The sequence below is a fragment of the Brucella lupini genome (assembly GCF_002252535.1).
GTDB classification, from domain to species: Bacteria; Pseudomonadota; Alphaproteobacteria; order Rhizobiales; family Rhizobiaceae; genus Brucella; species Brucella anthropi.
Genome location: NZ_NNRN01000041.1, coordinates 1 through 94,864, shown reverse-complemented (window position 1 = coordinate 94,864; position 94,864 = coordinate 1). Strand labels below are relative to the sequence as shown.

Genomic DNA, 94,864 nt, shown 5'->3' with positions numbered 1-94,864 from the left:
CAAACGGGAATCCCGAATCCGGTTAACAGCGACATGCTTTAGTTTCGCGCGTCGATCTGCTTCAAGCATATCGGCGTGCGAAGCAGAGCCGTTCCACATATTCTGAGTGTGACACCGGCAGAAACAGCAGCAAGGACGCGGGTTCAAAGATCAACCGAACGGGCATTTTGCCATATCTGTCGACCGTCAACGTTAGCCAGATCGCGTCAGAACCGAACTCATTTGAAAGTTCATACAATTCATTCTGCTCGGAAAGCGATAGAAGAGCCAGTCCCAGAACGGCTTAGCGGTCATCTTGGGCTTGGAAGGCAATGATCAGTCTTTAAAAGCGTTATATTCGCTCAGTTCCATGAGGCGGTAGAAATCGCCCAGCGTCTTGCCGCGTTCGGCCCGGAAGAGGCGGCCTGCGTCGCTGGCCTCAACGATACGGTCGGTCCGGAATGTGCGGAAAGCATTGCGCAATTCGCACCAGCCGATAACCGTCCAGACCTTGCCCCAGAACCACAGACCAAGCGGGCGAATATCACGCTCGCTTTCGCGCGATTCCAGATCTCGATAGCGGATATTGAGTACATTGCCCTGATCGACGGCGCGTTCCACCGCGTCGATGATACGGCGTTCGTCCATGCTGATGCGGGCCGTGGGCGCATGTATCTGAGTACTTGTGATACGAGCGCGTTCTTCCTTGGGCAGAACGGCTTCGATCTTGACCAGAGCCTCTTCTGCACCACGCGCCATGGAAACGCCGCCCCAGGCGCGGATGAGGCGCGCCCCGGCAACCAGAGCGACGATTTCATCGCGCGTGAACATAAGCGGCGGGAGTTCGAAGCCTTGCCGCAGAATATAGCCGACACCGGCTTCGCCATCGATGGGGACGCCAGTCGACTGCAGATCGGAAATATCGCGATAGATGGTGCGTTCGGAGACTTCCAGCCGCTCGGCCAGCTGGCGCGCGGTGACGAGCCTGCCACCGCGCAGGTGCTGAACAATCTGGAAAAGGCGGTCTGCACGGCGCATTCCGTTTTATTCTCCGTTGCAGTATTTGGTGTTGCGCTGTTCCAGATAGCGATCCGGCCAGCCCAGATCCTTGCGCAGGTCTTTCGGCAGTCCATCGATCACACGCTCGGTGCGAATGAAACGACGGCGTTCATCATGCCTGCGCCTGTATTCCTTCAAAACTGCGATCAATGGTGCGATTGCGAGTGCCATGGTGAAATCTCCCTCATCCTTGGATACGCAGTATCGCACACCCCTCCTGACAGCTTTCTGTCAGGAGCAAATCCTTATTTCATTATCTTCCTAATATAGCGGGGCCGCAACATCATGCCTTATAGCGTGGTGCTGCTGTATAGCTGAGGGGCAGACGCCCACCATCCGCATAGATGGTCTGGCCTGTTACATAGCTCGCATCCCGCGATGCAAGAAAAGACGCTATCGAAGCAATTTCAGAGGCTTGGCCTATGCGACCCAGTGGTGTTCTTGATAGAATCCTGTTGCGGGCATCGGCGTCTGTGTTCACGGCGGAAAGCATGTCGGTCTCGATGGAGCCGGGGCCGATGGCATTGACGCGAATCCCCCAACGGGCGAGCGCTACTGCCATGGTACGTGTCAGCTGGTTCAATCCGCCCTTGGAAACGGAATAGGCGAGCTGCTCCGGCAAACCGAAGATTGCGTTGACCGATGACATGTTGATGATCGTGCCTGGATCACCGCCCGATTCGACTCGCTCCACCATGCGTTTTGCCACGGCCTGTCCGCACAGAAACGCGCCTTTGAGATTGACACGCATGACACGGTCAAAATCCTCTTCCTTGAGGTCAAGGAAATCCGCCTGATGCACGATACCCGCGTTGTTGACGAGAATATCAACCTCACCCAGATTGGTGATGGTGAAGGTCAGGAGATTGTGGACATCGAGCTTGTCCCCCACATCCGCCGCCATATGGCGAACCGGGCCGAATTGCTCCAGATCCTTGGCTGCGCGCATGGCGGCGGCGTTGTCGATGTCGGACAGGACTACGCTTGCGCCATCCATCAGGAAGCGCTTTGCTATGGCATAGCCAATACCGCGGGCAGCGCCGGTGACGATTGCCACCTTGCCTTCTAATTGCATGATCGATCTCCAATTTGCATGGAGAGTGGACCGGCGGAAACCGCCGGTCAATAGTCGGGACGGTTAAGATCAGGCGAAGGCGAGACCGGTGTGACGCTCGCGCAGAACGGTGCTGATTTCGTCCAGAATAGCCGGATCATCGATTGTGGCCGGCATCTTCCATTCTTCGCCGTCGGCAATCTTCTGAATGGTTGACCGTAGAATCTTGCCAGACCGCGTCTTGGGCAGACGCTTTACGGTCAGCGCCAGCCGGAAGGCTGCAACAGGTCCGATGACGTCACGCACCATGCTGACGCATTCCTTCTCGACCTCTTGCGGATCGCGGTCGATGTTGGATTTCAGCACGAGGAAGCCGCAAGGCACCTGACCTTTAACCGGGTCCGAAATACCAAGCACAGCGCATTCGGCAACATCGGGATGGCTGGAAAGTACCTCCTCCATCGCCCCGGTCGACAGGCGATGGCCAGCGACATTGATGATGTCGTCAGTGCGGCTCATGATGTAGAGATAGCCATCTTCATCCATGTAGCCGGCATCGGCGGTTTTATAGTAGCCGGGGAACTCGTTCAGATAGGCTTTGCGGAAACGCTCATCGGCGTTCCAGAGTGTTGGCAGGCAACCGGGCGGCAGGGGCAGCTTGATGAGAACATTCCCGAGCTGGCCGCGCTCGACTTCGTGGCCTTCATCGTCCAGCACGCGGATATCGTAACCCGGAAGACAGACAGCGGGTGAGCCGTATTTGGTTTCCAGAAGACCGAGGCCGAGCGGATTGGCGACCATCGGCCAGCCGCTTTCCGTCTGCCACCAGTGATCGATCACCGGGCAGCCCAGCAGATTTTCTGCCCAGTGAATCGTGTCGGGATCGGCGCGTTCGCCAGCGAGATAGAGGGCGCGGAACTTTGAAAGGTCGTAGCGACGCACGAAATTGCCGTCCGCGTCGTCTTTCTTGATTGCACGCAGCGCCGTCGGTGCGGTGAACATTACTTCAACGCCATGTTCGGCGATGATGCGCCAGTAGGTGCCAGCATCGGGTGTGCCGATAGGCTTGCCTTCGAACAGGATGCTGGTCGCGCCATGGATCAACGGGGCATAAACGATGTAGGAATGGCCAACCACCCAACCCACATCGGATGCGGCCCACCATACTTGTCCCGGTTTCACGCCGAAGACATTCTTCATGGACCAGTCAAGCGCCACCATGTGTCCGCCGTTGTCGCGCACGACGCCTTTCGGCTCACCGGTCGTGCCGGACGTGTAGAGTACGTAAAGCGGGTCGGTAGCATCAACCGGCGTGCAGGGAACATGACGACCGCGCGCGGCATCAACGGCCTCGCGATAGTCGAGGTCACGTCCTGCTACCGGTTCGTGCCGGTGCTGCTCGCGCTGCAATATGATGCAATGATCGACTTTGTGCTGCGCAAGTGAAATCGCCTTATCGAGCATGGCCTGATAGGGCACGATGCGGGTAGGCTCGATACCGCAGGAACTGGCGATGATCATGACTGGCTTGGCGTCGTCAATACGGGTTGCGAGTTCAGTGGCGGCAAATCCGCCGAAGACGACGGAATGGACTGCACCGATACGGGCCGATGCCAGCATGGCGACAGCCGCTTCGGGGACCATCGGCATATAGATCAGAACGCGGTCGCCTTTCGATACACCATTGTCGAGCATGACGGCGGACAGCGCTTCCACTTCTTCCAGCAGTTCGCGATAAGTGAATTTGCGCATCGTGCCGGTGACGGGGCTTTCATAGATGAGCGCAACCTGTTCACCGCGCCCTTTGGCGACATGGCGGTCGAGCGCATTATAGCAGGTGTTGCACTGCGCACCCTTGAACCAACGTCCATAGACACCTTCGTCGCCCGCAAAAACCTGGTCCCATGGCTTGAACCAGTCGATTGCCTGCGCCGCTTCAGCCCAGAAACGTTCAGGATCGGCCTGCCATGCGGCATAGGTTTCGGCATATTTCGAAGTCATGCTCTTCCTCCCAGAAGCATGCGCAACGCCACCCGTCGGGCGGTTGTCGCTTCCTGATTAGTCTGCTGACGAAAGCGCAAGATCGACCTGTTCTGGTCTATCTCCTCCATGCGCTTTTCATCACCTCCGCATGCAGTTTACGCCGCCCGGCGGCGGCTCGTCCATGAAACTTAAGATGAAGATGGAACCTTGTCGGTAAAAGGGTTGTGTCTGTTACACGCATCTTGCAGCGACGGCCTGTCTGCGTCACAAGGAGGCAGAGAGGTGATTTGTGACCAAAATTCTGCCTGTGCTGCTTGTTCTTCTGATGGGGCTGCACATCATCAAACCGCTTGGCCTGCCGGGCCTGAAGCAGCGCGGCGATTTCTGGAAGATCGCAGTCATCGCCATATTGATCATGGCACTGGCGGTGGGGTTCCACTTGCACGAAGGCTGAAGAAAAGCCCGGCTGACATGGCCGGGCTCTTGTTTCTCAAGACAAGTCAGGCTGCTTTTTCAAGATCTTTTTTCCAGCCGCCGGTGGCAGCCAGACCGTTCATCTTTGCCCGATGTGCGAAAGCCCGCTGACCAGCAGCGATGTTTTCATCCTTGCCGCCCCAGGCGTCCAGCGCTGCCGCCTGCAGGGCACGGCCATAGGAGAAAGTCATTTTCCACGGCATGTCAAAGCCCGCATTCATCGCAGAAAGGTGGGCGGTCGCTTCCTCGCCTGTCTGGCCGCCGGAAAGGAAGGCGATGCCGGGCACTGCTGCCGGAACTGTGTTGCGGAAACAGCGGACAGTTTTCTCCGCCACTTCCTCGACGGAAGCCTTGCGCGTTTTCTTGCCGTCGATGACCATATTCGGCTTCAGGATCATACCTTCGAGCCTGACGCGAGCATCGTAAAGTTCCGTAAACACTGTCTTCAGAACCCATTCCGTCACTTCGTAACAACGGTCGATGGTATGATCGCCCGGTCGGCCGTCCATCAACACTTCGGGTTCGACAATCGGGACGATGTTTGCTTCCTGGCAAAGCGCTGCATAGCGGGCGAGCGCCTGTGCATTCTGTTTCACCGCGCCCCAGCTGGGCAGGCCATCGGAAATCGAGATCACTGCGCGCCATTTGGCGAAACGGGCTCCAAGTGCGTAATATTCATTGAGCCGTTCGCGCAGACCGTCCAACCCCTCTGTGATGGTTTCACCGTCGAAACCAGCAAGCGGCTTGGCACCAGCATCGACCTTGATGCCCGGAATAGAACCCGCCTTGCGGATGATTTCGACAAGCGGTGTATCATCCTTGGCCTTCTGCCTTATGGTTTCATCATAGAGAATGACGCCAGAAATATAGTTCTTCATCGCTTCGTCCGAGCGGAACAGCATTTCGCGATAGTCGCGGCGCGTTTCTTCCGTCGAGGCGAGATGAATCGAGTCAAAGCGCTTCTTGATGGTGCCCGAGCTTTCATCGGCGGCGAGAATACCTTTTCCTGCTGCCACCAGTGCAATCGCAATGTCTTCAAGACGTTCAGTCATATGCAATGCTCCTTCTATCAAAGCGATGAGGGAGTGTTGGTTAAAACTATGGCGAGCGCAAGCCATTGAAACGGTTGAAAAAAATTCAAACGGTTTAGGTGAAGCAAGTTTTCCTAAACGCCGTCAGATTGGTTATCTCAGGTTTTTCCCGAAACTCGTTTTGATATCCGCCTCTCAACCCCCATGTAAGAAACCAGTGAGAAAAACCTCGCCCGTTTTCCATTGTCCAGATTTGAGGAGGAGATATGCGACGCGCCCTTTTGAGCCTGCCGTTTGTTCTGGCAGCATCAATGGTTGTCCTGCCGGTGCTGGATGTTTCGGCTGAGAGCATCAATGCCGGTGGCAGGAAGGCCGAAGCAAGTGCTCCGTTTACTGCAACGTCGGTTGCCGAATTCGATACGCCCTGGGCTATCGCCTTTCTGCCCGATGGCAGACTTTTATTGACGGAGAAGGGCGGCAAGATTTTCATCGTCACGCAATCGGGTGACAAAACTGCTGTCGATGGTGTGCCGGAAGTGGCATTCAGTGGCCAGAACGGCCTGCTCGATATTGCGCCTGCTCCGGATTTCGAAAAGGGCAAGGCAGTCTACTTCTCCTATAACGAACCGGCGAAGAACGGCAGCAGCGTCGTTCTGGTGCGCGCTGTGCTGGATGAAGGTGACGGCAAGGCAGCGCTGCAGGACAAGACCACGATCTGGAAACAGGATGCGGTGGCTCGCGGCGGACAGCCGGGCGGCATTATTGCATTCGAGCCGGATGGCAAACATCTGTTCCTTTCCGTCGGCGACCGCATGTTGCCTGCAACCGCGCAGGACGATGAGGCTCCCATGGGGAAAATTCTCCGCATGAATCTCGATGGTTCCGTGCCGAAGGATAATCCGCATGCGGATGCGGGAGGTGTAAGGGCATTGACCTGGTCAACCGGCCATCGCAACCCGTACGGACTGGCCTTCGGCCCCGATGGAAAGCTCTGGGAGCACGAGATGGGCCCGCGTGGCGGTGACGAGTTCAATCTCATCAAGCCCGGTCTTAATTATGGCTGGCCTGTTGTTTCCAATGGCGACAATTATAGCGGCAGGCCGATCCCGCGCCATAGCACACGTCCGGAATTCGAGCCGCCATTGGTGTACTGGACGCCGGTTATCGCTCCGGCCGGGCTTGCCTTTTACGAGGGAGACATGTTCCCCGAATGGCGCGGCTCAGCTTTGATCGGAGGGCTTTCGGTCATGTCGCTGGTGCGTGTCGTGATCGACAAGGATGGCAAGGCGGACGAAGCCGAGCGCTTTGAAATGGAAAACCGTATCCGCGATGTGGCTGTCGGTCCCGACGGGGCCATCTGGCTGATCGAGGATGACAATCCGGGACGTCTCCTGAAGCTGACCCCCAAAGCATGAAGAAAAAGCCCCGGATTTCCGGGGCTTTATTTGTTCTTATACATTCTTCCGCGCAAAACCGCTTCACGCTTTTGCTGGAAATGCTCTACTTCTTCAGCACATCAACGCCGGGGAGGGGCTTGCCTTCCATCCATTCGAGGAAGGCGCCGCCTGCGGTCGAGATATAGGTGAAGTCGTCGGCTACGCCAGCATGATTGAGGGCTGCGACCGTATCGCCGCCGCCGCCGACCGAAACCAGCTTGCCAGCCTTGGTGCGGGCGGCGACGTGTTTTGCGGTCTTGACCGTCGCGGTGTCGAACGGACGCAGTTCGAACGCACCGAGCGGACCGTTCCAGACAAGCGTGGCCGCATCATCGATGGCCGAGGCGATCAGATCGGTCGAGAGTGCCCCGGCATCGAGAATCATGCCGTCGCTTGGAACTGCATCGACTCCATAGGTCTTGTTCGGCGTATCGGCTGCAAAGTGCCAGCCCACGACAGCATCGACCGGAAGGATGATCGCGCATTTGGTGGTTTCGGCCTTGGCCATGATTTCGCGGGCGGTGTGGGCCAGCTCGTGCTCGCAGAGCGATTTGCCGACATCGTGTCCCTGCGCTGCCAGGAAAGTATTGGCCATGCCGCCGCCGATAACGAGCGCATCAACCTTTTCGATCAGGTTGGACAAGAGGTCGAGCTTGGTCGAAACCTTTGCGCCGCCGACGATGGCGACAACCGGACGAGCCGGATTGCCAAGGCCCTTTTCCAGCGCTTCAAGCTCGGCCTGCATGCCGCGTCCCGCATAGGCGGGCAGGACGTGTGCGAGGCCTTCGGTCGAAGCATGGGCGCGGTGGGCAGCCGAAAACGCGTCGTTCACATAAAGATCGCCATTGGCTGCCAGAGCCGCGACGAATTCCGGATCGTTCTTTTCCTCGCCCTTGTGGAAACGGGTGTTTTCCAGAAGCAGGACATCGCCGTCCTTCAGGGCATCGACGGCGGCCTTGGCGTGCTCGCCGATGCAGTCTTCGGCAAAATGGACACTCCGGCCAGAAATATGGGGTCCCAGCACCTTGGAGAGCGGCTTCACGACATGCTTCAGCGAATTTTCGTCCGAAGCAACGCCCTTGGGGCGACCGAAATGGGCGAGCAGAACTACCTTTGCGCCTTTCCTGGAAAGCTCGGCAATGGTCGGAACGATACGCTCGATACGGGTCAGGTCGGTGACTTCGCCATTCGCCATCGGCACGTTGAGGTCAACGCGGACCAGTACGCGCTTGGACTTGACGTCAGCATCGTCGAGAGTGCGGAAACTCATGATCTTTCTCCCAGAACTGTCTTTCGGGTGCCGGTGGAGCAGGAGAGCTCAAACAGGCAGGCGCCGGAAAAGGGTTGGATAATCGGTGACAAGCCCGTCCTCGTCGACGGGCAATTCGGCGGTGAAGGTGCGGTCGGCAGACTCGTAGCGATAGCGCCGCCCTTCCTCAAGGCAGGTATAACGCTGCTGGTCGCGCAGCGGACGGAAACTGTCGAACGGCACGTAAAGCATGTCGAGCTGAACGGTGCCGCTTTCCGGTGTGAGGCCAAGGCGGCGGATGGGCAGCGTGTTGGTGAAGGGCGTTCCCGCCAGATCGATATCGATGCAGCCATCGAACTCGGGCAATGCATCGCCAGCCATCGTGCTCCAGCGACCGTCGCCGTCGGAAACAAGCTCCAGCCGGTGCCCGGCTGTAGTTTCGATCAGGAAATGGAGGACATGCCAGACGCTGTTGCAGTCGATGCTGTAGCGCACGCCGTAGGGATTGTCTCCGCGGTCGCCAATCATCACGCTTTCAGCACGGATCGTGCGGCCTGCGGGGCCGATATTGAGATGTTCGAGCCCTTCTTCTTCCAGCGGACGCCAGCGCGCAACGGTGGGGAGAAGGGCGCGAAACATGGTCGGAGGCTTAGATCAGCTTGCCAAAGGCGACAGCGGTATCGCCCATGCGGCTGGAGAAGCCCCATTCATTGTCGTACCACGACAGGATGCGCACCATGGTGCCTTCCATAACCTTGGTCTGGTCCGTGTGGAAGACCGAGGAATGGGAGTCGTGGTTGAAGTCGTGCGAGACGAGTGGCTCATCTGTGTAGCCGAGGATACCCTTGAGGCGGCCATTGGCGGCTTCACGGATCGCGTTGTTGACTTCATCGACGGTCGTTGCGCGCTTGGCGATGAAGGTCAGGTCGACAACCGAGACGTTCGGGGTCGGAACGCGGATGGCAACGCCGTCGAGCTTGCCCTTCAGTTCCGGCAGAACGAGGCCGACAGCCTTGGCTGCGCCCGTCGAGGTCGGGATCATCGAAAGAGCTGCTGCGCGCGCGCGGTAGAGATCCTTATGCATGGTGTCCAGCGTCGGCTGGTCGCCTGTATAGGAGTGGATCGTGGTCATGAAGCCCTTTTCGATGCCGATAGCATCGTTGAGAACCTGAGCCACCGGGGCAAGGCAGTTGGTGGTGCACGAAGCGTTCGAAATGACCAGATGGTCCTTGGTCAGCTTGTCATGGTTGACGCCATAGACGACAGTCAGGTCCGCGCCGTCGGCAGGAGCCGAAACGATGACGCGCTTTGCACCAGCTTCAAGATGAAGCGCAGCCTTGTCGCGCGAGGTGAAGATGCCGGTGCATTCCAGAGCGATATCGACGCCTTCTTCCTTCCACGGCAGTTCAGCCGGGTTGCGAACGGCATGAACCTTGATCGGGCCGTAGCCGACGTCGATGGTGTCGCCTGCAACCTTAACTTCCTTGGGGAAACGGCCATGAACGCTGTCATAACGCAGAAGATGTGCGTTGGTTTCGACCGGGCCGAGGTCGTTGATGGCCACGACCTGAATATCGGTGCGGCCCGACTCGACGATGGCGCGAAGGATGTTGCGGCCGATGCGGCCAAAACCGTTAATTGCGACGCGAACTGCCATTTTCTCTTAATCTCCCGATAGGGTACTGCACATGCAGTGCTTCAAAACTCCGTCGGAACGGACAAATCGAACAGGATTCGTCCGGCCGGACTGGAATGGAAACTCAAACGCCGGCGTTTTTACGACGCCGGCGTTCTTAAAATCATGCGGCGTTGAGCTTCTTCTCCGCAGCTTCAGCGGCATGTTCTGCCGTGATGCCGAAATGCTTGTAGAGATCGTTGATCTCGCCCGAAGCGCCGAAGCCCTTCATGCCGATGAATATGCCGTTCTCGCCGATGAAGCGTTCCCAGCCGAGTGAGATTGCCGCTTCGATCGCCACCTTGACCGGCGCATTGCCGATGGTCGCGGTCTTGTAGGCATCGCTCTGCTGTTCGAAAAGCTCGAAGCAAGGAACCGAAACGACACGGGTGGCAATGCCTTTGCCTTCCAGCAGGTCGCGGGCCTTGAGTGCGATTTCCACTTCCGAACCGGTCGCGAAGATCGTCACCTTGGCATCCTTGCTTGCCGCAGCAAGTTCATAGGCGCCGAAAGCCGAAAGGTTTTCGTCGCGATGCTCGGTACGGACCGTTGGCAGGTTCTGGCGAGTCAGAGCCATCGTCGATGGCGTCTTCTTCGATTGCAGGGCAATCTGCCAGCATTCAGCCGCTTCGACAGCGTCGGCAGGGCGGAACACATTGTGGTTCGGAATGGCGCGCAAGGCGGCAAGCTGTTCTACCGGCTGGTGGGTCGGGCCGTCTTCACCAAGACCGATGGAGTCATGCGTCATCACGTAAACGACGCGGATGCCCATCAGCGAGGAAAGGCGCATAGCCGGACGGCAATAATCCGAGAAGGTCAGGAAGGTGCCGCCGTAAGGGATCAGCCCGCCATGCAGCGTCATGCCGTTCATGGCTGCTGCCATGCCGTGCTCACGGATACCGTAATGGACGTAACGCTGGCCGTAGTCTTCCGGCGTTATGGCCTTGGTCTGACTCGTCTTAGTGTTGTTCGAACCGGTGAGATCGGCGGAGCCGCCGATGGTTTCCGGCAGGACACCATTGATGACTTCCAGTGCCATTTCCGAAGACTTGCGGGTTGCGACCTTCGGCTTGTCCGCGGACAGCTTCTTCTTGTATTCGATGATGGTTGCATCGAAGTTGGAAGGCAGGTCGCCACGCATCCGGCGCTCGAATTCAGCGCGGGTGTCCGCGTTGACGGCAGCAAAGCGCTTTTCCCATTCCTGACGCTTCTTGGCGGCATTCAGACCGGCAACGCGCCAGCCGTCCAGCACTTCTGCCGGAACGACGAAGGGTTCAGCACTCCAGCCGAGCGCCTTGCGGGTTGCAGCGATTTCTTCAGCACCGAGCGGCGAGCCATGCACCTTGTTGGTGCCAGCCTTGTTTGGTGCGCCGAAGCCGATGGTCGTCTTGCAGGCGATGAGCGTTGGCTTGTCGGAAACCTTGGCCAGTTCGATTGCCTTGGCAATCGCATCCTGATCGTGACCATCAACAGCCATGGTGTTCCAGCCGGAAGCGGCAAAACGGGCTGGCTGATTGGTATTGTCGGAAAGCGTGACCGGACCGTCGATCGAGATGTTGTTGTCATCCCAGAACACGATCAGCTTGTTCAGCTTCAGATGACCGGCAAGCGCGATGGCTTCCTGGCTGATGCCTTCCATGAGGCAGCCGTCACCGGCAATCACATAGGTGTAATGGTTGACGAGGCTGTCGCCGAACTGTGCATTGAGGATACGTTCGGAAAGTGCCATGCCGACGGCATTGGCGATGCCCTGTCCGAGCGGGCCGGTCGTCGTCTCGATACCGGCGGCGTGACCATATTCCGGATGGCCTGCGGTGCGCGAACCGAGCTGACGGAAATTCTTGATCTCGTCGATGGTGATGTCTTCGTAGCCCGAAAGATAGAGCAGCGAATAGAGCAGCATCGAGCCGTGGCCTGCGGAGAGCACGAAACGGTCGCGATCCGGCCAGTGCGGGTTCTGCGGGTCGTGCGAGAGAAAACGGGTATAAAGCGTCGTCGCTATATCGGCTGCACCCATCGGCAGGCCGGGATGGCCCGAATTGGCTTTCTCTACCGCGTCCATAGAGAGGAAGCGGATCGCGTTGGCCATCTGGTTTTGTTTGTCGGAATTGGTCATGGTCTCAGCCGTCTTTCCTTGGGAGGGGTTAACGGGGTTGCGGCGATGCCTTTTGCCTGAGCACGATCCGTGTCCAAAACGGCTTCATGCGTTTCGGGATCACGCTCCAGAAGGCATCGGGACACATAGCACCTGCGTATAAGGAGTCAATAAACCGATGACTTTTGGGCAATAAACTGTCCGCGACTAATCGATTGAGTTGTGTGGAAAGCTGTAGAACAATCACCGAAAAGCCGTTTTTGCACCGATAACGGTGCATGAACGTTTAGATGCGCCCCTCATTTGTTGCTTATCGGGCGGGTGATTATTACAATCTTTTCAAAGATGCCCGTCCCGCAGGCGCGATTCGATCCCCATAAGTTGGCCCGCGAATTGGCATTGGAAAGGATATGGATGGCACCCGAAACGACCCTCAGGCAAGTCTTGGAACGGCTGGAAAAGGCACTCAATACGCTTGAACAAGCGGTCGATCTGCGGCTGGACAAAGAAGGCGACTTCGCCGAGGCCGAGGAGGAGGTGCAGCGTATGAATGCGGATCGCAGCCGTCTCGCCCAGGAACTCGATCAGTCGGAAGCGCGCGCCGAGCGGCTGGAAGCTGCTAATCGCGAGGTTTCACGCCGCCTTGTGACTGCGATGGAGACAATCCGCGCCGTTCTGGACCGATAGGAGGCTACCATAGCGACCGTAACCGTTACCATTGATGGCAAGGCCTACCGCATGGCCTGCGACGAAGGACAGGAAGAACACCTGTCCGGGCTTGCCGACCGTTTCGATCAATATGTCACGCATCTCAAAACGTCCTTCGGGGAGATAGGCGATCTGCGCCTGACCGTCATGGCCGGGATCATGGTGATGGACGAAATGGCCGAGATGCAGAAACGTATCAACGGTCTGGAAAGCGAAGTTGAAACGCTGCGCCGTGCACGTGATGAAGCGCTTGGTCGCGCTGATAGCAACGATGCTGCCTTGACAGGCATGCTGTCGGATGTGGCGTCGCGCATCGAGCAGGTGGCTTCGCGCATCGCACCACGGAACAGCTGAACTTCGTTCAGATTTTTCTGAAAAGTTTTCCTGTTAAGCCGGTGTAAGCCACTGGCGTTCCCATCGGGCAGGTACTATATTGGGCCTTGGCGAACTGCGCTTCCCGACAGGTGTAACAGCATCCCCGGGGCCTTATTGATCTCTAAGGGAGCTGTCCCTGTGAAGGCTTGCGGGCTTTCGCATATGGCGCCCACCTACTTTGTAGGTTCCCGGGATCAATCACTACCATCGGTCGTCGTGGTCGCCGCTTTCTTTTCCTCTGGCTGTCGCAGGATAGCTATGAGCTTGATCTAACGGACAATTTGTTCGTAAACATGCGCAAAGCTCCAACGATTTGCGCATCTTGATGAAATCTCCTGAAACAGCATCGCCCGATTCATCGGAAAGACTGGCCGTCGCGGTACCCATCGCATTCGTCTACGGCCTTCTGCTCTATGTCATGATCTGGTCGGGCCAATATGCGGATGCGATGCCCGTCATTGCGGGCCTGATGCTGTTACCGATGGCTGTTGCCAGCCTTGCTTCGAGCCTTTCCGACCCGCGTGCGCAAAAAAGCCTGTGGCGGCATGTCCGTATGGGATGGGCTATCATCGCCGGGCTTGTCGTTATCAGCATGGTCTTTTTCCATGAAGCAGGAATTTGCGTGGCCATGGCCGCTCCGTTTTTCATGGTGTTCTCGGCGCTCGGTTCGACGGTGACCTTGTGGATCATCCGGCAATTTCGTTCGCGTCGCACCACGACGCTGGTGATTGCGCTGCCGCTGCTCGTTCTGCCAGCCGAACTTCAGATGTCCTACATCCCGCATGATGGCGCTGTAACCACGGTGATCGAGATCGCAGCGCCGCCGGAAGTCGTCTGGCAGCAGACGGTTGAAATCCGCAATGTGCGCCCGGACGAACTGTCGTGGACATTCAGCCATGGCATTCTTGGCGTGCCGCAGCCGGTGGATGCAAGGCTGAACGGTACTGGTGTTGGAGCGGTACGCGACTTGCAGTGGACGCATGGCGTCAATTTTCAGGAAATCGTCACGCAATGGGAAGAAAATCGGCTTCTGGCGTGGGATTTCCGCTTCGGCCCTGGCTCCATACCGCCCGAGGTGGAAGCGCATATCAAGGTCGACAGCACCTATCTGAAGCTTGCGCAGGGTGATTATCGTCTTGAGCCTCTCACGAATGGTCACACGCGTCTCACGCTGACGACCCATTATCAGATCGCCACGCCGATCGATTTTTACTGTGACCTGTGGGGCAAACTGTTCCTCAATGACTTCCACGGCGTTGTTTTGAAGGTCATTCGTGACCGCTCGGAGAAGGTCGCGTATGGCGCGGGCGGGGTCACTTGACGGATTGGCTCTTTGCGGTTCCACTGCATGGTGAAAAACGGCAGCAGGGAGTGGCTTGGAATGACGGCAACGGAGCGCAGCCCCGGTCTGGAAAAGCAGGAGCTTAGACGCAAGGTTCTGGCGGTCCGTGATGCGCTTGATCCGCGCTTTCATTACGAGGCTTCGCTGGCGGCAGCCAAAAAAGGTGAAGCTGCAATTGACGTTCCCAAAGGCACCTTGATTGCTGGTTATTGGCCGATCCGTTCTGAAATCGACCCACGCCCATTATTATCGGCGCTTCGCGCCAAGGGTGCCCGGCTTTGCCTCCCCGTTGTTCTGGACAAGGAAACGATTGCCTTTCGTGAATATCTGCCTGATGCCAGATTGCGTCAGACGGGTTTCGGCACGATGGGACCGGGAGCAGATGCGCCGATTGTCGATCCTGCGATCCTGTTGATGCCACTTGCAGGTTTTGATCAGCGTGGGCATCGACTTGGCTATGGTGCAGGACACTACGACCGCGCGCTGGCGCGGTTCACGGAACGCGGATTGCAGCCACTTCTGATCGGCATGGCCTTCGACTGCCAGGAAGTCGAGCATGTGCCAAATGAGCCGCATGATATCGCGCTCAACCAGATCCTGACGGAGAGCGGCTTGCGTTCGCTTGGCGCAGGTTTATAAGGCACTCCCATGAGATTGCTTTTTCTTGGTGATATGGTGGGCCGGTCGGGCCGGAATGCAGTTTATGAAAAGCTGCCGGGGCTGATTTCCGATCTGAAGCTGGACTTCATAATCGTCAACGGCGAAAACGCCGCGGGCGGCTTCGGCATTACGGAGGAGATTTTCCACGATACCATTCGTGCTGGCGCCGACGTCGTCACGACCGGCAATCACGTATGGGATCAACGCGAGGCGCTGGATTTCTCCAAGCGCGAAGACCGCTTTCTGCGCCCGGCAAACTTCCCGAAAGGCACAGCCGGAAAAGGCGAGGGGCTTTATATCGCCAAAAATGGCGCCCGCGTTCTCGTGTCGAACGTCATGGGCCGGGTGTTCATGCATCCCGATCTCGATGATCCGTTTATCGCGGCCGAGAAAATTCTGGAAGCCTGTCCCCTTGGCGAGCAGGCTGATGCCGTGTTCTTCGATTTCCATGCTGAGGCGACGAGCGAAAAGCAGTGTTTCGGTCATTTTGTCGACGGTCGCGCCAGCGCTGTTGTCGGGACTCACACGCATGTCCCGACTGCCGATTGCCAGATTTTGCGCAATGGCACAGCTTATATGTCTGATGCAGGCATGTGCGGTGATTATGATTCCTCACTCGGCATGGACAAGGAGGAGCCACTCAACCGCTTCCTGTCGAAAGTGCCCAAAGGACGGTTCGAAGCGGCGAATGGTCCGGCTACCGTCTGCGGTGTGGGCATAGAGATTTCGGATCGCACGGGGCTTGCAGAAAAGGCCGCTCCCTTGCGCATCGGTGCGCATCTGGAGGAAACTATTCCGGTATTCTGGCGATAACGTCTTATTTTAGCTTGAAGTATGATGTTATCTATAATTAGGCCGCTATTTTAATCCGGCAGCTTTCTGCCAGTTGAATGGATTTTCCAGACTACTATCTCCTTGCAACGAGTTTTTTTGCAAGGGGACGCAACTCAATGGATTTTTTTGCCGAGTATCTGGGATTTCTTTCGACCCCTGCCGGCTGGGCCGCGCTGGTTACGCTGGTGACGATGGAAGTCGTCCTCGGTATCGACAATCTGATCTTCATCTCGATCCTTACCAACAAGCTGCCCGCCTCGCAGCAGGCGCGCGCCCGCCGCATCGGCATTGGCGCGGCGCTCATCCTGCGCCTGGCGCTTCTTTTCACGATCTCGATCATCGTCCAGCTCAAGGATCCGATCTTCGAGGCGTTCGGTCATGGCTTTTCCTGGCGTGACATCATCCTGATTGCTGGCGGCCTGTTTCTTGTCTGGAAGGCGACCAAGGAAATTCACCACACGGTCGATCCCGATGATGGCAAGGAAAATATCGGTGGCAAGGTGGCTCAGCTCACCATGGGTGCCGCCATCGTGCAGATCCTGATCCTTGATCTGGTTTTCTCGGTCGATTCGATCATCACCGCCGTCGGCATGACCGATGAGATCGCCATTATGGTCATTGCCGTGGTCGCAGCCGTTACCGTCATGCTGCTTGCAGCCGATCCGCTTTCGCGGTTCATCGCGGCGAACCCAACCATCGTCATGCTGGCGCTGGGCTTCCTGCTGATGATCGGCATGACGCTGATTGCCGACGGTTTCGGCTTCCACGTTCCCAAGGGCTATATCTACGCCGCCATGGGCTTTTCGGCGCTGGTCGAGGCGCTCAATATGATGGCCCGGCGAAAGCGCAAAAGCCAACAGTAAAAGCCAGATACAACAAGGCCACCCGTCTCATCCTGAGGCGGGTGGCCTCGTTATTTTAACGCCGTGAAACTGGTCTGTTGTGGCAATTCTCGTGCAGAGGTTCGACCATTCGCAACGCTCGCAGGCTTTGCGTAGTGTGCCTTCTGCAAAAGCGCTGCGCATTACGGCAAGCCGCTCTGCGTCGAGCCCGAAACGGTTCTGCGTGGAAAGCGTCTGGCCGAGAAGTTTGCCTACGGCCTCCAATGCCAGCCGGTCACGCTCGCGAACACTCGCTTCGTAACAATGGCAATCGCCCCCGCAGAGCAGGGGCGCGCAAATGTCGTCCGGGCCATCGACGAGAAGAATATCTTCTCCTTCGCTCAGCCGCCCGGCAATCCTGTCGTAGTTCTCGACGAAAGCCGGGCTGTAGCCTTTGCCGACAAAAGTCAGCATGCAAAGGAGGTGATGGCCGCGCAGGCGTACTGTCACCTGGCAGATCAGGCCTTGCCGTCGCGGGCGATGGCCTTGAGGATCGCAGCGCCGAGAGCCGACTTGATGAGGGCGCCGACGAGGAACGGCGTCACGCCGAAGGCAACAGCCTTTTCAAGGCCAATGATGCTGGACAGCCAGGCCGCGCCAAGAGCAAGGCAGACCACATTGGCGGCAAGGAACGAAACGAAGGCGAGGCCGACGCGGTTACCGTTCCAGCCGCGTTCGGCCAGATAGCCGGTCAGCGCGGCGATGATCGGGAAGGAAACGAGATAGCCTGCGGTCGGGCCTGCGAAATGCGGAAGACCACCAGCGCCGCCTGCAAGGACCGGAAGTCCGAGCATGGCTTCGCCGAGCCAGGCCAAAACCGTGGCCATGCCAAGACGCCAGCCATAAAGCGCGCCGATCAGCGGAACGATCAGGGTCTGCAGCGTGATCGGAACCGGAATCATCGGAACTTCGATCTGCGACGAGATGGCGAGAACCAGCGTACCAAGCGCAACGGCCGCAAGGCGCATCGCAGGGGAGCGGGATTCCAGATTGAGCGGGCTGAAGGATGGGCGCGTCTGGGTGATGGTCGTCATAGCTTCCTCAAATTATAGATAAAATTGAGATTCGATCTATATCTTCTTAAAGCTCCTGACGATAAACGCAAGAGGTGGTGCAAAGAGAACGGCGCGTGGTTGTGGGAGACGCGCGCCGAGACTCTGTCGCGCAGACGAAAATCTGCACGAGTGACCAGAATGGCGACGATGAAAAAGAGGTGCTTATCTGTGCAAGCGCCTGATCAACCGACAATCGCAAACGAATCGCGCGTCTTGCCCGATGCGGTCTTGACCGGACGGTGTCCAATCCATTGTACATGACGAGCGAGAATGGTCACTGCGCTCTCGACATCGTTCTGGCGCAGCGCCTGCAATATGGCGCGATGGTCGTGGTCGGTGCGGGTTTCCCATTCCGACCGCCAGGTCGCGAAGAGAAACCGGGCGCTGGCAGCGTGAAGATCATCGATGGCTGCAAGCAGGCGCGGCATCTTGCATGGTTCGAGGATGAGCCGATGGAAGCGGCGATTGGCGTCTTCCCAGCTTCTGACATCGCGTGACTTGTCGCCTTCCAGTGTGGCCTGTTCGGCGGCATCAAGCGTTGCCTGCGTGATGTGCGGGGCTGCATGGCGCAGCGCCAGGACTTCCAGAGCGGCCCGCATTTCCGCCACTTCCCTGATTTCGCCGATGTCGAACGATGCAACCCGAACGCCACGCCGAGGTTCGGAAACAGCAAGCCCCTGAGCCTCCAGTCGCCGGAATGCTTCGCGCACCGGCACATGGCTGGTCTCGAACTCTTCGGCAATGTGATCCTGTCGCAGTTTCGTGCCGGGCTCGATCTCACCGGCGATGATGCGGTCGGCAAGAATGCGGCTGATACGGGCTGCGATGGTTTCGCTGGGGGTGTTCTGGGCGGGCTGAATCATGAATTTATAGATAATCCGCTTTGCCTGGCGGGTCGAGCAATATTGCTTTTGTTGACAGAGATTCGGGGGGCACCGGCGCTTTTGCTGGACGAATGGGCCTGAATTCCTTATAACGCCGCCATTCTGCACGGAAAGCACTGTGGCCCGGCATGTGGCCCTTCTCTGCTTGATCTCTGTTTCATGCGTGACGCTTTCTCCGTGCACAGCATTTTAAACAGAACAGGGGTGCCATGGCCGGCCATTCACAGTTTAAGAATATCATGCACCGCAAGGGCCGTCAGGATGCGGTGCGGTCGAAAATGTTTTCCAAGCTCGGACGCGAAATCACCGTCGCTGCCAAGCAGGGTCTGCCTGACCCCACGATGAACCCGCGCCTGCGTCTGGCGATCCAGAACGCCAAGGCGCAGTCCATGCCGAAAGACAATATCGAGCGCGCCATCAAGAAGGCCGCGGGTAATGACGGCGAGAATTATGATGAAGTGCGCTACGAGGGCCGTGGCCCCGGCGGCGTATCGGTTATCGTGGAAGCACTGACGGACAATCGTAACCGCACGGCATCGAATGTGCGTGCAGCCTTCACGAAGTCGGGCGGTGCGCTGGGCGAAACCGGTTCGGTGTCCTTCATGTTCGACCGTGTTGGCGAAATCGTCTACAAGTCCTCCGTCGGCGACGCCGACAAGGTTATGGAAGCGGCCATCGAAGCCGGTGCTGACGATGTGCAGTCCGGTGAAGAAGAACACGTCATCATCTGCGCGTTCGAAGATATCGGCGAAGTGTCCAAGGCTCTGGAAGCTGCTCTCGGTGAAGCCGAATCGATCAAGACGATCTGGAAGCCGCAGACCAATACCGAGCTGGATGAGGAAAAGGCGCGTTCGGTTCTCAAGCTTCTCAACGTGCTCGAAGACGATGACGACGTGCAGAACGTCTACACGAACTTCGAAGTCAGCGACGAAGTGATGGAAAAGCTGAGCGCCTGATTTCTCGTGCTCACAACAATGATGCAAAACTCCCGGTTATCCGGGAGTTTTTTTGTGCCCTGATGAATAAAATTCAGGCATAAAAAAAACCCCGCCGAGGCGGGGCTTTTCAACCAGATGCAATATCGGATTAGATGCCGAGATTGCCGAAACGGTTCTTGAACTTCGTAACGCGACCGCCGCGATCGAGCAGGGTCTGCGAACCGCCTGTCCAGGCTGGGTGGGTGGTCGGGTCGATATCGAGGTTCATCGTATCGCCTTCTTTGCCCCAGGTCGAACGGGTCATGTATTCGGTGCCATCGGTCATCACGACCTTGATGGTGTGGTAGTCGGGATGGATATTGGCTTTCATCTTCTCAATCCTGAAAGTCTGGGGTGAAAAGCGCAGCCTTGACTATCGAAACTGCGGCACTTTCGCCCAATGGCAGATATGAAGACCCATTACCTACAGGCAACGGCTTCCAAAAGGGTTGGCGAGCCTATACATCAGGCGCACGGCAATAACAAGGGCGCAAACACAAGAATGGCCGACCGGGATACTGAAATTGATATGAATCACGAATTGACTGCAGAAGATGGCCGCAAACGCCGCACGCTGAAGCCGCTGAAGAGAGTTTTGCCGTTTCTGGCACCCTATAAGGTCCTGGTTGCAGGCGCGCTCTTTTCGCTGGTGCTGGCCGCTGTAACGACCCTTGCCGTGCCCGTCGCGCTGCGTCGCATGATCGACCATGGCTTTACGGGATCGAATGCGATCTTCGTCAATAATTACTTCGGCATGCTCGTGTTGCTGGCACTCATTCTCGCGCTGGCGTCGGGCCTGCGCTATTTCTTCGTGATCTCGCTCGGCGAGCGAGTGGTCGCGGATTTGCGCAATGCGGTCTTTTCGCATGTGACGGCGCTTTCGCCGGAATTCTTCGACCGGTCACAGTCGGGTGAAATCGTTTCGCGCCTGTCGTCCGACACGACGCAGATCAAGTCGGTGGTGGGCGCTACGGCCTCTGTCGCGCTGCGCAACATGATTCTGGGTGTCGGCGCGCTGGCGATGATGGTCGTGACCAGCCCGAAGCTTTCTGCGCTGGTCATTGCTGCCATCCCGATCATCGTTGTGCCCCTGATCGCCTTCGGACGCTCTGTGCGTCGCCGTTCCCGTATGACGCAGGACATGCTGGCGAAGGCCAATGCCTATGCCAGCGAACAGATCGGCGCGATGCGCACGCTGCAGGCTTTCACCAACGAGAATATGGTGGTCGGGCGTTTTGGCAGCGCGGTAGAAAAAGCCTTTCAGGCGGCGCGTTCCTCCATTCAGGCGCGTGCAATCCTGACGGCTTTTGCCATTTTCCTGATCTTCTCCAGCATTGTTGCGGTGCTCTGGTTCGGTTCGCGTGATGTGCTGGCCGGCACGATGTCTGCCGGTACGCTCGGTCAATTCGTGCTTTATGCCGTGTTCGCAGGCAGCTCCTTCGGCGCCTTGTCGGAAGTGGGTGGGGAACTGGCGCAGGCAGCAGGGGCTACGGAGCGGCTTGTCGAAATTCTGGACGAGCAGCCGGGTATTGCCGCGCCTTTGAAACCTGTTGCCATGCCGGTGCCGCCACGCGGTGAGGTCGTGTTCGATTCCGTGCATTTCTCCTATCCGACGCGTCCGGATGCACCGTCGCTCAATGGCGTCAGCTTCACCGTGAAGCCCGGCGAGACTGTTGCGATTGTCGGTCCCTCGGGTGCAGGCAAGAGCACGATCTTCGCGCTCGTCATGCGCTATTACGATCCGCAGTCAGGCAAGATCCTGATCGACGGCGTGGCTTTGCCTGATGCTGACCCGCAGGCCGTTCGGACACGCATCTCAACCGTGCCGCAGGATGTGGCGATTTTCGCCACCAGCGTGCGCGAAAACATCGCCTTCGGTAGACCCGGAGCGAGCGACGAGGAGATTGTGGCAGCGGCAAAGGCAGGCCTTGCGCATGATTTCATCATGGCGCTCGACAAGGGCTATGACACGGAAGTCGGCGAACGCGGTGTGACGCTTTCAGGGGGCCAGCGCCAGCGCATCGCCATTGCGCGGGCAATCTTGCGTGCTGCGCCCATCCTTCTTCTTGATGAAGCGACATCGGCGCTTGATGCTGAAAGCGAAATGCTGGTGCAAAAGGCCCTGGACAGTCTGATGGCTGATCGCACGACGCTTGTCGTCGCGCACCGGCTTGCGACCGTGCTCAAGGCCGACCGCATTCTGGTGCTCGACCATGGCCATATTGTCGAAGAAGGCACACATCAAAGCCTTGTCGAGAAGGGTGGCATCTATGCCCGTCTCGCCAAGCTGCAATTCGAGGCAGGTGCCGGAGCCTTCGCTGCGAAGTGAAACGGGGGGCGTTGCCCCCGTTATTTCTTCTTATCGTTCGGTCAGCTTCAGCTCGATGCGCCGGTTCTTGGATCGGGCATCGGCTGTGTCGGAGGCGTCGAGAGGTTGATATTCCCCAAAACCTGCTGCAACGAGCCGGTTGGCCGGTACGCCATTGGCGATCAGGAATTTGACCACTGCGGTTGCGCGGGCTGACGAAAGCTCCCAGTTGTCGCGGAAGCGTCCCGTGCCAGTCAGAGGCACATTATCCGTGTGACCGTCGACACGCAGTACCCAGTTGATGTCATCCGGGATTTCCTGGTTGAGCTGGATCACCGCATCGGCAAGTTTCTTCATCTCGTCCTGACCGGCAGGATTGATATCCGCCGAGCCTGTCGGGAAAAGAACTTCCGACTGGAAGACGAAGCGGTCGCCGACGATACGGATATTTTCCTTGTCGGACAGGATTTCACGCAGGCGTCCGAAGAAGTCGGAACGATAGCGGTTCAGCTCCTGCACACGCTGCGCCAATGCGACATTCAGGCGGCGACCGAGATCGGCGATCTTGGCGTTCGATTCGCGATCGCGGCTTTCAGAAGCGTTGAGCGCATCTTCAAGTGCTGCGATCTGGCGGCGAAGGGCTGAAATCTGCTGGTTCAGCAGTTCCACCTGACTGAGTGCACGAGCGCTGACCTGCTTTTCGGCATCAAGGCTTTCGGACAGTTCGCCAGCGCGCTTTTCAGCGGCAGCACCTGCGCCGCTGCCTTCGTTCAAAAGGCTTTGCAGACGTGAACGCTCGCTTTCCGTGCTGGACAGCGAAGCCTGCAGATTGGCGATGGTGTCCTGCATGTCCTGCGAATTGCTGCGCTCCAGCGACAGAAGCTGTGTCAGTTCCTGTATCTGGCTATTGAGCCGTGCGAGAACGCTATCCTTGTTGTTCACCTCGCGGCTGAGCAGGAATTGCGCCAGCACGAAGACGGTAAGCAGGAACATGATTGCGAGCAGCAGCGTCGTCAGGGCATCGACGAAGCCCGGCCAGTAATCGACATGCCTCTGGGAGCGGCGGTTGCGGGCGAGGGACATGGCTGCTTACTCCGCCTTGTCCGTGCGATCGGATTTGCGGTCGTGCGAGCGCTCGCCGATGGCCTTGGTGAGACGATCAAGCGTCTGGCGGATAGCCTTCTGCTCGTCCGCCTGTTTTTCCACCCAGTCGCGCATGATCTGCTGCTCGCTGCGCATGTTCTTGACGAGGCCCTGTATGCCTTCGGCAAGATTGGCCAGCGCTGCCGTGGTGCGCTGCGTGGACGCGTCGCCGCCATGCAGGTTCTGCAACCGGTCGGCCAGAACGCGGATTTCTTCCGTGCCTCCATTCTGGTCGGCACCGATCTCGGTTCCGATATCGGTGACGGAGGAAAGCCAGTTTTCCAGTTCGGTATAGAAACGGTTTTGCGCGCGGCCCGCCTGAAGGTCGAGGAAGCCGAGAATCAGCGAACCTGAAAGACCGAACAGCGAAGACGAGAAGGCCGTGCCCATGCCGGAAAGCGGAGCCTGCAAGCCTGCCTTCAACGCATCCAGTACATCGCCGGTGCTTCCTGAATTCGGGTCGAGGGTCTGAATAGTGCGCCCGATGGAGCCGACCGTTTCGAGAAGGCCCCAGAATGTTCCGAGCAGACCAAGAAAGACCAGAAGCCCGATCAGATAGCGCGATATATCCCGGCTTTCATCAAGACGTGTCGCGATGGAATCGAGGATCGAACGCATGGAGGCAGTGGAAAGCGCCATCGACTGGCGGCGGCCGATCAAAGCCCGCATCGGTGCAAGCAGGACGGGCGGTCGCGTGGTGCCGTCGCGGTCACCGTCGCGGAATGAGTTGACCCAGCGAATCTCTGGCAGAAGTCGCAACACCTGTCCGAAGGCCAGCAGAATACCGACCAGAAGAACGCCGAGAATGAGCCCGTTAAGGCCGGGATTGGTGACGAAGAACGTATGGATCTGCCGCATCAGGATCGCGGCCAGAAAAGCCACGATAATAAGGAAGATCGCCATGGAGAGAATGACAATGCGCGGGCTCGACAGGCGGTAGGGGTCGTAATCGCGTCCCTCGTCCAGACGGTCCCGGGAAACTCTCAAATCGCTCATGCGTTCCGCTCCATGGTCGCGTGTTTGAAAAGAAGCCTACTTCATTAATTCGTGAAGCGGAATCATTGGAACAAGAAAATTACGCGGATTTGTGGAGTGTGCTGTCAGGCTCGCGGGATGGTCTGAATATCGTAGAGCAAAAAGTTTATAATATTAAATCCCGTGATCTTAATATAATTTATTTCTTATATATACCTATATAATTGATGGTAATAAATAAATTATAAGTTGCTATTTTTAAGTTTTCTAATTTTGATAATTATTGCTTCGTACACTCAACTTTGTGAGAGGGACTAAGCATGAATTGGTGGAATATTCTTGGGAATATACTTGAGGCTCTGGGAAAGTTTCTCGGCCAACTGTAGCATAATTTTCTATAGATACGCTCTAAATTAATAAAAAGGCCGAGCCATTTAAGCGCTCGGCCTTGTTTCTAGATTGCTGGAGATGACCCAGGTGAAACAAACCATTGGATCGACAAAGCAGCAGGTCTTTTTTAGATCGGTTTGTTGATCGTTTTCAGCAATGCCTTCTGAATGATTTCATTGCCTGCAACGATGGTCTTGGTGCCGAAAATGTCCTGACCGCCATTCTTGTCCGAGACGAAACCGCCGGCCTCGCGGATCATCAGAATGCCTGCGCCGAGATCCCACGGATGCATGCCATCTTCCCAGAAACCATCCAGACGGCCGCCTGCAACATAGGCGAGGTCGAGTGCAACGGCGCCCATGCGGCGAATGCCTGCTGTTTCGGCCATGACATTGCGCAGTTCGACCAGATAATGCCCGTGATGGCCGCGACCCAGATGCGGGATACCCGTGCCGATAACGGAATCGACCAGCTTGTTGCGTGATGCGACGCGCAGGCGACGGTCATTGAGGAATGCGCCACCGCCGCGCTCTGCGGTGTAAAGCTCATCCATGGCCGGATTGTAGATGACGCCGGCGACAATCTGCCCCTGACGCTCGAGAGCGATGGAGACTGCGAAAACTGGAATGCCGTGCAGGAAATTTGTGGTGCCGTCGAGAGGATCGATCAGCCAGCGGTGCTGTCCGTCCTTGGATTCAACCTCGCCGGATTCTTCCATCAAGAAGCCATAATCCGGGCGGGCGCGGCTCAATTCCGTATAGATGATCTGTTCGGCGCGGCGGTCTGCCTGGCTGACATAGTCGCCGGGGCCCTTGAGAGAAACCTGAAGATTCTGGACTTCACCAAAATCGCGAGCGAGGCTGCGGCCGGCCTTCATAGCGGCCTGTACCATAACGTTGAGAAGGGCTGAGCGGGCCATTTCATTGTCCTTGTAAGCACGATCCCGAAGCGTGGATTTTGAAAGGGATCAAGCAGTTAATCATAAACAGAATGTCGAACATCCGAACCGAAACACATTCGGTGGAGGTCGAGGAATTGAGCGATCTGAGAAAGAACGGTCGCAAACTTTGCGACATGGATAAAGTGGTGCCTGATTCAGGCACCACAAATCTCGTTTTTCGTATTAAGCGCGGCTGACGTAGGTCAGTTCGTTGGTATCAACGATCACGCGTTCGCCGGATGCGATGAACGGCGGAACGAGGATGCGGATACCGTTTTCAAGTACAGCCGGCTTGTAGGACGAAGCAGCGGTCTGGCCCTTGACGACCGGGTCGGCTTCGGTGATGGCAAGCGTGACCTGATCCGGAAGGCGAATGCCGATAGGCTTTTCTTCATAGAGTTCGACAGTAACCATCATGCCGTCCTGAAGGAAAGCGGCACGGTCACCGACGAAATCCTTGGCCAGCTCAAGCTGTTCGTAGGATTCGGTGTCCATGAAGATCAGCGCTTCGCCCTGTTCGTAGAGGAACGAGAAATCCTTCTGTTCCAGACGAACGCGCTCGACGGTTTCTGCAGCGCGGAAACGTTCGTTGAGCTTGGTGCCGTTGATGAGGTTCTTCAGTTCGACCTGATTATAAGCGCCGCCCTTGCCAGGCTTGACGGCGTTGGTCTTGACCGCAACCCACAAGCCGCCAGCATGTTCGATGACATTGCCGGGGCGGATTTCGTTACCATTGATCTTCATGAGCTTGATCCGGAATGAAAATGTGAAACCATGTGCGGTTCGACGCATGACGACGAAAAGGCAACCGTCCGGCATTATTCCGGAGATTGCGCACCTGCCTTATACTCGAACCACGATAATCGGCGTCTCAAGACCATAAAAAGGCGCTTGGCGCAAGCCTGAGCGCGAAAAGAGAGCCAATGCAGCCTCAAAATTCGCCCAAAAATCAGCGGACACGCAGATTGTTGGCAGTTTCTATGGCCTGTTTAATCTGGTCGTCAGCCAGTCCGTCCATCATGTCGTTGAGGTCTGGTGAGCGAAAACCGGCGCGCTGGGCAACAATATACCAGGCCGCTGCTTTGACGAGATCGCCTTCTGTGCCGATGCCATCGCGATAGAGGCGGGCGAGCCAAGCTTGCGCCATTACCATGCCGCGCTGTGCGCCAAGACGCATCCAGCCAAACCCCTGTTCGTAGTCGCGGTCGCCACCGCGGCCCTCAATCAGCCAGCGGCCCAGATCGAACTGCGCCGTATCATAACCCTGTGCGGCAGCAAGCAGGAGATAGACGCGCGCTTTCTTGTCGTCGCGGGGGATGGTCGGGGTACCGTTGGCATAAATCTGGCTGAGTGCATATTGTGCATCGGCCAGCGTGGCCCCGGCCGCCTTCTCGAACCACGGGAAGGCGAGATCGATGCCCGGCTTGCCCGGCGTTTTTTCCATCAGCATCTGGCCGTAGTTGAACTGCGCCATGGCATTGCCACCCTCGGCAGCCTTCTTCATCAGTTCCTCTGCCTTGACGGGGTCTTTCCTGGCGTAGGTGCCCTGAAGCAGAAGTGCGGCATAGCGGAACTGCGCTTCTACAACACCGTTATTGGCTGCTTTCTCGTACCATTCCGCCGCCAGTTTCTGGTTGGCGGGGATGCCAAGGCCGCGCGCATAAATTTCTGCAATGAGTGTCTGCGATGCTGGGTCGCCCTTTTCAGCCTGTGGCTTGGCCAGATTGAAAGCGGTCAGATAAAGGCCACGCTGAAATGCACCGAAAGCCTCGTCTGCCGGTTTGTCGCCGAAACGGCTTGGGTCGATGTGGGGCATCGGTTCGGTCGTTGCCGGTTGCGGCAGCATCACCGGCTTGGCAGGCTTGTCGGCTTTCTTATCCTGATGATCGCCCTGATGGCTGTTCTTTTGACCGCGCACCGGCTCGCCCGCTGCCAGAGCAGGCAGGACCGGCAGCGCGATTGTCAAAATGGCAGCGAGAAGAAGTTTGTTCTTCATGGGCATCGGCAAGACCTTGATGAAGGGATCAGTTTTCAAAGCGTGGCGCGTTCTCATCGAGAAGCCGGTTGGCTTCCGCGACAGCTTTTGCAGGGTCTTCGGCGTCGAAGACCGCCCGACCGAGCGCAACGAAATCCGCGCCGGTTTCGGCTGCGGGGATGATGCTTTCCAGCGTGCTTCCGGCTTGCGCGATGCTGGGAATTTCCACCATCTGCGACCACCATTCGGCCAGCGACAGGTTGCGCGGATGGGCATCCGGCTTGTTATCCGCACCGATCTTGCCGAAGAAAACATAATCGGGCTGCAACTCGCCGATTTCCATTGCGCCATGGCGGTCGCGCAGATTGCCGGTGCCGACGATCATCTTCGGCGTATGTTTTTCGATCGCATCTGCCAGATCGGCAGCCTTGCCTTCGATATGAACGCCATCTGCACCGACGCGACCCGCGATGCGCGTATCGTTCAGGATAAGCGCGGCGGCGCCTTTTTCCTGAATGACGGGGATGACCTTTTCAGCCGTGGCCTGAAAAGTGGCTTCGTCGAGATCGCCGGTGTCGAGAATGACGCTTGCAACGTCGCCACCCGAGAGCGCAGCCGTCAAAAGCTTTGCGAGGGCCGCGCCGTCGGCAAGTGGAGGCGCAACCAGCACGATGCGGCAGCGTTCGGTTTCAGTCTGGTGAGCGGGCGTGTTCATGAGCCAAGCCTAACGGGAAAAACGTGATGGAATTCGGGCAATAGAGGCGTTCTGTTTACCGGAAACGGAAGCGGGGCTCTATCTATTTGTTTTGTCGCATTTATGCGACGCAACCGGGCTTCGGCAAGTATTCATTGGCGAAACCTTCTCGGGGCCGCGCCTGTCCGGGCTGGCATAATGTTATCCACTGGAACGAAAGTTGATCGGAACCAACCCGGTTCTGCCGGGATTAACGCATATATAAACCACACCAAGACCGGGCGCTGAACGCTCCGGCAGAACGTGTGAAACTGTTCCGGCTACCCATCCGGAATGACACGAAGAAAAGAGGAAAGGCTCGCAATCCCAAGTGCAGGCACTTTCCTTCAAAGATAGGCAGGCTGGTAAATGAATATTGCGACCGCTAGAGAAGCGATGCCCGCACAACCGACGAAAATGCGCGACACGCGCATCGACGTGTTTCGTGCGCTCGCGCTGCTAACGATCTTCATCAACCATGTGCCCGGCACGATCTACGAGCATTTCACGCACAAGAATCTGGGCTTCTCCGATTCGGCTGAAGCTTTCGTGCTGATTTCCGGCATGGCCGTGGCGCTTGCCTATGGATCTAAATTCGCTCCCGGCAACCGCCTGCTTCTGTCGCTGAAAATGTGGCGCCGCGCTGGTGTGCTCTATACGACGCACATCATGACGACCATGGCGACCATCGCCATTTTCGCCGCTGCCGCTATCTTCCTGAAGCGTTCGGAGTTGCTTACGCAGATCAACATCGCGCCGCTGGTCAAGCACCCGGTCGAAGCGCTGTTCGGCATCGTCACGATGGGGCATCAGCTCGGCTATAACAACATTTTGTCGATGTATGCCGTGATGCTGGTTTTGACCCCGATCCTGCTTCTGCTTGCGCGCATCAGCCTGCCGCTCATGCTCGGTGTTTCCGGCACGGTCTGGTTCCTGTCAGGCCTCTATCATGTTGCGCCGGTAAATTATCCGACCGAAGGCGTCTGGTTCCTCAATCCGCTGTCGTGGCAGTTCCTGTTTGCAATCGGTATTGCAGGCGTGATTCATGTACGTCGCGGTGGCGAGCTGCCGAAGCATCCGCTGCTGATCGGTCTTGCCGTTGGCTATCTGGTGCTGGCGCTGGCATGGGTGCGTATTCCGCTTTGGGGCATCGATGCGTCGATGGGCTTGCCCATGGTTCTTACCGGCTTCGACAAGACTTTCCTGTCGGGTCCGCGTCTGCTGCACGTGCTGGCGATTGCTTATCTCATCGCCGTCGTTCCGACGCTGAACAATATCGCCCGGACTGCGCCGGATAATCCTCTCGCCGTTCTCGGCAAGCATTCGCTGCCGGTCTTCATTGCCGGTACGCTGCTGGCAATGGTTGCGCAGGTGATGAAGCTCGTGAACCCGGGCGGCCTGCCTTATGACACTTTGCTGATCGCAACCGGCATCGTGATGCAGTTCGCACTGGCCTATTATCTGGAATGGCTGCCAACCATCGGTTGGGGCAAGAAGGGGGCTCCCGTTTCGGCAAAGCCCGCTGTTCCTGCTGCCGAACCCGTCAAGATGCAGGTTGCGTCAAACTCCAAACCCGCGATGCAGCGCTATTAACCACTACTGATCAGCCGCCCATTTCGGGCGGCTTTTCTTTGAGTGAAAAGTGCCGGATTGCGTGAGATTATCCACAGCGCTACGCAGAAATTAACCATTCATTAATCTTAAGAATGTTAAATGGTTTACATCCAGTTCGGCTGGATTCTTACCGAGTGGTTTAGCCACTCTGTTTGACGCCTCCCTGTTAAACTCCTGAGAGCCGCCATTGCGGCTCTTTTTTTGTGCGCTTTTTGCTGCATATCGGGGGAATATCGATTTCCACATGCAGGCGCGCGGAACGGAACAACTGCCCAATCCGTTCTAAAGCGTGTCGCGCCTTGTCATATTCAAACGACACGCTTTAATCTTTTTCACGCATGTCCTTGTCCCAAAACCGGTTTCCACTTTTGGGGGACATGCTTTGTTACAGGCTTTCGTCAAAAGCCTCTGAAAATGTTAACCGAATGTTAAACATAAACTTGCGCGACGGTGTATGAAGGTGCAGTTTATCGTGGACTTGTTTAGCACAGCTGTTCCGTCTCAGCCTCCCCCATGGTCGAACAGCGGTTCAATGGTTTCATTCGTATCCGTCTGGCATATCCCACTGGACGAATACGGCAACGGAATGGGCCGCCGATACAGGCGGTCATGCAAGGTAGCAGAGCAGTGATTAGCGAACAGAGCCAGATGCCGAGCAATATGATCAGCCTCGCAGAGCGCATGGTTTTCTCGGATTCGTTCAAGCCGATCTATGCAGAAGGCATGGATATGGTCGAGGAAGCGGCAAGCTATCTCGACGGCGAAGGCCGTGAGGATGCGCGCAATCTTTCGCGTGTGGCTGCGACGCTCTATGCCGCCGAATCGATGCGTCTGACCACGCGCCTGATGCAGGTTGCTTCGTGGTTGCTGCTCCAGCGCGCGGCGCGCAACGGTGAAATGACCCGTCAGCAGGTTGCAGCCGAGAAAGCCAAGGTGCGTCTTGATACGCCATCGGCGGGTGAAATCGCGCAAGGCTGGTCCGAATTGCCTGCAGCATTCATGGAGCTGGTCGAACGTTCCATGCGCCTTCAGGCGCGTGTGCGCCGTATGGACCGCGAAGTTTACGGTGAAGTGGTCTCGCTGCAGGGCGTTCCACGTGGCAATCCGGTTTCCGAACAGATCGTATTGCTCAAAACTGCTTTTGGCGCTTCATAACGATTGATTATGTGCGCCCTTCGTGGCGCATGTTTCTCTTTTGTTCACTTTTCTGCTGTCAAGTGAATCCGTCTGAGGATAGGGTTCGCTTATGAAAGAAACGATTCGCATCATTGGTATCGATCCGGGCCTGCGCCGTACCGGCTGGGGCATTGTCGAATCGTTAGGCAATTCACTGCATTTCATCGGTTCGGGGACGGTGACCTCGAATGCCGAGATGGATCTTGCATCGCGCCTCTGCCAGCTGCATGAAGGTCTTTCCAAAGTCCTGCATGAATATATGCCGCATGAGGCGGCGGTTGAACACACCTTCGTCAACAAGGATGCAACGGCGACGCTCAAGCTTGGTCAGGCGCGCGGCATTGCCTTGTTGGCTCCCGCGCAGGCTGGACTGCCCGTTGCCGAATATGCGCCGAATGCCGTGAAGAAGGCTGTAATCGGCGTTGGACACGGTGAAAAACAGCAAATCCATATGATGGTGAAAGTGCTGATGCCGCGCGCATCGTTCGATACGAGCGATGCCGCCGATGCACTTGCCATTGCCATTTGTCATGCGCATCACCGGCAAAGCATCGCAAGTGCGCGCCGGTTGCAACAACTTATCGCGTAGGTGGCCATGATCGGTAAGCTCAAGGGTGTGATCGATGAAATTGCCGAGGATCATGCCGTCATCGACGTGCATGGTGTTGGCTATGTTGCGTTTTGTTCGGCGCGCACGCTCGGCAATCTGGGCGGTGCGGGCGAGGCGGCCATCCTGTTTATCGAAACCTATGTTCGCGAAGACATGATCCGCCTTTATGGCTTTGCCAATCAGCTTGAGCGCGAATGGTTCCGCCTGTTGCAGAATGTGCAGGGCGTTGGCGCCAAGGTGGCTCTCGCCGTGCTCGGCACGTTGTCGCCGTCGGAACTCGCCAATGCAATTGCACTGCGTGACATCGCCATGGTTTCGCGCGCGCCGGGTGTCGGCAAGAAGGTTGCTGAGCGCATCGTGACCGAACTCAAGAACAAGGCGCCTGCCTTCGCTGGTGATGCGAGCGGCACGATCGGACTCAAGCAGGAACTTGGCGCGGGCGCTGCTCCGGCGCCGGTTGCCGATGCGGTGTCGGCGCTTTCCAATCTCGGCTACTCGCGTGATCAGGCCGCCAATGCCGTCGCCGCGGCCTTGAAGGAAGCGGGGGAGAATGCCGATTCGGCCAAGCTCATCCGCCTGGGTCTGAAGGAATTGTCGCGGTGATTTACTTGCCTGAGCGATATGTTCATGCGAGGAGGATGGCATGAGCGACCGCAACCCTCTCATTGATGCTGACAGACGCGTAGACGAAGACAATACGCTGCGCCCGCAGACGCTTGACGATTTTGTCGGCCAAGCGGCAGCGCGCGCAAATCTGAAAGTCTTTATCGAGGCCGCCAAAGTGCGTGGCGAGGCGCTTGACCACGTCCTGTTCGTTGGCCCTCCGGGTCTAGGCAAGACGACGCTGGCGCAGATCATGGCCAAGGAGCTGGGCGTCAATTTCCGTTCCACATCCGGCCCGGTTATTGCCAAGGCGGGCGATCTTGCGGCTCTGCTGACCAATCTGGAAGAGCGCGACGTTCTGTTCATCGACGAAATCCATCGTCTCAGCCCGGCAGTGGAGGAAATCCTCTATCCGGCCATGGAGGATTTCCAGCTCGACTTGATCATCGGCGAGGGGCCTGCCGCGCGCTCGGTGAAGATCGATCTTGCCAAGTTCACGCTGGTTGCGGCAACGACCCGTCTCGGGCTTCTGACGACGCCGTTGCGGGACCGCTTCGGTATTCCGACACGGCTCAATTTCTATACGGTTGAGGAACTGGAATATATCGTGCGGCGTGGTGCGCGCATCATGCAGATGGGTATTTCGCCGGATGGTGCGCTGGAAGTCGCCCGCCGTTCGCGCGGCACACCACGTATCGCCGGACGGTTGTTGCGCCGTGTGCGCGATTTCGCGCTGGTCGCCGGCGCCGATGTCATCGATCGCAAGATCGCTGATGAGGCGCTGTCACGCCTTGAAGTGGACAACCGCGGGCTGGATCAACTCGACCGGCGTTACCTCAATATTATCGCACGCAATTTCGGCGGCGGTCCGGTGGGGATCGAAACCATTGCCGCCGGCCTGTCTGAGCCGCGTGACGCAATTGAAGACATTATCGAACCCTATCTGATCCAGCAGGGTTTCCTGCAGCGCACGCCACGCGGTCGCGTCTTGACGGCTGTCGCCTGGCAGCATCTCGGATTGCCCGCGCCTGCTGAAATCATCCAGCAGTCGCAATACGGCCTCTTCATGGAAGACGAATGACGGAACGACAGGAACAATTGGCGCAGGCTGCTGTGTCTGGCGAACTGAAAGACGGCGCGCATCTGCTCTATGCGCGCATCTATTATGCCGATACGGATTTTTCCGGCTTCGTTTATCACGGTCGCTATCTGGAATTCTACGAACGTGGACGCACGGATTTCCTGCGTTTGCAGGACGTTCATCATATCGAATTGGCTGAGGGCGCGCTTGGTGAAGAAATGGTCTGGGTCGTTCGCCGCATGGAGATCGATTACAAATCGCCCGCGAAGATGGATGACCTTATTCTGATTGAAACCCGCGTCAGCGAAATTCGCGGCGCGCGGGTCATCATGGCGCAGAAAATTACCTGCGGTGAGCGTCTGCTGTCGGAGGCGAAGGTAGAGGCCGTGATGATAACCAAAGAAGGTCATCCGCGCCGCATTCCCGACGAATGGCGGGAAGCCTTCACCAACAACCGCAAGAACTGAGTCCCAGGACCGCTCCAATGTCTGTCTTCACTGGCATGTTCGTGCGGAATTCGATGCGCTAGCGGCAAATATACCTATTTGGGCGAATGCTAACGCATCTTTAACCATAATATTCCATTAATCACCCTGACGGAATCGGTGGAGAGGCAGGCTTGAAGCGCAGCGCCTTCCTTTCACCAAAATTAACCGTAACAAGCGCGTGATGGATTTAAAGTTGAAATCCGGAACGGCGGTTGCGGTGCGAAGTGTCGGCCGCTCGTCGGGCAGGTACGGCTTCAAGTTGAAAAGCTGCGCAGGTTTGGAGCGTCTGTTTTCAGACGTTGAGTAACGGATTTGCGATACCGCCCGGTCATGTGGCCGGGCGTTTGGATTCGAGGACGGTAGATCGATGGAAAATGTTGCGTTAGCGGCCCCCGCCGCCGATGTTACCCTCTGGGGCCTGTTCATGCAGGCGAACTGGGTCGTCAAGCTGGTTATGCTTGGCCTGTTGTTCGCCTCGATCTGGACTTGGGCTATCATCGTGGACAAGACGATTGCTTACGGACGGGCACGGCGCGCGATTGATCGCTTCGAGCAGACGTTCTGGTCCGGCCAGTCGCTGGAGGAACTCTATCGCAATCTCGGCGAACGCCGTACCACCGGCATGGCGTCCATCTTCATGGCCGCGATGCGTGAGTGGAAGAAATCATTCGAGAAGGGCGCTCGCTCGCCCATTGGCCTGCAGATGCGTATCGACAAGGCCATGGATGTCGCGCTGGCGCGCGAAAGTGAAAAGCTCGACTCGCGTCTGGGCTTTCTGGCGACCATCGGCTCTGCAGCCCCCTTCATCGGTCTGTTCGGTACGGTTGTCGGTATCATGACCTCGTTCCAGGCAATCGCCGCTTCCAAGAACACCAGTCTTGCCGTTGTGGCGCCGGGTATCGCCGAAGCACTTCTGGCAACGGCAATCGGTCTTCTCGCCGCTATTCCTGCCGTTATTGCCTACAACAAGCTGTCGGCGGATGCGGGCAAGATCGGCGGACGGCTGGAAGGATTTGCGGATGAATTCTCCGCCATACTGTCGCGCCAAATTGATGAGAAGCTGACGCCGCGTAATTAAGCGGCTTCAAGCATCGAGTGTAGTTTCAGCCTTCGGGAATCTTGCAATGGGCATGTCGGTAGGAAATCAGGGAATGCAGTCGGGCGGGCGCCGCAGGCGCGGCCGCAAGAAGGCATTGATGAGCGAAATCAACGTGACGCCATTCGTCGACGTGATGCTCGTTCTCCTCATCATCTTCATGGTCTCCGCGCCGCTGCTGACGGTTGGCGTGCCGATTGACCTGCCCGATACGCAGGCCAAGGCGATGAATGCCGATACGCAGCCGATCACTGTTTCGGTTAACAGCGAAGGCAAGATCTTCCTGCAGGAAACCGAAATTCCGATCGATGAAGTGGTGCCGAAACTCCAGGCTATCGCCAAGACGGGCTATGAAGAGCGCATTTTCGTGCGTGGTGACAAGGCTGCCGATTACGGCACCGTCATGAAAGTCATGGCCCGCATTTCCGCCGCCGGTTTCAAAAATATCGGCCTTGTGACCCTCCAGGAGCAGGATAGCTGACGCCATCATGAAGGCTGGCCTGACATCTTCTGTTGCCTTGCATGCCGTTGCGGTCGCGCTGGCAGTGGTTTCGTTTTCCTCGCCGAAGGCTTTCGACGTGCAGGATTCGGAATCGTTCCCGGTTGATATCGTACCGATCGAGTCGATGACGCAAATCCAGCAGGGCGAAAAGACTGCGCCCATGAAGGAAAAGTCGGCTCCTGTGCCGACAACCAAACCGCAGACTGTTCCAAACGCCGAGAATTTTGGCGATCAGGATATCGATACCCAGACGCCGCCAAAGCCCGATGCAAAGGCGAAGCCAATCGAGGCGGCGGAAGAACCCAAGGCGCAACCGGAACCGGTAAAAAAGCCGGAACCGAAGCCTGATCCGAAACCGGAACAGAAGCCTGAGACCAAGCCGACGCCGGTTCCGGCGACGGAAGTTCAGGCTAAGCCGGAAGAAAAGCAGGAAGTGAAGCCTGATCCGGTGGCGGAAGCCATTGAGAAACAGGCGGAAACCCCTGACGCTGAAACGCCGAAGCTGCCGGACAAGGTGCCAGCGCCCGACGCCAAGCCGAAGCCGCCGCAGGCGCAGACAGCAAAGACGCCGGACCGCAAACCGACGGAAGATAAGAAGCCGACGCAGAACGCCGCTCAGACTTCGAAATCGAAGAATGATGCGATTGCCGATGAGGTTGCTGCCCTTCTGAATAAGCAGAAGGCGGCAGGCGGCGGAGCCAAGCGTTCCACCGATCAGGCATCGCTGGGCGGCAAGAAGAATACTGGCGGCTCCAAGCTCAGCCAGAGCGAAATGGATGCGTTGCGCGGTGCGATTTCCAAATGCTGGAACGTGCCTGCCGGTGTGGCCGACGCGCCGGGACTGGTCGTGACCGTCAAGATGAAGCTGAATCAGGATGGCTCCATTCAGGGTGTCCCTGAAGTGACATCGGGCGGCGGCGGTGACGGTGTTGGTCGTGCAGCAGCCGAGAGCGCCAAGCGCGCTGTCGCACGCTGCGCGCCGTACAATCTGCCAGTCGACAAATATGATTCATGGTCGGAAGTGATCGTCAACTTCGACCCGAGCGAAATGTTCTGACCGGGTTTCCGGTCGCCAACCAACTTACTGCAAGGACAAAGAGGTCCCAGAAGACATGAAAATCGGCATCATCAATACAAAGATCCGGACGGTCTTTTCGGCTTTCGCGTGTATGATTGCCGCAAGCCTTGTCTGCACCATGCCGGCGCGCGCCGTCGTGGAAATCAACATCAACAAGGGGGTGATCGAACCGTTGCCGATCGCCATCACCGATTTCCTTTCGGCTGATCAGCTCGGGCCGAATATCACGTCGGTCATCGCGGCCGATCTTGAGCGGTCTGGTCTTTTTGCACCGATCGACAAGGGCGCCTTCATCGAGAAGATCTCCAATCCGGACGCGGCTCCGCGTTTCGAGGACTGGAAGGTCATCAATGCGCAGGCGCTTGTCACGGGCCGCATCACCAAACAGCCGGATGGCCGTCTCAAGGCTGAGTTCCGCCTGTGGGATACGTTCGGTGGCCAGCAGATGATCGGCCAGCAGTTCTTCACCACGCCGGACAACTGGCGCCGCGTCGCCCATATCATCGCTGATGCGATCTACGAACGCCTGACCGGTGAAAAGGGCTACTTCGATACGCGTGTTGTTTTCGTCGATGAATCCGGCCCGGCACAGAAGCGCGTCAAGCGTCTTGCCATCATGGATCAGGACGGCGCCAATGTGCGTTACATTTCCGACGGTCGCGCCATTTCGCTGACGCCGCGTTTCTCGCCGAACCGTCAGGAAGTCACCTATATGTCGTTCGAAGGCGGTTCGCCGAAGGTGTATCTGCTGCAGCTCGAAACCGGCCAGCGTGAACTCGTCGGCAATTTCCCCGGCATGACCATTGCTCCGCGTTTCTCGCCCGATGGCCAGAAGGTTGTGATGAGCCTGCTTCAGGACGACGGCAGCGCCAATATCTATACGATGGACCTGCGCAATCGTTCGACCACGCGCCTGACCAACAGTCAGGCGATCGATACGAGCGCGTCCTATTCACCGGACGGATCGCAGATTGTTTTCTCCTCCGACCGTGGTGGACGTCCGCAGCTCTATGTCATGGGTGCTGATGGCTCCAATCCGCGCCGTATCTCGGCCGGTGACGGCAGCTATTCCACGCCGGTTTGGTCTCCGCGCGGTGATCTCATCGCCTTCACCAAGCAGTCGCAGGGCCAGTTCTCCATTGGTGTGATGAAAACTGACGGTTCGGGCGAACGCCTGCTGACCTCGGGCTTCCACAATGAAGGCCCGACCTGGGCTCCGAACGGTCGCGTGCTGATGTTCTTCCGCAAGGCGGCGGGTGCAGGCGGTCCGAAGCTCTTCACCATCGACCTGACCGGTCGCAACGAGCGCCAGATCCAGACGCCGAACTTCGCATCCGATCCGGCCTGGTCACCGCTGCTCGAATAGCGGATTCGCGGATAGTTATGGAAAGTGAAGGCGCGAAACTCCGGTTTCGCGCCTTTTTCATGGATAGAACGGTTCCGGTTCAACCGGAAACGGGAAAACGTTCTATCTCCTTGTTTTATCGCATTATCCTCACGCAAAACCGCTTCGCACTTTTGCAGGAAATGCTCAAATTGCCACAATCATTGCCAGGAAGCCGTGTTTCTGCCGTATTTTGCCCCCAAGGGCTAACACCAGAACTGCTGCCGGAAATCGCCGGTTGCATCTGGCCGCAAGAAAATATTAACCATACTTCTTGAGCCTGTCTTAACCTCAATATGATTATTGGATGGTTACGCAGGAACATCAAATCTTAAGGAGCTCCGGCCCATGCGCCGTATCCAGTCGATTGCACGTAGCCCGATCGCTATTGCCCTTTTCATGTCGCTCGCCGTTGCCGGTTGTGCGTCCAAGAAGAACCTTCCGAACAATGCCGGTGATCTGGGTCTCGGTGCAGGCGCTGCAACGCCGGGTTCCTCGCAGGACTTCACGGTCAATGTTGGCGACCGCATCTTCTTCGATCTCGATTCTTCGCTGATCCGCGCCGATGCACAGCAGACGCTTTCCAAGCAGGCCCAGTGGCTGCAACGTTATCCGCAGTACTCGATCACGGTCGAAGGCCATGCCGACGAACGCGGTACGCGTGAATATAACCTTGCTCTCGGCCAGCGCCGTGCAGCTGCCACCCGCGACTTCCTCGCTTCGCGTGGCGTCCCGACCAACCGTATGCGCACCATCTCCTACGGTAACGAACGTCCGGTCGCAGTTTGCGATGCCGACTCGTGCTGGTCGCAGAACCGTCGCGCCGTCACCGTTCTCAACGGTGCAGGCAGCTAATCTGCGGGCACCTGACAGTGTTACGGAAAAGCGGCTTTCGAGCCGCTTTTTTCGTTTTTGACCGCCTGTTTGGTCGTTTCGACAAACTTTGGCCGAAGTCGCACTTGTCATAGTGAGCGTCAAAAGGCCTTCGCTTTTCGCATTATCCGACGCAAAACCGCTTCGCACTTTTGCGGGAAATGCTCTAAAAGCGGAGCTGATCGTGCGGCAATCATGTTCAGCGTCTGTTCAGGCGCGACACTCGATCATCGTGTTCGCCCCGAATTGGATGGGTGAATCGGATGGATGAATTAGCAGGGGCAAAAGGGAATGAGGAAACCAATGAGGAAAGTGACGCTGGCAATTGCCATGCTGCCGCTTTTGGTGAGTGCTCCGGTTCTGGCGGCATCTGTTTCTTCGCAAGGGGGGATTCAGCTCGCGCAGGCAGGTGCTCCCGGCGGCGATCAGTTTTCGCAGCAGGTCTGCAATCTGGCACATCAAAACGCCCAGTCCTATGCGCGCATCTTGCAGCTTCGCGACAAGATGCTGAAAATCCAGCGCGACAACGAAGCGCGTTTTCAGGCCTTGGAGAAGGGCCGTGGCGGCGCCCAGAATCATGTCAGCATCGGTTCGACAGCAATTCTCGATGACGCCATGCGTGATAATGGCAGCGGCGGCGGTCAGGGCGGCGGCTATCAAAGTCCCGGCCTGCAGCAGGAACTGGTGCGCAACCTGACCGGAAAGGTCGAGGACGTGGACGCCCAGATTTCTTTCACCGACAATCAGCTGCAAAAGACGCAGGAAGACAATGAATTCCGGTTTGAAGAACTGGAAAAGAAGAACGGCGTAACCCCGCCTGCTTCCAGTGGTGCAGCTCAAGCGGCTCCCGCGGCAGCATCGCCGGGCGCCGATCTCTGCGCGCAGGGCATGGGCAACCCCGCTGCGATAGCAGATGCGCTGGGTGCGCGTGCGGAAGCCATGAACTTCCAGATCCTCGAAATGCAGGATCAGATGCAGAAGATGCAGGAAGCAAACGAAGGCCGTTTCCAGTTTCTGGAAACCGGCAAACGCGCCGATGCGGAAGTGCAGCAGGCTGGCGGCGACACGTCGCTCGCCGATGCTGGTTCCAGCCAAGGGACCAGTCAGGGCAATAACGGAAACCTCGTTGGCGGGGTTTCCGGAAGCGCCCCGCAGAACGGTGGATACAACGCTTCTTCGCAGACTGCGGCCAACCAGTCTTCTGGCGCCGATTCCATGGCTATTGGTTCGAACGCACCCGCACAGGGTGGACCGGAACGTGGCGAGCCGCCGCAGTCGCTGGGTTCCATCCGGTTCGACGCCAATGGCAATGTAATCGGCGAAACGCTTGATGCCACACCGCGCACGGCACAGCCGGGTGCGGCACCCGGCGCCACCTCGGGAGGAAATGCTGCAGGCGATACGGTTGCATCCCTTCCGACGGACGATAATCCCAGTTCGCTCTATCAGGCTTCCTATCAGTATCTGATGTCGGGCGATTACAAGGCAGCCGAAACCGGCTTCCGCGAGCATGTGAAGCGTTATCCGGCTGATCCCAATACGGCGGAAGCACGCTTCTGGCTCGGAGAATCGCTTTACGGTCAGGGCCGTTATCCGGAAGCGGCGACGGTATTCATTGATACGCAGCGCGATTATCCCGATTCGAAACGCGCGCCGGAAAACATGTTCAAGCTCGGCATGACGCTTGAAAAGATGGACAATCGCGATGTCGCCTGCGCCACCTTCGCGCAGATTCCAGAACGTTACCCCAAGGCAGCGCCCGCGATATTGAAGCGCGTTGCCGATGAGCGCAGCCGCGCAAAGTGCTGATTGCGGAGTTATTTCGTGGGGCTTAGCCCAAGCAATATTTCCAAATTATTCGAGCCATTCGGATTTGAGCAGGCCAAGGCCGTCATAGCCGCCGTTTCGGGCGGCAGCGATTCTCTCGGCCTGCTTTTCCTCGTCCGGGATTATATGGCCATGCTCCAGAACCCACCCCGGCTGATTGCTGTGACGGTGGATCATCAACTGCGCGCCGAATCGAAGGCCGAAGCCGAAAATGTCGGGCTGCTTTGCCGGCAATACGGGATTGAACACCGCATTCTCGTCTGGGACGAGGCGAAGCCCACAAGTGGGCTTGCCGCTGCTGCGCGGACGGCGCGCTATCGGCTGCTGGTGCAGGCCGCGCGGGATGTTGGCGGAGCCTTCATTGTCACCGGCCATACGCAGGACGACCAGATCGAGACCTTTCTGATGCGCAAGGAGCGTAGCGCCCACGCCGAGGCGCGCGGGCTTGCGGCCATGTCGTTGCGCTCGTTGCTGGACGGTCTTGGGCTCGAAGGCTCGGTTGAACTTGATCGTCCTCTGCTTTCCGTTTCCCGGCAGACACTGCGCGATGAATTGCGGGGCAGGGGTATCAATTGGGTGGATGATCCCAGCAATGCCAACACCGAATATGAACGACCGAGAATTCGTCATGGCATTGCCGCCGAGGCTGACAGGCAGACGGTTCTCGACCAGATCGCCGAGGCTGGTGCTGCGCGCGAGCGGGACAATGCCGCCTTGATTGCTGCGCTGGGCAACCCGGCGAGCCTGCGCGCTGATGCGAACGGTGCCTTGCTCGTCGATCCGCAGCTTTACGCCGCGCTTCCCGGCAATGCGAGGCGGTTGTTCTCAGGATTGCTTGCGGCCATCGCTGGCGGACGCCGTTTCCTGCCGGGCGATAGCGAGCGGTCGCGTATTGAACGGGTTCTGTCTGGAGATGATGACACTCATCGCCTGACCGTATTCGGCGCCCTCATCGAGCGCGGCGACAGTGGCTCACCGCATCGGTTTCTTCGTGAAAAACGCAATCTGCCAAAGCTCCATCTGGAGCCGGGCAAGCCAATTGTCTGGGACGGGCGATTCCGTTTCTTGAACGAAGGCATGATGGATTTTGAGCTCGCTGCACCGGGACGGCAGGAACTTGCCGACTTCCTGAAGTCGCAGAATATCGAAATCGAATCTCGAAAACGTGAGGCCTTGCTGGTTTCACCTGCTCTTTATAGGGAAGGCAGGCTGTTCGCCTTGCTGTTTCTGCAGGATGGAGAATTTCAGCAAGACATTCATATCGAACGGCATTTTGCGATCTTCGATCACGTGTTGCCGGGGCATGATTTCGATCTTGCAAGGGCTGTGGAAGCCCGCATCGGACGTATCTGCGCGGAAATGTCCTAATTTTTGTAAACCAGAGTGAGAAGAATCGAGGATGCGGGGTCGAACGCGCCTTGGCAAGGCCATCCTTCGATCCTATGTTAGACCGAAACATCGTTCCGTGCCCGCGGAATGGCCGTGGTATCGATTGGACCCGATATGAATCCGAACTATCGCAACTTCGCCCTTTGGGCGATCATTGCTCTTCTTTTGATCGCGCTGTTCAACCTGTTCCAAAGCCCAGGTCAGCGCTCCAATTCCCGTGAAGTTTCCTATTCGCAGTTTATTGACGACGTTTCCAACGGTCGCGTGAAATCGGTCACGATTACCGGCCAGCGGATCAGCGGTACGTTTGCTGATAATGGCTCGACCTTCCAGACCTATTCGCCGGGCGATACAGGTCTTGTTTCGCGCCTTGAAAGCAAGGATGTCGCGATTACTGCGCGCCCTGAAACCGACGGTTCCAGCTCGCTGATCGGCATTCTCCTGTCGTGGCTTCCGATGATCCTGATCCTCGGCGTATGGATTTTCTTCATGCGCCAGATGCAGGGTGGCTCGCGCGGTGCGATGGGCTTCGGTAAGTCCAAGGCCAAGCTTCTGACGGAAGCACATGGCCGCGTGACTTTCCAGGATGTGGCTGGCGTTGACGAAGCCAAGCAGGATCTTGAAGAAATCGTCGAATTCCTGCGCGATCCGCAGAAGTTCCAGCGTCTCGGCGGCAAGATTCCGCGTGGCGTGCTGCTCGTGGGCCCTCCCGGCACCGGTAAGACGCTTCTGGCGCGCTCCGTAGCAGGCGAAGCCAATGTGCCGTTCTTCACCATTTCCGGTTCGGACTTCGTTGAAATGTTCGTCGGCGTCGGCGCAAGCCGTGTCCGCGACATGTTCGAACAGGCCAAGAAGAATGCGCCTTGCATCATCTTCATCGACGAAATCGATGCCGTCGGTCGTCATCGCGGCGCGGGTCTTGGCGGCGGCAATGATGAACGCGAACAGACCCTCAACCAGCTTCTGGTGGAGATGGACGGTTTTGAAGCCAACGAATCGATCATCCTGATCGCGGCGACCAACCGTCCCGACGTTCTCGATCCCGCGCTCTTGCGTCCGGGTCGTTTCGACCGTCAAGTTGTGGTTCCGAACCCGGATATCGTCGGTCGCGAACAGATTCTCAAAGTGCATGTGCGCAATGTACCGCTTGCACCCAATGTCGATCTCAGGGTTGTCGCACGTGGCACGCCGGGCTTCTCCGGCGCCGATCTCGCCAACCTCGTCAACGAAGCTGCCCTCATGGCTGCGCGCCGCAACAAGCGTCTTGTGACCATGCAGGAATTCGAAGACGCCAAGGACAAGATCATGATGGGTGCGGAACGCCGCTCCGCCATGACGCAGGAAGAAAAGGCCAATACGGCCTATCATGAAGCCGGTCATGCCATCGTTGCGATCAACGTGCCGAAGGCTGATCCGGTCCACAAGGCAACGATCATTCCGCGCGGTCGTGCGCTCGGCATGGTGATGCAGCTTCCGGAAGGCGACCGTTATTCGGCCACCTATACCTGGATGGTATCGCGTCTTGCCATCATGATGGGCGGTCGTGTGGCCGAAGAGCTGAAGTTCGGCAAGGAAAACATCACTTCCGGTGCTTCCTCCGATATTCAGCAGGCCACCAAGCTTGCCCGCTCGATGGTGACCCAGTGGGGCTATTCCGACAAGCTTGGCCGTGTGGCCTATGGCGACAATCAGGAAGAAGTCTTCCTTGGCCATTCGGTGTCCCGCACGCAGAATATTTCGGAAGAAACCGCGCAGATCATCGATGCCGAAGTGCGTCGCCTGATCGACGAGGCGTATGCCGAGGCGACCCGCATCCTGACCAAGAAGAAGAAGGACTGGATCGCGCTTGCCGAGGGTCTGCTCGAATATGAAACGCTCTCCGGCGACGAGATCAAGGAACTGATTGCGGGCAATAAGCCGTCGCGCGATCAGGGCAACGATACGCCGTCGCGTGGTTCGGGTGTGCCGAAGGCTGGAAGCCCGCGCAAGCGCAAGGGCAGCGAGCCTGGCAACGAACCGGGTATGGAGCCGCAGCCGCAATAAGCTGTCTGAAAGCGAAATCAAGAAAGCCGGGCTTGTCCCGGCTTTCTTGTTATCTGGCTTTGTTTGGGCTTACCGCAAAGGCTCATTAAGGATTTCGGCGCATCATATTGCGTCAGATTACGACTTAGGACGTGGGAACGTTAAACCTGCCGCAAAAGGCGAAATTGCATTTGTGGGTGTTTTCGCGTTAAGAACAGCGAAAATCTGCTGTCCGGCAACCGGCAGCCATTGCTCGCCGATCAATTCAGGCGGCATATATTTGAAGACATAGAGAGCGGTTCATGGCTCAGCGCAAGGCGAAACAGATGACACGGAAATATTTTGGAACCGATGGCATTCGCGGACAGGCAAACAGCTTCCCGATGACACCGGAAGTTGCCATGAAAGTCGGTATGGCTGTCGGTCACATCTTCCGCCGCAAGGGCCAGACTTCGCGCGTTGTGATCGGCAAGGATACGCGCCGTTCGGGCTATATGCTCGAAAACGCGCTGGTGGCCGGTTTTACCGCTGCCGGTATGGATGTTTTCCTGCTTGGCCCGATCCCGACGCCTGCCGTTGCAATGCTCTGCCGCTCGCTGCGTGCCGATATTGGCGTCATGATTTCCGCATCACACAATCCATTCTATGACAATGGCATCAAGCTTTTTGGTCCGGATGGATTCAAGCTTTCTGACGAGATCGAGCTGAAGATCGAGGCGATGATCGATGGTGATCTGACCCCTTATCTGGCCAGCCACGGTGATGTTGGCCGCGCCAAGCGCGTCGATGGGGACATCTATCGCTATATCGAATTCGCGAAGCGTACACTGCCGCGCAATATCGACCTGAACGGCCTGCGCATTGTTGTCGATTGTGCGAATGGCGCTGGTTACAAGGTTGCCCCTGCTGCCCTGTGGGAGCTGGGTGCGGAAGTCATCACCATCAACAACGAGCCAAACGGCATCAACATCAACGAGGATTGCGGTTCGACGCATCCGATCGGCCTGATGAAGAAGGTTCATGAAGTGCGCGCCGATGTCGGCATCGCGCTGGACGGCGATGCGGACCGTGTGCTGTTGGTCGATGAAAACGGTACCGTCATCGATGGCGACCAGCTGATGGCCGTGATCGCTGAAAGCTGGGCTGCAAGCGATCGTCTCGAAGGCGGCGGCATCGTGGCAACCGTCATGTCCAACCTTGGACTGGAGCGCTTCCTTGCCGACCGTCATCTGACGCTGGCCCGCACCAAAGTGGGCGACCGCTATGTGGTCGAACATATGCGCGAACATGGCTTCAATGTCGGTGGCGAGCAGTCCGGCCATATTGTTCTGTCCGATTATGCGACGACGGGCGATGGTCTCATCTCGGCATTGCAGATCCTTGCCGTCGCGCAGGAGCAGGGCAAGCCGATCAGCGAAATCTGCCGCAAGTTTGATCCTGTGCCGCAGCTTTTGAAGAACGTTCGTACCTCGGGCGGCAAGCCGCTGGAGAACAAGCGCGTGAAGAGCGCAATTGACGAAGCTACCGAGCGTCTTGGCGTTCAGGGCCGTCTGGTTATCCGCCCATCCGGCACGGAGCCACTTATCCGCGTCATGGCAGAAGGTGATGATCGTGGTCTGGTGGAAAAGGTCGTCAACGATATCATCGACGTGATCTCGTCCGAGGGCAGCGCTGCGGCCTGATGCCTTTAAAGATAATGCGAGCAAAGGCGCGGGTTTTGTCCCGCGCCTTTTGCGTTTGGAATGCATTTTATACATTAGCGAGTGTTAATGAAATTGGTAAAAAAACAAGGTTAAGTTGTATTTAACTTTTGCCGAATAGTCTCCCCTCAAACATCCGTACCCGTCGCGTTCAGCGGCGCGATTCTCCGATGGGGCAGACATATGAAAAGTTTTACGAAAGCTCTTTTTGCCGGTGTGACGGCATCGGTTGCCCTGATGGCTGCAGCGCCCGTCGCACTTGCTGCGGACATTCTGGAACCAGTTCCAGAAGTTCCGGAAGTCGTTGTCGTTCCGCCTGCCGTTGGTGGCTGGTATCTGCGCGGCGATATCGGTTACTCCAAGGCCAAGTTCAAGGATGCCGACTACGCGACCATCGATAATTGCGCGACCTGCGGCGGCTCGCCGACCTTCGGCAGCAACACGCTTTATGGCGATCTCAAGGGGTCGTTCCTCGTGGGCGGCGGTGTCGGTTATCAGGTGACGGATTATTTCCGTACCGATCTGACGGTCGACTACATGACCCGCGCCAAGTTTGATGGCCACACTTATGGTTCGGCCTGTAACGGTGACATCAACTGCGCTTCCGACGAGCGCGGTCGCTTCTCGGCTCTCTCCATTCTGGCCAATGCCTATGTCGATCTCGGCAATTTTGCCGGCTTCACGCCTTATGTCGGCGCTGGCATTGGTGGCACGCGGGTGAAGTGGGGCGATCTCGACGATGTTCGCTATGGTGGTACGCAGGAAGGCGCTGCCAACTGGCGCTTTACCTACGCGCTCATGGCCGGTGCGTCGGTCGATCTCACACAGAACCTCAAGCTCGATGCGGGCTATCGCTATCGCCATATCAATGGCGGCAAGATGTTTGAAGGCAATCAGTGGATCGGTGACGGATACGACAACGGCATGAACGTGCATGATGTGCGCGTTGGCTTGCGCTATATGTTCGGCGGTGCAGGCCCGGCCTATGCTCCGCAGCAGGTTTCGACCATCGTAGACGGTCCCGTTTACAAGTAATTGCAAATCGCGCGATGAAAATAAGGCCCGGTCATCCGGGCCTTATTTGTTTAGAAGTACAGTAAACATATCCCTATATTTATGCGATCTTAACCATGTTCATTCATACATGATGATACATTCATAAGCGGGGATATCATCATGTCTATGCAATGGCGTGCTTTCTGTTCGTCGGCTGCTTTGCTGGCCGGATTATGCGTCGCATCGCAGTCTTTTGCCGCCGATCTCGATATGATCAGCTACGAACCGGGCGCTCCGGTGCAGCAGCCGGTCGAGGTCGGGTCCGGTTGGTATCTGCGCGGCGATATCGGCTACAATCTCTCCTCCAAGGTCAAGGTTCAGACAGAGACATCTTTCTGGAGCGCATCGCAAAGCTATGATCTGGACAAGAATGTCGTGCCGTCCGTCGGTGTCGGTTATCAGTTCACGGATAATCTGCGCGGCGACGTGACGCTTGGCTATTCCAAGCAGAGCTTCGACGACCTGGACGTCGATGTTCGTAGCTGGGACATGATGGCCAACGCCTATGTCGATCTCGGCAATTATTACGGCTTCACACCTTATCTGGGTGCAGGCCTTGGCTTCGCCAATGTGCGCTATTCCATTGATACGGCCTATGGTAACTACAAGACCGACGATGATTATCGTCTCGCCTGGGCGCTGATGGCGGGTGTGGGCATCGACGTGGCATCCAACATCAAGCTTGATATCGGCTATCGTTATGGGGTCATCGAGGGTGCTGATATTGCAAGTGCTGCAGGCCTCACGCTCAGCGACAAGGATATTCAGTCCCATCAGCTGCGCGCCGGTGTGCGCTTCACGACCTGGTAATACCAAGTCTCATTGAGTTTGGCTCATCGAGACCTGGTTAAGTCCGTACGGTAATTGAGCATTTTCAGGGTGTGATGTGTTAGCATCTTAGCGCCCTGCTATAATTGCAGCGGGCCTTTCGGCCCGCTTTGCAGTTTATTGTTTTAGTTGCGTCGAATTTTTCGTTTTCATATGCGACCCGAATCCTTACAGGTGAAAGAATGCGTCGAGCGCGTTTCCTGAAAAGGGGAGGGTTATGAAAGCAATTGCAGCATTTTCAGATTTCGTAGGCCGGACTTTTGCCATCTGGGTCATTGTCTTTGCCATTCTGGGCTTTGTTCTGCCGTCTACGTTTAGCGTATTTGCGCCATGGATTGTGGTTCTGCTCGGCATCATCATGTTCGGGATGGGCCTGACTATTTCCGGCAAGGATTTTGCGGAAGTCGCCAAACGACCTTTCGAGGTCGCCATCGGTGTGCTGGCCCAGTTCATCATCATGCCGCTTCTCGCCGTGTTGCTGACGCGTATCATCCCGATGTCACCGGAAGTGGCTGCGGGCGTTATTCTGGTCGGTTGCTGCCCCGGTGGAACGGCCAGCAACGTCATGACCTATCTGTCGAAGGGCGACGTGGCACTAAGCGTGGCCTGCACGAGCGTCACGACCTTGCTGGCGCCTCTCGTGACGCCTTTCCTGGTCTGGTTCTTCGCCAGCCAATATCTGCCGGTCGATGCGATGAGCATGTTCATCAGCATCGTGAAGGTGATTCTCCTGCCTCTGGCGCTGGGTTTCATCCTGCAAAAGCTGGTGCCCGGTTTGGTCAAGGCGGCTGTGCCCATGTTGCCGCTCGTGTCAGTCATCGGCATTGTGCTCATTGTTTCCGCCGTCGTGGCTGTCAACAAGGCTGCTATCGCCCAGTCTGGCCTGCTGATCTTTGCGGTTGTCGTTCTGCATAACAGCTTCGGTCTGGTTTTAGGCTATTTCGCAGCGCGCTTCGCGGGTCTGTCGCTTGCCAAGCGCAAGGCGATCAGCATCGAGGTCGGGATGCAGAACAGTGGCCTTGGCGCGGCGCTCGCCAATGCGCATTTCTCGCCGCTGGCGGCTGTGCCGAGCGCTGTTTTCAGTGTCTGGCACAATATCTCCGGTGCGCTGATTGCGAGCTATTATGCGCGCATGGAAGAAGAGCCGTCTGAAACGAAGACAGCGACACGATAACGAAATTCTACCCGCCCGAAGCAACTCGGGCGGGTTGGGTAAAAATATTCCCAGAAAGGCGTATTGATGAAAAATGCGCTTTCAGCTATCCCAGTAAGTGGGCCACGTCTCCCCAACGAGACGCGTGCTATCTGAGAGGATAGAAACAACATGACGACGATTGCGAAGCCGGCAGTTCGCCCGGCTAATCCTAATTTTTCATCCGGTCCCTGTGCAAAACGTCCCGGCTGGTCGCTGAATGCGCTGGTCGATGCGGCGCTTGGCCGTTCGCACCGTGCGAAAATCGGCAAGACAAAGCTCAAAGAGGCCATCGATCTTACCCGCGAAGTGCTGCAGGTGCCTGCCGATTACCGTATCGGTATCGTGCCTGCTTCCGACACCGGCGCTGTCGAGATGGCGCTGTGGTCCATGCTCGGCGCACGCGGCGTCGATATGGTCGCGTGGGAAAGCTTCGGTTCGGGCTGGGTCACGGATGTGACCAAACAGCTCAAGCTTGAAGATGTTCGCACCTTCGAAGCGCCTTATGGTGAGATTGTCGATTTTTCGCAGGTCGATTTCGACCGCGATGTGGTCTTCACCTGGAACGGTACCACGTCCGGCGCGCGCGTCCCGAATGGCGATTTCATTCCGGCTGACCGCAAGGGCCTGACCTTCTGCGATGCAACATCTGCCGCTTTCGCGCAGCGTCTCGACTTCCCGAAACTCGATGTCGTGACCTTCTCCTGGCAGAAGGTTCTGGGTGGCGAGGGTGCACATGGCATCCTGATCCTCAGCCCGCGTGCTGTCGAACGTCTGGAAAGCTACAAGCCTGCTTGGCCATTGCCGAAGATTTTCCGCATGACCAAGGGCGGCAAGCTGATCGAAGGCATCTTCGTCGGCGAAACCATCAACACGCCGTCCATGCTCTGCGTGGAAGACTACCTCGATGCGCTGAAATGGGCGAAATCGCTCGGTGGTCTCGATGCGCTGGTTGCGCGCGCCGATGCGAATTTTGCAGTTCTCGACGGCTTTGTCGCAAAGACGCCGTGGATTGCCAATCTGGCCGTGAAGCCGGAAACGCGTTCGAACACTTCCGTCTGCCTTACGATTGTCGATCCGGAAGTAACGGCCTCGTCTGCCGACGAGCAGGCCGCTTTTGCCAAGGGCATCGTCACTGCGCTCGACAAGGAGGGCGTTGCCTATGACATTGGCGCTTATCGCGATGCACCTTCGGGTCTGCGCATCTGGGCCGGTGCCACGGTGGAAACTTCCGATCTGGAAGCGCTGACGCATTGGCTGGATTGGGCTTTTGCAACGCAGAAGGCTGCGCTGAAAGCTGCTGCCTGAGCATTTCGTGCATGACGCCGTGGTCCGCGTTGGGGCGGCCACGGTCCGCATCCCCCATTATTCATAGCATTTCCTGAAGCAGATCGGTCTGTGTTTACAGGAAATGTTTGGTCTGAAAATGTTTGAAGGAGGCCTCCATGGCACCTCGCGTTCTCGTATCCGATAAGCTTTCGCCCACTGCCGTCCAGATTTTCAAGGATCGCGGCGTGGAAGTCGATTACCTGCCTGATCTCGGCAAGGACAAGGAAAAGCTTCTCGAAGTCATCGGCGATTATGATGGTCTGGCGATCCGTTCGGCCACCAAGGTCACGGAAAAGCTGATTGCAGCTGCCAAGAAGCTCAAGGTCGTTGGTCGCGCCGGTATCGGCGTGGACAATGTCGATATTCCGGCGGCTTCGCGCCGCGGTATCATTGTCATGAATACGCCGTTCGGCAACTCGATCACCACTGCCGAACATGCCATTGCGCTGATGTTCGCCGTGGCGCGGCAATTGCCGGAGGCAGACACCTCCACCCGCGCAGGCAAGTGGGAAAAGAACCGCTTCATGGGCGTGGAAATCACCGGCAAGACGCTGGGTGTCGTCGGTTGCGGCAATATCGGTTCGATTGTCGCGACCCGGGCCATCGGCCTGAAGATGCATGTGGTGGCTTTCGATCCGTTCCTGTCCGAATCTCGTGCGCAGGAACTGGGCGTTGAAAAGGTCGAGCTTGACGAACTGCTTGCCCGCGCCGATTTCATCACGCTGCACACGCCATTGACCGACAAGACCCGCAATATCATCAATGCGGAAAACCTGGCCAAGACAAAGCCGGGTGTGCGTATAGTCAATTGCGCCCGCGGTGGCCTGATCGTGGAAAAGGATCTGGTGGCAGCGCTGAAATCCGGCCATGTGGCCGGTGCCGGTATAGACGTTTACGAAACGGAACCGGCGACGGAAAACGAACTTTTCTCGCTGCCCAATGTCGTCTGCACGCCGCATCTCGGTGCATCGACCTCGGAAGCGCAGGAAAATGTTGCGCTTCAGGTGGCCGAACAGATGTCGGACTATCTCGTGAAGGGCGCCGTTTCCAACGCGATCAACATGCCGTCGATCACGGCGGAAGAAGCGCCGCGCCTCAAGCCGTTCGTAAAACTTGCCGATGTGCTTGGCGCTTTCGTCGGTCAGGTCACGGATGAGCCGATCCAGGAAGTGGAAGTGCTGTTCGACGGTTCCACCGCCACGATGAACACACGCGCATTGTTGAGTGCGGCTCTGGCCGGTCTCATCCGTCCGCAGGTTGCCGACGTTAACATGGTTTCCGCACCGATCATGGTGAAGGAACGCGGCATCATCGTTTCGGAAGTCAAGCGCGACAAGTCCGGTATCTTCGACGGCTATATCAAGCTGACGGTAAAGACCACCTTGCGTGAGCGCTCCATCGCCGGAACCTGCTTCTCGGACGGCAAGGCGCGTTTCATCCAGATCAAGGGAATCAATCTCGATGCCGAGGTTGGCCCGCACATGCTTTACGTCACCAACAAGGACGTTCCGGGCATGATCGGCCTGCTTGGCACGATCTGCGGCAAGCATAATATCAACATCGCAAACTTCTCGCTCGGACGTGACCATCCGGGTGGCGATGCGATCGCCATGCTCTATGTGGATGAACAGATTCCACAGGCAGCACTTGACGAACTGACGGCTCAAGAGGCAATCAAGGCGGCAACACCGCTTGAGTTCAACGTCGGAGAAGTTTGAGAAAATGGTTGAAGAGATGGTACAGCCGGAATGGCGGCGCATGCACGAGCAGGATATTGCGGGCGTGACTGCGGTTGCTAATGTTGTCCATCTCGACTTCTTTGAAGATGAGGCGGTCTTCCGGGACCGCTTCAAACTCTATCCGGCGGGCTGCTTCGTGCTCGCCCGTGATACCGAAATCCTTGGTTATGGCATCAGCCATCCGTGGAAGCTCGATACGGTTCCGGCTCTCAACGCCGTTCTGGGCGAACTGCCGGATGATACCAACACCTACTATATCCACGATATCGCGCTTCTGCCCGACGCCCGTTCCAGCGGCGCTGCCACACGTGTCGTGGAACTGATGGCCACGCAAGCCGAACGCGACGGCTTCGTCACCATGTCGCTCGTTGCAGTCAACGGCTCGCAAGGCTTCTGGGAAAAGAATGGCTTTGTCGTCCGCGATCTTCCGGCACTTGAGGAAAAGCTCAAGAGCTATTCGGATGATGCGCTCTATATGGTCCGCGCCGGCTAGGTTCGGTGATATTCAGTCTCTGGCGGTCTGCAAATGGCGCTCTTTTGCGCTTCCGGTGCTCACGTACTCATAGTACGTTGCGCGCCGGTTCTCAAAGATCACCATTTTCGCCTCCCCAGAGACTGAATCTCTACCGACCTAGTTCCGCGCACTAAAAATCGCGAATTTATTGCACGAAAGAGTCGCGCAATCCCGTTTCAATCTGTATAGAGACGAGGGATCAGCACCCTGTAGCCTCAACTGGCGATGACCGGGCCGCTTCGATCCTTGGATTTTCAAATAGAAGCCAAGGAGTTTCTTCAATGGCAAATGTGGTTGTCGTCGGATCGCAATGGGGCGATGAGGGCAAGGGTAAGATCGTTGACTGGCTGTCCGAACGCGCCGATGTCATCGTGCGCTACCAGGGTGGTCATAACGCAGGTCATACGCTTGTTATCGACGGCGTCAGCTACAAGCTTTCGCTGCTGCCATCCGGCCTCGTGCGCGGCAAGCTGAGCGTCATTGGCAACGGTGTCGTTGTCGATCCGCATCATTTCGTTGCTGAAACCGAGAAGCTGCGCGCACAGGGTATCGACATCAACCCGGATGTGCTGCGTATTGCTGAAAACGCTCCGCTCATCCTTTCCATCCATCGCGATCTCGACGCCATGCGCGAAGGCTCCAATTCGGGTCTCAAGATCGGCACGACCAAGCGCGGCATCGGCCCAGCCTACGAAGACAAGGTTGGCCGTCGCGCCATCCGCGTCATCGATCTGGCCGAGCCGGAGACGCTGCAGCCAAAGGTCGAACGTCTGCTCGCGCACCACAATCTGCTGCGTCGCGGCATGGGTCTTGAGGAAATTGCGGTTGAAACCATTTTGACCGAACTGACCTCGGTTGCCGATCAGATTCTGCCCTATATCGATCAGGTCTGGCGCGTTCTCGACGAACGTCGCAAGGCGGGCGACCGCATCCTGTTCGAAGGCGCGCAGGGCGCACTGCTCGACAACGACCACGGCACGTATCCGTTCGTGACGTCCTCCAACACGGTTGCCGGTCAGGCTGCCGCCGGTTCGGGCCTCGGTCCGACGGCCATCGGTTATGTGCTCGGCATCACCAAGGCCTATACGACCCGCGTTGGCGAAGGTCCGTTCCCGACCGAACTGAACGACGAGATCGGCGAATTCCTCGGCACCAAGGGCCATGAATTCGGCGTGGTGACGGGTCGCAAGCGCCGCTGCGGCTGGTTCGATGCCGTCATTGTGCGCCAGACGGTTCGTACTTCCGGCATCACCGGCATTGCGCTCACCAAGCTCGATGTTCTCGATGGTCTGGACGAAATCAAGATCTGCGTCGCCTATGAACTCGACGGCAAGCGCATCGACTATCTGCCGTCCTCCATGGGCGCGCAGGCACGCGTCAAGCCGATCTATGAAACCTTGCCGGGCTGGTCGGAAACGACCGCAGGTGCGCGTTCGTGGAACGATCTTCCGGCGCAGGCTGTCAAATATGTCCGTCACATCGAAGAACTGATCGGCGCGCCGGTGGCGATGCTCTCCACCAGCCCGGAACGCGAGGACACGATCCTCGTCACTGATCCGTTCCACGACTGATTGTTTGCAGTCAATGAGCGATATGTTCGGAGCAGCTTTTCCGGAAGCTGCTCCGATTTTTTTCGACCGTTGTACAAAGAACGCAATCGGCCGTACAAAGCTTCGCATCAGGGTGAATTTTGCCACTATTTCACCGCATCGTTTTGAAAGTCTTCGCTAAATCGTAGCCAGAGACTTTGCTTTCCCTTGATTATTGTGATTATTGGGACATTTATTGCATCCTGTGCTTATTGTTCATCTGGACGGGCGGAAACCGGGTAAGACGGAATGGCGGATTTTGTAGCGGTACTGAAAAAGACGATCGATGCGCAGGCGGACAAGTCGCCCGAATTGCGCCAGCGCGTTTACGCGAAAGCGCGCGCAACGATCGAGCAAAAGCTTGTTACGGCAAATGCCTCGCAGGCTGTCGCTGTCCGCCAGCGCAATATTCTCGAAGATGCCATTGCCGAGGTTGAAGCCTTTTATGCGCCGCCAGCCGCCGTACCGGAAGAGCCGGTTGAGGATGCGCTGGAAGATTTCCTGCAGGAGGCGAATCAGGACGCAGCAGAGCGCGTACCGTCGCATGAAGATGATGACGAACCCGCATTCTCCAGTGCACCGCGCGATGAGCGTCGCGACAATTTCTCCAGTGAAGATGATGACGCACCGGCCTTTGCAGCCGAGCGCAGCGACGACTGGAAACTGGACCGCGCCAAGGAAAAGGCGCAGGCCCGCCGCAGCGAATATATCGAACGCACCTCCAAGAAGGAGCAGCGTTCCTATAAGGGGCTGATTGCAGCTCTGGTCGCCGTTCTGGTTCTCGGCGGTGCTGGCTATGCGGTCTGGGCCAACAAGGACAAGATTCAGGAACTGGCGTCGAGCCTTGGACGCAGCGATGCGCCTGTGACCGGTTCCGATACCGGGACGCATCCCGAAGATTCGACGACTCCGCCAGCCGACACCAACACGGCGACAACGGGTGGCGAGCAGACACCGGAACAGCCGCAGCAGCCTGCAGGCGAACCTAAAATGACGCAGCGGCTGATGCCTGATGGCAGCGAAACCGATAGTGGATCTGCCGGTGCTGCAAACGGTATCGGCGAGGGTACGTCGACCGCTGCTTCCACGCCTGCACCTGCTGAAACCAATACACAGACCGGTGCGCAGCCCGGACAGAACCAGACCGTTGCCGTCGGCCAGCAGGCGCTTCTTTATGAAGAACGCGGTGGCGCCGGTTCGGATTCGGTCGAGCGTGGCAATGTGGTCTGGTCGACGATCGAGGAAAGCCCGGAAGACGGTCAACCCGCTGAACCGGCAGTCCGCGCGACCGTTACAATGCCGACCAGCAAGGTCGAGCTGAAAATGACCATCCGCAAGAATACGGATCAGTCCATCCCGGCGAGCCATCTGATCGAGCTGGTATTCACCGTGCCAGAAGGGTTTACCGGTGGCGTCGTGGACAATGTACAGCGCATTACCTTCAAGGACACGGAACAGGCGGCAGGCAATCCGCTGATTGCCGTGCCGTCGAAGATCGGCGATAACTTCTTTATCGTGTGGCTGAACGACGCCCGCACGGCGCAGGACACCAATCTTTCACTGATGCGCCGCCTGCAATGGATCGATATTCCGATCTCCTATCGCAACGGTCGCCGCGCCCTTATCAGCCTTGAAAAGGGCGTGCCGGGCGAGAAGGCGTTCAACGACGTGCTCGGCACGAACTAGTCTTACATATCGAAACAGAAAAAGGCCGCTTTAAGCGGCCTTTTTTATTTTGACGCGAGCCGGGATGGTGCCGGTTACTTCTTTTCAGCGAAAGCCTTGATGGCCTTGGCGATTTCGTTTCGGGCTGCTTCGGCGCTGTCGAAGCCGCCCAGTTCAACGACCTTACGGCCTTCCGGCAACTGCTTGTAGACGCGGAAGAAAGCTTCGAGACGCTGCTGTTCGATCTTCGGCAGATCGGTGATTTCCTTGATGTTGTCATAGGTCGGATCGATGTCCTTGGTCGGGACGGCGACGATCTTGTCGTCCTGGTCGCCACCATCGATCATCTTCAGGACGCCGATGGGACGAACCTTGATGATCGCGCCGGGAACAATCGGTTCACGCGTATAGATGAGCGCGTCGAGCGGATCGCCGTCGCCAGCAAGCGTGCTGGTGATCGAGCCGTAATTGGCCGGATAAATCACAGGCATGGACTGGTAGCGATCGACGACGATGTGACCGGTCTTGTCATCGATTTCATATTTGGTGAAGCTGCCTTGCGGGATTTCGATGGCTGTGAAGAACTCCGTCCCGTCCTGTTCCTTCTGCGGATAATCGAGGAAGGAGACATATTCGGAAGCAGATGCGGCGGTGGCAGCGGTAAGCGCAAGAGCTGCGGCGAGCAGGAGCTTTTTCATGGGATGACCTTCGGGCTGAAGCATGTCTCCCGAAAGTGGGAACCGGTTTCGGAACAAGACATGCGTAAAAACAAAAGGCTGGAGCGGTTCCGACGAATCCGTTTCAACTGGCCCGCTCCAGGGTGAAACACACCCTCGTCCCTAAAGCCAATCCATTACAGTGATTTGACGGTTTTATATTGCTTGGATGACAGTTTCCGCGAGGAACCGCCTGCGATATTCCGCCGGACTGATCCCGATCTTCTGACGGAAATGATGGCGAAGCGTGTGGGCGCTTCCAAAGCCGACTGAAGCAGCAACATCGTCAATGCTCGCCTGTCCCTGAGAGAGCAATTCCCTGGCCGCCGCGATACGCTCCATGGTGAGCCAGTCGCCGGGCGTGGCGCCGGTTGCCTCAGTAAAGCGCCGCAGGAATGTGCGTGGGCTCATCCGGCACGCAGCCGCCATGCGCTCGGTCGTCCATTCCGTGGCAAGATTGGCGCGCATCCTGTCCAGAACCGGGCTGATTGCGGTGCCTTCGCGCCTTGTGACCGGACGCTCGAGAAACTGTGCCTGGCCGCCCGTGCGATGAGCAGGCATGACCAGCCGTCGGGCAACGGAATTTGCGGCGGTGGCTCCGAAATCCTGTCGAACGATTTCGATGAGGAGGTCTATTCCGGCTGCGCTGCCGGCCGAAGTGAAGATGCGATCATGTTCGCGATAGAGCGACGCATCATCGACATCTATTGCGGGGTGTTTGTTACGCAGCGCGTCGGCATAGCGCCAGTGCGTGGTGGCGGTGCCACCGTCGAGCAGTCCCGTCGCAGCCAGGACGAAAGCCCCTGAACAGATGGAGGCGAGGCGCGCTCCGCGCTGGTGGGCGTGTCGCAGCCTTTCGCTGATGGCTTCCGGCACCGGAATGTCCGCACCTTTCCAGCCTGGGACAATGATGATGTCGGCCTCGTCAATGAGATCGGGACCGCCATCGGGCGTGATGACGAACCCGCCATGTGCACGCAACGGGCCGTCTTCAATCGGGCAACTGGCGAAGCGATACCATCCCGGTCCCATTTCCGGGCGGGGCAGGCCAAAGATTTCGGCGACTATGCCGAATTCAAAGGTGCAAAGCCGGTCATAGAGAAGCGCTACGACGAGTGGGCCTTTAAGGTCTGGTATCTGGTTTGTCATTATCTTTACGTATATTGTCAATCACGCCAATTGCAAGTGAATTGGAGAATGGGCGACAATCTTTCCTAAAACAAAGGAGATCGCCCATGGATAGTGTGACAAAGACCGACAGGAAATCAGCCGTAACTGCCATCCCGCCAGCGCCAAGCGCATTGGCGCGGGATCATTTCGCAGCCGAATTCACATTCGAGACGGATTGCTGGGACGTGCACGATGCCTTGTCCAAAGGAGCCGATTTCGTGCTTCTCGACGTGCGTAGCCCTGTGCATTTTGCAGAGGCGCATATTCCGGGCGCAATCAATCTGCCGCACGGCAAGATTATCGAGTCCAAGATGGCGGAATGGTCGCAGGAAACGATTTTCGTCACCTATTGTGCAGGACCGCATTGCAATGGCGCGGCGCGTGGCGCCTTGCGGCTCGCCAATCTCGACCGGCCGGTCAAGATCATGGCGGGCGGGCTGACAGGCTGGATAGATGAAGGATTTGAACTCGCCAAAGGCGAGGGGGCTCAGTAACGCCCAAATAATTCTGCCGCAGAACGGTTGTCCGTCTGCGGCAGAAAGAACTTGTCAGCGTCGGTTTGGTGCCTTGTGACTTTAGGCGTGCGCTTCCTCGACATGGTTCAGCGCCTTCTGCTGCTTGTAGGCAGCGGCCTTCACCGCGGCCTGCACCTTTTCAAACGCACGCACTTCGATCTGGCGCACGCGTTCGCGGCTGATACCGAACTCGCTGGAAAGGTCTTCCAGCGTCATCGGGTCGTCCGAGAGGCGGCGCGCCTCGAAAATGCGGCGTTCACGGTCATTCAGCGTATCCATCGCCTGTTCGAGCATGGAGCGGCGGTTTTCCAGCTCGTCCTGCTCGATCAGAACCTGCTCCTGGCTGCTGCTGTCATCGACCAGCCAGTCCTGCCATTCGCCGGATTCGCCTTCCGAAGCGCGCAGGGGCGCATTCAGCGACGCGTCACCGGACAGACGGCGGTTCATGGAAACCACTTCGTCTTCGCTGACCTTGAGCTTGGTTGCGATCTGCTTGACCTGATCCGGGTTAAGATCGCCATCATCGAGCGCCTGAATCTTGCTCTTCATCTTGCGCAGATTGAAGAACAGGCGCTTCTGATTGGCGGTCGTTCCCATCTTCACAAGGCTCCAAGAACGCAGGATATATTCCTGGATCGAGGCCTTGATCCACCACATGGCATAGGTGGCAAGACGGAAACCGCGTTCAGGTTCAAAACGCTTCACGGCCTGCATGAGACCGACATTGCCTTCGGAAATTACTTCACCAATCGGCAGGCCGTAGCCGCGATAGCCCATGGCGATCTTGGCCACGAGACGCAGGTGGCTTGTCACCAGCCTGTGGGCAGCCTTGGGATCGGTATGTTCGTGGTAGCGCTTGGCCAGCATGTATTCTTCCTGCGGCTCAAGCATGGGAAAGCGACGAATTTCTTCCAGATAACGGGTAAGGCCACCGTCACCGGACGTGATGCTTGGGAGATTCATCTGGGCCATAGAGCACCCTCCTTTATAATTTCAGGTTCCCGTTTGGCGAACCTGTCGCGGGGGCTGCCTCCTGCACTTCCCTCTCGCGAGCCCTCATATATAGGCATGATTTTGGCGAAAACACGATCCTTTAACTCATGAAACAATCTGTCACTACAATGTGAACGCTGCTCAGGGCCAAAGGTTGCGTGGCTGGAGCATCTTCTGCATTTCCTGAAACACAGAAAATACCCTGTCTTTTTATTTTGCGCGCATCTTGTCCCGAAAACCGGTTCCCACTTTTCGGGATGCGCTTTGGTCTGAAATGAATTGTTTTTTGCGGCAAGAGAGCGGCTTTCACTGCAGCCGCGCCCCCGATCTTGATGATGGAAACAGCCTGTTGTTTATCAGCTATCCATCCTTTCGGCCAACCACGATAGTTGCCAGTATTATATAGAATGCTTCCGGAAATTTTCCAGGAGGTGCTCCATATCTTCCGGCACCGGCGCTTCGAAACGCATCAGTTCCTCCGTGGCCGGATGGGTGAAGGCGAGCAGCCAGGCATGCAGTGCCTGCCGGTGGAAACCGCGCACGGCCTCTTTCAACGGTTCCGGCAGCTTGTTGGCCTTGGTCTTGTAGGCGCTGCCATAGTCCATGTCGCCGACAAGCGGATGGCCGATATGCGCCATGTGCACGCGGATCTGGTGGGTGCGACCGGTCTCAAGGCGGCATTCGACGAGCGAGGCCAGTGCGGTTGCATCTTCAAGGGGGGCGAATTTTTCGACCGTCACATAATGGGTGATGGCGTGTCGGGCATCCTCGCGCTCTTCATTGACCACGGCCTGCTTGGTGCGGTCGCGATGCGAGCGTCCAAGATGCGCATCGATGAAGCCCTGCGGGCGCTCTGTCATGCCCCAGACGAGTGCGAGATAGGCGCGTTCCAGATCGCCGGTGCGGCCATGGTCGGCAAATTGTTCGCTCAAATGCCGATGCGAACGGTCATTCTTGGCCACGACCATGACGCCGCTCGTGTCCTTGTCGAGACGATGAACGATGCCGGGGCGGCGAATTCCACCGATGCCCGACAAGCTATCGCCACAATGATATATAAGGGCATTGACGAGTGTTCCCGTCCAGTTGCCGTTGCCTGGGTGAACGACAAGCCCGGCGGGCTTGTTGATCACGATGAGATCATCATCCTCGTAAAGAATATCGAGCGGTATGTTCTCGGCGATGGGTTCGGCTGGTTCCGGCTCAGGCAGCACGATGGCGATTGTCATGCCTTCGCGCAGCTTTTGCTTGGCTTCACGGGCGGGTGCGCCGTCGATGGTCACATGGCCTTCGGCAATCAGGGACTGAACGCGGCTGCGCGAGAGTTCCGGCCCCAATGCTGCGGCCAGCCACTGGTCGAGACGCTTGCCTGTGGCATCGGAGTCGGTCGTAAGCTCTTTCACTCGTGTCTTTCCTTTAAGAGAATGGGCCTCTATGAGAGCGGGCGTGTTTTAACGAAATCGTCAGAACAGCTCTATCTCTTGGTTTTACCGCATTTATGCGGCGTCAAATGTTTCCATTTGGCTGCAAAATGCTCTATCACGCGGCACACGCCATAACATGGCGAAGTTCGAACCGGAGTCGTTGAATGCAGGATCCACACTATCCGAGATACCAGAATCATCAGGATTCAGGCTATCAGGACTATCAGCAGGGCTATTACCCGGAAGAACAGGCCGAGCCCCAGCTTGATCCAGCCATGGAACGTGTGCGCCGCAAAATGATCCGGCTTCTGGCCGTCTCCATCGGTGTCATGCTGATCGGTCTTATGGCCGTGCTTGTCGCTGTTGTCTACAAGATCAATCGCGCGCCGGAAACCCCGCCAGCGGAAGAAGCCCGTTCCGATATCCCCGGACAGGCTGCGTCCGCTCCGGCAAAGCCGGAACCGCCGAAGCTGATCGAATCGCAGATCAACCTGACGCCGGGCACCCGTCTTCTCTCGCAAAGCCTTTCCGGCAACGAACTTTCGCTGGAAACGCTGCTGCCGGATGGCGGTACGGAACTCATCATCTATGACTATCGCGAATCGCGCATCATCGGGCGCATCAAGCTCGGCAATGTCGAATAATACCAAGTCGCGTTGAGTTTGACTCACCGAGACTTGGTTAAGCCCGTGCGGCGACTGAGCATTTTCAGGGCGTGGATAGCGTTAGCATCTCAGCGCCCTGCTATGAAGCGGATAGAGGCTGATCAGGGCGGCATGATTGCCGCCTTGTTTGTTTCTCCCTTCGAGGATTGCACTTTTTCTCTTTGGCGATTATATCAGCGACATGGCTTAAGCGCCCATCGTCTAGCGGTCAGGACGGCGCCCTCTCACGGCGCAAACAGGGGTTCGATTCCCCTTGGGCGTACCATCACTTCTTCCGGAGACAGTATTTTACACTTTCGCGGATGCGCGTTAGGGTCGATCCCGACAAGAGATCAACCAGGCGCGGAGGAACGATGAGCGTTTCAATCAAGACCGGATCGGCGAACCTCATCTGTGATGGTATCGATAAAGGTGCGGTGGAATATAGCGTCGCTATTCCCGATGACGGCGTGGACCTCACAAAGCGCGGCAAGTTCTGGGGCAGCAAGGATGCAATATCCGACGCGATGGGGGCATCGGCGGTCGGCCTCCGATCACATGAAGGCGACATCTATCCGGTGGCAGTCGAAGAGCTGGATCGCGACGGAGCAGCGCTCTTTACCGTGCTTGCTCCAGCCGATTGATAATCGCTGGCAATGGCTTTGGATAAAGCGGGTACGCACCGATTAGTGCGCAAGCGGGACTGGTGCTTTTCTGCTGTGGTGTCGCTGGCTTTTGGTGCTGCGACGGCACTCATATTCTTCTATATCGTGCTTTTTGGCGTCGGCGATGATGGATATCTTGTCATATTCAGCATCTATACTGCGCCTGTGGCGATAGTCTTCGGCCTTTGGGGTCTGTTTTATCGGCGCAGTTTTGTTGCGTTCATCGCCCTCTTCCTCTGTCTGTCTCCGCTCATCTATCTGAGCATTTTCTGATTTTTCCATGCCCTTCATTCGTGGATTTGGGAGAAGAGTTCCGCCGTTGCGGAACTCTAAACAAGGGATCACTTCTTGACGGGAGGCGGATCAAATTTAGTACATGCGTAATAGCCATTTCGGCATTTCTTGCAGATGCCCATGTCGCATTGGCTTACGCAGTCAGTACCCGTGGCGTAATAGCATTGGCCAGACTGTCCGGGAACTATCAGCAGACTTGCGGTCTTGTATGGCGTCGGTAGTTTTGTTTGGTTTGGCGCTATATTGCCGTTGGACTGGGCCATCGCACCGAAAGACGTGAGAGCTGCAATTGCCATTCCAAAGAATAAGATTTTTGCTTTCATGAATTTCTCCGTAGTTACCGGATAAGCGTATTTCACAATCCGATACAGCGCATTCGCAATAGAACGGGAGACAAAAAGTAGCGCTAGATCACAGATGATTACATGAGCGTTTTGGCGGCGAAGTCTGGACGTTATATTCGGAAAATCTGCAATTATCCCGTGTTCGCGGGATATGAATGTTGCGCGTACTGGTGGTAAAGTTAATGCATGTGGAAAAATGGATCGAATATTTATCCTCAAATCCATAATGCTGTCCGGGTGAAAGGTATTCTTTCCGAACCTTTCTCGCCTAGAGATGTGCGCCGGGTTGCTCCAGGCTGGCCTTATTCCAGATACTTCTCGTTCCTTGCCGAAAACTGCACAGACAACCAACCGGAAGGCAACGCGCTTTTCGTGCGGGTGGGCAGGGGACAATACCATCTGAACGACAAGGCTGTCGGGTTCGATTTCGAACGCTTAGTGGATCTTAGTCACTAAAGTACATTCACAGGAATGGGTTGGGGAGATTGGGGTTGGTCCAGTTGCAAAAATTTGCAACTGGCGGTGCGACGGTGCATAATCGGGGCATGAGTGAATCATACAAGAAACCCGATTATGAACAGGAACTGCGTCAGGCAGGTGTCCGCATCACGCGGCCGCGCCGGATCATCCTGAACATATTGACCGAGACGGAAGATCATCCCGACGCGCTGGAGATTTTTCGCCGCGCGGTCGAGATCGACAGCAGCATCTCGCTTTCGACCGTTTATCGCACGATGAAGCTTCTCGAAGAACGCGGTGCCATCCACCGGCACGCCTTCGCCGGAGGGCCTTCGCGTTTCGAACAGGCAAGCGGCGCGCATCATGATCACATCATCGATATGGATTCCGGCGATGTGGTGGAATTCCGCTCCGACAAGATCGAAAAACTGCAGGAAGAGATCGCCCGATCGCTCGGTTACGAGATTGTGCATCACCGGCTGGAACTTTATTGCAAAAAAATACGAAACTGACGGAACCAAGTTTCTTCTGCGGCGTTAAGCGCGCATGAAGGTCGTGACCCCGCCCCCACAACGCGGCCTTCAGAGTTCGCCTCAACCTCCCCGCACGAGGCGAGCGGCGAGAATGCCGCGCTAACCGTCAAACGTTATGCAGCTGGCGTTCCGCAAATTCAGAGCAAGCCGCCGTGGTTCAGGCCCAGGTCTGACCATGGCGGCTTTTTTTGTGGCCGTTGAGGAGCTAGCGCCTGATCAGGCGTCGAACTGTTCGGTCGGGATGACGAGCGAATAAACGGCCCCGGTTCCGTCGATACGATAATCGGCGTGACCATTGACGGAGGCGGGGACGATGCGTTGCAGCACCGCGCTGCCGAAGCGCGGATCGTGCTCGAAAACCTCGGGCATTGCCGGATTGGTTTCTTCCCAGCGGAATTCCAGCCTGTCATCGCCGCTGGCGACATGGATGACCTTCGCCGAAATCTTTACCCGGCCATAAGGGATCGAGAGGCCGCCGAAGGAAGTGGCGTTGACCACCAGTTCATGCAGCGCGAGGCCGACATGCAATGCGGCGCCTGGGAACAGATAGGGATTGTCGCCATCGATGCTCAGGCGTTCGTCGCTGACGTCGATATATTTTTCGACCTGTGAATGCACGAGATCGCGAAACAGTGCGCCGCGCCAGTTCGAATCGGTCACCAGATCCTGTGAATAGGATAGGGACTGAATGCGTCCGCGGAACTTCAACAGAAAGTCGTCGATGGAATCGGTGAAGCGTGCCGTCTGGCTGGCAATGCTTTGCACGATGGCCAGAAGGTTCTTGGAGCGATGACTGACTTCACGCAAGAGGGTCTTCAGCACCTGCTCGCGTCGCTTCAGTTCGCTGATTTCAATAGCCGTGGTGACAAGGCCCAGTATATTGCCGTTATCGTCACGATCGCAGTCGATGTGAAATTCGATCCAGCGCAGCTTGTCGCCATCATTGATGGCGATCTCCACATTCTGCGCTTCGCCGGTATCCAGCGCCGCGCGTTTCGCGCCGTCGAGTTTGTGCAAGGTGACGGAGAAAATGAAATCGCAGTCACTTCCACCGATTTTCCACTTTTCCTGCCAGTAGAGCGGGATGTTTTCCCCCCAGGAATAGATCAGATCGGGTGTCTGGTAGAGAACGCAGACATTGCTGTTGCGCACGGCCCTCAGCAAGGCCCGCAGCCGGGCTGCGTCAGGTTCCGTTTCTTGCAGGGTAACTTTTGCGCCAGCGGTCATGTCTGCCCCGATTATCCCGCAACCGAATTCAGAGCATTTCCAGCAAAAGTGCGAAGCGGTTTTGCGTAGGAGAATGCGACGAAACAAATATTTGGGTCGCGCATTGGCAAAGCGGCAAAAGCTCCGGAAAAGTTATGCGGAAATTTGCGTGCCATGGCATCCATTTCATCGACTGGTCGGCGGGTCTCGATCGAGTGATCGTCTTGTGATCCTTGAACTGGCCCGAATTCTGGAACCAATAAACCGCCGCATGACGTGATGCGGCGGCGAATTTCATTAAGAAGCAATATAGGCTGGTGAGTCAGAAGGTCAAAAACAGCCTTTGATTTTATATCAGTTACGCCTTGCGGATCGCCGAAGCGATGAGCGAAATAACGAGCAGAGCAAGGAACACGAAGAACAGAATCTGCGCTATACCGGCTGACGCACCAGCGATGCCGCCGAAACCGAGCGCACCTGCTACGAGTGCCACCACAAGAAATACGAGCGCATAATAAAGCATGTCCGGTCTCCTTTTTATTGTGTGAAGGAGAAACGACATCCAGGCCAGGTTGGTTCCGTGCTTCCGGGTAAATTAAGGCGCTCACAACTCTAAATACTCATGTCAGGACCTAAGGCGGTGTGATTTGGCGGTGTATTGAAGCGCCAACATTAAACTCCCGAAAGCTGCCGCCTTTCGGGAGTTTATGACCTTTGGATTTAAGCTGCGACCTGCGAGGCTTCTTCGAAGAAGAGTGCCTGGCTGATCAGCGCCTTCACCATATCCGGATTGAACGGCTTGGTGACGAGGAAGGTCGGTTCCGGGCGCTCGCCCGTCAGCAGACGTTCCGGGAAAGCGGTGATGAAAATGACCGGGATCGTGTCGTTCTGCAGGATTTCATTCACTGCATCGATGCCCGAGCTTCCATCGGCCAGCTGGATATCAGCCAGAACCATACGCGGCTTTTCCTGTTTGTAGAGCGCCAGGGCCTCATCCTTGGTGCGCGCAATGCCGACGACTTCATGGCCGAGACTTTCTACCATCTGCTCGATATCCATCGCGATCAGCGGTTCGTCCTCGATAATCATGATGCGCGTCGCCACCTGACGCGAAATCTCGGTCGATGCAGCCGAGAGAACGCGGCTCAGTTCAACATCGTCCAGTTCGAGAATTTCGGCGGCTTCCTTGTCGGAAAAACCTTCCACCGCCACAAGCAGGAATGCCTGTCGCGGAAGGGGCGCGATATGCGAAAGATTTCTTGCAGCCTGCTGTTCCCATGCAAATTCCGATGCTGGTTCCGGTACGCGAACCGAGGCCGTCTTATAAAGATCGCAGAAAAGGCGATAAAGGCCGATCCGGTCGGACGAGGCGTCCGGAAAAATGCTCACATCGGCAATCAGGGCTTCAAGGGCAGCTGCAACATAGGCGTCGCCGGAAGCCTGGGAGCCGGTAAGAGCACGAGAAAAACGACGGAGATAGGGAAGGTGCGGCGCGATACGCGTCGATAACGTCATGGTATTGGAACTCCTCAACTGCCGCTTTCGTTCATTGAATGCACATTGGCGGACACGGTTCTAGACCCCTCCCGCCCATGCTTTGAGCGCAGCATTATGGTACTCTAAACGGGGCGCTTTGAAAAAAGTTCCGAGATTGGGAGATATATTAGGGAACTTTTTGGTAAGCCGCGCATTTCCCGGACAAGCAGGGGCTTAGATTAATAGGGTAGGGCATTTAGCCCGGAACGATCAAGATATGGCAGAAAAAGAGAACCTTCACATGAACGGAGCCGGGGTCAGGTCGTCCCGTCGCGTTCAGAAGGATATACTAGGACCAAATTGTGAAGTCGGATTGAAACTAAAGGCACTGTACACCTCGATACAGGACGAGACGATCCCGGATCGCTTCCTCGATCTTCTCCAAAAACTCGATCAGGCTGAACAGGAGAGTATGCGTGAACACAGCACCCGGTCCGTCGGTTGAGAGTAATGCACAGTTCAAGCGAGAGCTTCTGTCATCGCTGCCGAGCCTGCGCGCCTTTGCGGTGTCGCTGATTGGACAGCACGACAAGGCGGATGATCTCGTACAAGATACGATCATGAAAGCATGGGCCAAGCAGGAGTCCTTTGAAATGGGGACCAATATGAAGGCTTGGCTTTTCACCATCCTGCGCAATGAATTCTACACGCAGATGCGCAAGCGTGGCCGCGAAGTGCAGGACACGGATGGCGTGTTCAGCGAACAGCTCGCCGTGCATCCTTCGCAATATGGCACGCTTGATCTGCAGGATTTCCGCGCAGCATTAGAGCAATTGCCCGACGATCAGCGCGAAGCGATCATTCTGATCGGCGCTTCGGGCTTTGCCTATGAGGAAGCTGCGGAAATCTGCGGCTGTGCTGTCGGCACGATCAAGAGCCGTGTCAGCCGTGCTCGCACGCGCTTGCAGGAGATCCTCAAGATCGAAGGCGAAGGCGACTACGGTCCGGATGCCGATTCATCGCGGGCGACCTTGAGAAGCTTTGCATAACGCATGATCAATTGCCCCTCTTTCCCATGAAAGGGGGGCTTATCGCGCTAAAACCTCAAACCTTCGCCTGTTTTCGCCCACAACGATTGCTTTTTATCCTGCCACTTGTAGGTTAGCAGCTGCTGATATTTCCTGTCGGCAAAGTGATCGTTTGTTTGTGGGTTGCGTTCTTGCCATCAGCCTTGTTGCAAAAACTGCTTCAATCGTCATCGAAGCCGGTTGCGGTTATCGTTTCGCTCGGCCTTGTGCTGCTGTCGGCCATCATGACGTTGTTTCTGTCGTCCGGGGTCAATCATCAGGTCGTCGATATTTCCCGCAATTATGCCTTGCGCCAGCAGGTCGACAAGGTTGCGCGCCTTGCCAGCAATATCGAGATGAGCCGTCGCGGCTATCTTCTGACGCTGGATGAGACTTATCTCGATCTGTATCGCAACACGATTCTGAGCGTCGACAAGACGCTTGCTGACCTCGAAGCCCTGACAGATCAGAGCCCGCTGCAGGATGCGCGGGTTCAGCAGATCCGCGCGCTGGTCGAACGCGAACAGGAAGATGTGCGCGAGACGGTCAATCTTGCCCAGTCGGGTGATGTGGCGGCAGCGGTTGAAAAAGTGCGCGGCGATGAGGGCAAGGTGCTGATGGATCAGCTTGCCAATACAGTCACGCAATTCATCGATGCGGAAGAACAACAGCTTCTTGAACGCAACAAGCGGATCAACCGCATGCGCTACTGGATGACGGCGACGTCTATCGTGGCGCTGGCTTCCGCTGCCATGCTGGCGCTTCTGCTGTTCAGCCGGGTTCAGCGTTATGCGCGGTCGATGTTCGAGGGGCAAACGGCGCTGCGTTCGGAAAAGCAATTGCTGGAACAGCGTGTACAGGAACGGACCGCCGAGCTTGAGCACGAGCGCCGCATCGCCGAGCGGGAGCGCCAGCGGGTCGAGCTTCTGCTGCAGGACACCAATCATCGCATCGGCAATTCATTGGCCACCGTTTCATCCCTGCTTGGCCTTCAGATGCGGCAGACGCGCAGCGAGGATGCTCGCGCGGCTCTCGCCGCCGCTCGCGATCGCGTCCAGACGGTATCGACAGCGCACCGGCGCTTGCGTCTCGGCGAGGATATGGAATCGGCCCGCGTCGACGATTTTCTCGGAACCGTCATCAACGATATCCGAACCGCTATCGGTCAGGATCGCAAGATCGAATTTTCGACCGATTTCGCGCCGCTTGATCTGAAGGCGCGCGATGTGACGACAATTGGCATCATTCTGGGCGAGCTTGTCACCAACGCGATCAAGCATGCTTTCAAGGGACGTCCGGAAGGGCATATCCGGATCAGCCTGAAGCCGGGTGAAGATGCTATCCCGGTGCTGGTCGTGGAAGATGACGGTGTGGGCTTCGACAAGGACCAGCAGAAATCCGGCGAGAAGAACGGTCTCGGTACGCTGGTGATCGAACAGCTTTGCATGCAGTTCGGCGAAAAGCCCGTCTACTGCAAGACCGATGATGGTGTCGGAACCAGAGTGATTGTCCGCTTGTCGTCGCTAGTGGATTGAATTTGACGTTTGATACCCGTCCGATACAAATCTCGTTTCAAACGTCAAATTCGAAAAATCCAGTAGATTCATGAGACCACTAGCCGAAGAAGGCGAAATGCCGGTTGGCAAATAAAGCTGGCGGTGAAGGCGGAAAACAAAACGCCGGCTTGAAGCCGACGTTTTTGCGTTTGCTTGAAGCTATCAGCTCTGCGGCGGGCGCTTTTTCTTGTCAGAAAGCAGCGAGACCAGAGCAATGCCTGCAAGCGGCAGGGCGGCGGCGAGTATGGGGCGTTTGAGGATGGCAGGCACGGTCGCGATTGCTGCGGCTGCAACCATCGCCGATTTGTCCGCTTCCATTTTCTGCTTGCGCTTTTTGGCCTCGGACGCAGCCTGAATTTTCAGGACTGCGAGAATGAGAAGTGCCACGATCAGCGACAATGCAGCCAGAATGAGAGCCGCCAGCGGCCCGCCATAGTTCTGCGCCAGCGCCAGAAAGGCGGCGACGCAGAAAAAGGTGATCGCGATGATTGCGAAGACGGCGATGGCCGCACCGAAAATCGCTGCACGTTTCGTTTGACCCGCGACGAATTTCAGTTCTTCGCCTGCCATCGCAGACAATAGGGGCATGAGAGCTTTCAGCATGATCCGCCTCAGCGGCGCGAGAGCAGGGCCAGCAGATAGCCGACGCCGAGTGCAGTGGCGAGTGCGGCAATCGGGCGTTCGCGCACCGTTGCCGTCAGCTGGGCTTCAACATCCTGCGCCTTGTTGCGCAGATCATCGATGGCGTCCTCGCCCTGAATATAAGCGCTCTTGTAGGTTTCCTTCGCACTGCGTTTTGCGTCGCGGACGGTCTGCGAACCGAGATTGGCAAGTGTTGCCGCAATGGCAGCGATATCTTCCTTCAGCTGCTCGACCTGGGCCTGCAGGTCTTCCGTGCTGGCATCGGTCAGCGCTTCCTCGATCTTTTCTTCGATCTTGCTCGTTTTCGCGGATGCACGCGCCATATCAGCTCTCCTGTTCAGTCTCTGGTTATCGTTTGGATAACGTGCGGCTGGCTTAATGGTTGCATGCCAAGCCATCAGCGGCAACAAGACCAGCCGGTTGTTGCAAGTCATGGTAAATGGCGGGGTAAATGGCGGGGTAAATGGCGGGAAAGTGCGGAAGCACTACAGATAATGCCTCCGCAAATATCGTGAAGCCTTACTCCGCTTCGCCATGAAGGATCGTGCCTTCCGGGTCCTTCTTGTAGGCTTCGTCCGAATAGGCGGACTGTGCCTGCAGCTGTTCCTTGGTGAACTGCGTGAAGACGTTCAGCTTGTCGTCCTTGCCGGTCGCAACGTCGAGATTGGCGATGGAAACGGCCACCGGCTTGGAATTGATGCCAAGGAAACCGCCCACGTCGACAACGAATGCCTCTGTCTGCCCGTCGGCGGTCATCAGGACATCGCCGACCGTTCCGATCTTCGTTTCATCCGCACCGAAAACCGTGGCTCCGATGAGCTTGTCCGCACTTAGTCCCTCGGAGGGAACCGGCTTCATGCCATCAGGCATGATTCTGTCCGCCTTCTGCGTGGTAATGGTCTTTTCGGCGGCTGGCGGTTCGGCGCGTGGTACGCCATCTGCTTCGAAAGCTGCGCTGCGGTCGAATGCCGGCGCCTTTTCGAGCTGTTCCTTGGTGGCATCCACGATCAGCCAGCGCTTGCCGTCTTCGCGAACCACCCATGACACGTGATCGAAGCCGATTGCGACGTTCTTTTCCCCGACACCGAGAAAGCCGCCGACCCCGATCACCACTGCCTGCGGGCTGCCATCGGCACCGAGGATCATGTCATTGACCGTCCCGATATTCGCGGCATCGTTGGATGGGCCGTTATAAACCGCCTGTCCGATGAAGCCTGACACCAGAAGCTGGCCGGGGGACGCCACGAAATACCCGTTCTCGCTGGCAATCGGCTTTTCCTGTTTCTCGTCGGAGAAGATCGGTGAACCACCCTGCGCGAAGGCGGGCAAGGCAATCAGCGCGGCAAGAGCCGTGGAGGCGAGAAGTCTTTTCATGGAAACTCCTGTCGGTAATTAAGGCAAACCGAAGGCGAGAGGCAATCTCACCGTCTACAGGAGAAAAAACGAGGGGAAACGGTTTCCGTTCCGCTCAAAATCTGTGTTATTCAAACGTCAAAATTGTGAAACCCGCGTCTTTTCAATGGCAAAAATGGGGCAAACAACGCTTTTGAGTTGAAAGTTTCTGGCTCAAGCAAGCATCAGGCCAGTATCAGGTAAGCCGCACCGGCCAGCATGATAAAGGCCAGTCCCACATGTGATGGCTTCAGCGAACGCTGTTGTACCGGCAGCGGATCATCATTTCCTGCCATGGCAGTACGGGCCGCATGTTCAAGTGTCTGGATATCCTTGAGCATCATAGGCATGTCCTCCGGATTCCGGCTTGGCCGGAACTGCATTTCCTCCCGAGCACCCGGAATTTGTTCTTAAATCCAATCCTCAAGCGCTGCGGTTAACCATATCAGGTCTGATTTGGCACGAATGTGCAACTGGCAAAAAGCCGAGAGGCGAAAAATGTTCGCTAATCCTTGGATTGCAAGACGAAAATGCCCTTAAAATGAAAACATGACTTGCGCCATCATGTTATTGGGAGTTAAGAAGAGGCCCAACAAGCGGCGCGACGGCCTGCATGAGGGTTTAGTCATGTGCTCGCGGATTTGAACAATCAAAAGGCGATCAAAATGACTGGTTTCTGGCGAAAAGGCTTCATGGCTGCGGCGATGGGCATCGGCTTGCTGGGTGCGGCTTCTGCATTGGCCCAGGACGTAACCCCATCGACGAATGCCCCGGCCGCCCCCGCCGCAGAGGCGCCTTCCAGTTCTGCACCAGCCAATACAGCGCCTGTCGCTGCTCCGGCGCCTGCGAACGAACCGGGAGCGTCTGCCCCGGCCGCAACCACACCGGCTACGGCACCTTCGCCTGAACTGATCCAGTCCCAGACAGCTGCGCCTGCTGCTGCACCTGTCGAAAGCGAGAACGGTTTGATCCTCCCGCACGATCTTTCGCCATGGGGCATGTTCATGGCTGCCGACTGGGTCGTGAAGGCCGTGATGATTGGTCTCGCGATCGCTTCGCTTGCCACATGGACGGTCTGGTTCGCCAAGACGCTTGAACTGGCCGGTGCGCGCCGCCGTGCTACCAAAGCATTGAAAGTTATCGGTCATTCGGCAACGCTTGCCGAAGCAGTCCATGCGTTGGACGGTGCAAAGGGACCGGGTGCAGTTCTGGTCCGTGCTGCAGAAGATGAGGTGCGCTTGTCGGGTCCTGCGCTGGCGCGCGCCGGTGGCGAAGGCCTCAAGGAGCGTGTTTCCTCGCGCCTGTCGCGTATCGAGGCCAAGGCCGGACGCCGTCTTTCCAAGGGTACTGGCATTCTTGCGACCATCGGTTCGGTTGCGCCGTTTGTCGGTCTGTTCGGCACGGTCTGGGGCATCATGAATTCGTTCATCAATATCAGCCAGGCGCAGACGACGAACCTCGCCGTCGTGGCGCCGGGTATTGCCGAAGCCTTGCTTGCAACTGCCATCGGTCTCGTCGCAGCTATCCCTGCTGTGGTTATCTACAATGTGTTCGCCCGTTCCATTACCGGCTACCGGTCGCTGCTGGCCGATGCTTCGGCAGGGGTCGAGCGCCTTGTCAGCCGCGATCTGGATTTCAGAACGGCCGGTGTGCGTGAAGGCACGCTGCACGCAGCGGAGTAGGCACCATGGCTGGTAAAGTTCGCGAAGGCGGCGGTGACGATCTCGAGCTGAACCACGAGATCAATGTGACGCCATTCATCGACGTCATGTTGGTTCTGCTCATCATTTTCATGGTGGCAGCGCCTCTGGCGACTGTGGACGTGAAGGTGGATCTGCCTGCCTCGACGGCAGCGCCTGCACCCCGTCCCGACAAGCCGCTTTATGTGACCCTGAAGGACGATCTCAGCATCAGTGTCGGCAATGACACCGTTGCCCGCGAGCGCCTCGGTGTGGCGCTGGACAGCCTGTCGGAGAAAAACAAGGAAGCGCGTATCTTCCTGCGTGCCGACAAGAATGTCGGCTATGGCGAATTGATGCGTGTGATGAATCTTCTGCGTGAAGCCGGTTATCTGAAGATTGCGCTGGTCGGTCTTGAAACCGTCGGTGCGGATCAGAGCGGAGCCGCACCCACCGGTGTGCCTGCGCAACCGGCCCCCGCCTCGCAAACTCCCGCAGCGCAGGGAGCCGCGCAATGAACGCACTTCCGCCCGACCATCCTCCTGTAAAGGTGGCTTCGGCTGACACTCATCATCATTCCTTCTGGCATGATGCGGGGCGCTGGCTCGGTGCGGGTATTCTTGTCCTGACCGTTCATGCTGCCGGTGCCTATGCCATCCATATGGCGCAGGAGCAGGATCAGCCTGACGGTTCGCAGGTTGCCGCCATGGTGGTGGAACTTGCGCTGGAGCCGGAAGCGCCGATGGAAGAACAGGTTGCGGAAGAAGCCCAGCCGGAAACGGCTGAAGCACCGCAGGAACAGGCAGAGCCGGAACCGGCCCCGCAGCCAGAACCGGTGCAGGAAGAACCGACACCACCTGAACCGGAAGAGGTGAAACCGCCCGAGCCTGAGCCGGAACCACAAGCCGTTCAGGAACCGGAAGAAGTCATTCCGGATGTGGTCGAGGCAGAAAAGCCCGAAGTGGCTGTTCCGTTGCCGGTCGAAAAGCCGGAAGTGAAACCGGAACCCAAGCCGGAGCCGAAGCCAGAACCGAAAAAGGTTGAGAAGCCGAAACCGGAAAAGCCGAAGCAACCCAAGGTCGAGAAGCCCAAGCCCAAGAAGGCCGAGAAGGCGCCAGAAACCCGTCAGGCTGCTGCGCCGCGCATGGATGCAGATGCGGGCGAGAAGGCTGCTGCGAACCGTCGTGGCGAGAATTCTGCGTCGGCGGGCGTCGCCTCCAACAAATGGCAGGCGAAGATGAATGCGCATATGGCGCGTAACACGCGTTTCATGCAGCGCAAGGCACGCAACGCCAAAGGACGCGTGGTCATCAACTTTGTGATTGATCCGTCTGGCAACGTGCTTTCGGTCAAGCTGGCCGGTTCGTCCGGTAATTCGGAAGTCGATCAGCTTGCACTGGAAGCAGCGCGTCGAGCTTCGCCTGTGCCTGCCCCGCCGGCAGCTATTGCCAAGGCGCGTATGCCGATCACCTTGCCGCTGCTGTTCAAGTAAGCAGTGCAGAATGTGTTATCTGAAAGGCCGGTCTGAAAATCAGATCGGCCTTTTCATTTTCTGCCGATTCAACATTACTCCACAAACCCGAAGATCGGGCCGTAACCGCCGTGCCACGAGACATCATTCCGTCCCAGCGCTGGAACGTAAATGCCAGCACCGCCGCCGCCGTCAAGAAACAGGGCGTTGGGGCATTGGAGATGGTCTCGAAACAATTTTGCGAAATCGTGGAAATTGACCGCGTCTTCGCTGACTGCGAATCGGATAGCACCGCCACTGCAAATGCCGATACCGCTGCGCCGGGTCTTGTCGGTTGAGCCGACGATGAAAATCGGATTGATCCTGTTGCGGATAACCAGCATCGGCCCGGACTGGGTGGCCAGTTGCGGCTTGATCTTTTGTTTCAGGAAACGGTCTGTCGGCAGGATTTCGGCACCCTTGTCGCCGAGGTAGAAGATGCCGTTCGGCTTCTTGTAAAAGTTCGGTACGGGCCCGGACCCACGAACAGGTGTCGTCTTGCTTGCCGGGCGAAGCTCACGGCCATTTTCGACGTAGAGACCCATCGGCGAAAAATCAGGCTGATACATTCCGGCATTGAGCGCGAAAACCAGTGTCTCACCGCGGCTTGCGGCAGCGTCGGCTATTTTCGAAAAATTGCGATAGGGCTCATCGTCGGAATTTTTCCAGAACAGATGCAAGCCTGTGCCGTCCGCCTTTGCATCGCAGATGATGTAGTTTGTACTTTCAAAGGTTTGGCGGTTGCAGGTCTCCGTGCGGCCGGGCTGCGCCAGCGCAGCTGTAGCAGCAAGCGCTATGGCTGCGACGGAGAGGCCTCGCTTCAGGAGAATCATCGCTGCACTGCCTCCCAATCAGTGTTTTTCTATTCGGAAGACAGTGCCACAGCCGGGAGCAGGCGAGAAGCCTTGCGCGCAGGCAGGAAACCGAAGATCAGGCCAGTGGCGAAAGCACAGGCGAAGGCCAGCAGGACGGGTCCCAAGCTGTAGCCGACTGAAAGCCCGGCCCAGCCTGCGACGGCAGCAGCGCCCAGTCCGATCACCACGCCAAATGCACCGCCAATTGCCGAGACGGTCAGCGCTTCGGTGATGAACTGCAGCAGAATATCGCGCCGCCTTGCGCCGGTCGCCATCCGCACGCCGATCTCGCGGGTGCGCTCCGTCACGCTTACCAGCATGATGTTCATGACGCCGATGCCGCCGACCAGAAGCGAGATTGCTGCGACCGATCCCAGAAACAGCGTCATCGTATTGCCCATCGCCGTCGCATCCTCGCGGATGGAGGACATGTTGGTTATCATCGTGTCCTGCTTCTTGTGGCGCTGGTCGAGCAGGTCCTGAATCTGTTCCTGCGTCGTGTTGATAAGGTCGGAATCCTTCACCTGCACCGTGATGGTGCGCACGTATTTCTGGCCGAACAGCCGCAGATTGCCGGTGGAAAGCGGCACTATCACCACGTCGTCCTGATCCGAGCCGCCAAAGCCTGCACCCTTTGGCTCCAGGGTTCCGATCACCTGAAATGGAATCTTCTGAATCAGAATATATTGGCCGATGGGATTACTGCCGTCGGGGAACAGGGTGTTGACGACCGTTTTGCCCAGCACTGCGACCGGCGCATAGTTGTCCAGATCGCTCTGGCTGATGAAGTCGCCGATGGCAACCTTCCACGATTTGGCTTCGGAAAAGGCAGGGACAGTGCCGTTTGCCTGCGACTGGTAGTCGACATTGCCACGCCGCAGCGTCACGGTGCCGGTGACTTCGGGGACCGCGGTTCTGATGTTCGGCAGTTCCAGAATGGCGGTGGCATCTTCGGGAACCAGTGTCGCTATCGAGCCTGTTCCCCGGAAGCCCGCCATGGACGGGCGTACCAGAATGAGATCGGTGCCCATCGCATTGATGCGGTCGAGAATCGAGTTTTGCGCGCCGGTACCGATGGCGAGCATCGTCACAACGGAACTGACGCCGATGATGATGCCGAGGAGAGTAAGGATCGTTCGGAAGATGTTGGCCCGCAAGGCGCGCATCGCCATCTTCACCGCTTCCGAAATATCGGCGATGCGGGCGGAACTGCCTTCAAGGCTCTCCCGCAACCGGAACGGCGCCTGCGTATCGGGAATAGCTCGTTTTACCGTATCCGAAAGGATCTGGCCGTCGCGGATTTCGATCAGCCGGTCGGCGCGTTCGGCCACTTCGCGGGCATGTGTGATGACGATGACGGTATGACCCTGCGCGTGCATGGAGCGCAGCAGTTCCATCACATCTTCGCCGCTCTGGCTGTCGAGTGCGCCTGTCGGCTCGTCGGCAAGAATGATGCGCCCGCCATTCATGAGTGCACGGGCGATGGAAACGCGCTGCTGCTGGCCGCCGGAAAGCTGGTTCGGGCGATGATCGAGGCGGTCGCCGAGTTTCAGCGAATTAAGCAGTTCGGCGGCACGCGCATGGCGCTCCGATGCGGGCAGACCTGCATAGATCGCGGGCACTTCGACGTTTTCCTGCGCGGTCGAGGTCGAGATGAGGTTGTAGCTCTGGAAGACGAAGCCAAAGGTTCGGCGACGCAATGCTGCCAGCGCATCGGCATCCAGTGTCGAGACGTCCTCGCCGTCGAGCAGATATTGTCCGCCGCTCGGGCTGTCGAGACAGCCCAGAATGTTCATCAGCGTCGATTTGCCGGAGCCCGACGCGCCCATGATCGCGACGAACTCTCCAGCCTGAATATCGAGCGTGATGCCGTGCAACACCTCAACAGCAAGGTCGCCATTGTGATAGGTCTTGCGGATATCATCCAGTCTGATGAGGGGCGTGTCAGTTACGGGATTTTCGGTCATGAGACGGCTCATCAGAACAGGCGCATGCCGGGCCTGCGGCCACGCTGTCCTGCGGCGGCTTCAGCTCCGCTGGACGCGCTGGTGACGACGACCTTGTCGCCTTCCTCAAGGCCGCTCTTGATCTCTGTCTGCACGCGATTGCGCACGCCGATCTGAACCTGACGTTCGGTGATCGAGCCGTTGTCGCTCACGACCTTGACCGAAATCTGCGGCTTGCCTCTCTGGTTCTGGGGGCCTTCGCGCTTGTAGTTCAGCGCGGAGGAGGGGACGATCAACACGTCCTTCGCCTCATCGAGAATGAAATAGACCTGTGTGCTCATGTTGATCATCAGCTCGCCGGTCGGGTTCGGGACGTCGAACAGTGCATAATAGAGCACGACATTGTTCTCGGTCGCAGGCGTCGGCTTGATCTGGCGCAGCGTGCCGGTAAAACGCTTCTCCGGCTGGCCAAGCAGGGTGAAATAGACCGGCATTCCGGGCTTCAGCCTGCCGATGTCGGCTTCCGAAACCTGTGCTTCCACCGTCATGACCTTGAGATCAGCCACGGTCACGATGGTCGGCGCGCTCTGTACGGCATTCAGCGTTTCGCCTTCCTTGGCGGCCTGATCGACGACTGTGCCTTCCATGGGGCTGTAAATCTTGGTGTAGCCGAGATCGACCTTGTCGCTGGCAAGCTGGGCTTCCTGCTGGCGGATTTGCGCGCCGAGCGCCTTCACATCCGCATCGGCCATGGCGAGATCGGCATCGGCCTGATCAACGGTGGATTGTGATACGCCGCGTGTGGCCAGAAGCGAGCGTTGGCGTGCCGCATTGGCCTTTTTCAGGGTAAGCTGAGCTTGCTTGCTGAGAAGCTGTGCCTTGAGATTGTCGAGCTGGGCGCTTGATATTTCCACCTTCTTCTCAAAGGGCGATGGATCGATTTCGGCGATAAGCTCGCCCTGCTTGACCTGATCACCCACTTCGACTTTCACGCTTTTAAGCTGGCCCGAGACCTGCGCGCCGACATTGATGCTGCGCAGCGCGCTGAGTGTGCCGACGGCGGTAATCGCGTTTTCGATATCGCCGCGCGTGACCGTTTCGGCGAGATAGCTGGTCTTCTGGCCTCCAGCTTCACCGGAGCCGTAAAAATACCAGCCCGCGCCGGCCACGATTGCCGCGACGGGAAGCCAGAGCCACCAGCGGCGCGCCTTGCTGCGCGCGCGCTTCTGCGAAGGTGCTGTTCGCTGCCCGGTTTTGGAAGAATCGGAAGATGTAAGCACCGTCAAACCCTCTAACTTTCAGAACCTCCGATCTCCGGAGATTTATCAATATGTCCCGCCAATTCTCTGTCGCATACAACCAAAGCGAGACAATACTTGCCCACTATGGATTGCTAACGGGATATCTATGCTTCTCCGCTCAGGATTTCATCTTAATTATTTGTCATGCAATAATTGTCGGTGACACAAAGGGATGGATGCTTCTGGTTCCTTCCGGTCATGGTGCGAAAGCAAGCGATGAAGAGAACCAAGTTGGCACCAATATACAACTTGCAGTTATTCTTTTGGAAGTCGCAAAATAAAACAGGATTCTTAAAGTAATTAAGTGTTCTTAAATTATCTCCTGATTAAATAAGATCGGGAAATCACATCTGAAAGTAGATGGAAGAATTTAGAACGTGACCTGTCCGCAAAGGCGGATGGTCGGCGCATGCATGATGCATGTTGCTTCGAATTAACATGGGAATAAGGTTTCAATGCTCTTTGACGGGAGGGCAAATGGCTTACCTTATTATGGGGCGAAAAAGGTTTTCATTCATATCGGACAGGTTTTCAAACCTGCATCGAAGAATACCTTCATTGTTATTTTTCAAGCGAAATAAAAGCGGCACGGCAGCGGTCGAATTCGCAATATTGGCGCCGGTTTTTCTTCTGATCCTGATGGGTATGATCGCCTTCGGTCTTTATCTGGGCGTGGCGAATGCCGTCCAGCAGCTTGCGGCAGATGCCACGCGGACGGCGCTGGCGGGTATCGATCCCCCGGAGCGGTTGACGCTAGCGACAACCTACATCCAGAAAAACGCGGCAAAATATTCACTGATCGATCCATCGAAGATGCAGGTGAGTGTCGACAATGCCCAGTCCGATCCGAACCAGTTCACGGTGACGATCCGCTACAATGCGCAAAACCTGCCGATCTGGAACCTGATGACGGGGCTGCCGCTTCCAGACACGACCATTACAAGGGCATCGACAATAAGGCTTGGCGGAATCTGACACAGGGTGGGGGTATTCGATATGCGGGGTCTGGTATCGCGTTTCCTGCGTGCACGGGGCGGCAATCTGGCGACAATGGCGGCGCTGGTATCCCCCATATTTCTGGCGGTGGCGGCTTTCAGCGTGGACACAAGTTCGCTGTTTCTGGAGCGGCGCCAGCTGCAGAGCATGGCGGATTTTGCCGCCGTTGCCGGTGCGGCTTCCCTTTCGCAGGCCAATGATGCGGTACTGCGGCAATTGCGGGCGAACGGTCTTGATCCGGTGCTGATGACCGGCGCTTACGATCCTTCTGTCGTCAATGGAAAGACCGACAACAAGACGCGCGTCTGGGTGGAGAAGGGCAACTATTTTCCCGATAAGAACCGTGCGGTCGCGAACCGTTTTGTCGCCGGCGGCACCAGTCCCGATGCGGTTCGCGTCCGGCTGGCGCGTCCGGGCAATCTCTATTTCGGACAGGCATTCATCAATCGGCCCGCACTTGGCGCTACCGGCATGGCGGCCACGAAGGCGGAAGCCGCGTTTTGGATCGGTTCGCGACTGTTGAGCCTGAATACCGATCAGAGTGTGTTGAACGGACTTCTGGGTGGTCTGTTGGGTACCACTCTTAATCTGAAGCTGGTCGACTATAACGCTCTGGCTGCGACCGATATCAACCTGCTCGGCTTTCTGGACAAGCTGGCTCCTAAGGTGGGATTGACGGCCGGGACCTATAACCAGTTGCTAAACACGGATGTTTCAGTCGGGATGCTGGCAAATGTGTTGGCTGAAGTGGTGACGAACAATCCAACGGCGAAAGCAGCACTCGGCATTCTGGGCAAGGATGCAGTTGCACTGGCTACGAAACTGCCGGTCGGAAAGTTGTGGGGCTCGGGTCGTTGGCGAACGCCTCAATAGGTTCCGGTTCCGGATATAACATAACCGCGAATGTTCTGCAGCTTGTTTCGGCAGCGGTCATGATTGGGGGCAAGCATCAAATCAATATCGACTCAGGGTTGAACATCCCGGGATTACTGGGTGTTACCGTGGAGGTGCTGGTGGGAGAACCGCCGCTGAACACTCCTTTTTTCCGGGTTGGCGCAGCAGGCTCCTTCGTTCGTACGGCGCAGATTCGGTTGAAACTTGGTATCCGCGTCGGTGGTGAATCGGGTAACCCGCTGATTGGGGTTAAGCTTCTTGATCTCAACCTGCCACTTGCAATCGATATTGCTTCGGCCGAGGGAGAACTCAGGAGCATAAGCTGTCCATCGGGCCCGACGAGCGCCAATGTCGCGATTGCAGCAAAACCCGGTATCGCTGGTATCTATCTTGGAGAAACCGGCTCCTCCTTTTACGATTTGAACCGGAAACCCTCCGCGAGCCGAACGAAAATAGCAAATGCGAAGCTGTATCTTTTAGGAATTCAAGTTGATCTTATCGATCTTGAAGCGAAAGCTGAAGTGAAACTGGGAGAAAAGACGACTTCTCTATCATTCAACTACAGCGATATACAGAATAGAAGGATCAAGACCGCTTATTCAAGCGATTTGGTGTCTTCTCTTTCGAGCTCTCTTCTCAAGAATATGGAAATAGATCTCAATCTGCTGGGAATAATCAAGCTGCCGCTGGGGGATGTGGTGGGGCTGGTGGGAGTCTTGCTGACCCCGGTAGCGCCTCTGATCGACAATCTTGTTTTCGGAATTCTCGACCTGCTCGGCGTCAAATTGGGTGAGGCTGACGTTCAGGTCACTGGCGTACTTTGTCAGCGTGCGGCGCTGACGCAGTAAAAAACAGGCAATAAAAAAGCCCGGCTCAGCCGGGCTTTTTCGTGCGATTTGTTCGCTTATGCCGTGCCGGTCGAACCGAAGCCGCCAGCGCCGCGCGCCGTCTCGGTTACTTGGGCGCGCTCTTCAATCTTCGGCTGGACGACTGGTGCGAAAACAGCCTGTGCAATACGCATACCGCGTTCGATGCGGAAATCGTCATCGCCCAGATTGATGAGAAGAACCTTCACCTCGCCACGATAATCGGAATCGATGGTGCCGGGCGTATTGAGGCAGGTGATGCCGTTCTTGAAGGCAAGGCCCGAGCGCGGACGAATCTGCACTTCAAAACCTTCGGGAATTTCGAAGATCAGCCCTGTCGGCACCAGCGTGCGCCGTCCCGGCAGGAGAACGATCTGGCGATCTTCGGCAACGGCTGCCCGCAGGTCCATGCCAGCCGAACCCGTTGTCTCATAGGCCGGGAGTTCGAGGCCTTTCGCATGTTCGAGGCGGATGATGCCGAGCGTTGGCGCTTGTGCGGATGCTACGGTCATGAGGGGGCCTTTCTTGCGGAACATTGTTTCATCGCGCATCTTGTCTGAAACCGTTTCACACTTTTCAGGATGCGCTCTAAATTGGCGACGCTCATACGTGAAAACCAATGAAAGGTGTACCGTCTATTTGCTGTTTTGCAATGATAGTGCGGCACAGGATCATGCTTTTACACGATGAGTTGCCCTCCGCGAGGGATTTAATCCCGCTCCAACGGCACGGCGGTCGTTTCCTTGATCTCTTCCATGACGAACGAAGCCGAAACATCTGACAGGGGAACACTGGCGATCAGCCGCTGGTAAAGACGGTCATAGGCCTTGACGTCGGAAACGCGCGCCTTCAGCACATAGTCCAGATCGCCGGTCATGCGATAAACCCCGACGATCTCTGGAAAGCGCCCCATGGCACCGCGAAATTTGCCCAGCCAATCGGGGTCGTGGCTTGATGTGCGAACCAGAATAAAGACGGACAGACCGCAACCGGCCATCTCGGCATCGACAAGAGCGACACGCGCCTTGATGATCCCTTCATCCTCCATGCGCTTGACCCGGCGCCAGCAGGCATTGCGCGATAAGTGTACCCGCTCAGAGAGAGAATCAACGGACAGGGTCCCGTCGATTTGCAGTTGATCCAGGATTTTACGGTCAATTTCGTCGAGAACTGGTTTCATAGTGGGATGATTGTCCCAATAAATAGTAATTATCAAGGATATTTTGAGATTTCATCTCAGATGCATTTGCTAGAATGATTTTCCAGAAAGGCGCGATATGCGCCGTATAACGGGAACAACTTACTCATTGACGGGAGTATTTCCAATGACCACTCGCATCACGCGCCTCTTCACCGAACACCCTCAATCGGTTGACGAGACCTATTTTGAACATATGGCCTTTGCCGGACGTTTTTCGTTCAAGCTTTTTTGTGCGGCCTTTGCAGCACTGATCCATGCAATTTTGCCATTTTTGTTCGAGAAGACGGCGAGCACAATCGTCCGCCAGCTTTATGAGCGGACGCATAACCGGGGCCGGTAAATACCGGATCGCAAATGTGTCGTTGGGCCGCCTATCTCGGACCTGAAACCTATCTGGAAGACATCATATCGTCTCCCTGCCATTCGCTCGTGGCGCAAAGCCACGATGCGCATGAAGCCAAAACACGTACCAATGGCGACGGCTTCGGCGTTGCCTGGTATGGCAATCGCGATGAACCGGGCCTTTATCGGGATATTCTGCCCGCATGGTCCGACCAGAATCTTCGCAGCCTTGCGCGGCAAATTCAGTCGCGCCTTTTCCTTGCGCATGTGCGGGCCTCGACCGGCGGGCTGACCAGCCGTTCCAACTGCCATCCCTTCGTTTCCGGACGCTGGAGCTTCATGCATAACGGCCAGATCGGTCATTTCGACCGGCTGCGTCGCAGGCTGGAAAGCCATTTGAGCGACGACGTCTATGGCCAGAAACATGGCGCAACCGATTCGGAACTGATCTTTCTTCTGATGCTGGAATTCGGTCTCGACACTGATCCAGTGCTGGCCATGAAGCGCATGGTGGCAACGGTTGTCGAGGAAGCAGTTCGCGGCGGTGTGCCGCCATTTCTGCGGCTGACTGCGGCGTTTTCCGACGGGAATCAGCTTTACGCGATCCGCTATGCGACCGATGCTTTCGCGCCGACGCTTTATACGGCGACACTTGGCGGATCGTCCGGCATATGCGTGGTGTCGGAGCCGCTGGACGGTGAAGCCGCCAACTGGATGGCGGTGCCGGCAAACAGTTTTGTTACTGTCTCCCGGCAAGGCCGCATTGCGATCGAGAGCTTTGAGGAACCAATTTCCCGGCCGCAGGATGCTGTGACGGTTTAGGCGTTCCCGATCAATATGCCTGCCGCCAGCACGAGGCCGCCGCCCAGTACCACCTGAAGCACAGAGCGGAGGAACGGTGTTTCCATATAGCGGTTCTGGATGAAGGCGATGGCCCAGAGTTCGAAGAAGACCAGAATCGCTGCGATGCTTGTGGCGGTCCAGAAATCCTTGATCAGGTAGGGCAGAGTATGACCAAGGCCGCCCAGCGTCGTCATGATGCCGCAGGACAGGCCGCGCTTGATCGGCGAGCCTCGGCCCGAGAGCTTGCCGTCATCGTGGATGGCTTCGGTGAAGCCCATCGAAATACCGGCGCCGACCGAGGCGGACAGGCCGACCAGAAAGGTCTGCCAGGTATCCTGGGTCGCAAAGGCGGCGGCGAAGATCGGGGCAAGCGTTGAAACCGATCCGTCCATCAGGCCAGCAAGCCCGGGTTGGACATAGGTGAGGATGAACTGCTTGCGCTCGGCGGCGCGCTCCTCATCCTGCACATCGTCCGGCGTCAGTGTGTGTTCCAGTGACTCGGCCTTGGCTTCATGCTGCTTTTCCTGCTGGGCAAGGTCGCCCAGCAATTTGCGGGTGTCTGCATCGCTGACGCGCTTGGCCGCCTCGACATAGAAGCGGTAGGCCTGTTCCTCCATTTCCGATGCAGCTTCACGCACCTTATCGATGCCAAGCGGACGCACCAGCCAGTCCGGCTTGCGATCGTAATAGCCGCTGACATGCTCGCGGCGGATCAGCGGAATCCGGTCGCCAAAGCGGGCTTTGTGGCGTTCGATCAGCGCATCGCGATGTCCGTGTTCTTCTGCCGCCATCTGTTCGAAGATTTTCGCCGATTGCGGAAACTCGTCACGCAAGCCGTCGGCATAGGCGAGATAGATGCGTGCGTCGTCTTCTTCGGAGGATATGGCAAGCGCCAGAATTTCCTGTTCGGAAAGCGAATCGAAAGGGCGACGGTCGTTGCGGAAGAATCGGCTGAGCATCATGGAATCCAAAGTTTAGAATAGTTCTAAAATAGGCTTCGACATCTGGAAGTCAAGCCTTGCAGTGCATGCACAATTGGCGCATTAAAACCCACCCGAAAAGATCGGCCCCACTGCGTAAACCACCAGAAAAGAATCGAATCGATGGCATCGACGAATCTCCACGCAAGCAACAGTCCCCGTCCGCTTAACCGGCAGGATTTCCGCACGCTCGGCCTTTCGGCCCTTGGCGGTGCGCTGGAGTTTTATGATTTCATCATTTTCGTGTTCTTTGCGAGCGTCATAGGCCATCTGTTTTTTCCGCCTGACATGCCCGACTGGCTGGTGCTGATCCAGACGTTCGGTATTTTCGCAGCCGGTTATCTGGTGCGCCCGATTGGCGGCATCGTGCTGGCGCATTTCGGTGACAAGTTCGGCCGCAAGCGCGTCTTCGCCTTCTCGGTGTTTCTGATGTCGATTTCGACACTGGCCATGGCCTGCCTGCCGACCTATGCGACGCTGGGCGTTGGCGCGCCGATCCTGCTGATCGTCTTCCGCATGTTGCAGGGTGCCGCCATTGGCGGTGAAGTTCCGGGCGCATGGACCTTCGTGGCCGAGCATGTGCCTGCCAATCGTGTCGGCATGGCGTGCGGTTTCCTGTGCTCTGGCCTCACGCTCGGCATTATGATCGGCTCGCTGATCGCCACTGCCATCAATTGGATTTTCACACCTGAAGAACTGGCTACTTATGCATGGCGTATTCCATTTTTCATTGGCGGAATCTTCGGCCTGTTTGCCGTTTATCTGCGCCGCTGGCTGGCTGAAACGCCGATCTTCACCGAGATGAAGAACAGCCATCTGCTCAAGGATAAGCTGCCGCTCGGCACTGTTCTGCGCAACCACATGCATGGCGTTATCATTTCCGTGCTGCTGACATGGATCTTGTCGGCAGGCATCGTGGTCACCACGCTGATGACCGCAACTTTCCTGCAGAAACTTTATGGCTACACGCCTTTGCAGTCGCTTGCCGCCACAAGCTTCGGCACGCTGTTCCTGATGTTCGGAACTGTGAGCGCAGGCGCGATTGTCGACCGCATTGGCAGCGGACGTTTCTTCGCTGTTGCAGGCATTTTCTTCGGTATTGCGACTTTCGTGTTCTACACCTATGCGGCGGTTTCCCTGCCGGTCCTGTTTGCACTTTACGCTGTGATGGGGCTTTCGGTCGGCATGGTTGGTGCAGTGCCTTATGTGATGGTACGCGCATTCCCGGCACCGGTTCGCTTCTCGGGTCTGTCATTTTCCTACAATGTTTCCTATGCGGTCTTTGGTGGTCTGACGCCGGTGATCGTGACGTCGCTTCTGGCGGTCAATCCGATGGCACATGCCTGGTATCTGGTGTTCATCGCTGCCCTGACCTGTGGCCTTGGTCTTTACCTGATGGCTCGCAGCGATCAGGTCGAAGGCGAAATCGGTCTGACTGAGCTGTCGGTCGGGACTGCTGTTCCACAGCCGAACTGATAAAAAGGGCCGCGAAAGCGGCCCTTTTTCAATCAGAGTATCTTCTGCATGAAGGTAAGATCGAGCCAGCGCCCGAATTTCTGGCCGACCTGTTTCAGCGTGCCGCAGTCTTCAAAGCCCTGCGATTTGTGTAGCGCGATGGACGCAGCATTGCCTGCTTCGATACCGGCAATCAGTACATGCACCTTTCGCTCGCGCGCTTCTTCCACAAGCTCGGTCAGGAGAGCGCGTCCGATGCCGCCACCGCGTGCGTCGCTCGCCACATAGATCGAAAGTTCGGAGGAATGGCGGAAACCCTCGAACGGGCGAAACGGGCCATAGCTCGCATAGCCGACGACCTGCCCCTCACGCTCGGCCACCAGCACCGGAAAGCCGTCACGATTGCGGGCTTTGAGCCATTCACGACGGTTTTCCAGATCGACGAGCGTTTCATTCCAGATGGCGAGCGTGTTCTCTACCGCATCATTATAGATGGCGAGCAGGGCAGGGAGATCGGTTTCCGTCGCGTGGCGGATGAGGAGGGTCATTTCAAAGCCTTATTGAACAAGAAAACGGCGGGATTTCTCCCGCCGTATCCGATCATTTGCAAGTGAAAAGAATCACCCTTGAGCTTTCAGCTCCAGACGGCGGCGATGCAGGACTGGTTCGGTGTAGCCGTTCGGCTGCTCGCGGCCCTTGAAGACCAGATCGCATGCGGCCTGGAAGGCAATCGACTTGTCGAAGTCAGCGGCCATCGGGCGGTAGAGGGCATCGCCTTCGTTCTGCTTGTCGACGACGGCTGCCATGCGCTTCATGGTTTCCATCACTTGGGCTTCCGAAACGACGCCATGATAGAGCCAGTTGGCGATGTGCTGTGCGGAGATGCGCAGCGTTGCGCGGTCTTCCATCAGGCCGACATTGTTGATGTCCGGAACCTTCGAGCAGCCAACGCCCTGATCGACCCAGCGCACGACGTAGCCCAGAATGCCTTGCGCGTTATTGTCGATTTCGTGCTGGATGTCTTCCGGCGTCCAGTTCGGGCGGGTTGCGACCGGCACCGACAGAATGTCGTCGAGCTTGGCGCGCGGACGGCTCTTCAGCTTTGCCTGAACGGCAGCAACATCCACCTGATGATAGTGGGTCGCGTGAAGGGTGGCAGCGGTCGGCGACGGCACCCATGCGGTATTCGCTCCGGCCTTCGGATGGGCGATTTTCTGTTCCAGCATGGCTGCCATCAGGTCCGGCATGGCCCACATGCCCTTGCCAATCTGCGCATGGCCGGAAAGGCCGCATTCGAGACCGATATCGACATTCCACTGTTCGTAAGCACCGATCCAAGCGGCCTGCTTCATATCGCCCTTGCGGATCATCGGGCCTGCTTCCATCGAGGTATGGATCTCGTCGCCGGTGCGGTCAAGGAAGCCGGTATTGATGAAGACGACACGTTCCTTGGCGGCGCGGATCGCTTCCTTGAGGTTAACCGTGGTGCGGCGTTCCTCGTCCATGATGCCGATTTTAAGCGTGTTCGGCTTCATGCCGAGCATTTCTTCGGTACGGGTGAAGATTTCGTTGGCGAAAGCCACTTCTTCCGGGCCGTGCATCTTCGGCTTTACGATATAGACCGAGCCTTCGCGCGAATTCATGTGGCGACCATTGGGGCCGATATCGTGCAGCGCGATCAGGCTGGTGAAGGCTGCATCCATGATACCTTCCGGCACTTCATGGCCGTCGGCATCAATGATTGCCGGATTGGTCATGAGGTGGCCGACATTGCGCACCAGCATCAGGGAGCGGCCCTTGAGCGACAGCGTGGAACCGTCCGCAGCCTTGTAGCTGCGGTCGCCATTGAGGCGGCGGGTCATCTGCTTGCCGTTCTTCTCGAACGTGTCTTCCAGCTTGCCGTTCATCAGGCCGAGCCAGTTGCGATAAACCGCAACCTTGTCTTCGGCATCGACGGCAGCAATCGAATCTTCGCAATCTTGAATCGTGCTGACGGCAGATTCCAGAACCACATCGGCAATATGGGCCGGATCGGTCTTGCCGATCGGATGGTCCGCATTGACGACGATATCGACATGCATGTTGTTCTTCGCCAGCAGTACATTGGTCGGGGCGGCTGCGTCGCCATTATAACCCTTGAACTGGTTGGCATCCTTCAGCGCCGCTGCCGAACCGTCGGTCAGCTTGATTTCAAGTTTACCGTCCTTGACGGCGAGACCGGCGACATTGGCCCAGTTGCCGGTGGTAAGCGGTGCGCTTTCATCGAGGAAATTTTTCGCCCAGGCGATGACCTTTTCGCCACGCTTCGGATTGTAGCCCTTGCCCTTTTCCGCACCGTCGGCATCGGAAATCGCGTCGGTGCCGTAGAGCGCATCATAGAGCGAACCCCAGCGCGCATTAGCGGCGTTGAGCGCGTAGCGGGCATTCATCACCGGAACGACAAGCTGCGGGCCAGCGATATGGGTGATTTCCGGATCGACATTGGTGGTCGAAACCGAGAACTCACCGCCTTCCGGCAGGAGATAGCCGATGTCCTTCAGGAACTGCTGGTAATCCGCCTGGCTGTAGCCCTTGTCGCGGTTCTGCTTGTACCAGGCATCGATCTTGGCCTGCAGGTCGTCACGCTTGGCAAGGAGGGCGCGGTTCTTCGGTGCGAGATCGCGGATGATGGCGGCAAAGCCCTTCCAAAACTTTTCCGGCTCCACACCGGTTCCGGGAGCAGCTTCCTTGGCCAGAAATTCCACCAGTTCAGGGGCAACGCGCAAGCCTTCTATCTCAACGTAATTACCGGCTTTCTGAGAAACCATGGCTCTGCCTCCTTCAAAATAAACAAATCTACCGCCGGCACTCTTCAGTGCCAGCTATCATGTTGCCTTTGAACCGCTTTGGTGTGCTTTCGTCAATCGGTGCGTGGGCACATCATCTGTGACGCTGCGGCGAAAATAGCTTTTATAGGGACAGCTTGGCGCGAATATCGTCGGGCGTAAAGCCTTGTTCGCGCAATGATGCGAGCGCTGTATCCTGCCGGCTTTTCGATAGTTTCATCCCGTCGTCGCCCAGCACCAGATCGTGATGGTGATAAAGCGGCTCGGGCAGGCCGAGCAGCTTCTGCAGCAGCCGGTGCACGGATGTCGCGTGAAACAGATCGTGCCCGCGCACGACATGGGTGATGCCCTGCAAGGCATCGTCCACGACAACGGAGAGGTGATAGCTGGTTGGTGTGTCCTTGCGGGCAATCACCACGTCGCCCCATTGTGCTGGATCGGCGTTCACGCGTCCGGTCTCGCCATCCGGCCCCGCGCCGCTTTCGTTCCAGAAGAGCGCTTCGCCAGCCATGTCGAGTGCTTTCTCCATATTGAGCCGCCAGGCATAGGACATGCCTGAGGCGATACGCTCCATCTGTTCCTTTTCGGTCAGATCGCGCTCGCTTTGCGGATAGAGCGGTGTTCCATCCGGGTCGGAAGGCCAGTCCTTGCCCTTGGCGAAAGCTTCGCCGATCCGCTCGCGAACTTCGCCCCGGCTGAGAAATGCCGGATAGACGAGGCCCTTGTCGGCAAGTTTGGTCAGGGCGTTGCGATATTCGCCGAAATGTTCCGACTGGCGGCGCACAGGGGTTTCCCATGTCAGGCCAAGCCAGCGGAGATCGTCGTAAATGCCTTGTTCCAGCGCAGGCGTACAGCGTGCTGTGTCGATATCTTCCATGCGCAGCAGGAAGCGCCCGTTGCTCTTTTTGGCCATATCTGCGTTCAGAAGAGCGGAATAGGCATGGCCAAGGTGAAGCTGGCCATTGGGACTCGGAGCAAAGCGGAACACAGGTGCGGTCATGGTGTTTTCAATGTCAGTTGCCGGTGTCAGTTGAATGTCATCTGATTCCATTGGTACGTTGTGCACCGAGAGAATGAAAGGCTGTGCGATGCGGCGGATCGATACATTGAGCGATATTGAGGCGGGGCTGGAGGCTCTGGTTCTCGCCGATATTCGGCTGGCCGATATTCGGAGCCGGTCCCATGCGGTGCCGCTACGCCGGTCCGAACCCGGATTTGAAAGTCTGGCATCCATCATTGTCGCACAACAGGTTTCGACGGCCAGTGCCACCGCGATCTGGGCCCGGCTGAAACAGGCCATCGATCCGCTGACGCCCGAAACCTATATTGCGGGCGGGGAGGAGGCTTGGCGTTTTGCTGGTCTCTCGCGTCCCAAGCAGAGAACGCTGTTTGCCTTGAGTGAAGCTTTGGCAGAAGGGGCAATCGACCTGCATGGGCTTTGCGATCTGCCTGCCGAAGAAGCGATCGCGGCACTGACGGCCATCAAAGGCATCGGCCCATGGACGGCGGAGGTCTATCTTCTGTTTGCTGCCGGTCATCCGGACGTGTTTCCGGCTGGCGATGTGGCCTTGCAGACGGCTGTTGGCCACGCCTTTGCACATGAGATCCGGCCTGATGCTGTTGCCCTTCGCAAGCTGGCGGAAGACTGGGCGCCATGGCGCGGCGTGGCGGCGCGATTGTTCTGGGCTTATTATGCGGCGATCAAGGGGCGTGAAGCGGCGCCACTTTTATAGATGCTGCTGTAAAACTTGCGTGTTTCCCGAAGCATAAATGCGTTTCCGCTTCACAATCCTGTCACGTCGGGCTTACATTATCCGCATCGGCTGATGACGGAATTTCGATTCGCGGAAGCTTGATTTTCTGCTGATTGCAGTCCCGTCCTTAGAGCGCCGTGCGCCCTATGGGGCGCACAAAGGTGCTCTAATTATTTGAGAATACGCATCGGGCTTTTCAAAAATCGATTTCGATTTTTGGACCGATGCGTGGAAGGTTGGAGCGTCGTTGTTGCGCCCAAATGGACGCGCGGCGCTTCGATGAAAGCGCAATTCCGCATGGAGAGCCATTTCGCCCTTTTTCGGAGTTGCTCTGAAGGAGGTGCGCCCTTGACTGTTGCCGTCTCGCCCAGAACCGTCTCGACCAGTGGCTTGCCCGCGCTGGTTCTGAACGCTGATTACCGTCCGCTCAGCTATTATCCCCTGTCGCTCTGGTCCTGGCAGGATGCGATCAAGGCGGTGTTTCTCGAACGCGTGAACATTGTGGCGGAATACGATCACATCGTTTCCTCACCATCGTTCTCCATGCGCGTTCCGAGCGTGATTTGCCTGAAGGATTATGTGAAGCCGCCGCGCTATCCTGCGTTCACGCGCTTCAACGTCTTTTTGCGTGATCGTTTCGAGTGCCAGTATTGCGGCTCGCCGCATGACCTGACTTTCGATCACGTTACCCCGCGTTGCCATGGCGGCGAGACGACGTGGGAAAATGTGGTCGCCGCCTGTTCACCATGCAATCTGCGCAAGGGCGGCATGATGCCTGCCGTCGCGCATATGTGGCCGCGCCAGAAGCCAGCCATGCCGACTGTGCAGGACCTGCACAATAACGGCCGCCTTTTCCCACCCAACCATCTGCACGATAGCTGGCTCGATTTTCTGTACTGGGATGTCGAACTGGAGCCCTGATCCCTATAGTTTCCCGCTTTTACTTCCCACTTTTCGCAAAAGCGCCGTAGTAGCCGATAGCTGCAAAGAGCAGGCTTGCGACGACGTTCCATCCGGCAAAGGACAGGCCGAGGAAGTGGCCCGGCGCGCTGTCGCATGCGGGCGGACGCGTCGAATTGAGGTCGCTCAGGAGATTGCCTGCATCCAGCGTGACTTTCATTGTCGCGGCACTGCAATCAACCGGTCCCGGCCAGTATTTCAGTTCAACGCCGGTATGATAGATGGCAAGCGCCAGCCCGAAGGTCATCAAGAGTGCGCCGATCAGGATAAGACCGCGCGTCAGGATCGGGGGCCATTTCAGGCCGTAGGAGACCCAAGCTGCAGCCAGAACCGGAACGCCGATATAGTAAGGCGTGCGCTGTTCGAGACAGAGCTTGCAGGGCATGAAGCCAGCCAGATGCTCGAAGCCCAGTGCCGTGCCGACAGTTGCGGCGAGGCCGATGGTCATGATGCCTGCGGTCCATGCCTGTGTTTTGCCGACCGGATTATTGAGTGCAAACGCCATATGGGATTCCCTGAAAAGGCTCTCTTATTCTTAAGGCAAACTGCTTGCTTGTCTCCAAGCAATTTATTTTGACCGAGTTTGGGCGAACCGCTCAGGCGTGAAGATATTTCACAGCAAAGAAGAGCGCGATCAGGACGACAGCTACGAGACTTGCGATCAGGCCAAGACGCTTTTCGATGAAATCGCGGATCGGTTCGCCATAACGGCGCAGCAGCCAGGCGAGGAAATAGAAACGCGCACCGCGCGCAACGATCGCCGATGCGATGAAGAGCCAGATATTGATGCCAGCTGCACCGGACAGGATCGTCACCACCTTGATCGGCGGCAGATGTGCAAGGCCGGAGGTGATCAGCATCAATAGAATGGTGTCGGCGCTGGTTGTACCGCGCAATTGCTCGAACGTGTCGAGCTTGCCGTACATCTCGAGTACCGGTTTGGCGATCTGCTCGTAGGCATGATAGCCGAGATACCAGCCCGCAATGCCGCCAAGGACGGAAGCCACTGTTGCGATGAAGGCATAACGCCAGGCGCGTTCGGGGCGGGCAAGTGCCATGGGCAGAAACAGGACGTCGGCGGGGACAAGAAAGACCGAGCTTTCTACAAAGGCGATGATGGCGAGCCACCATTCGGCGGATTTTCTTGCGGCAAGCGAAATCGTCCAGTCGTAAAGGCGGCGCAGCATATATTTTCCGGATTATCTTTGGCGGAAGCCATATTAGTAGTTGCACCGTCTATAAATAAAAAAGATGGCGCGAACAATGCGCGCCATCTTTTTTGACACTGCTTTCCAGGGAACGGTATGGAAAACAGCGGTTTTTAACGCTTGTAGGCGCTGCAGATATATTTGGTCTCGAGATATTCCTCGATGCCGTATTTGGAGCCTTCACGACCGAGGCCTGACTGCTTCACGCCGCCAAAGGGCGCGACTTCGTTGGAAATGAGCCCGGTATTGTGACCAACCATGCCGTATTCCAGTCCTTCGCTGACGCGGATCGCGCGGCTGAAATTCTCCGTATAGAAATAAGCCGCCAGACCGAAGATCGTATCATTGGCCATGGCGATGACTTCTTCTTCCGTGTCGAAGGCGAAGAGTGGGGCCAGCGGGCCGAAAGTTTCTTCCTTGGCTACGATCATGTCAGGCGTTACGCCCGTCAGCACGCCCGGTTCGAAGAACAGACCGCCCAGTTCTTTACCGCCGGTGATGAGCTTCGCGCCCTTGGATACGGCATCGTCAATATGTGCCTTGACCTTGGTGATGGCCTTCGGTTCGATCATTGGGCCGATGACGACACCTGGTTCTGTGCCATTGCCGACCTTGAGTTCCTTGACCTTGGCCGCGAGCTTCTCAGCGAACTTGTCGTAGATCCCGCGCTGCACATAGATGCGGTTGGCGCAGACACAGGTCTGGCCCGCATTGCGGTATTTGGAAATCATGGCGCCGTCGACGGCTGCGTCCAAATCGGCATCGTCGAACACGATGAACGGCGCATTGCCGCCAAGTTCCAGCGAGATGCGCTTGATGGTCGGGGCGCATTGCGCCATCAGCAGGCGTCCGACTTCCGTCGAGCCGGTGAAGGAGAGCTTGCGCACAATATCATTGCTTGTCAGTTCAGCGCCAATTTCACGTGCCTTGCCTGTAACGATCTGGAGAACGCCAGCCGGGATGCCTGCCTTTTCGGCAAGAACGCCAAGCGCCAGTGCCGTCAGAGGCGTGAGATCGGCGGGGCGCACGATCATGGTGCAACCGGCCGCAAGGGCAGGTGCTGCCTTGCGGGTAATCATCGCCGCCGGGAAGTTCCAAGGGGTGATTGCGGCAGTGACGCCGACCGGCTGGCGGATGACCGTCAGGCGCTGCCCGGCCTGCGGGGCAGGGATAGTGTCTCCATAAACGCGTTTTGCTTCTTCAGCGAACCATTCGATGAATGATGCCGCATAAAGAACTTCGCCGCGTGCCTCGGCAAGCGGCTTGCCCTGTTCCGATGTCATGATAAGAGCAATATCATCGGCATTGGCAACGATGAGATCGAACCATTTACGCAGGACCGCTGTGCGCTCCTTGGCGGTCTTGGCGGCCCATGCCGGGAAAGCCTTTGCGGAAGCGTCGATGGCTTCCTTGATGGTCGCGACAGAAAGAGAGGGAACTGTGCCGATGACCGAACCGTCTGCCGGATTGGTCACGTCGATCTTGGTGCCGTCCGTGGCGTCGATCCAGTGCCCGTCAACGAGGCATTGCGATTTGAGCAGTGAGGGGTCTTTCAAAGCGAGCATATTGATGTTCCATCCCGGTCTTGCAGAGAAAGCTTGTTCAGTATACTGAACAGCTTACGATATTTTGAATTAAACAGCCCGTAATAATCAAAGTCAAACGGTTAATCAGGCGGTCGATCAGGTGAACGCAAAGCTATGACGAAAACGGTGAGCGACGAAGAGAGTTCCCAGAAACTGGTGCCGGCAGTTATGCGTGCGGCGCAAATTCTGGATCAGATCGCGAAATCCACGCAGGAAGGCGGCAAGGGGTCTGCGGACGGGCTCAAGCTTTCCGATCTGGCCCGTCGGACTGGCTTGCCGAAAAGCAGTGTGCACGGACTTTGCCAAACGCTGGTGCATCTCAAGCTGCTGAAGCTCAACGGTGACGGAAGCTTCAGCATGGGATCGCAATCAGTGCGCTGGGCCAATGTGTTCATGGCTGGCAGCGACATTGTCGATGCATTTCATGAGGCGGTTGCGGATGCCGATGGGCTTGGCGCGCATACATTGACGCTTTCGCATCTGGAAGGACCGGATGTCATTTATCTTTCGTGCCGCAACTCGACCGCGCCATTGGGAATCACATTCCGCATCGGTATGCGGGTTCCCGCTGTCTTTACCGCGACTGGCAAGGCCATGCTGGCAGCGATGTCGCCGCAGGAGTTGGCCCGTCACCTGCCGCCCGAATGGCCCGAGCTGATCACGCCGGCCAGCGCGCCTTCGCTCAAGGCACTGGAGGCCGAGATGGCAGAGGCGAAAGCAAGAGGCTATTCACTGGATAACGGCCAGTTGCGCGAAGGCATGTTCTGCATCGGCGCTGCGATCTGTGACCGGCCTTTCCACCCAACGGCCGGTATCGCTCTGTCCATGATGGCGGCTGAGGCTCGTCCTGACATTATAGAAGATATGGGCAAGCGTGTGCGCGCTCTTGCGAATGATGTGGCGGATCGCATGGGATGGCTCTCTGCCTAAAGCGCAATGGGTCTGCTTTTTGATCGTTGGCTGTGGAAAGAAAATTCCTTCTTTTTTACGAAACTGCG

The 94,864-nt window shown here is 57.1% G+C and carries 99 protein-coding genes, 1 tRNA gene and 1 other RNA gene; 58 read left to right on the top strand and 43 right to left on the bottom strand.

Features of this window, described 5'->3' with window-relative positions; translation table 11 throughout:
- Window positions 1–315 precede the first annotated feature (315 nt).
- The 4 genes from CES86_RS08905 to CES86_RS08890 form a co-directional block, all read right to left on the bottom strand.
- Window positions 316–1,017: a helix-turn-helix transcriptional regulator gene (locus CES86_RS08905; protein WP_010661411.1), complete on the bottom strand. Its 702-nt coding sequence runs from the start codon at window positions 1,015–1,017 to the stop codon at window positions 316–318.
- Window positions 1,018–1,023: 6 nt separating this feature from the next.
- Window positions 1,024–1,209: a hypothetical protein gene (locus CES86_RS08900; protein ID WP_012091315.1), complete on the bottom strand. Its 186-nt coding sequence runs from the start codon at window positions 1,207–1,209 to the stop codon at window positions 1,024–1,026.
- A 112-nt stretch (window positions 1,210–1,321) separates the two neighbouring features.
- Window positions 1,322–2,113, bottom strand: coding sequence for an SDR family NAD(P)-dependent oxidoreductase (locus tag CES86_RS08895; protein ID WP_010661409.1), 792 nt, complete (start codon window positions 2,111–2,113; stop codon window positions 1,322–1,324).
- A gap of 69 nt (window positions 2,114–2,182) precedes the next feature.
- Entirely contained in the window at window positions 2,183–4,093 is a 1,911-nt protein-coding gene (locus CES86_RS08890) for a propionyl-CoA synthetase (RefSeq protein WP_094514187.1), read from the bottom strand.
- A 271-nt stretch (window positions 4,094–4,364) separates the two neighbouring features.
- Between CES86_RS08890 and CES86_RS27490 the strand changes: the two genes are divergently transcribed.
- The gene (locus CES86_RS27490) at window positions 4,365–4,529 is read left to right on the top strand and encodes a hypothetical protein (protein WP_012091317.1); all 165 of its coding nucleotides are present in this window, start codon (window positions 4,365–4,367) and stop codon (window positions 4,527–4,529) included.
- Between the two features lie 46 nt (window positions 4,530–4,575).
- Here the strand turns inward: CES86_RS27490 and CES86_RS08885 are convergent, their stop codons facing one another.
- A complete protein-coding gene (locus CES86_RS08885; protein ID WP_012091318.1) occupies window positions 4,576–5,601 on the bottom strand; it encodes a class I fructose-bisphosphate aldolase in 1,026 nt (341 codons plus the stop codon).
- 245 nt (window positions 5,602–5,846) lie between these two features.
- On the opposite strand from CES86_RS08885, the gene CES86_RS08880 reads away from it, so the two are divergent.
- Window positions 5,847–6,995, top strand: coding sequence for a PQQ-dependent sugar dehydrogenase (locus CES86_RS08880; RefSeq protein ID WP_012091319.1), 1,149 nt, complete (start codon window positions 5,847–5,849; stop codon window positions 6,993–6,995).
- Window positions 6,996–7,080: 85 nt separating this feature from the next.
- Here the strand turns inward: CES86_RS08880 and CES86_RS08875 are convergent, their stop codons facing one another.
- The 4 genes from CES86_RS08875 to tkt all read right to left on the bottom strand — a co-directional run bounded on the left by CES86_RS08875 (window position 7,081) and on the right by tkt (window position 12,056).
- Entirely contained in the window at window positions 7,081–8,286 is a 1,206-nt protein-coding gene (locus tag CES86_RS08875) for a phosphoglycerate kinase (RefSeq protein WP_012091320.1), read from the bottom strand.
- A 48-nt stretch (window positions 8,287–8,334) separates the two neighbouring features.
- The gene (locus tag CES86_RS08870) at window positions 8,335–8,904 is read right to left on the bottom strand and encodes a putative glycolipid-binding domain-containing protein (protein WP_094514186.1); all 570 of its coding nucleotides are present in this window, start codon (window positions 8,902–8,904) and stop codon (window positions 8,335–8,337) included.
- Between the two features lie 10 nt (window positions 8,905–8,914).
- Window positions 8,915–9,922, bottom strand: a complete 1,008-nt coding sequence (gene gap, locus CES86_RS08865) for a type I glyceraldehyde-3-phosphate dehydrogenase (RefSeq protein ID WP_010661401.1) — start codon at window positions 9,920–9,922, stop codon at window positions 8,915–8,917.
- 142 nt (window positions 9,923–10,064) lie between these two features.
- On the bottom strand, window positions 10,065–12,056 hold the full coding sequence (tkt, locus tag CES86_RS08860) for a transketolase (RefSeq protein WP_094514184.1): 1,992 nt from the start codon (window positions 12,054–12,056) through the stop codon (window positions 10,065–10,067).
- Between the two features lie 393 nt (window positions 12,057–12,449).
- Here tkt and CES86_RS08855 point away from each other — a divergent pair, with 393 nt between their 5' ends.
- From CES86_RS08855 to CES86_RS08830, 7 genes are all read left to right on the top strand, one after another.
- Complete coding sequence (locus CES86_RS08855; RefSeq protein WP_010661399.1) at window positions 12,450–12,722, top strand: DUF4164 domain-containing protein; 273 nt, start codon at window positions 12,450–12,452, stop codon at window positions 12,720–12,722.
- Between the two features lie 9 nt (window positions 12,723–12,731).
- A complete protein-coding gene (locus CES86_RS08850) occupies window positions 12,732–13,097 on the top strand; it encodes a cell division protein ZapA (RefSeq protein WP_029376275.1) in 366 nt (121 codons plus the stop codon).
- 88 nt (window positions 13,098–13,185) lie between these two features.
- Window positions 13,186–13,344, top strand: a non-coding RNA gene (gene ssrS / locus CES86_RS08845) — 6S RNA.
- A 99-nt stretch (window positions 13,345–13,443) separates the two neighbouring features.
- Complete coding sequence (locus CES86_RS08840; RefSeq protein WP_012091322.1) at window positions 13,444–14,439, top strand: SRPBCC family protein; 996 nt, start codon at window positions 13,444–13,446, stop codon at window positions 14,437–14,439.
- Between the two features lie 60 nt (window positions 14,440–14,499).
- The gene (locus CES86_RS27695; protein ID WP_012091323.1) at window positions 14,500–15,099 is read left to right on the top strand and encodes a 5-formyltetrahydrofolate cyclo-ligase; all 600 of its coding nucleotides are present in this window, start codon (window positions 14,500–14,502) and stop codon (window positions 15,097–15,099) included.
- A 9-nt stretch (window positions 15,100–15,108) separates the two neighbouring features.
- Window positions 15,109–15,933, top strand: coding sequence for a TIGR00282 family metallophosphoesterase (locus CES86_RS27690; RefSeq protein WP_012091324.1), 825 nt, complete (start codon window positions 15,109–15,111; stop codon window positions 15,931–15,933).
- Between the two features lie 137 nt (window positions 15,934–16,070).
- Window positions 16,071–16,817: a TerC family protein gene (locus CES86_RS08830; RefSeq protein ID WP_012091325.1), complete on the top strand. Its 747-nt coding sequence runs from the start codon at window positions 16,071–16,073 to the stop codon at window positions 16,815–16,817.
- A gap of 27 nt (window positions 16,818–16,844) precedes the next feature.
- Here the strand turns inward: CES86_RS08830 and CES86_RS08825 are convergent, their stop codons facing one another.
- The 3 genes from CES86_RS08825 to CES86_RS08815 all read right to left on the bottom strand — a co-directional run bounded on the left by CES86_RS08825 (window position 16,845) and on the right by CES86_RS08815 (window position 18,753).
- Window positions 16,845–17,285: a DUF1284 domain-containing protein gene (locus tag CES86_RS08825; RefSeq protein WP_012091326.1), complete on the bottom strand. Its 441-nt coding sequence runs from the start codon at window positions 17,283–17,285 to the stop codon at window positions 16,845–16,847.
- Window positions 17,286–17,293: 8 nt separating this feature from the next.
- Window positions 17,294–17,869, bottom strand: a complete 576-nt coding sequence (locus CES86_RS08820; RefSeq protein ID WP_012091327.1) for a biotin transporter BioY — start codon at window positions 17,867–17,869, stop codon at window positions 17,294–17,296.
- A 203-nt stretch (window positions 17,870–18,072) separates the two neighbouring features.
- Complete coding sequence (locus tag CES86_RS08815; protein ID WP_012091328.1) at window positions 18,073–18,753, bottom strand: GntR family transcriptional regulator; 681 nt, start codon at window positions 18,751–18,753, stop codon at window positions 18,073–18,075.
- A 230-nt stretch (window positions 18,754–18,983) separates the two neighbouring features.
- Between CES86_RS08815 and CES86_RS08810 the strand changes: the two genes are divergently transcribed.
- The gene (locus CES86_RS08810) at window positions 18,984–19,730 is read left to right on the top strand and encodes a YebC/PmpR family DNA-binding transcriptional regulator (protein ID WP_010661390.1); all 747 of its coding nucleotides are present in this window, start codon (window positions 18,984–18,986) and stop codon (window positions 19,728–19,730) included.
- Window positions 19,731–19,860: 130 nt separating this feature from the next.
- Here CES86_RS08810 and rpmE read toward each other — a convergent pair whose 3' ends face one another.
- On the bottom strand, window positions 19,861–20,082 hold the full coding sequence (gene rpmE, locus CES86_RS08805) for a 50S ribosomal protein L31 (RefSeq protein ID WP_002964804.1): 222 nt from the start codon (window positions 20,080–20,082) through the stop codon (window positions 19,861–19,863).
- A gap of 69 nt (window positions 20,083–20,151) precedes the next feature.
- Between rpmE and CES86_RS08800 the strand changes: the two genes are divergently transcribed.
- Window positions 20,152–22,080: an ABC transporter transmembrane domain-containing protein gene (locus tag CES86_RS08800; protein WP_094514183.1), complete on the top strand. Its 1,929-nt coding sequence runs from the start codon at window positions 20,152–20,154 to the stop codon at window positions 22,078–22,080.
- Window positions 22,081–22,110: 30 nt separating this feature from the next.
- On the opposite strand, the gene CES86_RS08795 is transcribed toward CES86_RS08800, so the two are convergent.
- From CES86_RS08795 to CES86_RS08770, 6 genes are all read right to left on the bottom strand, one after another.
- Window positions 22,111–23,142: a peptidoglycan -binding protein gene (locus CES86_RS08795; RefSeq protein ID WP_010661388.1), complete on the bottom strand. Its 1,032-nt coding sequence runs from the start codon at window positions 23,140–23,142 to the stop codon at window positions 22,111–22,113.
- A gap of 6 nt (window positions 23,143–23,148) precedes the next feature.
- Window positions 23,149–24,198, bottom strand: a complete 1,050-nt coding sequence (locus tag CES86_RS08790; RefSeq protein ID WP_094514182.1) for a MotA/TolQ/ExbB proton channel family protein — start codon at window positions 24,196–24,198, stop codon at window positions 23,149–23,151.
- Between the two features lie 496 nt (window positions 24,199–24,694).
- Entirely contained in the window at window positions 24,695–25,486 is a 792-nt protein-coding gene (locus tag CES86_RS08785) for an inositol monophosphatase family protein (protein WP_010661386.1), read from the bottom strand.
- A gap of 204 nt (window positions 25,487–25,690) precedes the next feature.
- Window positions 25,691–26,251, bottom strand: a complete 561-nt coding sequence (efp, locus tag CES86_RS08780; RefSeq protein WP_010661385.1) for an elongation factor P — start codon at window positions 26,249–26,251, stop codon at window positions 25,691–25,693.
- Between the two features lie 205 nt (window positions 26,252–26,456).
- Window positions 26,457–27,503 (bottom strand): tetratricopeptide repeat protein, encoded by a 1,047-nt coding sequence (locus CES86_RS08775; RefSeq protein WP_029376273.1) that lies wholly within the window; start codon window positions 27,501–27,503, stop codon window positions 26,457–26,459.
- A 28-nt stretch (window positions 27,504–27,531) separates the two neighbouring features.
- Window positions 27,532–28,197, bottom strand: coding sequence for a thiamine phosphate synthase (locus CES86_RS08770; RefSeq protein WP_010661383.1), 666 nt, complete (start codon window positions 28,195–28,197; stop codon window positions 27,532–27,534).
- 387 nt (window positions 28,198–28,584) lie between these two features.
- Between CES86_RS08770 and CES86_RS08765 the strand changes: the two genes are divergently transcribed.
- The 24 genes from CES86_RS08765 (at window position 28,585) to CES86_RS08650 (ending at window position 55,591) form a co-directional block, all read left to right on the top strand.
- Entirely contained in the window at window positions 28,585–29,808 is a 1,224-nt protein-coding gene (locus CES86_RS08765; protein ID WP_085982332.1) for an OpgC family protein, read from the top strand.
- Window positions 29,809–30,477: 669 nt separating this feature from the next.
- Window positions 30,478–30,984 carry a protease adaptor protein RcdA gene (gene rcdA, locus CES86_RS08760; protein WP_010661381.1) on the top strand — a complete coding sequence of 169 codons (507 nt, stop codon included), beginning with the start codon at window positions 30,478–30,480 and terminating at the stop codon, window positions 30,982–30,984.
- Window positions 30,985–31,075: 91 nt separating this feature from the next.
- Complete coding sequence (gene ruvC, locus CES86_RS08755; RefSeq protein WP_010661380.1) at window positions 31,076–31,594, top strand: crossover junction endodeoxyribonuclease RuvC; 519 nt, start codon at window positions 31,076–31,078, stop codon at window positions 31,592–31,594.
- A gap of 6 nt (window positions 31,595–31,600) precedes the next feature.
- Window positions 31,601–32,218 carry a Holliday junction branch migration protein RuvA gene (gene ruvA, locus CES86_RS08750; RefSeq protein ID WP_010661379.1) on the top strand — a complete coding sequence of 206 codons (618 nt, stop codon included), beginning with the start codon at window positions 31,601–31,603 and terminating at the stop codon, window positions 32,216–32,218.
- Window positions 32,219–32,258: 40 nt separating this feature from the next.
- A complete protein-coding gene (gene ruvB, locus CES86_RS08745; protein ID WP_012091335.1) occupies window positions 32,259–33,299 on the top strand; it encodes a Holliday junction branch migration DNA helicase RuvB in 1,041 nt (346 codons plus the stop codon).
- Window positions 33,296–33,766, top strand: coding sequence for a YbgC/FadM family acyl-CoA thioesterase (locus CES86_RS08740; RefSeq protein WP_012091336.1), 471 nt, complete (start codon window positions 33,296–33,298; stop codon window positions 33,764–33,766). The genes ruvB and CES86_RS08740 overlap by 4 nt, the downstream gene beginning before the upstream one ends.
- Window positions 33,767–34,154: 388 nt before the next feature.
- Complete coding sequence (tolQ, locus tag CES86_RS08735) at window positions 34,155–34,865, top strand: protein TolQ (protein ID WP_010661376.1); 711 nt, start codon at window positions 34,155–34,157, stop codon at window positions 34,863–34,865.
- Window positions 34,866–34,911: 46 nt separating this feature from the next.
- A complete protein-coding gene (gene tolR / locus CES86_RS08730) occupies window positions 34,912–35,364 on the top strand; it encodes a protein TolR (protein ID WP_010661375.1) in 453 nt (150 codons plus the stop codon).
- Window positions 35,365–35,371: 7 nt separating this feature from the next.
- Window positions 35,372–36,442 (top strand): hypothetical protein, encoded by a 1,071-nt coding sequence (locus tag CES86_RS08725; protein ID WP_012091337.1) that lies wholly within the window; start codon window positions 35,372–35,374, stop codon window positions 36,440–36,442.
- Window positions 36,443–36,497: 55 nt separating this feature from the next.
- Window positions 36,498–37,829, top strand: coding sequence for a Tol-Pal system beta propeller repeat protein TolB (tolB, locus tag CES86_RS08720; protein ID WP_010661373.1), 1,332 nt, complete (start codon window positions 36,498–36,500; stop codon window positions 37,827–37,829).
- A 17-nt stretch (window positions 37,830–37,846) separates the two neighbouring features.
- Window positions 37,847–38,125 (top strand): hypothetical protein, encoded by a 279-nt coding sequence (locus CES86_RS08715; protein ID WP_012091338.1) that lies wholly within the window; start codon window positions 37,847–37,849, stop codon window positions 38,123–38,125.
- A 70-nt stretch (window positions 38,126–38,195) separates the two neighbouring features.
- The gene (pal, locus tag CES86_RS08710; protein ID WP_010661371.1) at window positions 38,196–38,702 is read left to right on the top strand and encodes a peptidoglycan-associated lipoprotein Pal; all 507 of its coding nucleotides are present in this window, start codon (window positions 38,196–38,198) and stop codon (window positions 38,700–38,702) included.
- A 309-nt stretch (window positions 38,703–39,011) separates the two neighbouring features.
- On the top strand, window positions 39,012–40,529 hold the full coding sequence (ybgF, locus tag CES86_RS08705; RefSeq protein ID WP_012091339.1) for a tol-pal system protein YbgF: 1,518 nt from the start codon (window positions 39,012–39,014) through the stop codon (window positions 40,527–40,529).
- Between the two features lie 15 nt (window positions 40,530–40,544).
- Window positions 40,545–41,915: a tRNA lysidine(34) synthetase TilS gene (gene tilS / locus CES86_RS08700; RefSeq protein ID WP_012091340.1), complete on the top strand. Its 1,371-nt coding sequence runs from the start codon at window positions 40,545–40,547 to the stop codon at window positions 41,913–41,915.
- Between the two features lie 135 nt (window positions 41,916–42,050).
- Window positions 42,051–43,979 carry an ATP-dependent zinc metalloprotease FtsH gene (gene ftsH / locus CES86_RS08695; protein WP_010661368.1) on the top strand — a complete coding sequence of 643 codons (1,929 nt, stop codon included), beginning with the start codon at window positions 42,051–42,053 and terminating at the stop codon, window positions 43,977–43,979.
- Window positions 43,980–44,284: 305 nt separating this feature from the next.
- Window positions 44,285–45,640, top strand: a complete 1,356-nt coding sequence (glmM, locus tag CES86_RS08690; protein ID WP_010661367.1) for a phosphoglucosamine mutase — start codon at window positions 44,285–44,287, stop codon at window positions 45,638–45,640.
- Window positions 45,641–45,841: 201 nt separating this feature from the next.
- Window positions 45,842–46,693, top strand: coding sequence for an outer membrane protein (locus CES86_RS08685; RefSeq protein WP_094514181.1), 852 nt, complete (start codon window positions 45,842–45,844; stop codon window positions 46,691–46,693).
- Window positions 46,694–46,834: 141 nt separating this feature from the next.
- Window positions 46,835–47,524, top strand: a complete 690-nt coding sequence (locus tag CES86_RS08680) for an outer membrane protein (protein ID WP_029929554.1) — start codon at window positions 46,835–46,837, stop codon at window positions 47,522–47,524.
- A gap of 235 nt (window positions 47,525–47,759) precedes the next feature.
- Entirely contained in the window at window positions 47,760–48,716 is a 957-nt protein-coding gene (locus tag CES86_RS08675) for a bile acid:sodium symporter family protein (protein ID WP_029929556.1), read from the top strand.
- A 150-nt stretch (window positions 48,717–48,866) separates the two neighbouring features.
- Window positions 48,867–50,042 carry a phosphoserine transaminase gene (locus tag CES86_RS08670; protein ID WP_094514179.1) on the top strand — a complete coding sequence of 392 codons (1,176 nt, stop codon included), beginning with the start codon at window positions 48,867–48,869 and terminating at the stop codon, window positions 50,040–50,042.
- 137 nt (window positions 50,043–50,179) lie between these two features.
- Window positions 50,180–51,781, top strand: a complete 1,602-nt coding sequence (serA, locus tag CES86_RS08665; RefSeq protein WP_010661362.1) for a phosphoglycerate dehydrogenase — start codon at window positions 50,180–50,182, stop codon at window positions 51,779–51,781.
- A gap of 4 nt (window positions 51,782–51,785) precedes the next feature.
- Entirely contained in the window at window positions 51,786–52,295 is a 510-nt protein-coding gene (locus tag CES86_RS08660; protein WP_094514178.1) for a GNAT family N-acetyltransferase, read from the top strand.
- A gap of 302 nt (window positions 52,296–52,597) precedes the next feature.
- Window positions 52,598–53,887, top strand: a complete 1,290-nt coding sequence (locus tag CES86_RS08655) for an adenylosuccinate synthase (RefSeq protein ID WP_010661360.1) — start codon at window positions 52,598–52,600, stop codon at window positions 53,885–53,887.
- Window positions 53,888–54,154: 267 nt separating this feature from the next.
- On the top strand, window positions 54,155–55,591 hold the full coding sequence (locus CES86_RS08650) for a transcriptional regulator (RefSeq protein WP_094514176.1): 1,437 nt from the start codon (window positions 54,155–54,157) through the stop codon (window positions 55,589–55,591).
- Between the two features lie 74 nt (window positions 55,592–55,665).
- Here CES86_RS08650 and CES86_RS08645 read toward each other — a convergent pair whose 3' ends face one another.
- Window positions 55,666–56,268, bottom strand: coding sequence for an inorganic diphosphatase (locus CES86_RS08645; protein ID WP_012091348.1), 603 nt, complete (start codon window positions 56,266–56,268; stop codon window positions 55,666–55,668).
- Window positions 56,269–56,442: 174 nt separating this feature from the next.
- Window positions 56,443–57,435, bottom strand: a complete 993-nt coding sequence (gene ftrA / locus CES86_RS08640; protein ID WP_094514175.1) for a transcriptional regulator FtrA — start codon at window positions 57,433–57,435, stop codon at window positions 56,443–56,445.
- 86 nt (window positions 57,436–57,521) lie between these two features.
- Between ftrA and CES86_RS08635 the strand changes: the two genes are divergently transcribed.
- Window positions 57,522–57,950, top strand: a complete 429-nt coding sequence (locus CES86_RS08635; protein ID WP_012091350.1) for a rhodanese-like domain-containing protein — start codon at window positions 57,522–57,524, stop codon at window positions 57,948–57,950.
- An 81-nt stretch (window positions 57,951–58,031) separates the two neighbouring features.
- Here the strand turns inward: CES86_RS08635 and rpoH are convergent, their stop codons facing one another.
- Window positions 58,032–58,943 (bottom strand): RNA polymerase sigma factor RpoH, encoded by a 912-nt coding sequence (gene rpoH, locus CES86_RS08630; RefSeq protein ID WP_010661355.1) that lies wholly within the window; start codon window positions 58,941–58,943, stop codon window positions 58,032–58,034.
- A gap of 419 nt (window positions 58,944–59,362) precedes the next feature.
- A complete protein-coding gene (locus tag CES86_RS08625; protein ID WP_012091351.1) occupies window positions 59,363–60,367 on the bottom strand; it encodes an RluA family pseudouridine synthase in 1,005 nt (334 codons plus the stop codon).
- Window positions 60,368–60,552: 185 nt separating this feature from the next.
- Here CES86_RS08625 and CES86_RS08620 point away from each other — a divergent pair, with 185 nt between their 5' ends.
- The 4 genes from CES86_RS08620 (at window position 60,553) to CES86_RS08605 (ending at window position 61,970) form a co-directional block, all read left to right on the top strand.
- Complete coding sequence (locus CES86_RS08620; protein WP_061348051.1) at window positions 60,553–61,032, top strand: hypothetical protein; 480 nt, start codon at window positions 60,553–60,555, stop codon at window positions 61,030–61,032.
- Window positions 61,033–61,243: 211 nt separating this feature from the next.
- Window positions 61,244–61,318 (top strand) — tRNA-Glu (locus CES86_RS08615).
- Between the two features lie 88 nt (window positions 61,319–61,406).
- Window positions 61,407–61,676, top strand: a complete 270-nt coding sequence (locus CES86_RS08610) for a hypothetical protein (protein WP_167387106.1) — start codon at window positions 61,407–61,409, stop codon at window positions 61,674–61,676.
- Between the two features lie 12 nt (window positions 61,677–61,688).
- Window positions 61,689–61,970, top strand: coding sequence for a hypothetical protein (locus CES86_RS08605; protein WP_094514172.1), 282 nt, complete (start codon window positions 61,689–61,691; stop codon window positions 61,968–61,970).
- 68 nt (window positions 61,971–62,038) lie between these two features.
- Here CES86_RS08605 and CES86_RS08600 read toward each other — a convergent pair whose 3' ends face one another.
- Window positions 62,039–62,314, bottom strand: a complete 276-nt coding sequence (locus CES86_RS08600) for a hypothetical protein (RefSeq protein WP_012091355.1) — start codon at window positions 62,312–62,314, stop codon at window positions 62,039–62,041.
- A gap of 207 nt (window positions 62,315–62,521) precedes the next feature.
- Between CES86_RS08600 and CES86_RS27890 the strand changes: the two genes are divergently transcribed.
- On the top strand, window positions 62,522–62,791 hold the full coding sequence (locus tag CES86_RS27890; protein WP_071634167.1) for a hypothetical protein: 270 nt from the start codon (window positions 62,522–62,524) through the stop codon (window positions 62,789–62,791).
- Between the two features lie 89 nt (window positions 62,792–62,880).
- Window positions 62,881–63,306: a transcriptional repressor gene (locus CES86_RS08590; RefSeq protein WP_010661349.1), complete on the top strand. Its 426-nt coding sequence runs from the start codon at window positions 62,881–62,883 to the stop codon at window positions 63,304–63,306.
- Between the two features lie 237 nt (window positions 63,307–63,543).
- Here the strand turns inward: CES86_RS08590 and CES86_RS08585 are convergent, their stop codons facing one another.
- The 3 genes from CES86_RS08585 to CES86_RS08575 form a co-directional block, all read right to left on the bottom strand.
- Window positions 63,544–64,554 carry a sensor histidine kinase gene (locus CES86_RS08585; protein WP_012091357.1) on the bottom strand — a complete coding sequence of 337 codons (1,011 nt, stop codon included), beginning with the start codon at window positions 64,552–64,554 and terminating at the stop codon, window positions 63,544–63,546.
- 337 nt (window positions 64,555–64,891) lie between these two features.
- Window positions 64,892–65,056 (bottom strand): DUF1328 domain-containing protein, encoded by a 165-nt coding sequence (locus CES86_RS08580; RefSeq protein ID WP_006473348.1) that lies wholly within the window; start codon window positions 65,054–65,056, stop codon window positions 64,892–64,894.
- A gap of 197 nt (window positions 65,057–65,253) precedes the next feature.
- Window positions 65,254–66,048 carry a response regulator gene (locus CES86_RS08575; protein ID WP_010661347.1) on the bottom strand — a complete coding sequence of 265 codons (795 nt, stop codon included), beginning with the start codon at window positions 66,046–66,048 and terminating at the stop codon, window positions 65,254–65,256.
- A 238-nt stretch (window positions 66,049–66,286) separates the two neighbouring features.
- Here CES86_RS08575 and CES86_RS08570 point away from each other — a divergent pair, with 238 nt between their 5' ends.
- The 3 genes from CES86_RS08570 to CES86_RS08560 all read left to right on the top strand — a co-directional run bounded on the left by CES86_RS08570 (window position 66,287) and on the right by CES86_RS08560 (window position 68,611).
- Window positions 66,287–66,514, top strand: a complete 228-nt coding sequence (locus tag CES86_RS08570; protein ID WP_012091358.1) for a NepR family anti-sigma factor — start codon at window positions 66,287–66,289, stop codon at window positions 66,512–66,514.
- The gene (locus CES86_RS08565) at window positions 66,486–67,058 is read left to right on the top strand and encodes an RNA polymerase sigma factor (RefSeq protein WP_010661345.1); all 573 of its coding nucleotides are present in this window, start codon (window positions 66,486–66,488) and stop codon (window positions 67,056–67,058) included. Before CES86_RS08570 ends, CES86_RS08565 begins: the two co-directional genes overlap by 29 nt.
- A gap of 170 nt (window positions 67,059–67,228) precedes the next feature.
- Window positions 67,229–68,611: a sensor histidine kinase gene (locus CES86_RS08560; protein ID WP_029376267.1), complete on the top strand. Its 1,383-nt coding sequence runs from the start codon at window positions 67,229–67,231 to the stop codon at window positions 68,609–68,611.
- Window positions 68,612–68,794: 183 nt separating this feature from the next.
- Here the strand turns inward: CES86_RS08560 and CES86_RS08555 are convergent, their stop codons facing one another.
- The 4 genes from CES86_RS08555 to CES86_RS27485 all read right to left on the bottom strand — a co-directional run bounded on the left by CES86_RS08555 (window position 68,795) and on the right by CES86_RS27485 (window position 71,010).
- Complete coding sequence (locus CES86_RS08555) at window positions 68,795–69,235, bottom strand: phage holin family protein (RefSeq protein WP_029929576.1); 441 nt, start codon at window positions 69,233–69,235, stop codon at window positions 68,795–68,797.
- Between the two features lie 8 nt (window positions 69,236–69,243).
- Window positions 69,244–69,597 carry a DUF883 family protein gene (locus CES86_RS08550; protein ID WP_010661342.1) on the bottom strand — a complete coding sequence of 118 codons (354 nt, stop codon included), beginning with the start codon at window positions 69,595–69,597 and terminating at the stop codon, window positions 69,244–69,246.
- Between the two features lie 196 nt (window positions 69,598–69,793).
- Window positions 69,794–70,648, bottom strand: coding sequence for a PRC-barrel domain-containing protein (locus tag CES86_RS08545; RefSeq protein ID WP_010661341.1), 855 nt, complete (start codon window positions 70,646–70,648; stop codon window positions 69,794–69,796).
- Between the two features lie 203 nt (window positions 70,649–70,851).
- On the bottom strand, window positions 70,852–71,010 hold the full coding sequence (locus CES86_RS27485; protein WP_167375580.1) for a hypothetical protein: 159 nt from the start codon (window positions 71,008–71,010) through the stop codon (window positions 70,852–70,854).
- A 321-nt stretch (window positions 71,011–71,331) separates the two neighbouring features.
- Between CES86_RS27485 and exbB the strand changes: the two genes are divergently transcribed.
- The 3 genes from exbB to CES86_RS08530 are packed head-to-tail and all read left to right on the top strand — an operon-like array spanning window position 71,332 to window position 73,837.
- On the top strand, window positions 71,332–72,348 hold the full coding sequence (exbB, locus tag CES86_RS08540) for a tonB-system energizer ExbB (RefSeq protein ID WP_374828194.1): 1,017 nt from the start codon (window positions 71,332–71,334) through the stop codon (window positions 72,346–72,348).
- Between the two features lie 5 nt (window positions 72,349–72,353).
- Window positions 72,354–72,863, top strand: coding sequence for a TonB system transport protein ExbD (gene exbD, locus CES86_RS08535; protein WP_012091363.1), 510 nt, complete (start codon window positions 72,354–72,356; stop codon window positions 72,861–72,863).
- Window positions 72,860–73,837 (top strand): energy transducer TonB family protein, encoded by a 978-nt coding sequence (locus tag CES86_RS08530; protein ID WP_012091364.1) that lies wholly within the window; start codon window positions 72,860–72,862, stop codon window positions 73,835–73,837. The genes exbD and CES86_RS08530 overlap by 4 nt, the downstream gene beginning before the upstream one ends.
- 74 nt (window positions 73,838–73,911) lie before the next feature.
- Here CES86_RS08530 and CES86_RS08525 read toward each other — a convergent pair whose 3' ends face one another.
- The 3 genes from CES86_RS08525 to CES86_RS08515 are packed head-to-tail and all read right to left on the bottom strand — an operon-like array spanning window position 73,912 to window position 77,935.
- A complete protein-coding gene (locus tag CES86_RS08525; protein WP_094514168.1) occupies window positions 73,912–74,688 on the bottom strand; it encodes a phosphodiester glycosidase family protein in 777 nt (258 codons plus the stop codon).
- 29 nt (window positions 74,689–74,717) lie between these two features.
- Window positions 74,718–76,688 (bottom strand): MacB family efflux pump subunit, encoded by a 1,971-nt coding sequence (locus CES86_RS08520; protein ID WP_094514167.1) that lies wholly within the window; start codon window positions 76,686–76,688, stop codon window positions 74,718–74,720.
- Window positions 76,688–77,935, bottom strand: a complete 1,248-nt coding sequence (locus CES86_RS08515) for an efflux RND transporter periplasmic adaptor subunit (RefSeq protein ID WP_010661333.1) — start codon at window positions 77,933–77,935, stop codon at window positions 76,688–76,690. The genes CES86_RS08520 and CES86_RS08515 overlap by 1 nt, the downstream gene beginning before the upstream one ends.
- A 50-nt stretch (window positions 77,936–77,985) precedes the next feature.
- Here CES86_RS08515 and CES86_RS08510 point away from each other — a divergent pair, with 50 nt between their 5' ends.
- From CES86_RS08510 to CES86_RS27880, 4 genes are all read left to right on the top strand, one after another.
- A complete protein-coding gene (locus CES86_RS08510; protein ID WP_040129100.1) occupies window positions 77,986–78,237 on the top strand; it encodes a hypothetical protein in 252 nt (83 codons plus the stop codon).
- Window positions 78,238–78,514: 277 nt separating this feature from the next.
- Window positions 78,515–78,931, top strand: a complete 417-nt coding sequence (locus tag CES86_RS08505) for a TadE/TadG family type IV pilus assembly protein (protein WP_167387105.1) — start codon at window positions 78,515–78,517, stop codon at window positions 78,929–78,931.
- A 21-nt stretch (window positions 78,932–78,952) separates the two neighbouring features.
- Window positions 78,953–79,825, top strand: coding sequence for a TadG family pilus assembly protein (locus CES86_RS27885; RefSeq protein WP_235819895.1), 873 nt, complete (start codon window positions 78,953–78,955; stop codon window positions 79,823–79,825).
- A gap of 59 nt (window positions 79,826–79,884) precedes the next feature.
- Window positions 79,885–80,694, top strand: a complete 810-nt coding sequence (locus CES86_RS27880) for a hypothetical protein (RefSeq protein WP_235819894.1) — start codon at window positions 79,885–79,887, stop codon at window positions 80,692–80,694.
- A gap of 56 nt (window positions 80,695–80,750) precedes the next feature.
- Here the strand turns inward: CES86_RS27880 and dut are convergent, their stop codons facing one another.
- Entirely contained in the window at window positions 80,751–81,224 is a 474-nt protein-coding gene (gene dut, locus CES86_RS08495) for a dUTP diphosphatase (RefSeq protein ID WP_010661329.1), read from the bottom strand.
- Between the two features lie 197 nt (window positions 81,225–81,421).
- The gene (locus tag CES86_RS08490) at window positions 81,422–81,892 is read right to left on the bottom strand and encodes an Lrp/AsnC family transcriptional regulator (protein WP_094514164.1); all 471 of its coding nucleotides are present in this window, start codon (window positions 81,890–81,892) and stop codon (window positions 81,422–81,424) included.
- A 145-nt stretch (window positions 81,893–82,037) separates the two neighbouring features.
- On the opposite strand from CES86_RS08490, the gene CES86_RS08485 reads away from it, so the two are divergent.
- A complete protein-coding gene (locus tag CES86_RS08485; RefSeq protein WP_006473246.1) occupies window positions 82,038–82,253 on the top strand; it encodes a DUF6356 family protein in 216 nt (71 codons plus the stop codon).
- Between the two features lie 14 nt (window positions 82,254–82,267).
- Window positions 82,268–83,077 carry a class II glutamine amidotransferase gene (locus CES86_RS08480; RefSeq protein ID WP_094514162.1) on the top strand — a complete coding sequence of 270 codons (810 nt, stop codon included), beginning with the start codon at window positions 82,268–82,270 and terminating at the stop codon, window positions 83,075–83,077.
- Here the strand turns inward: CES86_RS08480 and mbfA are convergent.
- Window positions 83,074–84,057 carry an iron exporter MbfA gene (gene mbfA, locus CES86_RS08475; protein ID WP_010661326.1) on the bottom strand — a complete coding sequence of 328 codons (984 nt, stop codon included), beginning with the start codon at window positions 84,055–84,057 and terminating at the stop codon, window positions 83,074–83,076. The genes CES86_RS08480 and mbfA overlap by 4 nt on opposite strands.
- A 144-nt stretch (window positions 84,058–84,201) precedes the next feature.
- On the opposite strand from mbfA, the gene CES86_RS08470 reads away from it, so the two are divergent.
- Complete coding sequence (locus CES86_RS08470) at window positions 84,202–85,554, top strand: MFS transporter (RefSeq protein WP_094514161.1); 1,353 nt, start codon at window positions 84,202–84,204, stop codon at window positions 85,552–85,554.
- A 32-nt stretch (window positions 85,555–85,586) separates the two neighbouring features.
- Here the strand turns inward: CES86_RS08470 and CES86_RS08465 are convergent, their stop codons facing one another.
- From CES86_RS08465 to gluQRS, 3 genes are all read right to left on the bottom strand, one after another.
- A complete protein-coding gene (locus tag CES86_RS08465) occupies window positions 85,587–86,081 on the bottom strand; it encodes a GNAT family N-acetyltransferase (protein WP_010661324.1) in 495 nt (164 codons plus the stop codon).
- Window positions 86,082–86,153: 72 nt separating this feature from the next.
- The gene (locus CES86_RS08460) at window positions 86,154–88,340 is read right to left on the bottom strand and encodes a malate synthase G (protein WP_094514159.1); all 2,187 of its coding nucleotides are present in this window, start codon (window positions 88,338–88,340) and stop codon (window positions 86,154–86,156) included.
- 142 nt (window positions 88,341–88,482) lie between these two features.
- Entirely contained in the window at window positions 88,483–89,358 is an 876-nt protein-coding gene (gene gluQRS / locus CES86_RS08455) for a tRNA glutamyl-Q(34) synthetase GluQRS (RefSeq protein WP_012091376.1), read from the bottom strand.
- A gap of 88 nt (window positions 89,359–89,446) precedes the next feature.
- Here gluQRS and CES86_RS08450 point away from each other — a divergent pair, with 88 nt between their 5' ends.
- Both CES86_RS08450 and CES86_RS08445 read left to right on the top strand, forming a co-directional pair.
- A complete protein-coding gene (locus CES86_RS08450; protein ID WP_040129102.1) occupies window positions 89,447–90,091 on the top strand; it encodes a DNA-3-methyladenine glycosylase family protein in 645 nt (214 codons plus the stop codon).
- 369 nt (window positions 90,092–90,460) lie between these two features.
- Window positions 90,461–91,033, top strand: coding sequence for an HNH endonuclease (locus CES86_RS08445; protein WP_010661320.1), 573 nt, complete (start codon window positions 90,461–90,463; stop codon window positions 91,031–91,033).
- A 19-nt stretch (window positions 91,034–91,052) separates the two neighbouring features.
- Here CES86_RS08445 and CES86_RS08440 read toward each other — a convergent pair whose 3' ends face one another.
- From CES86_RS08440 to CES86_RS08430, 3 genes are all read right to left on the bottom strand, one after another.
- Window positions 91,053–91,577, bottom strand: a complete 525-nt coding sequence (locus CES86_RS08440; RefSeq protein WP_012091378.1) for a disulfide bond formation protein B — start codon at window positions 91,575–91,577, stop codon at window positions 91,053–91,055.
- A 91-nt stretch (window positions 91,578–91,668) separates the two neighbouring features.
- Window positions 91,669–92,259, bottom strand: coding sequence for a YqaA family protein (locus tag CES86_RS08435; protein WP_010661318.1), 591 nt, complete (start codon window positions 92,257–92,259; stop codon window positions 91,669–91,671).
- 134 nt (window positions 92,260–92,393) lie between these two features.
- Entirely contained in the window at window positions 92,394–93,845 is a 1,452-nt protein-coding gene (locus tag CES86_RS08430; RefSeq protein ID WP_094514158.1) for an NAD-dependent succinate-semialdehyde dehydrogenase, read from the bottom strand.
- 135 nt (window positions 93,846–93,980) lie between these two features.
- Here CES86_RS08430 and CES86_RS08425 point away from each other — a divergent pair, with 135 nt between their 5' ends.
- Window positions 93,981–94,796, top strand: a complete 816-nt coding sequence (locus CES86_RS08425) for an IclR family transcriptional regulator (protein ID WP_012091380.1) — start codon at window positions 93,981–93,983, stop codon at window positions 94,794–94,796.
- The last annotated feature ends 68 nt before the right edge of the window (window positions 94,797–94,864 follow it).

What these genes read in the sequence shown, in the direction of transcription:
- CES86_RS08680 (WP_029929554.1), top strand. Translation starts at nt 46,835, where the DNA reads ATGTCTATGCAATGGCGTGCTTTCTGTTCGTCGGCTGCTTTGCTGGCC.
- ruvA (WP_010661379.1), top strand. Translation starts at nt 31,601, where the DNA reads ATGATCGGTAAGCTCAAGGGTGTGATCGATGAAATTGCCGAGGATCAT.
- ftrA (WP_094514175.1), bottom strand. Translation starts at nt 57,435, where the DNA reads ATGACAAACCAGATACCAGACCTTAAAGGCCCACTCGTCGTAGCGCTT.
- CES86_RS08580 (WP_006473348.1), bottom strand. Translation starts at nt 65,056, where the DNA reads ATGCTTTATTATGCGCTCGTATTTCTTGTGGTGGCACTCGTAGCAGGT.
- CES86_RS08490 (WP_094514164.1), bottom strand. Translation starts at nt 81,892, where the DNA reads ATGAAACCAGTTCTCGACGAAATTGACCGTAAAATCCTGGATCAACTG.
- CES86_RS08450 (WP_040129102.1), top strand. Translation starts at nt 89,447, where the DNA reads ATGCGGCGGATCGATACATTGAGCGATATTGAGGCGGGGCTGGAGGCT.
- rcdA (WP_010661381.1), top strand. Translation starts at nt 30,478, where the DNA reads ATGCCGAGCAATATGATCAGCCTCGCAGAGCGCATGGTTTTCTCGGAT.
- exbD (WP_012091363.1), top strand. Translation starts at nt 72,354, where the DNA reads ATGGCTGGTAAAGTTCGCGAAGGCGGCGGTGACGATCTCGAGCTGAAC.
- CES86_RS08870 (WP_094514186.1), bottom strand. Translation starts at nt 8,904, where the DNA reads ATGTTTCGCGCCCTTCTCCCCACCGTTGCGCGCTGGCGTCCGCTGGAA.
- CES86_RS08575 (WP_010661347.1), bottom strand. Translation starts at nt 66,048, where the DNA reads ATGACGTTATCGACGCGTATCGCGCCGCACCTTCCCTATCTCCGTCGT.
- CES86_RS08550 (WP_010661342.1), bottom strand. Translation starts at nt 69,597, where the DNA reads ATGGCGCGTGCATCCGCGAAAACGAGCAAGATCGAAGAAAAGATCGAG.
- CES86_RS08620 (WP_061348051.1), top strand. Translation starts at nt 60,553, where the DNA reads ATGCAGGATCCACACTATCCGAGATACCAGAATCATCAGGATTCAGGC.
- CES86_RS27485 (WP_167375580.1), bottom strand. Translation starts at nt 71,010, where the DNA reads ATGATGCTCAAGGATATCCAGACACTTGAACATGCGGCCCGTACTGCC.
- CES86_RS08485 (WP_006473246.1), top strand. Translation starts at nt 82,038, where the DNA reads ATGACCACTCGCATCACGCGCCTCTTCACCGAACACCCTCAATCGGTT.
- CES86_RS08650 (WP_094514176.1), top strand. Translation starts at nt 54,155, where the DNA reads ATGGCGGATTTTGTAGCGGTACTGAAAAAGACGATCGATGCGCAGGCG.
- CES86_RS08480 (WP_094514162.1), top strand. Translation starts at nt 82,268, where the DNA reads ATGTGTCGTTGGGCCGCCTATCTCGGACCTGAAACCTATCTGGAAGAC.
- CES86_RS08460 (WP_094514159.1), bottom strand. Translation starts at nt 88,340, where the DNA reads ATGGTTTCTCAGAAAGCCGGTAATTACGTTGAGATAGAAGGCTTGCGC.
- exbB (WP_374828194.1), top strand. Translation starts at nt 71,332, where the DNA reads ATGACTGGTTTCTGGCGAAAAGGCTTCATGGCTGCGGCGATGGGCATC.
- CES86_RS08815 (WP_012091328.1), bottom strand. Translation starts at nt 18,753, where the DNA reads ATGATTCAGCCCGCCCAGAACACCCCCAGCGAAACCATCGCAGCCCGT.
- CES86_RS27695 (WP_012091323.1), top strand. Translation starts at nt 14,500, where the DNA reads ATGACGGCAACGGAGCGCAGCCCCGGTCTGGAAAAGCAGGAGCTTAGA.
- dut (WP_010661329.1), bottom strand. Translation starts at nt 81,224, where the DNA reads ATGACCGTAGCATCCGCACAAGCGCCAACGCTCGGCATCATCCGCCTC.
- CES86_RS08715 (WP_012091338.1), top strand. Translation starts at nt 37,847, where the DNA reads ATGGAAAGTGAAGGCGCGAAACTCCGGTTTCGCGCCTTTTTCATGGAT.
- ftsH (WP_010661368.1), top strand. Translation starts at nt 42,051, where the DNA reads ATGAATCCGAACTATCGCAACTTCGCCCTTTGGGCGATCATTGCTCTT.
- CES86_RS27690 (WP_012091324.1), top strand. Translation starts at nt 15,109, where the DNA reads ATGAGATTGCTTTTTCTTGGTGATATGGTGGGCCGGTCGGGCCGGAAT.
- CES86_RS08775 (WP_029376273.1), bottom strand. Translation starts at nt 27,503, where the DNA reads ATGAAGAACAAACTTCTTCTCGCTGCCATTTTGACAATCGCGCTGCCG.
- CES86_RS08585 (WP_012091357.1), bottom strand. Translation starts at nt 64,554, where the DNA reads ATGACCGCTGGCGCAAAAGTTACCCTGCAAGAAACGGAACCTGACGCA.
- CES86_RS08900 (WP_012091315.1), bottom strand. Translation starts at nt 1,209, where the DNA reads ATGGCACTCGCAATCGCACCATTGATCGCAGTTTTGAAGGAATACAGG.
- CES86_RS27885 (WP_235819895.1), top strand. Translation starts at nt 78,953, where the DNA reads ATGCGGGGTCTGGTATCGCGTTTCCTGCGTGCACGGGGCGGCAATCTG.
- ybgF (WP_012091339.1), top strand. Translation starts at nt 39,012, where the DNA reads ATGAGGAAACCAATGAGGAAAGTGACGCTGGCAATTGCCATGCTGCCG.
- CES86_RS08795 (WP_010661388.1), bottom strand. Translation starts at nt 23,142, where the DNA reads ATGTCCCTCGCCCGCAACCGCCGCTCCCAGAGGCATGTCGATTACTGG.
- CES86_RS08555 (WP_029929576.1), bottom strand. Translation starts at nt 69,235, where the DNA reads ATGCTGAAAGCTCTCATGCCCCTATTGTCTGCGATGGCAGGCGAAGAA.
- CES86_RS08855 (WP_010661399.1), top strand. Translation starts at nt 12,450, where the DNA reads ATGGCACCCGAAACGACCCTCAGGCAAGTCTTGGAACGGCTGGAAAAG.
- CES86_RS27880 (WP_235819894.1), top strand. Translation starts at nt 79,885, where the DNA reads ATGATTGGGGGCAAGCATCAAATCAATATCGACTCAGGGTTGAACATC.
- CES86_RS08790 (WP_094514182.1), bottom strand. Translation starts at nt 24,198, where the DNA reads ATGAGCGATTTGAGAGTTTCCCGGGACCGTCTGGACGAGGGACGCGAT.
- serA (WP_010661362.1), top strand. Translation starts at nt 50,180, where the DNA reads ATGGCACCTCGCGTTCTCGTATCCGATAAGCTTTCGCCCACTGCCGTC.
- gluQRS (WP_012091376.1), bottom strand. Translation starts at nt 89,358, where the DNA reads ATGACCGCACCTGTGTTCCGCTTTGCTCCGAGTCCCAATGGCCAGCTT.
- CES86_RS08840 (WP_012091322.1), top strand. Translation starts at nt 13,444, where the DNA reads ATGAAATCTCCTGAAACAGCATCGCCCGATTCATCGGAAAGACTGGCC.
- CES86_RS08725 (WP_012091337.1), top strand. Translation starts at nt 35,372, where the DNA reads ATGAAGGCTGGCCTGACATCTTCTGTTGCCTTGCATGCCGTTGCGGTC.
- tkt (WP_094514184.1), bottom strand. Translation starts at nt 12,056, where the DNA reads ATGACCAATTCCGACAAACAAAACCAGATGGCCAACGCGATCCGCTTC.
- CES86_RS08885 (WP_012091318.1), bottom strand. Translation starts at nt 5,601, where the DNA reads ATGACTGAACGTCTTGAAGACATTGCGATTGCACTGGTGGCAGCAGGA.
- CES86_RS08470 (WP_094514161.1), top strand. Translation starts at nt 84,202, where the DNA reads ATGGCATCGACGAATCTCCACGCAAGCAACAGTCCCCGTCCGCTTAAC.
- CES86_RS08525 (WP_094514168.1), bottom strand. Translation starts at nt 74,688, where the DNA reads ATGATTCTCCTGAAGCGAGGCCTCTCCGTCGCAGCCATAGCGCTTGCT.
- CES86_RS08435 (WP_010661318.1), bottom strand. Translation starts at nt 92,259, where the DNA reads ATGCTGCGCCGCCTTTACGACTGGACGATTTCGCTTGCCGCAAGAAAA.
- CES86_RS08830 (WP_012091325.1), top strand. Translation starts at nt 16,071, where the DNA reads ATGGATTTTTTTGCCGAGTATCTGGGATTTCTTTCGACCCCTGCCGGC.
- CES86_RS08880 (WP_012091319.1), top strand. Translation starts at nt 5,847, where the DNA reads ATGCGACGCGCCCTTTTGAGCCTGCCGTTTGTTCTGGCAGCATCAATG.
- CES86_RS08820 (WP_012091327.1), bottom strand. Translation starts at nt 17,869, where the DNA reads ATGACGACCATCACCCAGACGCGCCCATCCTTCAGCCCGCTCAATCTG.
- rpmE (WP_002964804.1), bottom strand. Translation starts at nt 20,082, where the DNA reads ATGAAAGCCAATATCCATCCCGACTACCACACCATCAAGGTCGTGATG.
- mbfA (WP_010661326.1), bottom strand. Translation starts at nt 84,057, where the DNA reads ATGCTCAGCCGATTCTTCCGCAACGACCGTCGCCCTTTCGATTCGCTT.
- CES86_RS08810 (WP_010661390.1), top strand. Translation starts at nt 18,984, where the DNA reads ATGGCCGGCCATTCACAGTTTAAGAATATCATGCACCGCAAGGGCCGT.
- CES86_RS08510 (WP_040129100.1), top strand. Translation starts at nt 77,986, where the DNA reads ATGTCCCGCCAATTCTCTGTCGCATACAACCAAAGCGAGACAATACTT.
- ruvC (WP_010661380.1), top strand. Translation starts at nt 31,076, where the DNA reads ATGAAAGAAACGATTCGCATCATTGGTATCGATCCGGGCCTGCGCCGT.
- CES86_RS08770 (WP_010661383.1), bottom strand. Translation starts at nt 28,197, where the DNA reads ATGAACACGCCCGCTCACCAGACTGAAACCGAACGCTGCCGCATCGTG.
- tolQ (WP_010661376.1), top strand. Translation starts at nt 34,155, where the DNA reads ATGGAAAATGTTGCGTTAGCGGCCCCCGCCGCCGATGTTACCCTCTGG.
- CES86_RS08660 (WP_094514178.1), top strand. Translation starts at nt 51,786, where the DNA reads ATGGTTGAAGAGATGGTACAGCCGGAATGGCGGCGCATGCACGAGCAG.
- CES86_RS08545 (WP_010661341.1), bottom strand. Translation starts at nt 70,648, where the DNA reads ATGAAAAGACTTCTCGCCTCCACGGCTCTTGCCGCGCTGATTGCCTTG.
- pal (WP_010661371.1), top strand. Translation starts at nt 38,196, where the DNA reads ATGCGCCGTATCCAGTCGATTGCACGTAGCCCGATCGCTATTGCCCTT.
- CES86_RS08670 (WP_094514179.1), top strand. Translation starts at nt 48,867, where the DNA reads ATGACGACGATTGCGAAGCCGGCAGTTCGCCCGGCTAATCCTAATTTT.
- CES86_RS08685 (WP_094514181.1), top strand. Translation starts at nt 45,842, where the DNA reads ATGAAAAGTTTTACGAAAGCTCTTTTTGCCGGTGTGACGGCATCGGTT.
- CES86_RS08675 (WP_029929556.1), top strand. Translation starts at nt 47,760, where the DNA reads ATGAAAGCAATTGCAGCATTTTCAGATTTCGTAGGCCGGACTTTTGCC.
- CES86_RS08530 (WP_012091364.1), top strand. Translation starts at nt 72,860, where the DNA reads ATGAACGCACTTCCGCCCGACCATCCTCCTGTAAAGGTGGCTTCGGCT.
- CES86_RS08765 (WP_085982332.1), top strand. Translation starts at nt 28,585, where the DNA reads ATGAATATTGCGACCGCTAGAGAAGCGATGCCCGCACAACCGACGAAA.
- efp (WP_010661385.1), bottom strand. Translation starts at nt 26,251, where the DNA reads ATGAAGATCAATGGTAACGAAATCCGCCCCGGCAATGTCATCGAACAT.
- CES86_RS08465 (WP_010661324.1), bottom strand. Translation starts at nt 86,081, where the DNA reads ATGACCCTCCTCATCCGCCACGCGACGGAAACCGATCTCCCTGCCCTG.
- gap (WP_010661401.1), bottom strand. Translation starts at nt 9,922, where the DNA reads ATGGCAGTTCGCGTCGCAATTAACGGTTTTGGCCGCATCGGCCGCAAC.
- CES86_RS08645 (WP_012091348.1), bottom strand. Translation starts at nt 56,268, where the DNA reads ATGAAAAAGCTCCTGCTCGCCGCAGCTCTTGCGCTTACCGCTGCCACC.
- CES86_RS08875 (WP_012091320.1), bottom strand. Translation starts at nt 8,286, where the DNA reads ATGAGTTTCCGCACTCTCGACGATGCTGACGTCAAGTCCAAGCGCGTA.
- CES86_RS08635 (WP_012091350.1), top strand. Translation starts at nt 57,522, where the DNA reads ATGGATAGTGTGACAAAGACCGACAGGAAATCAGCCGTAACTGCCATC.
- CES86_RS08520 (WP_094514167.1), bottom strand. Translation starts at nt 76,688, where the DNA reads ATGAGCCGTCTCATGACCGAAAATCCCGTAACTGACACGCCCCTCATC.
- CES86_RS08895 (WP_010661409.1), bottom strand. Translation starts at nt 2,113, where the DNA reads ATGCAATTAGAAGGCAAGGTGGCAATCGTCACCGGCGCTGCCCGCGGT.
- CES86_RS27890 (WP_071634167.1), top strand. Translation starts at nt 62,522, where the DNA reads ATGTGGAAAAATGGATCGAATATTTATCCTCAAATCCATAATGCTGTC.
- CES86_RS08890 (WP_094514187.1), bottom strand. Translation starts at nt 4,093, where the DNA reads ATGACTTCGAAATATGCCGAAACCTATGCCGCATGGCAGGCCGATCCT.
- CES86_RS08425 (WP_012091380.1), top strand. Translation starts at nt 93,981, where the DNA reads ATGACGAAAACGGTGAGCGACGAAGAGAGTTCCCAGAAACTGGTGCCG.
- CES86_RS08800 (WP_094514183.1), top strand. Translation starts at nt 20,152, where the DNA reads ATGGCAGATATGAAGACCCATTACCTACAGGCAACGGCTTCCAAAAGG.
- CES86_RS08785 (WP_010661386.1), bottom strand. Translation starts at nt 25,486, where the DNA reads ATGGCCCGCTCAGCCCTTCTCAACGTTATGGTACAGGCCGCTATGAAG.
- CES86_RS08600 (WP_012091355.1), bottom strand. Translation starts at nt 62,314, where the DNA reads ATGAAAGCAAAAATCTTATTCTTTGGAATGGCAATTGCAGCTCTCACG.
- tolR (WP_010661375.1), top strand. Translation starts at nt 34,912, where the DNA reads ATGGGCATGTCGGTAGGAAATCAGGGAATGCAGTCGGGCGGGCGCCGC.
- CES86_RS08590 (WP_010661349.1), top strand. Translation starts at nt 62,881, where the DNA reads ATGAGTGAATCATACAAGAAACCCGATTATGAACAGGAACTGCGTCAG.
- tolB (WP_010661373.1), top strand. Translation starts at nt 36,498, where the DNA reads ATGAAAATCGGCATCATCAATACAAAGATCCGGACGGTCTTTTCGGCT.
- CES86_RS08430 (WP_094514158.1), bottom strand. Translation starts at nt 93,845, where the DNA reads ATGCTCGCTTTGAAAGACCCCTCACTGCTCAAATCGCAATGCCTCGTT.
- CES86_RS08905 (WP_010661411.1), bottom strand. Translation starts at nt 1,017, where the DNA reads ATGCGCCGTGCAGACCGCCTTTTCCAGATTGTTCAGCACCTGCGCGGT.
- ruvB (WP_012091335.1), top strand. Translation starts at nt 32,259, where the DNA reads ATGAGCGACCGCAACCCTCTCATTGATGCTGACAGACGCGTAGACGAA.
- glmM (WP_010661367.1), top strand. Translation starts at nt 44,285, where the DNA reads ATGACACGGAAATATTTTGGAACCGATGGCATTCGCGGACAGGCAAAC.
- CES86_RS08570 (WP_012091358.1), top strand. Translation starts at nt 66,287, where the DNA reads ATGGCAGAAAAAGAGAACCTTCACATGAACGGAGCCGGGGTCAGGTCG.
- CES86_RS08740 (WP_012091336.1), top strand. Translation starts at nt 33,296, where the DNA reads ATGACGGAACGACAGGAACAATTGGCGCAGGCTGCTGTGTCTGGCGAA.
- CES86_RS08605 (WP_094514172.1), top strand. Translation starts at nt 61,689, where the DNA reads ATGGCTTTGGATAAAGCGGGTACGCACCGATTAGTGCGCAAGCGGGAC.
- CES86_RS08610 (WP_167387106.1), top strand. Translation starts at nt 61,407, where the DNA reads ATGAGCGTTTCAATCAAGACCGGATCGGCGAACCTCATCTGTGATGGT.
- CES86_RS08440 (WP_012091378.1), bottom strand. Translation starts at nt 91,577, where the DNA reads ATGGCGTTTGCACTCAATAATCCGGTCGGCAAAACACAGGCATGGACC.
- rpoH (WP_010661355.1), bottom strand. Translation starts at nt 58,943, where the DNA reads ATGGCCCAGATGAATCTCCCAAGCATCACGTCCGGTGACGGTGGCCTT.
- CES86_RS08655 (WP_010661360.1), top strand. Translation starts at nt 52,598, where the DNA reads ATGGCAAATGTGGTTGTCGTCGGATCGCAATGGGGCGATGAGGGCAAG.